This window comes from Pseudomonas sp. F220, assembly GCF_057813935.1.
In genome coordinates, this window is the sequence record NZ_JBVASJ010000011.1 from 1 (window position 1) to 115,079 (window position 115,079).

The following is a 115,079-nucleotide window of genomic DNA, read 5'->3' on the forward strand; positions in this document are numbered from 1 at the left end:
GCTGGGGCTGGTCTCAATACTGGATACGATAAACCGGCTTAGCCGCATAGCTTGAACCGCCGTATACGGAACCGTACGTACGGTGGTGTGAGAGGACGGCGGGGGTGACCCCGCCTCCTACTCGATCCAGCGTTTACAAGGTCAAGCCAGATCCACCAGAACGATTTCACTGTCCTCGATTGCAGTCACTCGCAGCACTTTTTCATGCTCAATCGCAACGCCGTCTCGAGCTTGCGCGCGCAAGCCATTGACCTCAATGACTCCCGTTGCCGGCACCAGGTACGCCCGGCGGCCGCTGTCCAGGCGATACTCCGCAGACTCGCCGGCTTTCAGGTTAGCCGCCACCAGTCGTGCATCGGCGCGTATGCGCAGGCTTTGATCGTCGCCGGCCTTGCCGCTGGCCAGGGTGACGAAACCTTCGCGCTGCCCTTTAGGAAACGGCTTGGCACCCCAGGATGGCGCCGAACCAGTTTCATTCGGGATGATCCAGATCTGGAAGATTTTGGTCTCGGTCGATTCCTGGTTGTACTCGCTGTGGGCGATCCCGGTACCGGCACTCATTACTTGCACGTCACCGGCTTCGGTACGGCCCTTGTTGCCCAGGTTGTCTTCGTGGCTGATCGCACCTTCGCGAACGTAGGTAATGATTTCCATGTCACGGTGCGGGTGTTTCGGGAAACCGGTGCCAGCCGCAATCACGTCATCGTTCCAGACCCGCAGGTTGCCCCAGTTCATGCGTTTAGGGTCATGGTACTCGGCGAACGAAAAGTGATGATGGGCATCCAACCAGCCATGGTGAGCGCCGCCCAGGGATTTGAAGGGTCTGAGTTCAAGCATGATCGTCTCCTGTAAAGGTTCGTCATGGGGCTGAACACTTGAGCCGCAGAACGATAACCGGTGGTTGATGGTCAGTATCATCCATTAAGCCAATATCGATAAAAAGCGGAAAAAATGCCTTAAACCAATCTAATTAATAGATGGTTTTCAGGCCAAAACTCTAGCGCTCAGCTTTCAGTTCATCGCTTAACCCAATGACGAATAAGCATTTCACTAGAAGTCGTCGGCAAATGCAGCGACCATAGACCCAACAGCCTCACACACTGGAGTCAGCGTGCCGCAACACACCCCCGATCTTCCTCCCGAGCTTATGCCGTTGGCCGAAATGCCGCTGCTCAAGCGCTTGGCCGCCAGATTTTTTGGCCACGGCCTTACTCGTCTACGCGCGCAACATCGCGCCTCCTGGCTGCATGGCCAGGCCGACGGCTTTCGTAGCGGGCACAGCGCCGGTGTGGATTACGGCTATAAAGAAGGCAAGCTGGAGGGTATCGAGGAAGGTCGGCAGGTTCTGCTGATTCGCGACACGCGCTGCACCGAACACCGGGCGCCGGGTATCGATGACAACCTGTTCGATGACTGGCGTCTGCCGCTCACCGCCGAGTTGAAGAAACGCATCAAGGCTGATGTCGCCCGATTGCTCCCACCACAGGCGCAGCCCAGCGCAGCGCAGTGGAAGATGATCTTCAGCGACACGCCTTCGACCTCGGTGATTGCCGGTGCGGGGGCGGGCAAGTCGACATCGCTGGTGCTGCGCATTCTGTTGCTGACCCATTACCTGGGGTTTGAACTGGGCTCACTGACGGTGGTGACCTTCACCCGCGAATCGCGCAAAGACTTCATCAATAAGCTGATAGAGATGTTCGCCATCTGGGGGCGCACGCTGGGCCTCAAAGATGCCCGCGACGTGGTGCGAACCTTCCACTCGCGAATTCTGCCAATGGTCCGCAGCCTGCCGGGCTTTGCGCAGTTGCAGGCTTTCGAGAACCTCAATGCCCGTTCGCTGCCGGGCGATGAAGGGGCTGACAGCAATCCATTCGATCTGCGGATCAATGATACTCAGCGTCAGCAGTTGAATGCCTGTTATCACGCTTTGCATACCCGTGATGAGCGTTTTCGCGAGTTGATCAAGCCGCTGTCCCGGCACGCCTTGCAACTCAAGGAGCTGGAGCGTGATCACCCGGATGTGCAAAAGCGCATGGCGGTGACCGAGCTTGCGGCCAAACGCGACGAAGAACTCTGCGACACGATCGAGGATCTGTGGTTTCGCGCAAGAGCCTGGCCGATCAAGGGCATTGAGCCGAATCGCCAGACGTTCGAGATCAACGGCTCGTCATTCCATTGCCACGGCTATATTGCCGAGCTGGATGCCTGGGTCGTATTGGGCTTCGATCCCCGTGAGAATGCACAGATCTGCCGGCCCGGAGCCAAGCTGTCGGTCCGCGCAGAGTGGGCTGTAAAGCGCACCCTGCTTCAAGCTTTCTGTCGTAAGCCACTGATTTGGATAGATAGTTATGAGTCGGCGAAACGCGTTTTGTCGTCTCTGGCGGGAGATGCCAGTGCTGGGCCGGGCTTCGATTACAAGGTTAAAGGCGAGCTCGGCGGCGCACCGCTGCTGGATTGCTTTGTCGCTGCGGCCAGTTTTATCGAGAACCTGGGGCTGGATGTGCCTGCCGCCGTGGGCCAGATGAGCTTTGCCAAGGACGATCCAGATCGCCATTTCTTTGAGGCCCTGAGCCTCTTCTGGCGAGCGCTGGAAGATCACCTGCTCGATCAATCGCCGCCGGTCATGACCTATAACCGCATGTTCGCGTTGTTCAGCGAGCATTCACCGGAAAACCTCAAGCTGTTGAGCGATGAGCTGCTGCGGCCGCTGTCGCACTTGATGATCGATGAGTTCCAGGACGTTTCCCCGCAGATTGTTTCCTGGATCCGCGCCAGCCTGCGAGAGATCCGCCGTCGCGGCCCGGCCATGCACGTTGGGCGAGGTGCGCAGCGCTCATCGCTGTTGTGCGTTGGCGATGACTGGCAATCGATCTACGGCTGGCGCGGTAGTTCGCCGAAATACTTCATGGAGTTCAACAAGGAGTTCCCGTCTCCAAGCACCACACGGGTCATGCTTAGCGAAAATTATCGCAGCCATCAGCACATCATCGACGCGGCAGAGCATATCGTCCGTGCTGCACCCGCGATTACCGGGAAAAAGGCCAAAGCCAGCGGTGAGCCCAAAGAGTTACTCCCCGTGAACGTCATGGATAGAGATGACCCGGCGCTGGCCAAACGCTTGATCGAACACTACCGAAACGGCGATTCAGTCTTAATGTTGTTTCGAAAAAGTAGTGATAAGTTATTGATAGAAGAGCATATTCAGTCAGTAGTTAATGTTGATTCTAGATTGCCGATCGAAGACCGACGACTGAAGCAGCTGACCTATCACAGCTCCAAAGGCCTGCAGGCCGACGCGGTGTTTCTGCTGGGCGACTGTCAGCATCTGACCAGTTCACCTTACAAGAACCAGGTGTATCGAATGGCCGGGCTGGCCAAGGATGGCGATACTGAGCCGTATGACAGCGCTCAGAAAGACGAAATCCTGCGCCTGGCATATGTCGGTATCACCCGGGCAGTTAAACATTGCTACTGGTATGTCGACAGCCAGGATGCGCAGGCGGCTAACGTCCCGAAGGCGTCCGACCGGATTGCCAGGGACAAGGCGTTTTTCTCCGATCAGCGGGGGATGAAGGTTCAGGCCTGAGTGTAGGAGCGAGCTTGCTCGCGATGGATCTGAGATCGACACGTTATCCAGCAAACACGCGTCATCGTTAACGTCCATCGCGAGCAAGCTCGCTCCTACAGGGTCGGGGTTTCAATGGTTAACCAAAACTTCTTAAACCAAGGGGAGGAATGAACGATTCAAGCTCATCTTCTACCGCCTCGATTATTCGCTCCACATCGGTGGCGTTCATCACCGTTGCACAAGGGATACCGGCAATGGCAATCATGGTTTCGCCACTGGCGCGGTCGAACAACCGGGCAATCATGCTGCCGGGTGCATCCATGCTGGCCTCGAAGCCCATTGGATGAAAATGCCAGCGCATGAGCTGGCAGGCGTTGGGAAAGGTGACCTTGGAAAAGACTTGATTCATGTGTTGCCCACCTTGTTCATTGAGCGCGTCCTTTGGCTCGCGGTAGGAACGGAAGGACCTTCACTGGCCCAACCTTTGGAATGCTTAAAAATAGCACTCACCCGCGCAGGCAGGAGTTTTTTTTCAGGCCGTTTGGCTATTGCTTTGAAAAGCGTTGATGTAGGTCATCTCCCACCGATCATTAGGCCAGATGCCATTATTTCGGGCCATGAATTGGCCATTGAAGCGCAGCCTGAAGTTCGGCAAGCTCTGTTTTTCTGTCATCGAGTGTTTTATGTCTGCCAATGATGATGGCCCGCTGCAAACCCAGGCCACCGGCGATACCGTACTGCGTTACCACCTGTGCTGGAAACACCGTGATCTGGATGGGGTCATGGCGCTCTATCACCCGGACGTCCAGTACAACGATTTTTTTCAGAACCGTGTTCTCGGTCTGGATGAGCTGCGTGAGTACGTGCGCAGCAGCATGCCCCGCGATCCGGATGAAGCGCTCGAGCACTCCGATCGTATCCGTCTGGATGGCAATACCGCGTTCATTCAGTACCGCGTGACGTTGCGTGGAGGCCAGGGTCTGGTGTCGTTCCGCGCCAGCGAAGCGATTACGGTGCGCGACGGCCTGATCTGGCAGGTCAACGAGTATGCCTCGCTGGTGCACGAGCAACCGTCCAGCAAGACAGCTACCAGCCTGCGCCCGGCGGTCAGTCGACTGGGGCTTTCACCGCGACAATTGAGCTTTATGGCGCAAGACCTGCAACAGTATTTCGAGCGTCAGCAACCGTATCTGGACCCGGAACTCGATCTTCAGCAGGTGGCGAAGGAGTGCGGTTACAGCCGCAATCAGATCTCCTATTTGCTCAACCAGGTGCTGGGGCAAAGTTTCTATCGCTACGTCAACCAGGCCCGGCTGCAGCATCTGCTCGCGGCTCTGGACAAAGCGAGTCCACCGTTGCGGATCGACGAACTGGCGTTCGCCGCTGGCTTCAATTCGCTGTCGGCGTTTTATAGCTGTTTCCGTCAACACACCGGCATGTCGCCCAAAGCGTACGCCAAACACATTTCTTTGCGTGCACGCGCGCAAGACAGTCTCTGAGCCCAGGCACTAGGATCGCAACCCTCTAGTTTGGGTTGCGGAGTCTTGCATGCCGGCGTGGCGCACTATCAGTTTGTGGATGGATCAGCTCGAAGAGCCCTTGGTTGCCCGGCCGTCTCTGGAACAGGATCTGGACGTCGACGTGGCGATCATCGGCGCCGGTTACACGGGGCTCTGGACCGCTTACTACCTCAAGCGTCTGGCGCCTGAGTTGAACATCGCCATCGTTGAAGCACAGACCGCTGGTTTCGGAGCGTCCGGACGTAATGGCGGCTGGTTGATGGGCAACTTGCTGGGGGAAGATCGCTTACTCGCCGATCTGCCTGCCGAGCAACGCCGCGCATCTTTCGACTTGCTGCACGGCATTCCTGACGAGGTAGGGATGGTCCTCGAACGCGAGGGCATCGATTGCGATTACCGCAAGGGCGGTGTGCTGTATTGCGCGGCTCGCTATCCCGAACAGGAAGCCAGCCTGCGCAGCTACCTGGACACACTCTACAGCCAAGGCCTCAACGAAGCAGACTACCGCTGGCTCACCCCGGAGCAACTGGCGCGGCAGATCCGTGTTGCCAAACCTTATGGCGGTATCTATGCGCCGCATTGCGCGACCATTCAGCCGGCCAAACTGGTGCGTGGCCTGGCCCGCACTGTTGAGCGCATGGGGGTAAAGATCTTCGAGAACAGCCCGGTCACCGATTGGCAATCCGGTCGTTTGCGCACCGCCAAGGCTCAGGTTCGCAGCCGCTGGATCGTACCGGCAGTGGAAGGCTATGCCGTGACATTGGCGCCGTTGGGGCGCTATCAAATGCCGGTGCAGAGTTTGCTGGTGGCCACCGAGCCACTGCCCGCCGCAACCTGGGATGAGATTGGCTTGAGTCAGGGCCAGGCCTTCAGTGAAAACAGCCGGCAAGTTACCTACGGTCAGCGCACCGCCGATAACCGTCTGGTATTCGGCGCACGCGGGGGCTATCAGTTCGCCGGGAAACTGCGCCACAACTTTGACCTGACCCACAGTGAAGTCGAACTGCGGCGCTACCTGTTCAGCGAACTCTTCCCACAGCTCAAGAACGTCAAGATTACCCACGGCTGGGGCGGCAACCTGGGCATGTCCCGGCGCTTCAAACCGCACATGCTCTGTGATCGCAGCAACGGCATCGCCATGTCTGGCGGTTACGGTGGCGAGGGTGTAGGCGCGAGCAATCTTGGTGGCCGGACGCTGGCGGACCTGATTCTCGAACGCGACACCACGCTGGTGCGCCAACCGTGGGTGATCCAGCAAGGCGGCCTCGGTGCGCTGAAAGCCTGGGAACCGGAACCCTGCCGCTGGCTCGGCTACAACGCGATCATTCGCAGCTTCGCCCATGAAGATCAGACCCTGGCCAACCCGGCGACCGCACCGTGGCGGCGCAAGCTTGCCAGCCGTGTGGCGGGGTTCATGGAAGGTTTCATGCAGTAACGGCTCGTCGATCATCCACCCGTAAGGACCACCATGAGCATCACACAATTCAAAAACACACTGAATGCCACGCTGGAAGAGTCAGCCCCGGTGGCGGTGCCATTGGGTACGCCGGTCGCGGTCGCCTCGACCACGAGCGTCGAACGCAATGACGGCGTTGAAACCGGGATCTGGGAATGCACGCCCGGTCGCTGGCGGCGACAGATTGTCGCCCAAGAGTTCTGTCACTTCATCCGGGGCCGCTGCACCTTCACCCCGGACAACGGTGAAACCTTACAAATAGAAGCGGGCGACGCACTGATGTTGCCAGCCAACAGCACCGGGATCTGGGATATCCAGGAAACCGTGCGCAAGACTTACGTTTTGATTTTTTGATCCTCTGATCAGCCGAAAACCTGCCAATAAAAACAGCCGCAAATAATCAGGAATCGAATCATGATCCGCATGACCACCGTTTCGTTGAAGTTAGCTCCGCTGATGCTCGTCGCTTCACTCAGTCAGGCCGCCGAGACCGTCAAGATCTACAACTGGTCGGACTACATCGCACCGGACACGATGAAGAACTTCCAGAAAGAAACCGGCATCGCCTTCACCTATGACGTCTACGACAGCAACGAAACCCTCGATGGCAAGCTGATGACCGGCAAGTCCGGGTATGACGTGGTGTTCCCGTCCAACCACTTCATGGCCCGGCAGATCCAGGGCGGGGCGCTGAAGAAGCTCGACAAAAGCCAACTGCCGAACTGGAAAAACCTCAACCCGGTATTGCTCAAGGCCCTGCAAACCAACGATCCGGGTAACGAACACGGCTTCCCGTACCTGTGGGGCAGCACCGGGATCGGTTACAACCTTGCCAAGGTCAAAGCGGTACTGGGCGACAACGCACCGGTGGATTCCTGGGATTTGATCTTCAAACCCGAGAACATGAAAAAACTCCAGAAGTGCGGCGTGGCGATCCTCGACAACGGCCCGGAGTTGCTGCCAGCGGCGCTGAATTACCTCGGCTTGCCGCACCACAGCAAGGACCCTGCGGACTACAAGAAAGCTGAAGAACTGCTGATGAAAGTCCGGCCGTATGTCAGCTATTTCCACTCATCCAAGTACACCAGCGACCTGGCCAATGGCGATATCTGCGTAGCCGTGGGTTTCTCCGGTGACATCCTGCAAGCCGAAAACCGCGCCAAAGAAGCCAAAAACGGCGTGGACATCGGTTACTCAATCCCCAAAGAAGGCGCTGCAATCTGGTTCGACATGGTCGCCATGCCCGCCGATGCCCCGGACGAGAAGGCCGGTTACGCCTTTATGAACGACTTGCTGCGCCCAGACGTCATGGCCGGCATCAGCAACTACGTGCACTACGCCAATGGCAACGAACAGGCCGACAGTTTGATCGATCCGGTCATCAAGAACGACACCAAGGTCTACCCAAGTCCGGAAATGATGGACAAGTTGTTCGCGCTGGAAGCCATGCCACTGAACATCGACCGGGTTCGCACACGGTTGTGGAACAAGATCCGGACGGGGAGTTGATGGGTAATATTTCGTCGATTACCGAGCCCGCAAACAGACGTTCAACCCTGTAGGTTCTGGGCCTCATTTTGATTGATGAGGAGGCAAAGGAATGCCTGTTTCGAAAAAAGCTGATCGCCTGCGCATTGGCCGTGTTTCAGAGGTGGGGCGAATTTATCTGCTGACCGTTGTTGTTCATCAGCGCGAGCCGGTTTTTACCGATTGGCGTTTAGGGCGGTTGGTTGTGGAGCAGTTTCGGCTTGCTCAAGAGGAGGGTTGGGCAGACTCATTGGCTTGGGTGGTGATGCCCGATCATATTCATTGGTTGCTTCAGCTTCGGGAAAGGACGCTGGCCGAGCTGATGTGTCGAGTAAAGTCGCGTAGCAGTTTGACGGTGAATCAAGCACTAGGGCGTCGAGGGCGCTTATGGCAAAAGGGTTATCACGACCGTGCTGTGCGTCAGGAAGATGATGTAAAAGACCTTGCTCGTTACGTTGTCCGCAACCCTCTGCGAGCAGGCTTGGTCAAACGTGTTCATGATTATCCGCTGTGGGATGCGTGCTGGCTTTAACATCGTTACGACCGCTTCGCGGCCGGACGTAGCCTGGCGGCAACTGCTACGGAGTGTGCGCATGTCGCGCTTTTCGTAGCAGCTGGCGGAGCCTGCGTCCGGCCGCGTAGCGGTCGTAAAACCGGGCAAATGCGGTCTCAGATAAACTGCGCATTCTCCGACAGCATGGCACCGCCATCGACGATCAGGGTTTGCCCGGTGATGTAACCGGCCTGAGGGGAGGCCAGGAACAGCATCGCGTAGGCGATATCTTCCGGGGTTCCCAGTCGCTTCAATGGAATGTTGGCGGCCAGGGCCGAGGAGTCTCCGAGGCCTGCCATGGCCTGGGTGGCAATCAGCCCCGGCTCGATACCGTTGACGGTGATCTGGTATTCAGCCAGTTCCAGCGCCGCCGAACGAATGAAACCGTTCACTCCCGCCTTGGACGCAGCGTAATGGGATAAGCCAGGAATCGCTGTGCGCGGGCCGGTCACTGAGGAGGTGATGAGGATCCGTGCATTGTTTGCCTGACTCAGCGCCGGCAGTGCCGCTTGAGTCAGCCAGAAGCAACTCTTGAGATTGACCGCGAAAGTCGTATCGAGAGTCTCATCAGTCAAATCGACCAGGCTTTCTATCGGGAACATCCCTGCGTTGTGAATCAGCAGGTCCAGCCCACCAAACGTCTCTTGCGCCGCGGCCACTGCCTGATTGGCTGCGGCTCGTGTGCTCAGGTCAACACTCAGCAATTGCGCTATGCCGCCGGCTTCGCGGATCAACCGCACGGTTTCGGCGCCTGACGCTGGTGTGCGGGTAGCCACCAGCACCTTAGCCCCGTGTGCGGCGAAGACTTGAGCGATAGCACGGCCGATGCCCTGGCCGGAACCGGTAACCAACGCAATGCGGCCGGTGAAATGCTGAGTCATATGCTCTCTCCTTAAAGTGGGGGCATGAACAGGTGTTGGCTCGCAAAGAGCGCCTAAGGCTCACGGATTTTCCAGATCATGTCCCAACGACTGAATAAACAGCGAAAACAGTTCCGGTTGCGATGAGATATCCAGCTTAGCGTACAGGTGTCGGCGGTGAACCTTGACGGTGTCCGGTGAGATCTTCAGCCGCTCTGCCATGGCTTTGGAGGAGAACCCGCGCAGGATCAACCGGGCGATTTCCAACTCGCGGTCCGAGAGTACGCCACAGCCGAAATGGCTCAGTGCATCGCGGATCTGGTTGGCCATTTCATCTTGCGCGGGTGGCTGTATGCGCTGACTGCTCTGTTGCCAATGCTGCTGCATCAGCGGCAACACCCAGGCGGCGAGGGTGGTCAGTTGGCCGACTTGATCCGCGGTGAACAAGCGCTGCATGCCCAACGACAGTGACAGCGTTCCAGCCCCCGGAATCTGAAGAATGAACTGCACCTCATCCTCCAGCACGTTGTCGTGGAAGTAACTGAGGAAGTACTCGCTCTGCCGGAAATGATCGGGTGCCACTTCCTCCAGTCGATACAGGCCGCTGGAGTAGCCCTCACGACAAGCCTGGTAGAACGGATCCAGCAGATACAAACCATTGAGATAGGCCAGCATCGACGCTGGCTTGCTTGACGGTTCGGCGTCGTACTCTTCCAGGGCCTGGGGCAGGCCGTCCTGCGGATAGAAAATCGCCAGGGCGTTATCGAACGCCAAGCCTTGGTGCAACAACAAAACCAGCTGCTTCCAGAAGCGCTCGGTGCCGATCTGCGAGAGGGTGCGGCCCAGGCCTGCATGCATGCCGACCTCCCTGAACAGATTGTTCATGTACGTTGCTCCCCATTCAAAGTTCCCCATTCAAAAAAGCCGGAACCCGGCCGACGGTTTCAACCTTTTTGCGTTCCAGGTCAAGGGGAGTACTCCAATAGGGGAATTGGCCGCCGTTGCCGCGCTGCCTAGAGTAGCCCCCATCAAGTGCGGCCCATAACGCACCCAAGCTGTTTTTTTCGTTTCTGCCTCAGACTAAAAATAACCAAGAGGATAACGTCATGAGCTCTCCCGCAGCGCCAAGTGGCGCGCTGAAACCCACGCTGAGTGTATTCGACGTCGTGACGATTACCGTCTCGAGCGTGACGCCGGCCAGTTCGGTGTTCGTGATCGCGCCGTTTGCGATTCATCAGGCCGGCACCGGGGTGTTTCTCGCGTTCGTCATGGCCGGTTTACTGGCCCTGATGTTCGCCTACTGCTATGCCGAGTTGGGTAGGGCTCACAACAGTGCCGGCGGCGAATACGTGTACGCCAAGCGAGTGTTTGGCGGCATGGCCGGTTATGCGACCTTCCTGACGGTGTTGGCAATGTTGCTGTTCATTCCGCCAGTGCTGGCCACGGGGGCCGCGACCTATCTGAACAACGCGCTGGGGACGAATCTCGACTCGCAGACTGTCGCGCTGTTTATCGTGGTGTCCAGTTACCTGCTGGGCATTCTCAATATCAAGCTCAACGCCTGGATCACCGGCACCTGTCTGCTGCTGGAAGTCGCGGCGATGCTGGTGATTGTGTTTATTGGCTTCGGTCATGCCTCGCAACCGGCAAGCATCTTGTTGCACCCGCAGATCGTCGAGGGCGGCGCTTTGCAACTGGCACCCTGGGCTCTGGTGATTGGCGCCATCGGTATTGGCTTGTTCTCCTATAATGGATTTGGCTCTGCGGTGGTGCTGGGCGAAGACATGAAGGACGCAGGTCACGGAGTGCCCAAAGCCGTGCTCTGGTCTCTGGGCCTGGTGGTGGTTATCGAACTGGTGCCGCTGACCGCGTTGTTGATCGGCGCACCGTCCCTCAGCGAGATGATCAGCAGCCCCGACCCAATCGGCTACCTGCTCACCAGTCACGGCAACGAGACCCTGTCCCGTGTGGTCAGCGCCGGGATCTTCCTGTCCGTGTTCAACGCCATCGTCGCCATCGTGATTCAGATCGGCCGGGTGGTGTTCAGCAGCGGCCGCGATGCCCTATGGACGCCCACCGTCAACCGCCTCTTCACCCGTATTCATCCACGTTGGGACTCGCCGTGGCTGGCCACGCTGTTTCTGGCGATTCCATCGGCGCTGCTCAGTTTCAGCTCAAACCTGGAGGAAATGACCTCTTTCAGCGTGCTGCTGATCATGCTGGTCTACCTGATTGTCGCCTTGAGCGCACTGATGAGTCGGGTGGTGCTGCGCGATCGGCAGCATCCTTACCGCATGCCGCTGTGGCCATTGCCCGCATTACTGGCGGTGCTCGGCGCGGGTTATCTATTGTTCGAACTGTTCCTCCAAGCTTCGGCCAGGGACATCATGGTGATTATCGGGCTGCTGGCGGTGTCGGTGATTTTGTACAGCACCAATGGCCGGTTCAGCCCGGTGTTTCAGAAACTGTAAGGAGTGGTTATGCGTGCACGTGAACTGGGCATCCGCCTGGGCCTGGGAACCCCCGGCCAATTCAATGCCATCACCGACGTACCGGGCGTACGGGTAGGGCACAGTACCCTCAAGACCGAGATTAACGGCAAGCAGGTACGCACCGGCGTCACGCTGATCCAGCCGCGTGCCAGCCATGCACGACTGCAACCGTGCTTCGCCGGTTGCCATGTGCTCAACGGCAACGGTGACGCCACGGGCCTTGAGTGGATTCGCGAGGCGGGTCTGTTAGCGACTCCCCTGGCGATTACCAATACCCACAGCGTCGGCGTGGTTCGCGATGCGTTGGTCGCGCTGGAGCACAACCAGCTGGCCGACCCGGCGGTGTATTGGTGCATGCCGGTGGTGATGGAAACCTACGACGGTTTGCTAAACGATATCTGGGGGCAACATGTCGGCCCGCAGCAGGTGCTCGAAGCCATGACCAACGCCGAGGCCGGCCCGGTTCAGGAAGGTGCGGTCGGTGGCGGCACCGGGATGATCTGCCATGAGTTCAAGGGCGGGATCGGCACGTCCTCACGCAAGCTGTCGGCGCAACAGGGAGGCTGGACGGTCGGCGCACTGGTGCAGGCCAACCATGGCAAGCGTGAAGAGTTGCGGGTCGATGGTTATCCAGTCGGTCGGCAATTGACGGATATCCCGTCGCCCTTCGATGAAAAGGGCACGCCGGGCATGGGCTCGATTGTGGTGATTCTGGCCACCGATGCGCCGTTGTTGCCCCATCAATGCCAGCGTCTGGCGCAACGGGCATCGATCGGCATCGCCCGCACCGGTGGCGGTACCGAAGACTCCAGCGGCGATATCTTTCTAGCCTTCGCCACGGGCAACCATAACCTGCCGCCCGCGGACTACGGGCGCAAAGACCTGCCCCTGAGCACCACGCTTGAGATGCTCAACAACGACCATATCTCGCCGTTGTTCAGCGCCGCTGCCGAAGCGGTGGAGGAAGCGATCATCAATGCACTCCTGGCAGGCGAGCAGATGAGTACCGCCAGCGGCACGTTAGTCCCGGCCCTCGAAGCCGATGTGTTGCTGCAAGCATTAAGCTCGACGGGATGGAGCGCTAATTAACCGGCAAAACTGCGAAGCAGTGAACAAGTAAAAAACTTACCGTTATTTAATATTTAAATAATAGATTGTCTGACAATTACTTGGAGGCCTGAACGACAAAGAATATTTAGACCCGACAGCCATTGTTTGCGGGCTATCGCCGGAACAGCACAATTTTACGTCAAAAAAGTAGTGGACGTTTGATTTCGAATTGTGTCAGTTTTCTTTCGCCTTCATTGGGCGAGTGATAGGACGATCTCGCCAGAGATTGTCGCTATCTGAAAAAAGCTGTTCCATTTGCAAACAAGGAAGTGTGTTTATGTCGAAAGTTAAACAGAACGCTATCGTTGCAGCTGAACAAGACTGGGCGCCACAGGCCACATCAAGTTCGGCATTTAACCAGATCGATAGCTTCAGCCATCAGTATGACCGTGGCGGCGACCTCACGGTCAATGACAAACCCTCATTCTCTGTAGATCAAGCAGCGACTCAGCTCCTGCGTGATGGTGCTTCCTGGCACGATCTCAATGGCAGCGGCAAGATTGAACTCACCTACTCGTTTCTGACTTCGCCAACGTCCAATTTCAGCGGCCTGGGTGTCACTGGCTTCAGTCAGTTCAGCGCCTTGCAAAAGACTCAGTCCGTGCTCGCCATGCAATCCTGGGCAGACGTGGCCAATGTCACCTTCACTGAAGCTGCCAAGGGTGGCGACGGTCACATGACCTTCGGCAACTACAGTGGCGGTCAGGAAGGGGCGGCAGCCTTTGCTTTTCTGCCGGGTACTCAGCCTGGCTACGACGGTCAGTCCTGGTACCTGACCGGTAGTGGCTACAACGTCAACAAAACCCCGGGTGTGAACAACTACGGCCGTCAAACCCTGACTCACGAGATCGGTCATACCCTTGGTCTGTCTCATCCCGGTGACTACAACGCCGGTGAAGGCAATCCGACCTATAACGATGCGTCCTATGGACAAGACACTCGCGGCTACAGCCTCATGAGCTACTGGTCTGAAAGCAACACCGACCAGAACTTCAGCAAAGGCGGTGTCGAGGCGTATTCGTCCGGCCCGTTGATGGACGATATTGCTGCGGCGCAACAGCTCTACGGCGCCAACATGAACACCCGTGCCGGTGACACCACCTACGGTTTCAACTCCAACGCCGGTCGCGACTTTCTCAGCGCGAGCTCGTCCTCGGACAAGCTGGTGTTTTCGGTGTGGGACGCGGGCGGCAAGGATACCTTTGACTTCTCCGGTTTTACCCAAAACCAGAAGATCAACCTCAATGAAGCCTCGTTCTCTGACGTTGGCGGTATGGTGGGTAACGTGTCCATTGCCAAGGGCGTGACCATCGAAAATGCCATTGGCGGTTCGGGCAATGATCTGCTGATTGGTAACAGTGCGGCCAACGAGCTCAAGGGCGGTGCTGGCAACGACATCATCTACGGTGCCGGCGGCGCGGATAAGCTCTGGGGTGGTACCGGTTCGGACACTTTCGTGTTTGGCGCAAGCTCAGACTCCAAACCGGGCGCAGTCGACCAGATCATGGACTTTGTCGGCGGCCTGGACAAGATTGATCTGACCGGCATTACCGCTGGAACAGGGCTGCACTTCGTGAACTCATTCACAGGTTCTGCCGGCGAAGCGGTGCTGAGCTATGCCTCGGGAATGAACCTGAGCACCTTGGCCGTGGACTTCTCCGGGCACGGCGTGGCTGACTTCCTGGTCACTACCGTTGGGCAAGCGGCAGTCACGGACATCGTGGCGTAGGAACCAGGCTGCCCGCGATGCAGGCAACACGGTCCATCTGGTCACCGTGGTGCAGTCCTGGCGGGCAACCAGGCGAAGTAAAAGCAGGGGCGGCGCGCATGCGCTGCTCCCTGTCCTTGCATCGACTCCTCGTGTAAGCGAGGCTACAGCCCGGAATGAAACACCCTATGAACCAGACAGCCTTTACCTGGGCAGCCGCGTGGTTGATCGCGACGCTGATGATGTTTTTTGGAGATGTCAGCATGGCAAGAAGCCTGAAATTACCCGACCCTTCGGAACTGGCCGGGAAGTGGCAGATCCACCAGCAAGATGAGCCAACGAAGGTCTGTATGTTTGACCTCGCACAAAACCAGACCCTGGCCGGAGAGCTCGAATGTGTCGCCGGTTGGTTGGGCGAAACACCGATTGGCTGGTTCCCGGAACCGGATGGCATATCGCTGACGGGTAAAGAAGGATCGAGGATTATTCACCTGGGCCGACAAAAAGAGGGGCTCTATCAAGCCACTTTGAAGTCAGGGACGGTGCTTATTCTGCAACGCCTTCAGTAATAGAGCACCCTCCTAAGCCGAGCATTGTCAGTGATGCCTATATAGGCTCGCCCGCCACTCATGATTGGCAGGTAATTAACTGCCTGGAACACTATTTTGTCTGACAATGGTGTTCATTCGGCTGCATGTTTCAAACATCCAATAACGTCTCGACGCTTGCGCGGACACTATATTGACTCCTCGCCAAATGACTGCGCGGGATATTAGCTCAGGGAAGACTAATGAAGAGGGCGAAGACCACTCCTGCTGCTCCGTTGTTTAAAGCACTGGGCGATTATAAAAATACCCTGATCAGCGTGGGTTGTTTCACCGCGCTGATCAACGTACTGATGTTGGTACCGTCGATTTATATGCTTCAGGTTTACGACCGGGTGCTCTCTTCGCAGAACGAAACCACGCTGGCCATGTTGACCTTGATGGTGGTCGGCTTCTTTGCGTTTATCGGATTGCTGGAAATCGTCCGCAGCTTCATCGTCATCCGTATCGGCAGCCAGCTGGAACGGCGTTTTAACCTGCGTGTCTACAGGGCCGCATTCGAGCGCAATTTGTTCAAGGGCGAGGGCAATGCCGGGCAGTCGTTGGGCGACCTCACGCACATTCGCCAATTCGTCACGGGGCCGGCGTTGTTTGCTTTCTTCGATGCGCCGTGGTTTCCGGTCTACCTGTTGGTGATCTTTCTGTTCAATACCTGGCTCGGCGTGCTGGCCACGGCCGGTGCTTTGCTGCTGATTGCACTGGCCTGCCTCAACGAAGGCATGACTAAAAAACCGCTGGGTGAAGCCAGTGGTTATTCGCAAAAATCCAGCCAGTTGGCCACCAGTCATCTACATAACGCCGAAACCATTCAGGCCATGGGCATGCTCGGGGTTTTGCGCAAACGCTGGTTTGCGGTGCATTCGCGCTTTCTCGGTTTGCAGAACCAGGCCAGCGACACTGGCGCGGTCATCAGCTCCCTCAGTAAAACCCTGCGTCTGTGTCTGCAATCACTGGTACTGGGGCTGGGCGCGTTGCTGGTGATCAAGGGCGACATGACCGCCGGGATGATGATTGCCGGCTCAATCCTGATGGGCCGGGTCTTGAGCCCTATCGACCAATTGATCGCCGTGTGGAAGCAATGGAGTTCGGCCAAGCTGGCCTACCAGCGCCTGGATGCCTTGCTGCAAGAGTTCCCGCCCAGCGACAACGCCATGGCCTTGCCTGCACCCAAAGGTCAGGTGGCCTTCGAACAGGTCAGCGCCGGCCCGCCAGGCAAGCGCGCGGCGACGTTGCATCAGGTCAGTTTCAGCCTTGCTGCAGGGGAAGTACTGGGAGTACTTGGCGCTTCCGGCTCGGGCAAGTCGACTCTGGCGCGAGTGCTGGTGGGAGTCTGGCCGACGTTGGCCGGCACGGTGCGCCTGGACGGTGCCGATATCCATCGATGGAATCGCGATGACCTCGGTCCTTACATCGGCTACCTGCCTCAGGACATCGAATTGTTCAGCGGCAGCATCGCCGAAAACATCGCACGCTTTCGCGACACCGACCCGCAAAAAGTCGTCGAAGCGGCCCAGCAAGCGGGTGTTCACGAGCTGATTCTGCGTCTGCCGCAAGGCTACGACACGGTTCTGGGGGAAGACGGCAGCGGCTTGTCCGGTGGTCAAAAGCAGCGTGTGGCCTTGGCTCGCGCCCTGTATGGCGGCCCTAGCCTGGTGGTGCTCGACGAGCCGAACTCCAACCTAGATACCGTCGGTGAATCGGCTTTAGCCACCGCCATCGCGCAGATGAAAACCCAAGGCACCAGCGTGATTCTGGTGACTCACCGCTCTTCGGCGTTGGCCCAGGCCGACAAATTGCTAGTGCTCAACGAAGGGCGACTGCAAGCCTTTGGCCCAAGCCATGAAGTGCTCAAGGCGCTGTCTGGCGCTCAGGAGCAGCAACGGGAAAAGGTCCCATCCCCCACACCGGCCGGGCTCAGTCTCAGCCGTCAGTATCAAGCTCCATCCAGGAATTCCGGCGCATGAGCAAGGACCGCGACATGACAATCGAACAAGGCTATGCGCCGGAGCGCCCCGAACTCGACGCACGCTTTTTTGCCCGCATGGGCTGGATTCTGGCGGTGGTCGGTGCAGGGAGTTTCTTTACCTGGGCCAGCCTTGCGCCGCTCGATCAAGGGATTCCCGTGCAGGGCACTGTGGTGGTTTCTGGCAAACGCAAGGCCGTGCAATCGTTGAGCGGTGGCGTCGTCAGCCGGATTCTGGTGCGCGAAGGAGAGGTGGTGAAGCAGGGCCAGCCGTTGTTTCGGCTGGATCAAACTCAGGTCGCCGCCGACGTTCAATCCCTGCAAGCGCAATACCGAATGGCCTGGGCCAGCCTGGCGCGCTGGCAAAGTGAGCGCGACAATCTCAAGCAGGTCAGTTTTCCGGCCGAGTTGAGCAGCGATCCCGACCCGCGACTGGCGCTGGTGCTCGAAGGCCAGCGGCAACTGTTCAGCAGCCGCCGCGAAGCTTTTGCCCGGGAACAGGCCGGCATCCGCGCGAACATTGAAGGCGCTACCGCACAACTGGCCGGGATGCGCCGCGCCCGCACCGATCTGACCGCACAAGCCGAGTCCCTGCGTGAGCAACTGGACAACCTGCGTCCGCTGGCGGCCAGCGGTTACATTCCGCGCAACCGCTTGATGGAGTACGAGCGACAGTTGTCGCAAGTGCAGCAGAATCAGGCGCAAAACACCGGTGAAAGCGGCAGAGTTGAGCAGGGCATTCTTGAATCGCGCTTGAAGCTGCAACAACACAGCGAGGAGTACCAAAAGGAAGTCCGCAGCCAACTGGCTGAAGCTCAGTTGAAGAGCCTGACCCTGGAGCAGCAGCTCACCTCCGCCGGATTCGACCTGCAACACAGCGAGATAGCTGCACCGGCCGACGGTATCGCCGTTAACCTGGGCGTACACACCGAAGGCGCGGTGGTGCGGCCCGGCGAAACATTGCTGGAGATCGTTCCGCAAGGCACCCGCCTGGAGGTGGAAGGGCACCTGCCGGTCAACCTGATCGACAAGGTCGGTGGCAACTTACCGGTGGACATCCTGTTCACCGCATTCAACCAGAGCCGTACACCCCGAGTACCGGGCGAAGTCAGCCTGATTTCGGCCGACCAAATGGTCGATGAGAAAACCGGTGTGCCGTATTACGTGCTGCGCAGTAGCGTCAGCGATGTGGCCATGGAGAAACTCAACGGGCTGGTGATCAAGCCCGGCATGCCCGCGGAAATGTTCGTGCGCACGGGCGAGCGTTCGCTCCTCAATTACTTGTTCAAACCTCTGCTCGACCGGGCAGGCTCCGCATTGACCGAGGAATAGGGATGTTCCGGCGTATGAATAAGCTTTCCATTCTCGGGGCAGCCTTGGCGTTCCTTTCTTGCAGCAGTGTGATGGCCATGGGGCCGTTTGAGGTCTATGAGCAGGCGCTGCGCAATGATCCCGTGTTTCTCGGTGCCATGAAGGAGCGCGATGCGGGCCTTGAGAATCGCGCCATTGGCCGCGCCGGTCTGCTGCCCAAGCTGGGTTACAACTACAACAAGGGTCGCAACAATTCCAAGGCGACCAACCTGGATAGGCAGCGCGGCACCACTCACGATGATCGCAACTACAACAGCTACGGCTCGACCTTCACCCTGCAACAGCCTTTGATTGATTACGAGGCCTACGCGTCCTACCGCAAGGGAGTGGCGCAGGCGTTGTTTGCCGACGAAAACTTTCGCGGCAAAAGCCAGGAGTTGCTGGTCCGGGTGCTGACGTCCTATACCCAAGCGTTGTTCGCGCAGGATCAAATCGACATTGCGCAGGCCAAGAAAAAAGCCTTCGAGGAGCAGTTCCAGCAGAACGAACACATGTTTCGCCAGGGCGAGGGCACCCGCACCGACATCCTTGAGGCCGAATCGCGCTACGAGCTGGCGACCGCCGAGGAAATCGAAGCGCGTGACGAGCAGGACGCTTCCTTGCGCGAATTGGGCGCATTGATTGGCGTGCCTGCGATCGACATCAGCGATCTGACCCCGCTGGGCGATTCGTTTCAGTCCTTCACGCTGCAGCCGGCCAACTTCGATACCTGGCATGAACTGGCGGTCACCAATAACCCGATCCTCGCGTCCCAGCGTCAGGCTTTGGAAGCGGCCCGATTCGAGGTCGAGCGCAATCGCGCGGGGCACCTGCCCAAGGTCAGTGCTTACGCCACTGTCCGGCAAAACGAGTCGGAAAGCGGCAACACCTACAACCAGCGCTATGACACCAACACCATTGGCATCGAAGTCAGCGTGCCGCTGTATGCCGGTGGTGGGGTGTCCGCGTCCACTCGCCAGGCCAGCCGCTCGATGGAGCAGGCCGAGTACGAACTGGATGCCAAAACCCGGGAGACCCTGATCGAGCTGCGCCGCCAGTTCAGCGCCTGTCTGTCGGGAGTCAGCAAGCTGCGGGCGTATCAGAAAGCCCTGACCTCGGCCGAAGCGCTGGTGATTTCGACCAAGCAAAGCATCCTCGGCGGCGAGCGGGTCAACCTCGATGCCTTGAATGCCGAGCAGCAGCTTTACACCACACGCAGGGATCTGGCCCGGGCCCGTTATGACTATTTAATGGCCTGGACCAAGTTGCATTACTACGCGGGCACCTTGCGCGAAGACGATCTGGCCAAGGTCGACGAAGCCTTCATACCGCGCACCCGAACCCGGTAAACACGCTTCAACGCTGCACTGCCTCCAGGACGGGGGACTACAACTCTAATAACGCCAGGAAAGCGAGGACTCATGAACAGGGATGTATGTCGTTATTCTTTCATACCCATCACCGTGGGCTCGCTGCTGATACTCTCCGCCGCGATGGAGGGGGTGCAAGCGGCACCCTATGCGCAAAGTGGCAAACAGGGTGATCCCAACAGTTGGCGCAGCAGTGAATTCAACGCGCAGTGGGGGCTGGGCGCGATTAATGCGCAAGACGCCTATGCGGCCGGATATACCGGCAAAGGCGTCAAACTGGGCATTTTCGACCAGTCGGTTTACGCGCAACACCCGGAGTTTGCCAGTCCGAACAAGGTGATCACCCTGGTGACCAGCGGTACCCGGGAATACACCGACCCCTATATCCCGGTCAAAGTCGGGGATGCTTTTCGCTATGACGGCACACCGACCGTGGGCTCCGACGGCAAACTGGGTTCCCATGGCACCCATGTTGGCGCGATTGCGGCGGGTGACCGTGACGGTGGGCCGATGCACGGCGTGGCGTTCAATGCGCAGATTATCAGTGCGGAGAACGGCGACCCTGGGCCTGAGGACGGCATTATTCTCGGCAATGACGGTGCGGTGTATAAAGCTGGCTGGGACGGACTGATCGCCAGCGGCGCACGCATCATCAACAACAGCTGGGGCATCGGCATCACCGACCGGTTTGATCAGGGAGGACGTGATCCGGCTTTTCCGCACTTCACGGTGCAGGATGCGCGGCTGCAGTTTGATCAGATCAGACCGCTGCTGCACACCAAACCGGGGGGCGCTTATCAAGGCGCCATCGATGCGGCCCGCAGCGGCATTGTCACCATCTTCGCCGCGGGTAATGACTACACCCTGAATAACCCTGATGCGATTTCCGGCTTGGCGTATTTCGTCCCGGAAATTGCGCCTGACTGGTTAACGGTTGCCAGCCTGCAGAAAAATCCGGACACCAACAGTCTCGATCTTTACAACATCAGTACCTTCTCCTCTCGCTGTGGCTATACCGCCAGTTTCTGTGTGTCCGCGCCTGGTAGCCGGATCTACAGCGCAGTGATTGGTGGCACCGGCGCGGATGATATGAGCGTTGGCTATGCCAATAAAAGCGGCACCTCGATGGCGGCCCCCCATGTCGCGGGCAGTGCCGCGGTGTTGATGGACCGCTTCCCGTACATGACCGGTGCGCAGATCGCTACGGTGTTAAAGACCACCGCAACGGACATGGGCGCTCCGGGCATCGATGCGCTCTACGGTTGGGGGATGATCAATCTGCGCAAAGGGATCGATGGTCCGGGGATGTTTGTCACCGAAGCCGATATCCCGCAGGAGTTTCGTATCGATGGAGCGTACGGCTCCGGGCAGTTCGTTGCAGATCTGCCGGGAATCGGAGCGATTGTGGATGCCGGTAAACCCACTGAACGGCGGTGTAACGATGTGCAGTGCGGCCTTGACGTGTGGCGTAACAACATTTCCGGCCACGGCGGTCTGACCAAGCAAGGGATTGGCACCTTAGTGCTGACCGGGGCTAGCACCTATGCCGGCCCGACACTGGTGAATCAGGGACGGCTGGCGGTTAACGGTTCGCTCAGTTCCGATGTCACGGTCAACAACAGCGGTATCCTCGGCGGCTCGGGCCGTGTCGGTTCGCTGACGGCTAAAAGCGGTGGGACCATCGCTCCCGGTAACTCGATAGGTACCTTGCAGGTAGCCGGTGATGTCACCTTCGAGCCGGGCTCGACCTACGCGGTGGAGCTTTCCGAAACCACCAGCGACCGCATCGTTGCCGGTGGCAAGGCCACGGTCAGCGGCGCTATCGTGACCCTTGCGCTGGAAAACAGTCCGACGCTGTTGAGTACCGGTGAGGCGCGAAGCCTGCTAGGTCGTCAGTACGACATTCTTGAGGCTGCGGGCGGTATCGAAGGGCGTTTCGGTGCCGTGGTACCGAACTACGTATTCCTCGGTGGCAGCCTCGACTACGCGGCTACTGGCGTGCGTCTGGATATCGAACGCAACGAAACCTCCTTCGCCAGCGTCGGGCAAACGCCGAACCAGCGTTCCGTAGCCGCTGCAGCCGAGCAATTGGGTGCGGGCAATCCCGTGTTCGAAAGCCTGCTGTTGGCGCCGACGGCCAGCACCGCGCAGCAAGCTTTCCAGCAATTGTCCGGGGAAATCCATCCGGCGATCGGTACGTTGTTGATCAATGACAGTCGTTATCTGCGCGATGCGGTGGGCGAGCGTTTGCGCCTGGACGATCTCTACGACGCAGCGACCCCGACCGATGAGCAGAGCAACGCCTGGGTCAACGTGCTTGGTGCGTGGGGCAAAACCGACGGTGGCCATGACAATGCGAGCTACAACAGCTCCATCGGCGGTCTGCTGACCGGCGTGGATGGCCTGATCGGCGAAGGCACTCGTCTGGGCTTCGTTACCGGCTACAGCAACAGCTCCCTGAGCATGGGCGACGGCACCCATTCTTCAGCATCGGTTGACAGCTACCACGTGGGTGCCTATGCCGGACACGCGTTGGGCGCTGTGCGTCTGAGCCTCGGCGGCGCCTATAGCTGGCATCGCATCGACGTCAAACGTGATCTGCAGTACGGCGACTTTGCGGGCAAGCAGAAAACCAAACGTGATGCACAAAGTGCTCAGCTGTTCACCGAAGCGGCGTATCGACTGGATCTGCAACCGCTGGCCCTGGAACCGTTCGCCAATCTTGCCTATGTGCACCTGAACAGCGACAGCTTCACCGAGAAAGGTGGCGCAGCCGCGCTCGAGGGCGGCGACGACAATCGCGATGCCGTGCTGTCGACCTTGGGTCTGCGGGCAAGTAAACGTTTTGCGCTCTCCGATAAGCAGCCGCTGGACCTTTCCGGATCCCTCGGCTGGCAGCACAACCTGAGCAACACCCGCGCCGAAAATCACCTGGCGTTCGCCGCCGGTGGCGGGCCGTTCACCGTGCAAAGCGTTTCCGTGGACCGTAACGCGGCAGTAGTCGGGGTGCGTGCCGGGCTTTCCCTAGGCCGCGATACCCATCTGAACCTGGATTACAACGGGCTGCTCGGCTCGCGGGAGAAAGACCATGGGGTCGGGCTCACCCTCGACTGGCAGTTCTGAATAACGCAACACGCAATAGCAACAACCAAGAGGCAAGACCATGGGTATTTTTGACTATAAGCAATTGGGCAGCGGCGCTTCCAAAGCGCTGTATTCCGATGCACTGGCGTTGACGCTGTACGCGTACACGCCGACCGGTAAACCACTGGAGCCGTCAGGCTGGACGCCAATCAACGCCGGGCAATTGGGTTATCAAGGCAAGGCTGGTGCCCAGGGCACCTATTTTGGCGAGAAGGATGGTTTCACCACTGCCGAAGCCGAAGTGCTCGGCAAATATGACGCTGCCGGCCAGCTGACCTCGATCGGCATCGCTTTTCGTGGCACCGGCGGCCTGAGTTACAGCGATACCTTTGGCGACATGAAAAACAACCTGCTGGCCGCTGTCGGTCCGGCGGATTACGCGAAGAACTACACGAAGAACGCCTTCGACAGTTTGCTCAAGGATGTCGCCGCGTTCGCCAGCGCTCACGACCTGAGCGCCAGGGACGTCGTGATCAGCGGCCACAGCCTTGGCGGTCTGGGGGTCAACAGCCTGGCCGAGTTGAGCACGGACCACTGGGGTGGCTTCTTCAAAGACGCCAACTACGTGGCCTTCGCCTCGCCGACCCAGAGCGCTACCGGCAATAACGTGCTGAACATCGGTTACGAAAACGACCCAGTGTTTCGGGTGCTGGACGGCACCACATTCAGCGCGGGGTCCTTGGGCAAACACGATGCTCATCAAGGGTCGGCGACCAACAATATCGTCAACTTCAATGACCATTACGCGTCCACGCAGCTGTTGCCGTTCAGCATTCTCAACCCGCAGGATTGGTCGGCTCACGGTTCGCTGAGCTATGCCGACGGGCTTAACCGGGTAATCAGCTCGGGCTTCTACGACCTCACCGACAAGGACTCGACCCTTATCGTTTCCACCCTGTCGCAGGCGGCGCGTGGCAACACCTGGGTGACGGATCTCAATCGCAGTGCCGAACCTCACAAGGGCAGCACCTTCATCATCGGCACCGACAGCAACGACCTGCTCAAGGGCGGTGCTGGCAATGATTTCCTCGACGGTCGTGACGGCAACGACACCTTCCGTGATGACGGGGGTTACAACATCCTGCTGGGCGGCAAGGGCAGCAATACCTTCGAGCTGCAGCAACCGCTGAAAAACTTCGACATCGCCAACGATGGCGACGGGACGCTGTACCTGCGCGATGCCTACGGCGGTATCAGCCTGACCCGTGATATCGGCGCACTGGTGAGCAAAGAACCTGGCTGGCTCTGGGGCGTATTCAAGAATGATGTGACCCACTACGTGACCCAGACTGGTCTGCAAAACGGCAATGAGCTGAGCCTCTACAGCCATTCGCTCAATGGCGACGCCTATGGCAATTCACTGGAGGCCAGTTTCGATGGTGACTGGCTGTTCGGGAATGCCGGCGACGATCTGCTGAGCAGCTCCAAAAGCCACGTGACTTTCGTCGGCGGCAGCGGCAATGACGTCATGCACTCAACCGGTGGTGGCAATAACACCTTTCTGTTCAGCGGGGCGTTCGGTTTCGACGCCATCCATGGCTATCAGGGCAGCGACAAACTGGTGTTCATGGGCGTCGAAGGTGCCGGTCAGGGGTATGACTACACGCAACACCTCTCGCAAAGCGGCAACGACACATTGCTGACCGTGGGCAACTACGGGGTGACGTTGGTGGGTATCGGCCCGGACAACCTGTCGGGGGCGGGGATCGCATTTGTTTAAACGCCAATAAAGCAACATTGCACTAATACCTCGCAACGGCGTGTTGAACGGGCCCGCACAGGGGCCGCACGACGTCCCGGCTGCGTGAGCTGTCTCTGACAATTCCAACAAAGAGAGGCAATACCATGGGTGTCTATGACTACAAAAACCTCGGTTCAGAGGACTCCAAAGCGCTGTTTTCCGATGCGCTGGCGATCACGCTTTACTCCTACCACAACCTCGACAACGGCTTTGCCACCGGTTACCAGCACAATGGTTTCGGGCTAGGGTTGCCGGCCACGCTGATCACTGCGTTGATCGGCGGCACCGACTCCCAGGGTGTAATTCCAGGCATCCCGTGGAATCCTGATTCGGAAAAAGCCGCATTGGACGCGGTGCACAAAGCCGGCTGGACGCCGATTAGCGCAGGCCAACTGGACTATGACGGCAAGGTCGACGCACGCGGGACCTTCTTCGGTGAAAAGGCTGGTTACACCACGGCTCAAGTCGAAGTGCTCGGCAAGTACGATGCAGAAGGACATCTGACCTCGATCGGCATTGCCTTTCGCGGCACCAGCGGCCCGCGAGAATCACAGATCAGCGATTCCATCGGTGATGTGATCAATGACCTGCTGGCCGCCTTCGGCCCCAAGGACTATGCGAAGAACTACGCGGGCGAAGCCTTCGGTTCGCTGCTTAAAGACGTGGCCACTTTTGCCAGGGCCAACGGTCTGACCGGCAAGGACATCGTGGTCAGCGGTCATAGCCTAGGCGGCCTTGCGGTCAACAGCCTGGCGGACTTGAGCGGCGATCATTTTTCGGGGTTCTACAAAGACGCCAACTATGTGGCCTATGCGTCGCCCACCCAAAGCAGCACCGACAAAGTGCTGAACATCGGCTACGAAAACGATCCAGTGTTCCGCGCACTGGACGGTTCGTCACTCAACCTGTCGTCAGCGGGGGTGCACGATGCCCATCAGGATTCGGCGACCAACAACATCGTCAGCTTTAACGACCACTACGCCTCCACAGCCTGGAACATCCTGCCGTTTTCCATCGTCAACATCCCGACCTGGATCTCCCATTTGCCGACCGGTTATGGTGATGGCATGACTCGGGTTCTTGACTCGAAGTTCTACGATTTGACGAGCAAAGACTCGACCATCATCGTCGCCAACCTTTCGGACCCGGCACGCAGTAACACGTGGGTCCAGGACCTGAACCGCAACGCCGAAACCCACAAGGGCAGCACTTTCATCATAGGCACTGACGGTAACGACCTGATCCAGGGGGGGAGTGGCAACGACTACCTGGAGGGTCGTGATGGCAACGACACCTTCAGGGATAGCGGCGGTTACAACATCATGCTCGGCGGCAAGGGCAGCAACACCCTGGATTTGCAGCAGTCGGTGAAAAGCTTCGATTTCGCCAGCGACGGCGCCGGGACGCTGTATGTTCGCGATGCCAATGGCGGCATCAGTATCACCCGCGATATCGGCACGCTGACCAGCAAGGAACCGGGACTTATATGGGGGTTGTTCAAAGACGATGTGACCCACAGCGTCACCGACAAGGGCCTGCTGGCCGGCAACAGTCTGACCCCGTACGCGTCTTCGGTGAAGGGCGACGCGGGCGACAATACCCTCAAGGCGCATGCTGGCGGTGACTGGCTGTTTGGCTTGGGCGGCAATGACCACTTGATCGGTTCCGCAGGCAACAACGTCTTCGTCGGTGGCGCCGGCAATAACCTGATGGAGTCGGGAGGCGGTATCAATACCTTCCTGTTCAGTGGCGATTTTGGCAACGACAAAATCATTGGCTACCAGTCCACCGACAAGCTGGTGTTCCTCGGTGTCAACGGTGTGGGTCAAAGCTATGACTACCGAGAACATGCCACCTCAGTGGGCAGCGACACGGTGCTGACCTTTGGCAGCGATTCGGTGACGCTGGTCGGTGTCGGACTGGATCATCTGGCAGGCGCAAGCATCGTCATCGCTTAACCACAAGACAATGCAGCAAGCCAAAAAGATCGCAGCCTATTGGCGGCGCCTACAGGTGTTGCGTACACCTGATCATTTTCGGGTGCACGGAATCGGCGTAGGAGCTGTCGATAGGCAGCGATCCCTTGGGGGGCACCCACAGGTTTCAGGACTCAATCTTCCTGGCGAACGGTGGCGACATCATCCGCCTTGATCTTCACATGCTTACCCGAGATGTCTACGAATTCGTAAAAGCCATCCCTGGTTTTCGGCGCATCTTTGGTCAAGTACTGGGTGCCATTCTGCAGGGTCACGACCGCCGGCGAGGAGCAACCGCCCAATGCTAGAAGTGCCGCTACTGCCAGGGGCAGGCCCAAGAGTTTAACGTTCATACACAAACCTCTCGTTTGAAAATCAACTGATAACCTCGACTGAAGCGAGTCACGAATGCAGTGCTGTCTTCGTTTGTGTAACTAACTCAAAGAAAGTTCGCACCCGCAAGAAAGAAGACCGACGCTCGGCCGCCCATCCAATACTGTTTGCAAGCGCAGGGGCTGAGCTGGTATCTGTATGCATAACCAGTATCCAATTTTTGTGGCGCGCTTGATCTGTGACTTCCAACCCGCTCGACAATCCGTTCTATTACCTGAACAACTTTGTGCAAGTGCTCGCCTGGCTTGAACAGCGTTATGCCGACGTGCTGAGCGCTGAAGAGCAGCAGTTCATTCTCGACTTCAGTCGTCTACCCCAAGCGTCCCAGGCGTTGCTCGTCAGAATGGTGATGCGCAAAGGTGTGCGCTTTCGAGCGGGCAAACTGCATTACGACGAAATCGGTGAGGTTGAGCCTGCGGTCGCACCGTTACTGCGACTGGGCTGGGTCGATGAGCAAGCGCTGCTGTCGATCGAAGAACTGTTCGACGTCTTGCTGAGACCGGAAATCCTCCTGTGCTTCAACGCCGCCATCGACCAGCCCAAGGCGAAAAAAACCGATTGGCTCACGTCTCTGAGCGAACAGTTCAGCAACGCGCACACGTTCAAACAATGGTGTCCGACGCTGGATGATCGACTCTTCACCTTGACCATCATGGACCTTTGCGATCGGCTACGGTTAATGTTCTTTGGCAACCTTTACCAGGACTGGTCGGAATTCGTGTTGGCTGACCTGGGCGTCTTTACTTACGAAAAAGTCGAGTTTTGCGCCGAATCCCGTGGTTTGCGCAGCCGTGCAGACGTGGATGGTTTTCTGTACCTGCACGATTGTCAGGGGCGTTTCGACGCCGGCGAGCCATTGAGCGAGGTGCTCGAGCACATCAATGCTCTGGACACGGCCAACCCCTGGCTTGAAAGGCGCCGGGCCAAGCTGCTGTTCCAGATCGGCCAGCACTGCGAGCGAATCGCCGATCTGCCGGCAGCCCTGACTATCTATCGAGCCTGCGGTTATCCCGGCGCGCGGCTGCGCTTGATCCGCGTGCTTGAACGCAGCGGTGAGTACTCGCTGGCAATGGAGCTTGCCAGCCATGCCGAGCAATGTCCGGAAGGTGCAGCCGAACAACAGCAATTGCTGCGAGTCCTGCCAAGGCTGCGACGCAAGCTCGGAGGCCTGCCCACGCCCCGGACGGTTGCGATCGATACGCCGCGTCTGGATCTCAGCCTGCCGAGAACCGATCTGGCGTTATCAGTTGAGTTCCATGTTCAGGCTCATCTCGCTGAAGCGTTGGCGCCGGTGCACTATGTCGAGAACGGTCTGATCAATTCCTTGTTCGGGCTGCTCTGTTGGCCAGCGATATTTGCACCGTTGCCGGGGGCATTTTTTCACCCGTTTCAGCGAGGACCGGTCGACCTGCTCAACGACGACTTCCATTCGCGGCGTGCCGAGCTGTTTCAGGCCTGTCTGGCAGAACTGGACGACGGCCGTTACGCAGAGACCATCCGCAATCGTTATGTCACCAAATGGGGGGTGCAGTCACCCTTCGTGTTCTGGGGTACGTTGACCGATGACCTGCTCGAGCAGGCCCTTGATTGCCTGCCGGCTGAACACCTCAAGCACTGGTTCAATCGCTTGCTGCTGGACATCAAGGCCAACCGATCCGGCATGCCGGACCTTATCCAGTTCTGGCCGCAGCAAAAAACCTACCGCATGATCGAAGTCAAAGGCCCGGGGGATCGCCTGCAAGACAACCAGCTGCGCTGGCTGGAGTTCTGCCAGCTGCATCAGATGCCGGTGGCCGTCTGTTATGTGCAATGGGCGGAGCAGGGCGAGTGAGTTACAGCATCGCGGTGCGTGCCTTGTGCGAGTTCACGGCCAAGGTCGGCGATCTCGACTTGCGCTTTACCCCGTCACCCACGGCGCTGGAAGGCATCGCTGGCCATCGCACCGTCGCCTCGCGGCGCAATGAGGGCTATCAAGCTGAAGTCGCGCTTGAGGGCCAGTACCAGCAGTTGACGGTGCGGGGTAGGGCAGACGGCTATGACCCCAACCAAAACCAGCTTGAAGAAGTAAAAACCTATCGCGGCGACCTGAGCCTCATGCCCGCCAATCATCGTCAGTTGCATTGGGCGCAGGCAAAGATTTACGGCTGGTTGATGTGTCAGAAATTGCAGCTGCCCGAGATCAGCCTGGTGCTGGTGTATTTCGATATCGTCAGCGAAAAGGAAACCCGACTCGTAGACGCCTGCAGCGCCGCTGAGCTGGAGCTTTTCTTCAATCGTCACTGCGGCTTGTTTTTGCAGTGGGCCGAGCAGGAGATGACTCATCGCGACGCCCGTAATCAGGCCGCGCAGTTGTTGCGTTTTCCCCACGCCGGCTTTCGCCCTGGGCAGCGCAACCTGGCGGAATCGGTCTTCAAGGCCGTGAGTACCGGCCGTTGCTTGATGGCCCAGGCGCCCACTGGCATTGGCAAGACCGTCGGCACGCTGTTCCCGATGCTCAAGGCGCTCTCTCCGCAGCAACTGGACAAGGTGTTTTTCCTGACCGCCAAGACGCCGGGCCGCAAACTCGCGCTCGATGCGGCCCAGGTTATCTACCGCAGCGAGCCCGATCTGCCGTTGCGAGTGCTCGAATTGGTGGCGCGGGACAAGGCCTGTGAACACCTGGACAAAGCCTGTCACGGAGAGTCCTGTCCCTTGGCGAAGGGTTTTTATGATCGTCTGCCAGCGGCCCGGGAAGCGGCCACGCAGATACAGTTATGGGATCAAGGCAGTCTGCGACAAATCGCTTTGACGCATGATGTCTGCCCGTACTATCTGAGTCAGGAAATGGTCCGCTGGGCCGATGTGGTGGTTGCCGACTACAACTACTATTTTGACTTCAGCGCCTTGTTGTTTGGTCTTGCCCAGTTCAATCAATGGAAGGTGGCGGTACTGGTTGACGAGGCCCATAACCTGGTGGAACGCGGACGCCAGATGTACAGCGCAAGCCTCGATCAATTCACGTTGAACAGTGTCCGCACTAACGCGCCAGAGCCGTTGAAGAGGTCCTTGCAACGGGTGAACCGTGAATGGAATGCCCTGCATAAAGAACAGATTCGCCCATATCAGGCCTACGCCCAGACGCCGGAAAAACTGCTTCAAGCGCTTTCGTTGTGCATCGCCGCCGTCGGCGATTACCTGAACGATCATCCTCAAGGTCTGGACGGTACGCTGCAAAGTTTCTACTTCGAGGCGCTGCATTTTTCACGAGTCGCCGAGCTGTTTGATGAGCAGTTTCTGTTCGATATCAGCAAACGAGACCTCAACGCCAAGCGCAGTGTGTCGCAGCTCTGTTTACGCAACGTAGTGCCCGCCGGCTTCATTCGTCCACGGCTCACGGCCGCCCGCAGCACTGTACTGTTTTCCGCGACCCTGAGCCCTCGGCATTACTATGCGGACCTCTTGGGTCTGCCGGCGAACACCGTATGGATTGATGTCGAGTCACCGTTCACTGCCGAGCAATTGGAGGTGCACATCGTCAGTCAGATTTCCACGCGCTTCGTGCACCGGCAGGCGTCCCTTGCGCCCATTGTCGAATTGATCGCCGCCCAGTTCCAACAGCGTCCCGGCAACTACCTGGCGTTCTTCAGCAGCTTTGATTATTTGCAACAAGTGGCGCAGTTGCTGGCCGATAAATACCCGCATATCGACCTTTGGTCACAGTCGCGGGGGATGGACGAAGGGCAGCGCCAGGCCTTCCTGGATCAGTTCACGACAAGCAGCCAAGGGATCGGCTTTGCCGTATTGGGCGGGGCGTTTGGCGAAGGTATCGATCTGCCGGGCGCGCGACTGATTGGCGCGTTTATCGCCACCCTGGGGCTAGCCCAGCTAAACCCGGTGAACGAGCAGCTGAAACAGCGCATGGCCGCGATCTTCGGTGCTGGTTATGACTACACCTACCTGTTTCCCGGCGTACAGAAAGTCGTACAAGCCGCCGGAAGGGTGATCCGCACTCAACAAGATCGCGGCGTAGTGATGTTGATCGATGACCGATTTGCCGACGCCAAGGTTCAGCAGTTGCTGCCGCGCTGGTGGTCTGTGACTGGCCACTCATCAGGCCCTCGAAGCAATGCTCGATCCGCCGGATGAAAAGACCGCCATCACTGCTCGGCATGGCGTAGTGCTGATCAAGGTCCTCAGTGTGGTGATAGCGGCGCGCCTGAAAACCCTGTCTTGCGTCATTGGCTTTGTTGCCTCGCCACTGCAGTGGCGAGGCTTCAGGTTGGCATCTCTGCACCGTTTGCCGATAACTATTGGCCCTTGAGTCTTTTCGGGTTGGAGTTGCCCCAAACCGTGTAGAGGTCTGCCAACAACGCGCCGTTTATGGTTTCCAGTTCGGTCTGGGTAATCTCTTCATCGCCCTGTTTGCCATACAGAACGACCTCATCTCCCGCCTGGACGCCCTGGATGCCACTGACGTCGACCATCAGTGTGTTCATGGTGACCTTGCCGATTACCGGTGCGCGTTGGCCGTGAATCAACACAGAGGCTTTGTTGGAGAATGCTCTTCGATACCCATCGGAGTAACCGGCCGGGATGTTGGCGATCAATGAATCTTTGCTCAGGGTATGGGTTCGGTCGTAGCTGATTGTGCTGCCCGCCGGGTAGGCGTTGACCGCCGCGACCCGCGATTTGAACTGCATGACGCGCTGAAACTCGTTATGCCCGCCCACCGGGTAGCCATAGAGCGCAGCCCCCGGGCGGACCATGTCCAGCCACCCCTCGGGCACCTCGAGGGTGGTGAAGGTATTGGCGCAGTGCAGGGTGATCCGGCTACGGTCCAGTTTTGCGTGTTCGATCAGCCAACCGGATTGCTCCTTGAATGTGGCCAGCCCCCGCAGAACGTCCTCTCGTTCTTCGACCGGGAAGTGGGTCATGATTCCGACGATATTCAGGTGATCCAGCCGAGTCATCTCAACCGCCTGCTGTTGCCCCTCTGCGGTGCTCATTTCCAGGCCGTTGCGGCTCATACCCGCCGAATTCAGCGCCAGGTGAACCGCTAGTTTTTCACCTTTGCGTGTGGCCATCTCGTTGAGCTGGCGTGCAACCTCAAGATTGCCGACCAGTTCTTCGATGTTGTAGCGCAGCGCATTCTCCACTTCACCAACGGTAGCGCTGCGCAAACGCATCAGACGGCCCTTGAAGCCTTTGGCCCGTGCAACACGTGCCTCCTCGTTGCTCGCCACGCCGATACAGGTGACGCCCATCCTGATGGCAGAAGGAACAAGCAAGGCAATGCCATTGCCATAAGCGTCGGCTTTCATCACGGCGCAGATCTGGCTTTTACCCGCCAGCCGCTGCTGGAGCTTGGTGATGTTCCCTTCGAAGGCGGCCTGATCGATTTCCAGCCAGGTATTGCTCTCGGCCGATCGACTGTCGGCGCGAGGATGTTCTGGCGTGGGATCGAGCAATGGGGCGGCATTGACCACGGGCATCATTGCCGTCAAATCCAGGGCGAGCGTCAGCGTGCTGAGCATAAAACGTGGCATATCGAGTCTTCCATACTAATTGAGGAGAGCCCCATGCGCGCGTGGATCTGGCAGCAGCCAGGTCCATATGGCATCGAGCGAACAGCCTCGAAATTCTTATGCAAAGACGTCGTTTGTTTATGTGGTGTTCATTGCTATTCGCAGCGGATATCGCTGTTGATAGGGGCCCAACAGCGATAAATTCGTGACCAGTGGTGTAAGGGCGAGGCTGCAGTTGCAGGCTACGAGAGTCAAGACGTGGAAGCCGCCTCTCGCGCTTGCAACACGATACCCACCCACTCACTGGCAAAGCGGTAACAGTCACCCGGCCAACGCGCGGTCAGTAAATTACCGTCGCGGACCACGAAACCCCGTTGCAGGTTCTCCGCCGAATCGCGTAAAGGCAGTAGCGGCCCGGGTAAAAAATCCTCGGGGCTCGCCAGTTCGGCTTTGACTTCCTCCTCGACCGTCTGCGGGTAGGTGCGGTAGTAGCGACCGAGCAATGGTGCTGTCATCGCCCAGGCCAGCAGCTCCATGCTTTTCAGCAGCGCTGTAGCCTTTCGCCTGTGCAATATCGATAGGCCGGAGTCAGGGTCAAGCGTACGGGCAAGCAGCAACACTCCGTGGCAGACGGCTGCGACTGGTTTGTTCGCTTTAAAGAAGTGCAGGGCGATTCGCTTGGCTTGTTCCGACTCCAGCAAGCTGCGCATGCCGACGGCATGGCCACCGGGAATCAGCAGCCCCTCGAATTGGGCGGGGTCGACATCGGCGTAAGCCATGGGTGTGCGAAATCCATCGTCAGTGATCATGGTTTGATAGTGCTGAAGATCGGCTTTACGCGTCATCAGGAACGGGTTCAGCGGGCCGAAACCAATGTCAACCAGGCGCGGGTCCGCATAAGCGGGCAAACCATGGGGAGTGGCGAAACGCACCTCGATGCCAGCCTGGCGCAGTGCTTGCCAAGGCACGCTGCTTTCGGTGGGATCGTAGCCGGCTTGGGGTAACAGGAAGAGGATCATTCAGGTTTGCTCGCATGGGCGCTGTTCAGGTGGTTGAGCTCGGTTACACCAGAGCCCCTTCGATAATAGATCAGCTACAGAACCGCGAGGCTCAAGATTGCGGCAGCCAGGGAGCGTCTTCGTTGATCAACCCAACTTTGCGCCATCGACGTTTTCAAAACCTGCCAAACGGGCAGTGGCATCTTTCAACAGTTCATAGCCAGGCACTTTGCCGAGCACATTCTCTTCAAACGAATGCGCCATCTTTGCTGCGGGGGCACGCACCAGGGCTCCTGGACTCGATGAGTTTGAATGGCAATCATAGTTTGCGTAAGAGATACTTCAAACCGGCGTTATAAAAGAGTTCGCGGTTCACAAATATCGACATCAACACAGGTCATGGCCGTCAGTTTCGAACTGAGCGGCTATGATGATTTGGCTCCCCAAGGAATTTTCTTTTGAACCAATGGATCTTCAATACACCTCGGTCGAGCCTATGACATCTTCCCCAACCTGGATCATCTGCGAGCATTGCGACTCGGTGTACACGCCTGTATCTCTGACCAAAGGTCAGACCGCACGTTGCGTCCGTTGCGCGGCCATCCTGGACCGTGGTGGTCAGCTCAGCATCCAACAACTCCTCGCGCTGTCGATAAGCGCGGCGCTGCTATTTGTCTTCGCCAACGCGTTTCCGGTCATGTCCATCAGCCTGCAAGGCCTGAGTAATCAAGCGACGTTATGGCAGTCCGTGGAAGCCTTGGCGCAAGGACAAATCAGCGTGATTGCCGCCGTGGCGGGGCTGGCAATCATCCTCGCGCCGATGTTGCAAATCATCTTGTTGTGTTGGGTGCTCAGCTTTGCCCTGGTCAGGCGAGCGGCTCCCGGCTTCAAAGCCTGCATGCGCGCTCTGGAGCATCTGCGCCCCTGGAGCATGCTCGAAGTGTGTTTGCTGGGAATTCTGGTGGCAATCGTCAAACTGGCCGGCATGCTCGATGTGCATCCGGGTCTCGGGCTGTGGGCGTTGGCCATGCTGACCGTGCTGATCATCCTGATCTCAGGCAAAGGTATCCGCCGGCTGTGGACAGACCTGGAGGGCGTTATTCCATGAGCATGCCGCCCTATGCCAGCGAAATGAATCTGGTCCTGTGTCATACCTGCGGCCAGGTTTGCCCATCGTCGGACACGAGCTGCTCTCGCTGCGACGCCCCGCTGCATCGACGCAAACCCAATAGCCTTGCCCGTACCTGGGCACTGCTGTTGGCCAGCATGATTTGCTACATCCCGGCCAACGTGATGCCAGTGATGTACACCAACATCTTTGGCAACGGCGCCGAAAGCACCATTTTCGGCGGGATCATAGAGTTCTTGCACGCAGGCGAGTGGGACCTGGCGTTGCTTATTTTCATTGCCAGCGTGGCTGTGCCGTGCATGAAGTTCCTGGTGTTGGGCATGCTGCTGATCACCTGTCAGCGCCGCAGTCGCTGGGCCATGCGTGAGCGGGCCAAGCTCTATCGGTTGATCGAGATTGTCGGTTACTGGTCCATGCTCGATGTGCTGGTGGTGGCGCTGATCGCCGCCCTGGTGCAGTTTCGCTCGCTGAGTACCATCGACCCGCGGATGGGCATTCTATTTTTTGGTTTGGTGGTGGTTCTGACGATGTTCGCTGCCATGAGTTTTGATCCCCGGCTTATCTGGGACGCAGAGGTTGAAGATGCCTGATCACCCAAGTTCTACCGACACGCCGGCTCCAGGCAATCCTGAGGTCAAGCGTCGACGCTTCAACGTTTCCCTGGTGTGGGTGGTGCCGATTGTCGCGGCTCTGGTCGGGTTGTCGATGGTGGTGCATAACGCCAGGCAGGCCGGGCCGCAGATTATCGTGAGCTTTCTGACTGCCGAAGGGCTGGAGGTCAACAAGACCCAGGTCAAATACAAGAATGTGGTGATCGGCAAGGTGACCTCGATCACCTTGAGAGAGGACCGTAGCCACGTCGACGCCACCATTGACCTGGAAGGCTCCGCCAAGTCCTTTGCGTCTGAGGACTCACGCTTCTGGGTGGTGCGCCCGCGCATCGGCGCCGGCGGTGTTTCGGGGATCGATACGCTGTTGTCCGGCGCCTTTATCGGGGCCGATGCCGGCGCATCGGACAAGACCAAAAAGGACTTCGTCGGCCTTGAAATCCCGCCGCCCATTACGTACGGCCAGAAGGGCACGCGATACACCTTGAGCACCAACGACCTCGGCTCGCTGGATGTGGGTTCCAGCGTCTACTACCGACGCATCCCGGTTGGCGAGGTGGTGTCCTATAAACTGTCCGAGGGCGGCAAAGGAGTCGAAGTACAGATCTTTGTCCACGCCCCGAACGACAAATTCGTGACTCGCAATACACGTTTCTGGAACGCCAGTGGCGTCGATGTCAGCCTGAGCGCCGAAGGCCTGAAGGTACAAACCCAGTCGGTGTCATCGATTCTGGCCGGAGGTGTCGCATTCGTTGAGCCCAACTACAGTCCCAATCCCCAGGTGGCTGAAGAGAACGCTGAGTTTTCCCTCTTTAGTGATCGGGAAACCGCCATGGCTCCAGCCGATGGCGAGCCACGCTACATCCGCATGCGCTTCGATCAGTCCTTGCGTGGTTTGGCGGTCAACGCGCCGGTGGAATTTCACGGGGTGAACCTGGGACGGGTGGTATCGATTGATCTGGACTATGACGAGGTCAAGAAAGACTTTCCCACCATCATTGGCGCCGTGATTTATCCCAGCAGGTTGGGTAAGGCCCATGAAAAAATATCGAAAACCCGGGACACCAACGATGACGCACTGGCTGTACAGCTGATGGCCCAGATGGTCACGAAGGGGCTCAGGGCGCAGGCCCGAACCGGCAACCTGTTGACCGGGCAGCTCTACATCGCCCTGGATTTTGCCCCGAACGCCAAACCGGTGAATTTCGACGTGAACGCGCGACCGGTGGAGATTCCAACGATACCGGGCAGCCTGGATAAACTTCAGGAGCAACTACAAAGTGTCGTCGACAAGATCAGCAAACTGCCGCTCGAGCAGATTGCTGGCAACCTCAATGGCAGCCTCGCAGAGCTGCAGAAAACCCTCAAACAGGTCAACGGCGAAGTGCTGCCGCAGATGCGCGATACATTGGCAGAGACCCGGAAAGCAGTAGCCTCGGCCAGCAGCAGTGTTTCCGAAGACTCACCGCAACGCCTGCAATTTGGCCAAGCGATGGAGGAGGTCCAGCGCACTGCGCGTTCGGTGCGAGTGCTGACCGATTTCCTGGGCCGGCATCCCGAGGCACTGATTCGCGGGCGCCTCAAAGACAACAAGCCTGATAGCTATCAATCATCACCTTCGTCCTCTCGAGAGATTGACCAGGAATGAACACCATGACTATTCGCTCCCTGGCCATTTTCGCCACACTTGGCCTGGCCGCCTGCAGCTCGGCACCGACCCATTATTACACCCTGGTTCCGCCCGTAATGGACAGTACTGCGCGCACGAATGTAGCCGCGTCAGGCTTCCAGTTCGAGATGCAGCCGGTGCGCATCCCGGTTCAGGTTGACCAGCCGCAAATAGTGGTGCGCCACGGCAGCGGAACCTTGTCGATCCTCGAAACCGAGCGTTGGAGCGCACCGCTGGCCGAGGAATTCCACGATGCCCTGGCCAACCAGATGGAGCTCAAACTGGGTACTCGTGACCTGGCAGGCTTACCCAAGACCTCAGGTCTGCCGATACTCGCGCTGCAAACCGATGTCCGGCGTTTCGACTCACTGGCGGGTCAATACGTCTTGATCGATGTGGTCTGGAGCATCAGCCTGCGCGGCGATGGCGAAAAGCGCCGTAGTCTGACGTGCAGCAGCGTCATCCGCCAACCGGCGGGCACCCAGGTGCAGGATTTGGTAGTTGCCCATCAGCAGGCCATTGGGCAACTGGCGACCATCATTGCAGGCGCCGCACGTAGTTGGTCAAAACAACAGGGGATAGGTTGCCCTTAGGTCAGTTGAGTCGCCAGGGCCAGTCAGTTTAAGGAAATGAGGTCTCTGTAGGAGCCGAGCTTGCTCGCGATGGACGTTAACGATAACGCGTGTTTTCTGAATAAACGCGTCGTCCTTCAGTCCATCGCGAGCAGCTCGGCTCCTACAGAGGCGGCGTAGTGGGTTCAGCGCACCAGGCACGGTTGCTTGTTGTTGAATTTCCAGTCAGGGATCAGAAACTGCATGGCAACGCTGTCGTCACGTGCGCCCAGCCCCATGCCTTTGTACAGCTCGTGGGCCTTGGCCACTTGATCCATATCCAGCTCGACACCCAAACCGGGCTTTTTTGGAACTTGCACGCAACCATCGACTATTTGAAGCGGCGCCTTGGTCAAGCGTTGACCGTCTTGCCAGATCCAGTGAGTGTCGATGGCGGTGATTTCACCCGGTGCAGCAGCGGCCACGTGGGTGAACATCGCCAATGAGATGTCGAAGTGATTGTTGGAATGCGAACCCCAGGTCAGACCCCATTCGTTGCACATCTGTGCCACCCGAACCGAACCTTGCATGGTCCAGAAGTGCGGGTCGGCCAACGGGATGTCTACCGATTGCAGCTGGATCGCATGGCCCATTTCGCGCCAGTCGGTGGCGATCATGTTGGTCGCGGTTTTCATGCCGGTCGCACGACGGAATTCAGCCATGACTTCACGACCGGAAAATCCGTTCTCTGCACCACAGGGGTCTTCTGCGTAAGCCAGCACATGATGCTGATCGCGGCATAGGCGAATGGCTTCTTTCAGCGACCATGCGCCATTGGGGTCCAGCGTGATACGCGCGTCGGGGAAGCGCTCGGCCAGGGCGGTGACGGCCTGGATTTCTTCGTCGCCGCTTAACACGCCGCCCTTGAGCTTGAAATCCTCGAAGCCATAACGGGCGTGAGCCGCTTCGGCCAGGCGCACTACGGATTCGGCAGTCATGGCGTGTTCATGGCGTACGCGGAACCAGTCGTTATCCGCATCCGGTTCGCTACGGTAAGCCAGGTCGGTCTTGTTGCGATCACCGACGTAAAACAGATAACCGAGCATTTTCACTTCATCGCGCTGCTGGCCTTCACCCAGCAGGGCTGCGACCGGTACGTCCAGGTGTTGACCCAGCAGGTCGAGCAGGGCGGCTTCCAGGCCGGTAACGGCATGGATGGTGATGCGCAGGTCGAAGGTTTGTAAGCCGCGACCACCAGAGTCACGTTCGGCAAAGGCCTGGCGCACGTTGTTCAAGATTTTCTGGTAAGTGCCAATGGTATTGCCGACCACCAGTGAGCGGGCGTCTTCGAGTGTCTGGCGGATGCGCTCGCCACCCGGCACTTCACCAACGCCGGTGTGGCCCGCATTATCCTTGAGGATCACGATGTTGCGGGTGAAGAACGGACCGTGGGCACCGCTGAGGTTGAGCAGCATTCCATCATGGCCAGCCACCGGGATGATCTGCATGCTGGTAATAACAGGGGCTTTGCCAGTGTCTTGTGCGTTCGAGGTGTTCATTGTGTTGTCCTGTAAATTCATATCTGCTTGATCCGGGGCAGTTGCCTGACGTTGGTCGGCCATGGCGCTCTGCCCCGTCTTCGTCAGGAGTGGCTGGGGCTCGGTTTGCTTATCGCAATGGCGGGTGCGCCTTTAGGCTTGTTGCGGGCGGCGAAGACGATGATCGCGGCAATAATTGATGTCGCGGCCAAGCCGTACAAACCACCCTGGATTGAGCCGGTGCGTTCTTCCAGCAGCCCAAAAGTAGTCGGTGCAACGAAGCCGCCGAGATTGCCGACTGAGTTGATCAGTGCGATCACACCTGCTGCGATTCGTGCATCCAGATACGCCTGCGGAATCGGCCAGAACAGCGACGACGCCGACTTGAAACCCAAGGCTGCAAAGCAAATGGCGACGAAGGCAAAGATCGGCCCGCCGGTGGTGGACATGAACATCCCGGCAGCGGCAATCAACAGTGCAGCGGCGACCCAGGCTTGCTGGTGTTTCCACTTGGTCGACAGTGAGGCGAAGGCGTACATGCCGACGATAGACAGCAGCCACGGAATCGAATTGAACAGCCCGACCTGCATGTCGCTGAGATCGCCCATCTTCTTGATGATGCTCGGCAGCCAGAAGGTGGCGGCATAGATGGTCAGCTGGATGAAAAAGTAGATCAGGCAGAACAGAATGATCTGGCGATCCTTGAGCAGTTTGCCCAGCGAAGGTTTGATCGGTGTTGCGGCCTCGCGCGCCAGTTGTTCTGCATCAATGGCATTGACCAGTGCGTCCTGCTCCGCGCGGGTCAGCCATTTGGCATCATGGGGTCTGGAATCAAGCCAGAACCAGACGAAGACGCACAGCACCACCGAAAACAACCCTTCAATCAAGTACATCCACTGCCAGCCGTGCATGCCCAAACCCGTGATTTGCAGCAGCAACCCCGACAAAGGTCCGGAAATCAGCGAGGCAATCGCTGAGCCGCTGAGAAAGATAGCGATCGCTTTACCGCGCTCCACACCGGGCAACCAGCGAGTGAAGTAATAGATCACGCCGGGGAAGAAGCCTGCTTCGGCAACGCCCAGGAGAAAACGCAGGATGTAGAAGTGGGTTTCGTTCTGAATGAACGCCATGCAGGTTGCGACAATACCCCAGGTCAGCATGATGCGGGTCAGCCAGATACGGGCGCCGACTTTTTGCAGGAGCATGTTGGACGGGACTTCGAACAGGGCGTAACCGATGAAGAACAAGCCGGCACCGAAACCGTAGGCTGCGGCACCAATGCCAAGATCATGCTCCATGTACGAACGCACGAAGCCGATATTCACTCGGTCAATGTAGTTAACGATAAACATGATGACGAACAGCGGCAAAACATGGCGCTTTACTTTCGAAACAGCCGAAAGCAAAGCCGAATCTGCGCCGTCACTCACCTTGGAATTGGATGTGTTCACACTCTGATCTCCCACTCGTTATTTTTATGCGGGGTACGACTTGGTTGCGTGTCAGGAGGGCGTTTAAGGGGAGGTGTCGAAATAGGTGACAGGGAAGGAAAGTAGACCTTCAGAAAGGACGGCCTTGAGTGCTTGTGGATTCATGTTGAGTCAGCCTGTTTCGCGGTTTTTGTTAGAGAAGGTGCGATTTGTGTTGATAGACATCATACAACTGAGATTTTTCCGTCACAAGACAGCAGAATCAACTTTATCGTTCTCAATTCGATCTTTTTTATGCGTTTAGATCTAAGAGAATAATTTTTAACCCAGTATTTGCTTGGGTTGTCGGAGTTTCCTGAAATTGAAAAGGTCTCTATTTTTTCGGATTTTAAGGCGATGGCTTGAAAGGTACACCTTGTGAAAGCCGATATCTTTGTCTGATATTGAGTGTTGTCATACAAGTTGATGCGCATTTTGAGAGCTCGCCAGATAGCGAGTACGGAACTGAACGCAACACAAAACAGGCAAGGTGTTACGATTCGATAGCCCAGATTTCCGGATGACCATTATGCAAAACGACACCGATGTGCCTGCTCGGAAGCGCTCCCACAATCTTGCACATGATTTGGTTGTGGAGCTCACCCAGAGAATTTTGCTGGGCCAAATCAAACCCGGACAAAAGCTTCCCGCAGAAAACGCGATTGTTCGCGAGCATGGTGTCAGTCGTACGGTGGTGCGTGAGGCCATTTCGAAATTGCAAGCATCGGGTTTGGTGGAGACTCGACACGGCATAGGCACTTTTGTTCTTGAGCGCTTACCCGAGCAGGGCTTGCGACTGAATGTCGATACAGCCATGAGTGTGCGAAGTATTTTGGAGTTGCGCATGGGCCTCGAAACCCAGGCAGCAGCCTTGGCCGCAAAGCGTCGCAGCCCGAAGCAGTTGTCCCAGATGCGCAAAGCATTGGATGATTATCAGAGCTTATTGGCTAATAACGACAGCTGTGTCGAAGCGGACAAACGCTTTCATCTCCTCATTGCCGAGGCCACTGGCAATACCTGCTTTACCGAAATCATGCAGCATTTGGGGAGCTCCATGATTCCCAGAACTCGCGTGAACGCCACTGAGCGGGGCGGAGCCGACTTGGCCAAGCTTGGACACCTTGCCAATCTTGAGCACGAGGCAATTCTCAATGCCATCAAAAAGCAGGATCCAGACGCCGCTCGAGCGGCGATGTGGATACACCTGACCAATAGTCGTGACAGGTTTTCTGCAGATTGAGGCATCGGCGTATTGCAACGGGTGAGGGCGATGCGCTGGATAACCCGCGTCTGTTGCCGCAGGCCGGGGAGGCGGTGTTGCAGCGACAGTAATGTCAGCGTTTCGGACATCCCGAATTTGAGGAATAACCCGCAGAGATTATTTCGCTTGTGGGGACCGTTCGATCATCGCTTACATAGCGGGCACTTTCATTGTCAGCAGGATGACCGGCCATGGCCTCCACCTCTATCAGTAGTTCTATTTCCTTCGTTCATCCGATCAGCCTGAGTCACGGAAAAAATGCCGAAGTCTGGGACGTGAACGGCAAGCGTTACATCGATTTCGTCGGCGGTATCGGTGTATTGAACCTGGGCCATTGCCACCCGCGCATTGTCGAGGCCATTCGAGAACAAGCCACCCGGTTGACTCACTATGCTTTCAACGCGGCCCCCCATCAGCCCTATGAACAGTTTATGGAGCGGCTGGCGGCCTTTGTGCCGGTGAGCTATGCGCTTGGAGGGATGCTGACCAACAGCGGCGCCGAGGCCGCAGAAAATGCCTTGAAAATCGTCCGTGCACATACCGGTCGCACGGCGGTGATTGCCTTCGATGGTGCGTTTCACGGACGTACCTTGGCCACCCTCAATCTCAACGGCAAGGTCGCGCCCTACAAGCAGAAGGTCGGCGTCTTGCCCGGTCCCGTTTACCATCTGCCTTACCCTAGCCAAGACACCGGAGTCACCACCCAGGACGCGCTTAAGGCCATGGACCGCCTATTCAGCGTGGAAATAGATATCGATGAGGTGGCCTGTTTTATTCTCGAACCGGTGCAGGGCGAGGGCGGGTTCCTGGCGCTGGATATCGAGTTCGCCCAAGCATTGCGCAAGCTCTGCGACGAGAAGGGCATTGTGCTGATCATCGATGAAATTCAGTCAGGCTTTGGCCGTACCGGACAACGTTTTGCCTTCACTCGCCTGGGGATCGAGCCGGACTTGCTGCTACTGGGAAAAAGTATTGCCGGCGGCATGCCACTGGGAGCGGTCGTCGGACGAAAAGCACTGCTCGATACGTTACCCAAAGGCGGTCTGGGCGGTACTTATTCGGGCAATCCTGTTGCCTGCGCAGCGGGACTGGCGACGCTGGATGAGATGACCGATGCGAATTTGTCTGAGTGGGGCGAGATGCAGGAAAGCACCATCGTCAGTCGTTATGAACGTTGGCGCGAACAAAAACTATCGCCTTACCTTGGGCGTCTGACGGGCGTTGGTGCCATGCGCGGTATCGAGTTGATCACTCCCGAAGGCCATCCCGCGACGGCGCAGTTGGCGGCCTTGCTGGAAGCCGCCAGAAACAGCGGACTGCTACTCATGCCGAGCGGTAAGTCGCGGCACATCATCCGCCTGTTGGCTCCCCTGACCATCGATTCGGTGGTGCTGAATGAAGGTCTGGATATTCTGGAAAAATGCCTGGCAGACATTCGCTGAACCCCTGACATGAGTCAGCGATGAACTTTTATAGGCGGTCCTTTCCCGGAAAAGAGCGTGGGTTACACGCTCTTTTTTGCTGCATTGGGAACGGGGCATGACTTAATGCCGTTCAGTTAAGGAAATTGCAGGAGCAAGCTTAACTAAACGGCATCAGGGCATGACTGGGTGTTTTCACGCGACAGCGCTGTGCGATATCAACTCATACCGCGTGACCCCGTGTCATTGCTTTACATAACTGCCTGGCGCCGGCTCCAGAGCCGGGTATTTGTCATTTCCGGTGTGCAGAACCGAGGGCTTTCGCTCACCGGAGTGCCCGGCCAGCCAGTTGAACCAGTCATTCCACCAGCTGCCGGGACGCTGTTCGGCATTCTTGAACCAGGTGTCCGGGTTTTTCGTGACCCGATTGTTGGTCCAGTAATGGCGCTTCTGCTTGGCAGGCGGATTGATGACACCCGCGATATGCCCGGAGGCACCCAGTACAAATCGCTTGGTCCCGGAGAGCAGGTTGGTGCTGGCGTAGGCGCTTTTCCAGGGCACGATATGATCGTCATGGGTGGCAAGGATGTAAGCGGGGGCGTCAATTGCACGCAAGTCCAGCTTGGCTCCACAGCACTCCAGTTCTCCTGATTTCAAATCGTTCTGCAGATAGGTGTGGCGCAGGTACCAGCAGTACATCGGGCCCGGAAGGTTGGTGCTGTCGTTATTCCAGAACAGCAGATCAAGCGGAATCGGCTTCTGCCCCTTGAGGTATTTGTCGACGTTGTAGTTCCACCACAGATCGTTGGGGCGCAGCAGGGAGAAGGTATTGCCCATGTCCTCGCCACGAAACAGACCGATGGGGCCATTCAGGCCACCAATGGTGCGCTCGCGGTAGGCCACCAGTTCTTCGTCGACGAATATGTCGATGGCACCGGTATCCAGGTAATCAAGGAAGGTGGTCAACAGGCTCACGCTGGCAATCTCTCGGTCGCCGCGTGCCGCCAGTACTGCCAGGGCCGTGCTCAACAGGGTGCCGCCAATGCAGAAGCCCACGCAATTGAGTCGCTGCTCGCCACTGATCTCGCGGGTCACTTGCAGCGCGTTAATCACCCCGTGCTCAATCAGGTCATCCCAGGTTGTGCCGGCGTGTTCCAGGTCGAAGTTGCGCCAGGACATGAGGAATACCGGATGCCCCTGCTCCAGCAGGTGACGGACCATCGAGTTGTCCGGACGCAGATCAAGGATGTAGTACTTGTTGATCGACGGCGGTACGACGAATACCGGGTGCAGGTACTGGGTTTCGCTTTGCGGGTAGTACTGAATGAGCTGGAAGAGATGATTCTCGAAGACCACTTCGCCGGGGGTGTTGGCCAGGTCGACGCCCACCTTGAAGGCGCCGCTATCGCACTGGCGCATTTTGCCTTCGTTCATGTCGCTGGCCAGATGCTGCAGGCCTGTGAGCAGGCTGGCACCTTGAGTCTCAACCACACGCTGGAGCGCATCAGGGTTGCTGACAAGAAAATTGCTTGGCGCACTGGCGGCGATGGCTTGCTCCACCAGATAGCGCAGGCGTTGGCGTGGTTTCTTTTCGTCGATCAGCAGTTTGTCGAGCAGTTTCAGGAGAAAGCTGGAGTTGAGCAAATAGAAGGCGGCGAGGGAGCCGAACAGTGGCTCGCTCCAGTTGCCGCTGGCAAAACGTCGATCATCGAAGCTGAAGGGTTGCCCGGTCAGCAGCTGTTGGCCGAGCTGGCCCCATTGCAATTGGTAGTCCGCCTGAAGGCTTTCCAGGGTTTCGCGAGGCAGGTCGAACCATGTGCCGTGCTCATGCCCGGAAAACCAGGGGTTAGTGCTGACCCATAGGCGCAATTGTTGCACCGCAAAGGAGGCGATAAACGGAACCTGACCTGACCAATAGGTCTTGAATGTATGCGCGTTGTTATCCATAAAGTTCCTTGCCCATGCTGACGAGCCGGGCAGAAAAAAGCCGCGCTTGGCCGGACTCCGGCGTAGCAACAGCAGGAATGCGGGCAGCATTGTTTGATGCGAACGTGATGCGCGGAACAAGGAGGGTCCCAAGTCCGCGCATTGGCAGCTGATAGGCCGTTGGTTAGCGCTCGATGGCCAGGCCGACGCCTTGACCGCCGCCGATGCATAAGGTGGCCAGACCTTTCTTGCCGTCGCGGCGGATCAGTTCGTGCACCAGTGACACCAGGATCCGTGCCCCTGACGCGCCGATCGGATGGCCAAGGGCGATCGCACCGCCGTTGACGTTGACTTTGCTAGTGTCCCAACCCAATTCTTTGCCAACCGCCAGCGACTGGGCGGCGAAGGCTTCATTGGCTTCGATCAGGTCCAGATCCTCGACGTTCCAGCCGGCCTTTTGCAGGGTCAGACGTGTAGCCGGGACCGGGCCGATGCCCATGATCGACGGGTCCACACCGGCGCTGGCATAGGCTTTGATGCGTGCCAGTACCGGAAGGCCCAGCGCTTTTGCTTTAGCGGTGCTGGCCAGCAACAGCACGGCAGCACCATCGTTGAGGGTCGAGGAGTTGCCGGCGGTCACGCTGCCGTCTTTCTGGAAGGCAGGTTTGAGTTTCGCCAAGGCTTGCGCAGTGCTGTCGATACGCGGCTGTTCGTCGGTGTCGAAGACCAGCGGTTCGCCTTTGCGCTGGGGAATCAGGATCGGGGTGATTTCGCTCTGGAAACGCCCGCCCTCAATGGCCGCCGCAGCCTTCTGTTGCGAGGCGGCAGAGAAAGCATCCTGCGCTTCACGAGAGATCTCGTACTTCTGCGCCAGATTCTCTGCGGTGATGCCCATGTGGTAGTCGTTGAAGGCGTCCCACAGACCATCCTGGATCATGCTGTCTTGCAGTTGCGCATGCCCCATGCGCAGACCGGTGCGTGCCTTGGGCAGAACATAAGGGGCCAGACTCATGTTTTCCTGACCGCCAGCGATCACCAGTTCTGCGTCGCCACAACGGATTGCCTGGACGGCGAGCTGGACGGCCTTAAGACCGGAGCCGCAGACTTTGTTCAGGGTCAGGGCAGGGGTGGTATGTGGCAAGCCGGCCTTGATCGCTGTCTGGCGTGCCGGATTTTGCCCTGCGCCGGCTGTGAGTACCTGGCCGAGGATCACTTCATCTATCTGAGATGCATCGATACCCGTCTGCTCCAGCAAGCGGCGAATCACTGCGGCACCCAATTCGGTCGCGGGAATTGCAGACAAAGCACCCTGAAAACTGCCGATGGCGGTACGAGTTGCGGCAACGATTACGACTTCGTTCATGCGTGACCTCATTGAAAAGACAAAATTCGTCGAGCAAACCAGGGCATTCATGCCCTGGCTGGGGTTACTGCATGTTCATGCCGCCGTTTACCGAGAAGTCGGCACCGGTGCTGTAGGCGGACTCATCGGAGGCCAGCCAGGCCACGATTGAGGCGATCTCTTCGGGTTGGCCAAGGCGGCCGACCGGTGTTGCTGCGATCATGCTGTCGAGAATGTCCGGGCGGATTGCCGCAGTCATAGAGGTCTGGATGTAGCCTGGGGATACGGTATTGACGGTCACGCCCTTGCCGGAAACTTCCCGGGCCAGTGCCATGGTGAAGCCATGGATGCCGGCCTTGGCGGCGGAGTAGTTAGTCTGACCAAACTGGCCGCGCTGGCCGTTGATCGAGGAGATATTGATGATCCGCCCCCAACCCTTGGACAACATCCCTTCAATGACCTGCTTGGTGGTGTTGAACAAGCCCGTCAGGTTGGTCCCGATTACGGTGTTCCAGTCTTCCGGGGTGAGCTTGCGAAAGGAGGCGTCGCGAGTGATGCCGGCGTTGTTGACCAGCACATCGATCGGGCCGAATTGTTCACGAGCCATCTCGAAAGCCTTGCGGGTCGACTCCCAATCGGTGATGTCGCCATAGATGCACTCGAACTGATAACCCGCTGCCAGCTGGCTGGCAAACCAGTCATTCTTGCGGCTGGAATCAGAGCTGCAGCCGACGATTACCTTGAATCCTTCCTTGTACAGGCGTTGGCTGATCGCTGTACCAATGCCACCCATGCCGCCCGTTACTAATGCAATACGACTACGCGACTCCATACATCCACTTCCTTTCGTTGCGCTGCAGGAGAGGAGATTGTTCGATATCGACGGGCCGTGCGGAAGTGTTTGTAGGTGACTGCTTCGTGTCCAACGGTGCCACACGGGCGTTTTGGCCCGCTGGCAAAAAATGAGGAGTACCTATACTGGGATCAATACTTGAAACTCAACGGACATTTAATATTAGTGCAACATTGTTGAAATATGTTCAATGCATGTCAGTATTGGCTCCGGACAGGACGTTCGGTTCCACAGGTCATTGAGGACGCCATGTATAGAATGAGTTCGGGTTATGCCAGCGTGCTGGCGAATACGCTCTTGGCTCAAGGGCTGGATGTTGCCAGTCTGTGCCAGGAGGCGGGGCTTGATGTCAAGGTTGCGAATAAACCGGGAGCATTCTGCGAGCGAAGCGTTATCTATCGTCTTTGGGACCTGGCGGCTCAGGCCTCTAATGATCCGAACATCGGTTTGAAAGCCTACGGGAATTTCCATCCCGGCGTTTTTCAGATCGTGGGCTACACGATGATGTCCAGTTCGAACCTGAAAAGGGCGCTCGAACGTCTGGTTCGTTTCAGTCCGTTGATTGGTACTGGATTCAGCCTTTTCTTTGTCCAGGAGGAGCAGCATTACCGTCTGGCCAGCCTCGACCATCAGCAACGTGGCTCGGTCAAGCCTCGGCAATATACGGATGCAGGACTGGCTTCGCTGCTGGGTTTCTGCCGTTGGCTGGCGGGTGGCAAATTGCCTCAGCCGCTGAGTGTGGAGTTCACTTATCCGGAACCTGAAGACACCTCGGAGCATCAGCGGCTTTTTGGCTGTCCGCTGCATTTCGGGGCTGCTTATGACAGTATCTTGTTCGATGGCGAGGAGCTTCTGCGTCCTTTGAGTATGGCCAATGAGGCGTTGGCCACACTCCATGACAGTTTTGCCGAGGCTCAGCTGGACCTGTTGTCCGGCTTCTCCATTGTGGGCAGGATTCGCGCCCTGATTACCGAGCGTTTGAGCCAGGGGCAAGGGCAGTGTGATATGGAATCGATTGCGGCGGCACTGAGCATCAGCAAGCGAACGCTTCAACGAGGCCTTGAGAAGGATGGCACGCAATTCAAGGATGTCCTGAACGATGTACGCAGGCAGTTGGCCGACTTCTATCTGCGCCATTCTCATTTCAATATGAAACATGTGGCTTATCTGCTCGGCTTTCACGACCACAGTAGCTTTCATAAGGCGTGCACCCGCTGGTTTGGTATGACCCCTGGTCAGTATCGAACTGATGAGTCGTCGTTTGAGGTCGAGGAAGCAGCGCCGTTTCGCCCCATGAAACCCGTGGACCTGCGCAACAATCAAAAGATCGCGGGCTTCGCACCAGGCATCCCACCCGCTCTTACGCCGAGCGGATATACCGGCAATCCCGTAGGAGCTTTCGCAGGCTGCGATGTTTGCCGGCTCACCGCCGACCTGCGCAACGATCAAAAGATCGCAGGCTCCTATGCCGAACGGGTACACCGATAATTCCTTGATAAATGTTTACTGGGGCTTAGGGCCTTTTGTCTTTTGGCTCGCTTTGCGCTTTGGGGCTTTAACCGGGATGGTAGGGGTGGGCGTCGGTGTGATCTCCGACGGTGACGTCTGCGCAATTGGGGATGGCTCCAGAAGGGACTCCTTCTGGATGGCATCTGCTTCACCGGGCGGTTGGGTCAGACTAAAGCCTGGCAGGGGGATTTCGAGTAGCACGTGCAGTTCACGCCAGAGTTCGCCGCAAGCGTAGGCAGTCGTTAGCAGCTCAGGCATCAACTGCCCAACGGCTGACAGGACCTGTTGGCGTTCCTTGGCCTCTGGTAGCAGCAAGGGCAGGCTGCGCAAGCTTTCTTGCGGGTGGGCAAAAACCAGCAGGTTCTGCAATCGGATGGCTTCGCGCAGGGCCGCGGGCTCATTGCTGTGGTCCTGGACCAGCAGATGCACCTGCTGGATCAGTTTCTCGATGCTTTCCTTACCCGCCTTGTCGCTGTCCCGGGCCAGCAAAAACAGAATCCGCACCAACGCTTCCAGTGGGCCGCCAAGGGGCAGCGCATCCTGCAGGCGTTCGATCAGGGCCTGGTCCTGCAGGTCGGCATGTGCCTGGAGATTTCGCACAGGCTTGTTGCTGGTGAGAGCACTCAGTGCTCCGTAAATGCCGTAGAAACACAGCTCCTGGGTAGCGTCACGCACATCGCGAAAAGCATTCAGGGCGTCTTGCGTCTGGTTGGAAAACAACTCCTGCCAGGCCAGCAACGGATTGTCCTGGCGTGCGGGGTGACGATCGCTGCGTACGTGGTCGGCGCTTCCTGCCAGCCACCACAGTGCCGGATTCAGGCTGCTCCATAACACCTGTTGCTGATGGAAGGGGTGGGCTTTGCGCATCAGTTCGGCAATGGGCTCGTTGATTATCTGGCGCAGCCACGGACGTACGAATAGATCGTAAAGCGTACTGTTGATTTCAGAGGCACGCTCTACCAATGCGAATTCGCGATCGTCATCGCGGGGCGGCTCGCCTTCTGCGTGAATATCGGCGATTCGTCTTGATTCGAATCGCACGTCATAGTGAGTGTCACCGCTGCCTGAGGAGGCCGGCAGATCGTCGATCAGCATTTCATACAGCCCTGCCGGCAGCGCATTGATAGCTTCGACCGCGCCGAGCAACTCACGGTGTTCGCGCCGCGCCACCTTGCCGGAAACAAAAATGCCCAAATGGCCGATGCTGGCGTGGCGCAGGTAGACGATGGTGCGTCCAGCGTCATGCAGAGCGAGATCGCTGGGGTAGACATCGGCAATCCAGTTCAATGCCTGCTGTGGCGGGGTGATGTTGTCTCCGTAGGAGCAGAACACCACCACCGGTACTTTGATCCGTTTCAGATCAATGCCGGTGCTCTTGCGGCCAAGGCCGCCGGACAACTGGTTGCCGATAAAAAGGTCGTCGACAATCATCTCGATTTCTTCGCCATTGAGCAGGGTCGGGCTGCCCCACCAACGCTCGAAGTCGAGAAAGCGCCCAGCCTCGCTGTCGACCTGGCTGAACAGCTGGTAGTACTTGCCCCAATAGGTGTTGGCCGGGTCCAGGTTCTCGAAGTTGCTGACCAGCCAGGTACCGTCAAAACGGTCATTGCCCAAGTCGCTACCCAGGCGAGTCATCCAGCCTCCACCCAGAAGGCCGCCGGTATAACGCATCGGATTGCGTCCATTGACACCGGCCCAATACGACAAAGGGGCACCATTGATGATGATCAAACCCGGCAGTTCCGGGCGTGTTGCCGCCAATCCCATTAAAGCCCAGCCGGCCTGACAGTTGCCAATCACAATCGGCTTGCTGTTGGCGGGGTGAAGGGCGCTGACGACTTCGATGAACCTGGCCTGGGCTTCGACGATATCGGCAAGGGTCTGCCCCGGCGCTGGCGAGTGACTGAACGAGATGAAATAGGTGGGATGGCCGGCTCTGAGGCTTTCGCCCAATACCGAATCCTGTTTGAAGCCGCCGATGCCCGAGCCATGACCACCGCGTGGATCAATGATGATCACTGGCTGGCTGTTGCTGTCGATCCTGTGCTCTGGCCCGGGGAGGATTCGCAGCAGTGAATAGTTGACCGGGCGTGGAAGATCGGAGCCTGCGATCAGGGTTTCATGATCGAACTTGAGCAGCAGCGGATACCCCGCACGTTCATGGGCCAGCGTATTGTCGCCGCGCTGGCGCAGGGTGTCCCAGAACAGCAGACTGCGTTGACCGAGGTCGGTGAAGTATTCCTGCCAGTCAGCGAGTGTGGGTTGTCTGAGTTGACCCTGCTTCAGAGGTGCGAGGGTTTTCTCCTGGCGCCGGTGGAAGGCATCGAGAACATTCTGGGTATTGAGGCGCTGCAGATGACTCAGGTGTTCCAACAGGCCGCGTTGAGAGGAGAGTCTTTCATATTGCGATGCAATAATATCTTCCTGTCCCATGGTGATCTCCTGGCTTTATGCATGAGAAGCAGCTCGCCTGCACCTCATCCATAAAGAGGGCTTGGCTGGCCGTTCGATTTCAGGAGTCTATAGCGAATAGCTGTGGGAGGGGAAAGAGTTTTGTGCGGCGCACAAAAAAATCATTGCCAAACTAATTTGTGCACTGCAATATCAAGTCTAACGCGATGACCGGCAGGATCGCTATCGCGTCCTCAGGCCCATGTTGGCCTTCCAGTATCAGGAGATTCAAGCATGTCTTTTTTTAACTCGGAAAAATTGCAAGACGCTCAGAAAGCCAACCTAGACCTGCTGCAGCAAATCAGCGGCAAAATCTTCGCCAGTGTTGAACAGCTCAGCCAATTGCAGTTCAAGACACTGCAAGCCTCCACCGAGGAGCAGTTCGACGGTTTCCGCAAGCTGCTGGCAGTACGTGATCCACAAGGATTCGCCGAGCTCCAGGCTTCTTTCATCCAGCCAAATGTGCAAGCTGAACGTCTGGCAGAGTTCAATCGCCAGGTGCAAGCACTGATTGTTGGCACACAGTCGGAAATTGCCAAACTGACTACGCGTCAGATCGAGGCGGGCACCCAGCAGGTGCAAGAGTTCGTTGAAGTGATCAGCAAAAATGCACCGGCTGGCTCCGAGCCTGTTGTGGCTGCGTTCAAGTCGACACTGGCGAATGCCGGCACCGTTTTTGAAAGCGCACAGAAAGCCGTAAAACAGGCTACTGACGTTGCCCAGAGCGGTTTCACCGCAGCGACTGCCGCAGCCGGGAAAGCCGCCCCAGAAGCAGGCAAGGCAACAAGCGGTAACAAGTAAGTCACATTAGTACGGTTACACTGATGGCGATGGGTTCACTCCCCATCGCCATTTTTTTTCGGCCCGCCACCGGCGCCTGGCTTGCCTGGAGGCGTGCCGCCAAACAGGCCGAAGAGGTTTTGAGTGTTCAGGTAGAGGGCTTTTGACTGGTCGACATACTGGCGCATCAAATCCTGCATGACCGGTGCTTGCTGGTGCATGAACTCGCTCCAGGCTTCAGAGGACTGAGCGCCGGTTTGGGACTGGACGTCGATGACCGTCTGGATGCTTTTATCCAGGTAGCTGCCGAGGACGCCCTGGTAGGGACCGTAGAACTGGATGATCCCCATCAGCATCTCGCTGGAAAAGATCGGCTCACCGCCACTTTCGGCTTCCAGGATGACCTGCAGCAAAATACTTCGGGTCAGATCCTCTCCGGTCTTGGCGTCGACCACCTCGAACGGGATTTTATCGACGACCAATTGGCGTATATCCGCAAGGGTCAAATGACTGCTGGTGTGCGTGTCATACAGACGGCGATTCGGGTACTTCTTGATCAGGCGGGTGGTGTTCCGACTGTTATCTGTCATGCGGGGCTACTCACAGCGAGCCTGATTTACAGGCATCTTATCCTACTCTGACCACTGCGGCGGTTTGGTGTTGCGGGGAGGGACGTGCGCAGACTTTCAGTTTTTTGCCGAAAACAAGGGTGAGCCCGTGAGGCCGAAGGTCAGCGACGCGGATTCACCCATTAGAACGGTTAGTTTGCCTACCAGATGGGCAGGGTATAGCTGACAATCAGACGATTTTCATCCAGGTCGTTGCCAAAGTTGGTCGAGCGCACCGTAGCGTTGCGCCATTTCACCCCGATGTTTTTCAGCGGGCCGCCCTGGAATACGTAGCCGATGTCGGTATCACGTTCCCACTCCTTGCCCTCAGGACGGTTGGTACCCAGGTCAATATTGGAACCATTGATGTAGCGGCTCATGAAAGTCAGACCAGGGATGCCAATCGCCGCGAAGTTGTAGTCGTAGCGGGCCTGCCAGGACTTTTCGTCTTTACTGGCGAAGTCGCCGATCTGTACGAAGTTCACCAGAAACGCATCGGTGCCGTTGATGTAAGCGAAGCCGGTGTCGCCGCTCATGGCTTGATAGCCGAGACCGAGCGCGTGCCCACCCAGGTTGTAGGTGAACATGGCGCCCAATGCCCGGTTGTCGACGTTGCTGCCGCCATCGTCAGTGGAGCGGGCGAAGCGCAGATCACTCTTGAACGACTGTCCTGGCGCCACGGGCAACAGGTAAGTCAGGTTCACTAAATGCTGGTTGTAGAAGTTGTCCAGGTGGCCGTAGCTGTAGCCGCTACTCAGGTTGCTGGTCCACTTGTAGTTCAGGCTGGCGAATTTGAAGCTATCGCTGCCGACGTGGGGTGCGCGAATACTTTTTGCCCCCGTGGTGGTGGTGGTCATGTCCTGATAATCGGTGGAGTCGCGCTGGTTGACCTGGCTCAGCCGGCCGGCATCCACCGTCAGGCCCTCGACTTCCAGCGAAGTCAGCTGGGCGCCCTTGAAGGTCTGCGGCAACAGCCTTGAATCGTTGGCCAATACGGTCGGGAGCTTGGGTGGCAGGGTGCCGAGTTTCAGCACGCTCTTGGAGGCGCGCAATTTGGCTGTCAGACCCAGTTTACCGTACTCGTCCTCGGCGCCATGGGGGGCTGAGAGTTCGCGCGGAAGAAGACCAGAGCCTGCGCGGTCGGGGCTGGAGTCAAGTTTTACGCCGACCATGCCGATGGCGTCGAAACCGACACCTACCGTACCCTCAGTGAAGCCGGATTCGTAGCGCAGCAAGAAACCCTGAGCCCATTCCTCTTGCTTGGACTGGGCAGCGTTGTCCTGGCGAAAGTCGCGATTGAAGTAGAAGTTGCGCAGTTCAAGGTTGGCCTTGCTGTCCTGGAGAAAGTCAGCGGTAGCGGGTGCCGAGAGGCTGATGACGCCGCCGGCCAGCAGCAGACGGGTAGCGGCGAGGGTGCGGGTGTTACGGTCCATGGTGAAGCCCCTTGTTTTTATTATGAAATAACGGGTTCCCGCATCGAGCCTCAGGGCTCGATGTCCGGGGTAATACTTCAAATGGTTATCGGGTGTGGAGCTGCCCTCGCCAAGTGTGCGAGGGCCTATCGATAAAAAGCGCGGACACCCAAACGAGAGGAGCTGGCGCCGCGTGAGGCTTAATCGTCAGAACTGTTCGGCGGTCAGGCCGTACAACGACGTGCTGCCAGCCCGAATGCACTGTTCCAGGCTCAATATGCGCGGCAGCAGGCGGCTGAAGTAGAAGTCGGCAGTGGCGATCTTCGCGCCATAAAAGGCTTCGTCTTCGCCGCGTTTTTGCTCAGCTACCTGAGCCATGCGCGCCCAGAGCCAGGCGTAGGCGACGTAGCCGAACAGGTGCAGATACTCCACCGACGCGGCGCCGACTTCGTTGCGATTGGTCGCGGCCTGGTCTTGCAGCCAGTCGCTGAGGTTTTCCAGACGCTGCACGGAGTCGAGCAGTTGCTTGGCGTAGGCTGCATCGGGCTGGCTGGCAAACGCGCGGATCTCGCCGGTGAACTGACGCAGGGCGACACCGTTATTGGCGACCACTTTGCGTGCGAGCAAGTCCAGCGCCTGAATGCCATTGGTGCCTTCGTAGATCTGCGCAATGCGTACATCGCGCACCAATTGTTCCTGGCCCCATTCGCGGATGTAGCCATGACCGCCGAACACTTGCTGGCCATTGATGCAGCTTTCCAGGCCGGTGTCGGTAAAAAACGCCTTGGCGACGGGAGTGAGCAGCGCAACCAGGGTTTGGGCGCTGTCCCGTTCTTGCGCATCGTCGGAAAACTTGGCCAGGTCCAGTTGCTGCCCGACATAGCTGGCAAAGGCGCGACCACCTTCGGTCATGGCTTTCATACTGAGCAGCATGCGCCGCACATCGGGGTGAACGATGATCGGGTCGGCTATTTTGTCCTTCGCAATCGCGCCGGTGGGCGCACGGCTTTGAATGCGTTCGCGAGCGTAAGCAACGGCACTTTGATAGGACGCCTCGGCGCAGCCGATCCCCTGAATGCCGATGGACAGGCGCTCGTAGTTCATCATGGTGAACATCGCCGCCAGCCCCTTGTTGGCTTCGCCGACCAGCCAGCCGCTGGCCCCGTCGAAGTTCATCACGCAGGTGGCGGAGGCCTTGATGCCCATCTTGTGTTCGATCGAACCGCAATTCACAGCGTTGGCATTACCGAGCGAGCCGTCAGCGTTGATCAGCACCTTGGGCACCACAAACAGCGAGATACCTTTTGGCCCAGCCGGTGCGTCCGGCAATTTTGCCAGCACCAGATGGATGATGTTTTCGGTCAGGTCCTGATCACCACCGGTGATGAAGATTTTGCTGCCGGTGATGCTATAGCTACCGTCGGCCTGTGGTTCAGCGCGGGTGCGGATAATGCCCAGATCGGTGCCGGCATGGGCTTCGGTCAGGCACATGGAGCCGGCCCAGCGACCTTCATACATGGGCGGCAGGTACAGGTCTTTCAAGGTTTCGCTGGCGTGGGCATCAATGGCCAGGCAGGCACCGGAACTCAACGCCGAATACAGCGCGAAGCTTGAGTTGGCGCCGTAGAGCATTTCTTCGAATTGCACGGCAAGCATCTTGGGCATGCCCATGCCGCCGAACTCTGCGTTGCCGGAAAGACCCACCCAGCCTCCCTCAATGTAAGTGGCATAGGCCTGCTTGAAGCCGATAGGTGTGCTGACCTGGCCATCGTGCCACCGGGCGCCTTCCTCGTCGCCGCTGCGGTTCAACGGTGCGATCAGGTGTGCGGTGACTTTGGCCGCCTCTTCGAGAATGGCGTCGGCGGTGGCAGCGTCGACACTATCGGCCAGAGCTGGCAGGCGAGCCCACAAGGCTGGGGCATCGAACACTTCATGCAGGACGAAGCGCATGTCGCGCAGTGGGGCGTTGAATTCGGGCATAACGTGAACCTCGTTGTGACGGTTGCGATGGGCACGGCGACGCTGGAGCGGCAGGTAAACGACCTGCCGCTTGGCGGGTGAAACGTCGTTTTGGGTTAGAGCGCTTTGGCCATATCGCGCAGAACGAATTTCTGGATCTTGCCGGTCGAGGTTTTCGGCAGCAGAGTGAAGACCACGGTGCGCGGCACTTTGAATCCTGCTAAATGCTCGCGGCAGAAACTGATGATTTCGGTTTCCCGTACGTCCTTGTGATCAGCCTTGAGGGTGATGAAGGCGCAAGGAGTTTCTCCCCATTTCTCATCGGGGCGGGCGACCACTGCGGCCTCCAGCACTGCCGGATGGCGGTAGAGCACGCCTTCCAGTTCGATGGTGGAGATGTTCTCGCCGCCAGAGATGATGATATCCTTGAGCCGGTCCTTGATCTCGACATAGCCGTCGGGATGACAGACCGCCAGATCGCCAGTGTGGAACCAGCCACCTTCGAAGGCTTCGGCAGTGGCGGTGGGGTTCTTCAGGTAGCCCTTCATCACGGTATTGCCACGCATGAAGATCTCACCGATGGTCTGACCGTCGCGCGGGGTAGGCTCCAGCGTCGTCGGGTCTCCCACCATCACGCCCTCCAGAGTGGGGTAACGCACGCCCTGACGGGATTTGATTTGCGCCCGTTCCTCTAAGGGCAGTTCATCCCACTCGGCATGCCAGGCGCAGAGAGTCACCGGACCATAGACTTCGGTCAGGCCGTAGACGTGAGTGACTTTGATGCCCATCTCTTCCACGGCACCGATCACCTTGGCCGGCGGCGCGGCGCCGGCGACCATGGCGTTGACCGGATGATCAATCGCAGCCTTCGCCGACTCTGGCATATTGACCAGCGCATTGAGCACGATCGGCGCGCCACACAGGTGAGTCACCTGATGTTCGCGGATCAGCGTCAGGATTTTCTGTGGATCGACGCGGCGCAGGAACACATGCACCCCGGCCAGAGCGGTGATGGTCCATGGGTAGCACCAGCCGTTGCAGTGGAACATTGGCAGCGTCCAGAGGTACACCGGATGGTTGCCCATGGCCCAGGTCATCTGATTGCCCAAAGAGTTCAGGTAAGCACCGCGATGGTGGTAAACCACGCCTTTGGGGTTGCCGGTGGTGCCTGAGGTGTAATTCAGCGAGATGGCTTGCCATTCGTCATCCGGCCATTGCCAGGCGAACGCCGGGTCGCCTTCGGCCAATAGCGCTTCATAGTCGAGATCGCTGACGGCCTGACCCTCACCGTATTCCGGATCATTGACGTCGATCACCAACGGCGGGTGATCCAGCATGCCGATAGCCGCATGGATGACGTCATGGAACTCGCGGTCGGTAATCAGCACCTTGGCCTCGCCATGCTGGAGCATGAAGGCAATGGCTTCGGCATCCAGGCGCACGTTGAGCGGGTTGAGCACGGCGCCAATCATCGGCACGCCGAAGTGCACCTCAAGCATCTCAGGGATATTGGGCAGCATCACCGCCACCGTATCGTTTTTGCCGATACCGCGACCGGCCAGCGCCGAAGCCAGGCGCCGGCAGCGGGTGTAGGTCTGCGCCCAGGTACGGCGAATCGAACCATGGATTACGGCGGGGTAGTTCGGGTAAACGCTGGCAGTGCGCTCAATGAAGCTGAGCGGAGACAAGGCAATATGATTGACAGCCGTAGGGGCTAGCCCTTGTTCGAAGATCGACATGTACGGGTACTCGGTGGCTGATTGTTAGCTCTATAGGTGACCTTGCAGCGTACGCCGCTGAGGTCAACTTTATGTCCGACTTACTTTATATAACATTCACCAATCTATATGGAAGTACAACCTGAGTAGTATAGTATATATACTATACTTTATTCTTCATGGGCTAAATGAGTACAGCCGTACCACCGGTGCCGGTATATGCTTGGTTTCCCTGACGAAGTGGACCCGTGATGACCCTTACCCCCGTTCGATTGCACAGCTGGTTGCGCCTGCAGCGCGAGGGTGTGTCTCTGGCCGCCAGGGCCGATGCCTTGTGCCGGGCGCTGCAGGATTGCCCCGAAGTGCGCCGGGCGGTGTATTTGAGTTGGCAACCGCAGGCGAACATTTATTGCCACGAGGGGGCCGCCCAGCATTTTCCACCCGGCTTGGGTGATCCTGCGCTGGCCAGCGATCAGCTGCTGTTCGAGCGCCTGGTCGAGGAGGGGCGACTGGATCTGGATCAAGTACGCCAACTCGATTGCTGGTTGTCCGGCCGTCTGCGTCGGGCAGCCATCAGCCATGGCCAGGTGTTTGACCTTGCACTGCAGCCGGGGCAGGCGGGGCTGTTGCTGGTGGAAGTGTGCGAAGGGGTGAGCCTCGATTGGCTGAGTTGGGTGCAGGACCTGTTGACGACCCTGCTGAGCAGCGTCAACGGCATGCTGCGTGGCTCACCGTTACTGGGCCACGATCCGCAACCGAGTTTGCTGCTGGATGCACAGGGCCGCCCGCTGGAGTTCAATGCTGCGCTGTTGGCACTGCTCGCCGAGAAACCTTTGAGCGATGTATTGGGCTTTTTGCCAGTGAATCACCGGGTGCTGGTGCGCGCGTGTCTGGAACAGCAGCGTGCCATCGAAGGCGTCGAGGCACAGTTCGAGGCGCAGATCTTGATCTGGACCTTTATCCCCGATCCGCAGGACAACCGTGTGCTCGCCCGCTGCCGCGAAGCCACTGCACAAGTGCTGGCCGAGCGCGAGGCGGCCAAGGCACGCCGGCTGTACAGGCTGATCATCGAGAACACCACCGACCTGATTTCCCGACACACACCGGACGGACGTTTTCTCGATGCCTCGCCGGCGTCCTGGACGTTGCTCGGATACTGGCCAGAGGAGTTGCGTGGAAAAATGGCCCAGGGCTTGTTCCATGGTCAGGATCTGGCCAGCCTGGTGCAACGCGCGCGCGATGCCCTGGAGCAGGATGGTTATCACACCATGACCTATCGCATCCGTCATCGTGCCGGGCATTACCTGTGGTTCGAAACGGCCAGCCGGGCGATTCGTGAAACCTACACCGGCGCGGTGGTCGAGGTGGTCAGCGTGTCGCGCGACATTACCGCTCGAGTGCAGGCCGAGGAAAACAAGCGACGCCTGGCCGAAGTCGTGGAGGCCAACACCGATCCGGTGTTGTTCATCGACCCCAGCGGTCAAGTCACCTACCTCAATCCGGCGGCGCGGCGCACGCTCGGGCTCGACGAGCAGCAACCGATGCCGGCCCTGGCCGAACTCTTCGCCAGTGACGATCTGGCGCGCCTGCAGCGCGAAGGGTGGAGCAGCGCTGAACGCAATGGCGTCTGGAGCACCGATGCGCGGCTGCAACCACCGGGAGGCGGTGCCTCAGTACCGGTGTCGCTGGTGCTACTGGCTCACCGTTCTGCCGGGCAGGAGCGCTACTACTCACTGGTGGCGCGCGACATGACTGAGCGTGAACTGCGTGAAGTGCAACAGCGCCGTCATCAGGACGAACTGGCGCACACCGCGCGGCTGGTGACCCTGGGTGAACTGGCCTCGGGCATTGCCCACGAAATCAACCAGCCGTTGGCGGCAGTGGTCAACTATGCCAACGCCAGCCAGCGTTATTTACAAGCCCTGGGGACCAATCCGCAGGCCGCCGAACGGGTTGCTCAAGGCCTGGAACGCATTACCCTGCACGCCACTCACGCGTCGGAGGTGATCCGGCGTTTGCGCGCTTTTCTGCGCAAGGGCCAACGGCGTATGCAAGCCCTGAACGTCGCCGACGTGGCGCGTGAAGCGGTGCGTTTGTGTGCCTGGGAGGCGAGCAATTGCCAAGTGGCAATCGAGGAGCGACTGCCGGATAATCTGCCGCCCATTTATGCCGACCGGGTGTTGCTGGAACAGGTGCTGCTCAATCTGTTGCGCAACGCCATCGACGCCAACCGCGAGCAGCATCCGGGGCAGCCCTCACTGATTGTCCTGACCGCGGGTAGAGGCAATGGCGCAAACGTGGAAATCAGCGTGCAGGACCAGGGGCCTGGCGTGAGCGAGCCTGAACTGGAGCAAATATTCACCCCGTTCTACACCAGCAAAGCCGATGGCCTGGGGCTTGGGTTGTCCATGAGCCGCAGCATCATCGAGGGCTTCGGCGGCGAGTTACAGGCCCAGCGGCAGCCCGTCGGGCTGCTGATGTGTTGCTGCTTGCCGCTGGTCGGGCCCACAAAACAACAACAGGAGTAACGCAATGGCAAGTGTGGCGGAGCAGGTGGTCTATGTGGTCGATGACGATCAAGGCATGCTCGATTCGACCGTCTGGTTACTCGAGTCAGTCGGGCTCAAAGCGTTGCCGTTCACCAGTGGCCGGGCCTTCCTCGATGCCTGTGATGCCCGACTCAATGCTTGCGTATTGCTGGATGTCCGCATGCCCGGCATGGGCGGGTTGAATGTGCAGGAAGAAATGCGCACTCGTGAGTTGAATCTGCCAATCATCTTCGTCAGCGGGCACGCGGACGTGCCCATTGTGGTGCGGGCTTTCAAAGCGGGTGCCCATGACTTCATCGAAAAACCCTACAACGAACAATTGCTGCTCGACAGCGTGCAACAGGCACTCAGCAGCTTCGACGCAAACCGCTCTGGCAATCAGGGCCACGAAGAATTGCAGGCTCGTTTACTCACACTGACACCACGCGAGCGCGATGTATTGCTGCCGCTGGTGCAGGGGTTCACCACCCGTGAAATCGCTGAACAGCTTGGGGTGAGCGCAAAAACCGTGGACCTGTATCGCTCGCGTGTGATGAAGCGCATGCAGGCCAACACGCTGCCAGACCTGGTGGGCATGGCCATCGTGGCCGAAATGGTCGACCCGCTAAAACTGCGTTAAGCCGCACCACGGTCATCACGGTTGCCGATTGAACTGAAACTTGAACAGAGTGCACTCATGGCCATTGACTGACAGCGGATGGCGAGTGAACTCACCCTTGGTGAGCGCAGGGATTACCTTGGTCCAAAATGACCGTGCGGGTTGATTGGCGTCGATGTGGATAATCTGCCATTGGCCGGGAAATGTGTTTAGCAACTCAGATACAACAAACGTTCCGATGCCTCGACCCCGATATCGGCGGCTTACGAAGAAATAGCCAATGTTGTACTGGACGTCTTCAAAACGGACGTCGTCGTCAATCGTCACGAAGCCGGCAATTTCACCGTCAACCTTGATCAGAAAGGGGCGCGTCGATGGATTTCTCCAGTAATCCAGTTTTGGCTGAATATTGAAAAAACCATGATCGCCGAACTTCAGCGGGAGCCACTCGCTGAAATCGTAGGTGTAGAACTGCATCAGGTTCTCGATGCATTCAAGTTCATCGCGCTGTGCGTTGTGCAGTTCTATCGAGGGCATTTCGGGAAGCTCCTTTGTGTTCTGTAGGAGCGAGCTTGCTCGCGATGGACTCAAGGGCGACGCGTTTATTCAGAAACACGCGTTATCGTTAACGTCCATCGCGAGCAAGCTCGCTCCTACAAGGGCATTACCCCCTAAGTCCGGGTGAAGATTTCCAGCAGATGCCCGTCCGGGTCATCGAAATACACCCTGCGACCACCGTCGAGTCGATTGATTTCGTTCGGGCGCAGCTTGCAGGGATCAGCCCAGTAGGGGAGTCCTCGACGCTGTAGGCGAGCGAAAACCGGATCAAAGTCGTCCTCTCCGATCAGGAAGGCGTAGTGCTGGGAGGCGATCTCGCCATCGTCGTCGTAGTAATCGAGCGAGACACCGTTATCGAGCTGGACAATCAGCATCGGACCGAATGGGGTGGGAGTGGGCAGGCCCAGGATGTCCACGAGAAATGTCGCTGAAGTCTGCTTGTCGCGGCACCAGACGATGGTGTGGTTCAACTGCACGCTCACGTTACGATCCTCCTTGCACGACTGTGCATTCAGGTTAGGCGACATTGGGTTTTCTCATGAGATGATGCCGATTGGTTTCGGCGCCAGGCCGCTGGAGGAGAGCCGAACTCGCGGCGAAATGCCCGGCTGAAAGCCGTGTCGGTCTGGTAACCCACTTCTTCGGCGATGCGTGCCAACGAGGCATTGCTGCGACACAACAGATTGGCGGCCAGTAACATGCGCCATTGCGTCAGGTACTGCATGGGTGAGCTCCCCACCAGTTGCTGAAAGCGTTCGGCAAGCACCGACCTTGAGGTGCCGGCGGTGCGCGCCAGTTCATCCAGCGTCCAGGCGTGGCCGGGTTTTTTGTGCAGCGCGTTCAGCGCGGCACCGACAATCCGGTCGCCCACGCCCGCCAGCCAACCCGTGCGACCCTCGCTCTGCTCGTTTATGTACAGGCGCAACACCTCGATAAACAGCACCTCGGCCAATTTCGCCAGCACTCCTTCACCGCCGGGCCGAGGGGACCGGGCCTCGGCCAGCGCGTAACGGACCGAGGATTCCAGCCAGATACCGGCATTCGATCCACGCACGTTGACTCTGACCACCGCAGGCAACCCCGCCAGCAACATTCCCGCCAGGCGGGTATCGCACGCCAGATAGCCGCACAGCAAGCGTGTCGTCGGGCCGCCACCGCCATAGCTCAACTGCCGTGGGCGGCGCGACAGCACAACCTCCAGGCGCGCACCTTTCGCGGGTACAAGCCCGGGCTCGGAACTCATGCGATGGGCGTCACCCTGCGGAAAAACCACAGCGTCGCCGGCCGTCAGATGCAGCGCTGGCTCACTGCCAAGCTCGACATAGCACTCGCCTTCGGTGATCAGGTGGAAGATCACCACGCGCTCGGCACCGGGTTCCAGCAACGGCGCCGCCGAGTCGGCGCTGGGTGATTGATAGCACCAGGGCGCGGTGAACCTGGCGTTGATAAAGATCGCGCCTACCAGGCGTACGACGCGCAGGGTCTGTGACAGGGCGTCCATTGTTGTTTTTCCGTGCTTGCGGCGGTCTCTGATTGTGAGCGCGTCGCCGCGGTACGGAAAATGGCCGGACGATCGGACAGTCTTTGCCGACGACCGGGCAGGACGCCGGTGTGCCCGAGCGCGATAGTTATCCAACGGGGTCACTGCCGTCCCTGTCATCAATAACAAGATGGAGGTTGCCATGCCGAAGTTCGTCATTGAACGCGAGATTCCGGGAGCCGGAACACTCTCAGAACGGGATTTGAAAGCGATCTCGCAAAAATCCTGCAAGGTTCTGCACGAGATGGGGCCGCAAGTGCAGTGGCTGCATAGCTACGTCACGGGCGACAAAATTTACTGCGTGTACATCGCGCCTAACGAGGAGCTCGTCAGGGAGCACGCGAGACAAGGCGGTTTTCCTGCCAATAGCGTTTCCCAAGTCAGCTCCATCATTGATCCCACAACGGCGGAGTAATCGTCCTCCAATCCACGGTCCGCGTTCCAACCCACGAAGGAGCCTGATTCCATGAGTACACCCATTGATCTCAACGCCCTGAAAAACCGTCAGATGGCTTCGTGGGCCAGCGGCGACTATGCCGTGATCGGTACCACCTTGCAGCTCGTCGGGGAGCTACTGGCTGAGGCCTGCGATCTGCGTTGCGATGAGCGAGTGCTTGACGTGGCGGCCGGCAACGGCAATGCGACGCTCGCTGCAGCACGCCGTGGCTGCAAGGTAACCTCGACCGACTACGTGGCCGCTCTGCTTGAACGAGGCGAGGACCGGGCGAGGGCAGAGCACCTGGAGGTGATCTTTCAGGTGGCCGACGCCGAGGCACTGCCCTTCGAGGACGCGAGCTTCGACGTGGTGTTGTCGACGTTCGGCGTGATGTTCGCACCCGACCAGCCGAAGGCTGCCGCGGAACTGGCGCGGGTATGTCGTCCTGGAGGCCGGATAGGCCTTGCCAACTGGACGCCGGAAGGTTTTGTCGGGCAGATGTTCAAGACCCTGGGACGCCATGTGCCGCCGCCTGCGGGCGCGCAACCTCCGTCGTTGTGGGGTTCGCAGGCGCATCTGCGGTCGCTTTTTGGTGAACGCGCTGCGTCAATCGAGGTGACGCGGCGGATATTCAACTTCCGCTACCGCTCGGCCGCGCATTTCATCGAGACGTTCCGCACCTGGTACGGACCGATCCACAAGGCCTTTGCGGCGCTTCCCGCCGAAGGTGCCATGGCGCTGGACAGTGACCTGACCGAACTGCTGAACAGCATGAATCGGGCAGGCGAGACGTCGCTGGTGGTGCCGAGTGAATATCTGGAGGTGGTCATTACGCGGCGTTGAACCGAGAGAACGGTCTGGCCCTCGTAGCAGCTGGCGAAGCCTGCGTCCGGCTGCGTAGCAGTCGTAAAATCACGCACTGCGGTATTCCAGATAAACCGTGGAAGCAGGATTTACGACTGCTGTGCAGCCGGACGCAGCCTTCGGCAGCTGCTACGGATTGAAGTCAGTCAGTTAAGAAGAACCTGCGGGAACGGGATTTGCACTCAAGCCACCGCAACCTGAAGGCAAGACGCTGACGGGCAGGGACCAAGCAGCCGTTCTATCGCGCCCGTCACCAGATTTTCTATCAGTTCTTCGCGCTCCCGATCATTGAGACTGTGCTGTGCCAGCCAGGACGGTGCGTTGTTGAGCAAGGAGGCAATGGCATGTCCGGCGGCAAGCAGCCCCTGTTCGGTCAACTGCGTTCGATGGCCAAGCATCGTCAACAGTTGGCGTTCGTACTGCTCGCGCAGTTGCTTGACCCGCTGCTGTTGATCTTCGTTCAGGCAGCAACTGTCACGTTCGGCCAGGCGAAAGTGCCTAGGTAATTCCCGATGCAATTTCAAGTGCGCGCGGATGATCACCTGCAGGATGTCGCGCCCGGCCCTGGGCTTTTTCTCGATTCGTCTCAGGGTTGCCAGCAGCTCGTCATAGAACTCTTCAATCAGGTCCAGCAGCAAATGCTGTTTGCTGGGGTAATGATGGTAGAGCGAGCCAGGCGCAAGCCCCAGGTAGGTCGCCAACTCGCGCATCCCTACCTGGCCGAAACCCTTGTTGGCGAACAGCTCAACTGCCCTGTCGCGGCTCTGCGCGAAGCGTGAGCAGCGTTCAGGCATAGGCATGGAAGCCGCGCCCGCTTTTACGACCCAGATAACCTGCAGCGACCATCTCTTTGAGTAACGGCGCCGGGCGATATTTGCTGTCGTTGAATCCGTTGTAGAAGGCTTCGAGAATCGCCAGCAAGGTGTCCAGCCCGATCAGGTCGGCCAGCGCCAGCGGACCAATCGGCTGATTGCAGCCAAGGCGCATGCCAGCATCGATGTCTTCTGCGCTGGCCAACCCTTCCTGGAACACCAGAATGGCTTCATTGATCATCGGCACCAGAATCCGGTTGACCACAAAGCCCGGGCGGTTGCCGGCGGTGATGGCGGTTTTTCCCAGTTTTTGCGCCAGTTCCAGCGCCAGAGCATGAGTCGCATCGCTGGTCTGCAGGCCGCGAATGACCTCGATCAACCCCATCATCGGCACCGGATTGAAGAAGTGCAGGCCGATAAACCGTTCAGGCTGACTCACGCTGGCGGCAAGCTGAGTGATGGACAGCGAAGACGTGTTCGAGGCGATCACACAGTCGGTACTGACCTGAGCGGCAATCTGTTGCAGTACACGCAGTTTCAGGTCGAGGTTTTCGGTCGCCGCTTCGATCACCAGGTGAGCGCTTTGCAGCGTTGCGTATTGCGTGCTGGTCTGGATTTTGTCCAGCGCTGCCAGCTTTTGTTCCTCGGTAAGCACCTGTTTGGCGATTTGCCGATCCAGATTCTTGCGCACCGTCGTCACGGCGTTTTGCAGCGCGGTCTCGGAGATATCCAGCAGCGTCACGTTAAAGCCGGCAAGGGCGCAGATTTGCGCGATGCCGTTGCCCATGGTGCCTGCGCCGATCACGCCAATGTTTTGCAGATTCATGTTCAGGTCTCTTTCTTGATCAAACGCGTTCGAACAGCACCGCGATGCCTTGGCCGCCGCCGATGCACATGGTCGCCAGGGCATAACGCCCCTGACAGCGGTGCAGTTCGTGAATAGCCTTGGTCGCGATAATCGCACCGGTGGCGCCAACCGGATGGCCTAGAGAGATGCCCGAACCGTTCGGGTTGACCTTCTGTGGATCGAAGCCCAGTTCTTGCGCCACGGCACAGGCCTGGGCGGCGAACGCCTCGTTGGACTCGATTACATCAAGGTCGGCGACGGTCAGGCCGGCGCGCTTGAGAACCAGTCGAGTGGCAGGAATCGGTCCCAACCCCATCATCGACGGTTCAACCCCTGCGTGGGCGTAACCCACCAGCCGGGCCATGGGTTTGAGGCCTTGCTCTCGAACGACCTGACCGGTGGCCATGATCAATGCGCCAGCGCCGTCATTAAGCCCGGAGGCGTTGCCGGCGGTGACGCTGCCGTCTTTCTTGAACGCCGGTTTCATGCGGCTCAGTTGCTCGGCAGTGACATCCGTTCGTACATGCTCGTCAATCGCAAACGAAACCGTACCTTTGCGTGTAGCCACTTCGATAGGCACGATCTGCCGGGCAAAACGCCCTTCGGCAATGGCCCGGGCTGCACGTTGTTGACTGACAAGGGCCAGTTCATCCTGCGCCTGGCGACTGATGCCAAAATGTTCGGCAATGTTTTCCGCGGTGATGCCCATATGGAAGCCGGCAAAGGGATCCTGCAAAACCCCAAGCATGTAATCGATAGCCTGCACGTCGCCCATGCGCGCACCCCAGCGCGCTTGCGGCAGTAGGTAAGCACCTCGGCTCATGGACTCGACGCCACCGGCCAGCACGGCCCCCGCATCGCCCAGCATCAAACTTTGCGCGGCGCTGACAATGGCCTGCAAACCGGAGCCGCACAGGCGGTTGACGTTGAATGCGGGAGTCTCTTTCGACAGGCCGGCATTCATCGCTACGGCCCTGGAAATGTAGGCGTCGCGGGCTTCGGTCGGGATCACATGGCCCATCACCGCATGGCCGATATGTTCGGGCGCCAGGCCCGAGCGCTCAATGGCTGCGCGGCAAACGTCGGTTGCCAACTGGATAGGCGTCACGTCCTTCAGCGATCCGCCGAAACTGCCGATGGCGGAACGCACCGCGCTGACGACGAAAATATCGGAATTGCTCATGTCGACTCCCTGGAACAGTGTTCGATTCGTTAGCTAAAAATCGTTGGCCGTCAGCGACTGGCGTACTATGGGCACCGTCCGGATTCAGACCACTCCCACAGAGGCTGCGCTTTAGCACCTCTTATGGGACGCGAGTCTAGAGTCAGCAGCGCTGGTGGCCTATGCCATAACTGTTCAAGGGCGCTGGTGTTTTTTGCCATTTCAGGCGATGGGGAGAGAAACGTTCACATGCGGGAAAAGGATTCGGTTGCCGTCTACTTTGTGCAAGCAATGATCCATGCGCTGCGTGAGAGCCCGCAGCGTCTGCGGGCGGTACTTGAGCAGGCCGGAATTGACCCGGCGCTAATGAATCAGCCCACGGCGCGGGTACCGGCCAGCGCTTTTGCTGCACTGTGGTTGATTCAGATTCGCGAGTTGGACGATGAGTTCTTCCAGCTCGACTCCCACGGCATGCCCCCGGGCAGTTTCGCCTTGATTTGCCGGGCATTGATCCAGGAACCGGATCTGGAAAAAGCCATGCGTCAGTGCCTGGCCAACTTCTCGCTGTTCCTGCGCGATTTTCGCGGCAGCCTGAGTGTACGCGGCAAACGTGCGGTCATCAGTTTGCAAACCCGATCGGAAAACAGCGAAGTCAGTCGTTACGGTGAAGAAACGTTCCTGGTGCTGATGATCAGTCTGCTGTGTTGGTTGGGCGGGCGGCGAATCCCTATCGACCGCGCGGATTTTCGCCATGAGCGTTTGTCCCTCAGTGACGATCCATTGCTCTGGGGCGCCAATCTGACCTTTGGCGCTGAGCGCACCGAGATCGAGTTTGCCAGTCGCTACCTGCGTCTGCCAGTGGTTCAGGACCTGGCGTCACTTAAAGTGTTTTTGCGCAGTGCACCGCAATGGCTGGTGATTCGTTTTCGTCACCAGCATGGCCTGGCGTCACAGGTCCATCAACGTCTGCGCAACAGCCATTACAGCCAATGGCCGACCTTGCAGGCCTTCGCCATAGAACAGCATCTGAGCCCTAGTACCTTTCGCCGAAAACTGGAGCGTGAAGGGTGTTCGTTTCAGGAGATCAAGGACGAAGTGCGTCGTGGTGTTGCCTTTGAACAGCTACGCCAGACCCGAGCAAGCATCACCGACATTGCCGAGCAGATCGGCTTTCAGGAGCCCAGCGCGTTTCACCGGGCGTTCAAGAAGTGGACGGGGGAAAGTCCGGGGCGTTATAGGGCCAGGTTTCAGGACAAGCCGTGAGGCAGGTCATTTTTGCTGAGAAAGTTTCGACTTTTCGTCAGGCTCAAAATCCACCCCTCACCCTAACCCTCTCCCCAGAGGGGCGAGGGGCAGAATTTGCGTATCTGAGGATTTTCTGCGACCTGAAAGTACTACGTTGAATCCATAATCGGCTCGATTTCACAGGTCGCAGCAGCTCTACAGACATTCAAATCAGTTCCCTCGCCCCCTTGGGGAGAGGGTTAGGGTGAGGGGTGGATTTCGGATCAGAACCCGCCCCCTCTACAGCCGCGTAACACCAGTATCCCTCACGCTTCAACCCGGGCTTCTTCCGGGCATGTCTATCCGGTGTTGTTGCACCCGTCGATAAAGCGTCGCACGAGAAATACCCAGGGCTTTTGCGGCGGCAATCGGCTTCCAGCGGTGACGCACCAACGCATCGAGCAGTGCCTGGCGCTCTGGACAATCCCTGGCTTCGACGCCGACGGCCGAGGGCAGGGTGTTGCGACCTGCGCCCTGCAGTGGCTCCGGTAAATGGCTCAACTGGATGACGTCCGTCTCGCACACCGCACAGGCATAGCGCAGGACATGACGCAGCTGGCGGACATTGCCCGGCCAGCGGTAACCGAGCAAACATTCCAGCGCTGCCGTACCGAGTTTCAACTGCACACCGCACAGCGCGGATTCTTCGCCGAGGATCCGGTTGATCAACGCCAACCGGTCACTGCGTTCGCGCAGGGAAGGCAACTGGAAGCGTGCGCCGCCGAGGCGAAAGTACAGGTCTTCACGGAAATCTCCACTGGCCACCAAGCCTTCAAGATCACGGTGGGTCGCGCAGATCACCTGGATATCCACGGCCTTGCAGCGCGACGCACCCAGAGGCGCCACTTCACCTTCAGCCAAAACCCGCAGCAGCCGGGTCTGCAACGCCAGCGGCATGTCACCAATTTCGTCAAGGAACAGTGTGCCGGTATCGGCCTGTTGCAGCAGGCCTTGCATGCCCTTGCTCGACGCGCCGGTGAAGGCCCCGGCGACATAGCCGAACAGTTCGCTTTCGATCAGGCTCTCCGGGATCGCCGCACAGTTCACTGCGACGAAAGGGCGATCACGTCGAAGGCTCGCCAAGTGTAATTGACGGGCGAACACTTCCTTGCCAGAGCCGGTTTCACCCTGGATCAGCACCGGCAGGTTGCGATCCTTGACCCGCACCGCCAGGCGCAGATTTTCGGCGATACGCGGGTCGAGTTCCGTCGCCGTGATCTCGACCCGCGATGTTCTTCCGACGGGGCGTCGAGGAGCGTTCAAGCGAGCGTGCAATTGATGCTGCCCGCCATGGTGGTGCAGCAGGCAAAGCGATTCGTCCGCAGCCCGATGCAGCATCTGTTGGTCGAACACCTGGCCGATATGCTCGGGTAGCTGGCCGTAGTGCTGCAACAGGAAGTGGCGCGCTGCCGGGTTCAGCGCCTGAAGGCGGCCGTCGTCATCCCAGGCGAACAGGAAGTCCGGGTGGCTATCGACATAGCCGGGTGTGTTGTGGGCACGCAGCACCCAATAGCCTTGGGCGCTGCTCATGAAAAACGCCTGTTCGATTTCCCGGGCGCTCTGCACCACCATCTGCCGAATCAAATGCTGGGAGCGGCGGTCATCGGGGGATTGCACCGCCGACACATCGAGTACCCCGAGCAGTTCGCCCTGGGGGTCGAAGACCGGTGCGGCGGAGCAGGTCAGACCGATGAACGCTGCGCGAAAATGATCACGTTTATGGACGGTGACCGGCGTCTTGGCGGTGAGCACTGCCGCCACTCCGCAGGTGCCTTCTTCGCCTTCCGACCAGCAGGTGCCGAGGTACAACCCGGCCTTGCGACAGTCATTGCGAATTGCCGCCTCGACCCGATAGTCGATGGTCTGCCCCTGGGCATCGGTGAGCAGCACGCAATAGTCTGCGCCGCGCACCCGTCCGTGGAGCCGGGCGACTTCTTCGCTGGCGATCCGCAGGAACAGCTCGGAGCGCTCGCGGCATTCATTGAGTACGTTTTGCGAAAGAATACGCGGCCCCTGCAGCGAGCCAGGGTCGAGGTGGTGTTGCTCCATGGAGCGGCGCCAGGAGTCGAGAATCAGGCTCGGCACCGGCGCTTGCGGCAGGTGCGCGGCGTTCTTCAGCACGCGGCTGACACAGTCCACATGGGCCTTCGAGTGTGCGGAAAGCATTAGGGCCTCCGGTTCCAGCTTTTGTAATTGTGCGGCCATTAAGCGCCGTTCATTCCCTTCAGACAAGCGCCAGAGCGTCGGCTGCCTGAGTTGAGACGCAACGTCTCAGCGTCTCGCGCTGAACCCGGTCAACCTGACATGTCGCGTCTCAGAAGCGGAGTGTTCCGAGCACTCTCACATTCAGTCTCAGCCTCTCTGGCTCGGGCGTTACCAGCGATTTTCAGGCATCTGGCATCGGCCTTGCTCTAGCCCTGGCAACGATAAAAATAACGAGAGCTGCCTTTATGACCCACTGCCCATCCGTTTCCGACTGCGCAATTATCCGGGTTGCGCCATGAGCCGTTCGCCATTGACGGTGGGGATCATCGCCAATCCGGCGTCGGGTCGTGACCTGAGACGGTTGACCGCCAATGCCGGGCTGTTTTCCAGCACCGACAAGGTTTCGGTGATCCAGCGTCTACTCGCTGCCTTCGGCGCTACTGGCGTCGAGCACGTACTGATGCCCACCGACATGACCGGTATCGCCGCTGCCGTGCTGAAGAACAGCCAGGGGCGACAGGCCCGCGCCAGTCACTGGCCGGCCTTGGAGTTCCTCGATATCACCTTGCGCCAGAGCGTCGAAGACACCCGCAAGGCTGCGCGAATAATGGCAGAACACGGCGTGTCGCTGATTGCCGTGCTTGGCGGCGACGGTACCCATAAGGCCGTCGCCGCCGAGATCGGCGATATCCCGTTACTGACCCTGTCCACCGGGACCAATAACGCCTTTCCCGAATTGCGCGAAGCCACCAGCGCCGGTCTGGCCGGCGGGTTGTTTGCCAGCGGCCGAATTCCTCCCGAGATTGCCCTGCGGCGTAACAAGCGCCTGTTGGTTCGCGAGCCGACGCGGGGTTTGTGCGAATGGGCGCTGGTGGACGTTGCGGTGTCGTCACTGCCGTTTGTCGGCGCGCGAGCGATCAGTCGTGCAGCAGATCTGGCTGAAGTCTTCGTGACCTTCGCCGAGCCCCAGGCCATCGGTCTTTCGGCGCTGTGTGGCTTGTGGTTTCCAGTGTCCCGACAAGCTCCGGGCGGCGCCTGGATGCGTCTGGACCCGCAATCCCCCGAAGCGTTGCTGGTACCGCTGGCGCCCGGGCTGTTGCAAGGCTGCGGGGTACTCGCTGCCGGCAGCCTGGAGCCGGGCGTCGCCCATTGCCTGTCGCTGGCCAGCGGCACCCTGGCCCTGGATGGCGAACGCGAGATCGAGTTCAACGTCCATGACCGTCCCACTGTCACCCTCGATGTCTGCGGTCCGCTGAGTATTGATGTGAACGCCGCACTGGCTTACGCGGCGCAACACCGGCTGCTGTCCATTGGCCGTGAACACCCGCAACACCCCGTGAACCTTTCGTCCCGAGACAACCCTGGAGAATAAAAATGTCGACACACCTGTCCGCTGATCAATTGCTGCATGCCTACACGGTGATGCGCACCATCCGCGCCTTTGAAGAACGCCTGCATGTGGAGTTCGCCACCGGCGAGATTCCCGGTTTCGTCCACCTCTATGCGGGCGAAGAAGCCTCTGCTGCCGGGGTCATGGCCCACCTTGGCGATGATGACTGCATCGCCTCCAACCACCGTGGTCATGGCCATTGCATCGCCAAAGGTGTCGATGTGAACGGGATGATGGCCGAAATCTACGGCAAGAAAACCGGCGTCTGCCAAGGCAAGGGCGGCTCCATGCACATTGCCGATTTCGAGAAAGGCATGCTCGGCGCCAACGGTATCGTCGGTGCCGGAGCGCCACTGGTGGTTGGTGCGGCACTGGCGGCCAAACTCAAGGGCACCGACAGCGTGGCAGTGGTGTTCTTCGGCGATGGCGGCTCCAACGAAGGTGCAGTGTTCGAAGCGATGAACATGGCGTCGGTGTGGAACCTCCCGTGTCTGTTCATAGCCGAGAACAATGGTTATGCCGAGGCCACGGCGTCCAACTGGTCGGTTGCCTGCGATCACATTGCCGATCGGGCTGCCGGATTCGGCATGCCTGGGGTCACGGTAGACGGTTTCGACTTCTTCGCCGTCCACGAAGCCGCCGGTGCTGCCGTCGAACGCGCCCGGGCCGGCGAAGGTCCGTCGCTGATCGAGGTCAAACTGACCCGCTACTACGGCCACTTCGAGGGCGATGCCCAGACCTATCGGGCCCCTGACGAAGTGAAGCACTTTCGCGAGCATAACGATTGCCTGATGCAGTTCCGCGAGCGCACCACTCGGGCCGGGCTGGTGGATGCCAGCCGACTGGATCAGATCGACGACGAGGTCGAGCAACTGATCGAAAACGCCGTGCGCAAGGCCAAGTCCGACCCCAAACCGACGGCTGCCGACCTGCTGACCGACGTTTACGTCTCCTATCCCTGAACGCCCCTATAACAAGAATCGAGACCCTCATCATGGCGAGAAAAATCAGCTATCAACAAGCAATCAACGAAGCCCTGGCCCAGGAAATGCGCCGCGACCCTACTGTGTTCATCATGGGTGAGGATGTGGCGGGTGGTGCCGGCGCACCCGGTGAAAACGACGCCTGGGGTGGTGTGCTTGGGGTCACTAAAGGGCTCTATCACCAATTTCCCGGACGGGTGCTGGACACGCCCTTGTCCGAACTGGGTTATGTCGGTGCCGCCGTTGGTGCCGCGACCTGTGGTGTGCGCCCGGTGTGTGAACTGATGTTCGTCGACTTCGCTGGCTGCTGTCTGGACCAGATCCTCAATCAAGCGGCGAAATTCCGCTATATGTTCGGCGGCAAAGCCTCGACGCCACTGGTCATCCGCACCATGGTCGGCGCCGGCCTGCGGGCGGCCGCTCAGCACTCGCAAATGCTCACTTCACTCTGGACCCATATCCCCGGTCTGAAAGTGGTTTGCCCGTCGTCGCCTTACGATGCCAAAGGCCTGCTGATCCAGGCCATCCGCGACAACGATCCGGTGATTTTCTGTGAGCACAAGTTGCTCTACAGCATGCAAGGCGAGGTGCCGGAGGAGCTTTATACGATTCCTTTTGGCGAGGCCAATTTCCTCCGTGAAGGCAAGGACGTCACGCTGGTTTCCTACGGCCGCACGGTCAATCTGGCGATGGACGCGGCCCGCAGCCTGGCGGGCCGCGGCATCGACTGCGAGGTAATCGATCTGCGCACCACCAGCCCGCTGGATGAGGACAGCATCCTTGAAAGCGTGGAAAAGACCGGTCGCCTGGTGGTGATCGACGAAGCCAACCCGCGCTGTTCGATGGCCACCGACATTTCCGCGCTGGTGGTGCAAAAAGCCTTTTCAGCCTTGCAGGCACCGATCGAAATGGTTACCGCGCCGCACACCCCGGTGCCGTTCTCCGACGCCCTGGAAGACCTGTACATCCCTGACGCGGCGAAGATCGAAGCCGCGGTGCTCAAGCTCATCGAGTGGAGGAAGCGCCCATGAGCCAGATCCACACGCTGACCATGCCCAAGTGGGGGCTGTCGATGACCGAAGGCCGGGTCGACGCCTGGCTAAAGGAGCCGGGCGAGACCATCGCCAAGGGCGATGAAGTGCTCGATGTGGAAACCGACAAGATCTCCAGCAGCGTCGAGGCGCCGTTTTCCGGGGTGTTGCGACGCGCCATTGCGCGTCAGGACGAAACCCTGTCGGTGGGTGCCTTGCTCGGCATCATTGTCGAGGGAGACGCCAGCGAGGAAGAGATCGACGCGGTGGTCGAGCAGTTCCAGGCCAGTTTCGTGCCGGGAGCCAGCAGTGATGAAGACAGCGGGCCAGCGCCGCAAAAGATCGAACTGGACGGGCGCATCATCCGTTATTTCGAGCGTGGCGAAGGGGGTACGCCGCTGCTGTTGGTGCATGGTTTTGGCGGTGACCTGAACAACTGGTTGTTCAACCACGAAGCGCTGGCAGCGGGGCGGCGGGTGATCGCACTTGATCTTCCGGGTCATGGCGAGTCCGGCAAGACCTTGCAGCGCGGTGACCTCGACGAATTGAGTGAAGTGGTACTGGCTTTACTCAACCATCTGGACATCGAGGCGGTGCATCTGGTCGGGCATTCCATGGGCGGCGCGGTCTGCTTGAACACCGCACGGCTGGCCCCAAAACGAGTGCACTCTCTGACCCTGATTGCTAGCGCCGGGCTGGGCCAGGAAATCAACGGCGACTACCTGCAAGGCTTCGTCGACGCCGCCAACCGTAACGCACTCAAGCCGCAACTGGTGCAACTGTTCTCGAACCCCGAGCTGGTGAACCGCCAAATGCTCGAAGACATGCTCAAGTACAAACGGCTGGAAGGCGTCGACAGCGCGTTGCGAAAACTCGCCTCGACGCTGTTCGCGGGTGGGCAACAACAGGTCGACCTGCGTGCGGTGGTGCAAGACGGCCGGCAACCGGTGCTGCTGATCTGGGGCAGCGAGGACGCGATCATCCCAGCCGCTCACACCGAGGGCTTGGCGGCACAGGTCGAGTTGCTTGCGGGGCAGGCGCACATGGTGCAAATGGAAGCGGCGGAGCAGGTCAACCGGCTGATCCAGGACTTTGTACAACAACACTGACGGCGTACCCGGCTGCGCCACTGATGATTCACCGTGCAGTCGGGCCTGAGCGATTTCAAGGAGAACCGATCCATGAGTCTTTCAATCAATCCAACCCGCAGCATGCGCGCCGCCGTCTGGCATGGCCGCAACGATATTCGCGTGGAAAACGTGCCATTGCCCATCGCTCCGCCAGCTGGCTGGGTGCAGATCCGCGTGCAGTGGTGCGGCATCTGCGGCTCGGACCTGCATGAATATGTCGCCGGTCCCGTATTCATTCCGGTGGACGTGCCGCATCCGATGACCGGGATCAAGGGCCAATGCATCCTCGGTCATGAGTTCTGCGGCGAGATCGTCGGCATCGGTGCCGATGTAAATGGCTTCACGGTCGGCGAGCAAGTGGCCGCCGACGCCTGTCAGCATTGCGGCACCTGCTACTACTGCACCCACGGGCTGTACAACATTTGCGAGAACCTGGCCTTCACCGGCTTGATGAATAACGGTGCCTTCGCCGAACTGGTCAACGTCCCGGCTAACCTGCTGTACAAACTGCCGGCCAACTTTCCCGCCGAAGCCGGGGCGCTCATCGAGCCGCTGGCAGTCGGCATGCATGCGGTGAAAAAAGCCGGCAGCCTGTTGGGGCAGAATGTCGTGGTGGTCGGGGCCGGGACCATCGGCCTGTGCACCATCATGTGCGCCAAAGCGGCCGGTGCCGCCCAGGTGATCGCCCTGGAAATGTCCAGCGCACGCAAGGCCAAGGCCCTGGAGGTCGGCGCCAGTCATGTGCTCGATCCCCAGCAATGCGATGCGCTGGCTGAAGTTCGCCGTTTGACGGGTGGGTTGGGGGCCGATGTCAGCTTCGAATGCATCGGCAATAAACACACCGCCAAACTGGCCATCGACCTGATCCGCAAGGCAGGCAAATGTGTGCTGGTGGGGATTTTCGAAGAACCCAGCGAATTCAACTTTTTCGAACTGGTGGCCACCGAGAAGCAGGTAATGGGGGCCTTGGCCTACAACGGTGAGTTTGCTGACGTGATCGCCTTCATCGCTGACGGCCGACTGGATATCAGCCCGTTGGTGACCGGGCGCATTCAGCTGGAGCAGATCGTCACTCAGGGGTTCGAGGAGCTGGTCAACAACAAGGAGCACAACGTGAAGATCATCGTCTCGCCGAGCACACTCTGATCGGGTGGAGGAACCGGTCACGTTGTTAGCGAAATGACCGGTCACGATGAGCGAAATACGCACAAGACGGTATTCTGATTCTGAACGTTGTAAACAACAATGCCACTCCTGAACGGAGTGGCATTGTTGTTTATTCCTCCGGATACTTGAAGCCCGGTTACAACATAGACTTTCCTTGGTCGAGAATTTTTTCGCATATTTTCTTGGTCACCTGAGCCTTCAGGCCATCGCCGCTCAGGTCGACCTGTTTGCCGTCGCTGCCGCTCAGGATCCCCTTGGCGCCGCTGGTGTAGCCGCTGTCGGATGGGGACGAGCCGCCGAGCTTGCCCATGAGCGAGTTCTTGATCGACGACGCGTCATTGCCGCCAAGGTAGTTGTTCTTGATGCAGAACTGCAGTACCCCGGCGACATTGCCGGTGCTGCTCGAGGTCGCGGACTGGCCCGTCAGCGCACCGCTGATGCCCCCCAGGCTGTCGCTCGACTCTCTGGAACTTCCTTGCTTGAGCATGTCGGTAAGTTGTGCCTGCGCGCCTGCCATGGGGAGCAGTAGCGTGATGAAAATGCCCAGAGCCGCTTTACGAGAAGCAAAGACCTTCATGACAAACTCCCACAGTGTCGATTGGAATTAGCCTTTACTCTAGTACGTTCTGCGCATTCAGCCTGGTAAGTGAAGGTTGCGAACGAGGGATTGATGATTGAGTTGACGCGTTTTGCCCATTAGTTGTATGCGTCCGGCCAAGTCATCAATATCTGAAAACCAATGGCAACACAGGACGAAAATCCTGGACCCGGCCCTTTGCTCCATGGTCGAAAATTACTTCAAGAAGATGTTCGTTGCCTTCGAGGAAGCTGACCTGCCTGCTGTTGTTGGCAGCAACAGCTGGAGTCGAGAGTTTCCCTGCCTTGGGCATTGTCAATGCGATGGAAGTTATTTCGACGATTCCAGCCTGGTGTTCGAGAGGCTGCCGTCTTTCGGTAGGCAGGGCATCGGGAGGTACGCCTTTCGAAAGAAAAAACCACATAGGCTCCGACAGCGGAACATTCTGACCAATCTCTACTTTAAGTCCGGTAGGCAAATATGCCGGTGTGTAACTCCAGCTTGGGAAGGGCCTGAAAGGGTCATTTATGCCCGGTCTAAAACAGACCCCAAAAGGGGATGTCTCCCCCATTTCCTCAGACAATCTCTCGAAAAGCATCGTTGGCTGCGTTTCTGCGCTTTGAATTTCGTCCCTGTCTGCGAGCCAGATTAATTCTATAAACGCATTGCGAAAGAAAAATCTCCGATTTTCTGTGCCTTGCCCTGGATGCTTGTTACTTGATCCTTCTGTGAGGCCAAATTTTCTTAAAGCGTCAGCTTCAGGCGCTCCGGTTCGTGCCCGGATAAAAATATGGTCTATCAGCATCATTTCGGCTCCATGCTCGATTTATAAGTCCTTGGAATCATGCAATGCCAAGTATGCGAGTGTCCGCTTTTGCTCGAAAATTGCTTTCAGTACAAGCGAAAGCGGCTCTGACTGTAAGCCACCAATATTGGCTTGTCGCGGTGCCAGTCGCAATTCGCGCTGACATCGCAACCCATCACTCAATGCACAATCTGCGCAAGAAACGCTTTAGCCCTTGCGCTCTTCGGCGCGCCGAAGAAGTCATTCGGCGGCGCATCCTCGATGATCTTCCCTCCATCCAGAAACAGCACCCGTTCGGCCACTTGCCGGGCGAAACCCATTTCGTGGGTGACGCAGAGCATGGTCATGCCGCTGCCGGCGAGTTTGACCATGACGTCGAGGACTTCGCTGACCATTTCCGGGTCCAGCGCTGAGGTCGGTTCGTCGAACAGCATGATTTTCGGTTCCATGCACAGCGCCCGGGCAATGGCCACGCGTTGTTGTTGGCCGCCGGAGAGTTGGCTGGGGTATTTGTCAGCCTGGTTTTCGATGCCGACTTTGTTGAGGTAGTTGCGGGCCAGTTCTTCGGCTTTTTTGCGCGGCAGGCCGCGTACCGAGATGGGCGCCAACGTGCAGTTGTCGAGCACGCTCATGTGCGGGAACAGATTGAAATGCTGGAACACCATGCCCACTTCGCTACGCACTTTGGCGGCTTCTCGGGTGTTCTGCGACAGATCGGTGTCGTCAATCAGAATGGTGCCTTTTTCGGCGATTTCCAGGCGGTTGATGCAGCGAATCAGCGTCGATTTTCCGGAGCCGGAGGGGCCGCAGAGCACGATGCGTTCGCCTTCGCGGACTTTCAGGTCGATGTCGTGCAGCACATGGAAGGCGCCATAGAACTTGTTCAGCCCAGCGATATCGACCACCACTTTACGGGTGTCGGGGACTATGATCGCCGGCGTTTCCAGCAGGGCAGTATTGGTTTGCATGCTCAAGTCTCCAGCGATCAGTGGAAGCGCTCGGCGCTGTAAGGCGTCGGGTCGGTGAACGGCATGCTGCCGGTCATCATTTCAGCCAGCAGGCGACCGCTGACCGGGCCCAGGGTCAGCCCGTGGTGAGCGTGGCCGAAGTTGAACCACAGCCCCGGATGGCGACTGGCCGGACCAATCACCGGGCACATGTCCGGCAGGCACGGCCGACGACCGAGCCAGGGTTCGGCGTCGAGGCGTTCGCCCAGCGGGTAAAAGTGACGGGCATGCTCTTCGCAGCGACGCAGCTGGATTTCATTGATCGGGTCATCGCTGTCGGCGAACTCGATCCCGGTGGTCAAACGAATGCCGCCCACCATTGGCGCCAGGACGTAGCCACCCACCGGATCGAGAATCGGGTGCTGCATGTGAGTGCCGGGTTTGGCCGCGTAGTGCATGTGGTAGCCGCGTTTGATCGCCAGCGGAATGCGATAACCCAAGGGGTCGAAGATGCCTCTGGCCTGAGGTCCGAGGGCGATAACCGCTTCGTTGCCGGTGATCAGACCGAGGTCGCTTTGCACCTGCCATTGACCGTTGTTTTGGCGCAGGGTCAGGGCGTCGCCGAGGACGAAGGTGCCGCCGCGTTTTTTGAACAGCTCGGCGTAACCCCGGGTCAGGCCACCCGGATCGCTGACGGTTTTGGGGTCGAGCCAGTGCAGGCCACCGATCACCTCGGCATGCAGCCCGGGTTCATGTTGATGGATCTGCTGCTGGTCGAGGACTGCATAGTTCAACCCGTACTCACTCAGGCCCAAGGCATCCTGTTTGGCCTTTTCGAAGGCCGCTTGATCGCGGAACGCTTCGATCCAGCCGCCACCTTGAATCAGGTCGGTCATGCCCGCCGGTTCCGCCAGCAGGTCATGTTCGATGACGCAGCGCTCTACCAACGGCAGCATGGAACGGGTCGCAGCGGCCAGCCCTTTGGGGCCGGAGTGGCGCCAGTATTGCAGCAACCATGGGCCAGCCTTGGGCAGGTAGCGCAGGCTGTAGCGTACATCCGACTGTTGGTTGAGACCGTAACGCAGCAGCTTCGAAAGCTGACGCGGGAACGCGTAGGGGATCACGCTCGCGCGCTCGATCAACCCGGCGTTGCCATGACTGGTGCCGTTGCCCGGTTGCTGGCGGTCGAGCAGCACTACTTTGCGGCCGCGTGCCTGTAACTGCAGCGCGGTGCTGACGCCGACAATCCCGGCGCCAAGAACGATGGTTTCGCAATGCATGGGTAAATCCTTGGTACGCGGGCCACCGTGGCAGCCCAGGAAAGTCGGTTTAGTTCAAATGACGGCCCAGACGGCCTTCGATCAGTTTCAGGCTGCGGCGCACCACTTCAACGATCAGCAGGTACAGCACCGCGGCCCAGAGATAGATCTGGAAGTCAAAGCTGCGGGAAAAGGCCAGCTTGGTCACGCCCATCAGGTCGTAGATGGTCACCAGCGAGGCAATGGCGCTGGCCTTGATCATCAGGATCAGCTCGTTGCCCAGCGGCCCGATGGCCACCAGCAGCGACTGCGGCAGGATGACTTTGCGAAAGGTGGTCCAGCGCGACAGGCTCAAGGCTTTCGAGGCTTCGCGCTGGCCCTGGGCGACCGCCAGCAGGCTGCCGCGCAAGATTTCGGCCTGATAGGCCGCAGTGTTCAGGGTGAAGGCCAGCAGGGTGCAGAACCAGGCATCGCGGAAGAACCACCACAGGCCGACGTCCTGCCAGAAACCTTTGAATGAGCCCAGGCCGTAATACAGCATGAACAGCTGCGCCAGCAGCGGTGAGCCACGGAAGAAGTACACATAGGCGCCGGTAAAGCTGCGCAGGAAGCGGTTGTTCGACAACCGACCCAGAGCAATCAGCAGACCGAGCAGAGCCCCGAGGGTGAAGGAAATTGCCACCAGTTTACCGGTCACCAGCAACCCGTCGATAAAGCGCGAGCCGTAGCGATCGAGCAGTTCGGGGCTGAGAAACAGGTTCAGCACATCATCGAAGCTCATGGGCGGGCACTCCGTTGATGGCGGCTGAAATACTGCTCAAGAAAGTGGAACAAGCGACCGGACAGTGCCGAGAAAAACAAATAGCCAAAACAGGCCACGGCGTAGAAGAACATCGGCTCCTTGGTCACGCTGACCGCCAGGTTGGTCTGACGCATCAGATCGACCAGGGAAATGGTCGAGACCAGTGACGTGTCTTTAAGCAATGACAGCCAGTTATTCGACAAACCCGGCAGAGCAATGCGCGCCAGTTGCGGCAGCACGACTTTGCGGAAGGTGGTGCTTTTGGACAGGCCCAATGCCGAAGCCGCTTCGAACTGCCCCTTGGGCACGGTCTTGAAGGCGCCGAGCCAGATCTCGCTGGAAAACGCAGCGAACACCAGGCTGAACGCGATCATCGCAGCAACGAAAGTGTTGATCGTCACTTCGGTCTGGTAGCCCATCGCAGCAAGAATCTTCTGCGCGGCGATCTGGCAACCGTAGTAAATGATCAGCAGTGTCAGCAGCTCCGGCAACCCTCGGAATACGGTTGAAAAGGCAGTGGCCGAGACCCGCAACCAGCGCCGCTTGGAACGCGCCGCCAGTGCGACGCCCAGACCCAGCGGCAAGCCGATCGGCACACAGCTGAGGGCCAGGGCGATGGTCACCAGGGCACCGGCTAACAACGCCGAACCCCAGCCGCCGCTGGCGAAAGATAACAGTGACAGATGTTCGAACATGCCCGAACCCTCTCGCGAAATTAAGCCTGCACGCCGCCGACGCTCTCAAGCTGAGCGCGGGGCAGGGGTGCGAAAGAAGAAGGTCCAGGGCCGAGGCCCGGAACCTGAGGGTTCAATAGATATCGAAGGCGAAGTAGCGGCTGGAGATCTTTTTGTAGGTGCCGTCGGCGACGATTTCATCCAGCGCCTTGTTCAGCCGTTCACGCAGAACATTGTCATCCTGGCGTACGGCGATGGAGGCGTCGGCGGTGGTGCCACTGACGTCACCGATGACCTTGCAGCAGTCCTTGCCAGTGGTTTCAGCCCAGGCCAGCAGTGGGAACTTGTCGGCAATCACCCCGTCAACCCGGCCCGCGGTGAGGTCGCTATTGGCTTCGTCCAGCGTCGGGTAGAACTTCACGTCGGCACCGGCCGGGCCGTAATGCTCTTCGGCGTAGATGGCCTGGGTCGAGGACGACTGAGCACCGACCGACAGACCTTTGAAATTGGTCTGGGCGTCGGTGATTTTCGAGTCCTTGGCCACGGCGATCGACAGCGGCGTACGGTAGTAGTGATTGGTGAAAGCGATTTTCTTTTTGCGCTCATCGGTGGCAATCATTGAGGCGACCACTGCATCGTATTTCTTCGCCATCAGCGCCGGAATGATGCCTTCCCAGTCCTGAGCGACGATAGTGCACTCGACCTTCATCCGCTCGCACAGGGCGTTGGCGATGTCGACATCGAAGCCGTGGAGTTTGTTGTCCGAGTCAACGTAGTTGAACGGCGGGTAGGCGCCTTCGGTGGCGATTTTCAGCACTTCAGCCTGGGCGCCTGATACACCGGCGATGACCATTGCACATGCACTTGCAAAGCGGATGACGTTTTTCATCTAACACCTCGATTATTGTTTTGGTCCTGGTGAGGATGTGTATCCAACGAACTCGTTATGTAATGCGGCGGTTGCTTCAAGACGTCTTTCGACTTCGGGGCCCAACTGCTTGCACACCTCGTTGACCAGCAGGTGCACCAGCGACAGCATCGATGCGGTGGACTCCCAGAACAGGTTGAACTCGGTGGGCACGCGGAACACTTCATCGGCGTTTTGCTCAGCCCAGTCGCAGAAGGTGTCGGTGACCAGGGTGACCGCAATCCCGGCTTCGCGGGCCTTGTGGCACAGGGTCAGGGCATGGCGGGAATAACGCCGGGCTTCGAACACCACCAGCGCGCACTCTTCAGGGTTGCTGAGCAGCACGTCGGCGTAATGCCCGGCAGCGCCGTCCACCAACTGCACACCGTCGCGCAGGTACTGCAGCAGATGCACCATAGAGGCGGCGATGCCGCGCTCGGTCTGGAACCCGGCGACAAACACTTTGCGTCGAGTGGCCAGGCGCTGGCTGACGGTTTGCCAGGCCGGGGTCAGGCTGTATTCGTAGACCTTCACCAGTGCGCCGACTTCCAGTTCGAAGCTGCGCGGTAAACCTTGCGGGCTCTGACTGGCTTGTTGGCGGAACTCCTGCAAACGTTCACCTACCAGCCATGGGCCTTCGCCCAGATCGGTTTTCAGGTCGTTTTTCAGGTCTTTGAAATGGCTGTAGCCGAGGGAGCGGCAGAAGCGTCCGACGGAGGATTCGCTGACCCCAAGCTTGGCGGCGATATCGGCCGAGGTCTGGAACGGCAACTCGTAGAGGTTGGCCAGCATGTAAGTGGCGATCGCCCGGCCCGAGGCGGCGGCGGTCGACAAGCTACTTTCGAGACGTTGTTTGATGGGCTGGCTCAAGGCTGTTTCCTGTTGTTATTCAGCGCTTGGCGAGAAGGTGAATGTTTTCTGTCATTAAGTCAATATTTGACAGATAACTGGCATGACTGGATAGTCAGACCGCTGTTGCCCACTCCCAATAACAATTCTCCTGGAGCCTCAGAATGTCCGAATCCACTGCCGTAATGCCCGAGACCGAGCACCTTTGCCTCTCTGATTTGAGCCAGATGCTGCAACAGATTTTCGAGCGCCACGGTACTTCCACACAGGTCGCGCGGGTGTTGGCCGACAACTGCGCCAGGGCCCAGCGTGACGGTTCCCATAGCCATGGGGTGTTCCGGATTCCCGGCTACTTGTCGTCACTGGCCAGCGGCTGGGTCGATGGTAAGGCCCGGCCGATTGTCGAAGATGTGGCCTCGGGTTTCGTTCGGGTGGATGCTGCAAACGGCTTCGCTCAACCGGCATTGGCCGCTGCCCGCGACCTGCTGATCGAGAAAGCACGCAGCGCCGGCATCGCGGTGCTGGCGATCCGCAACTCGCATCACTTCGCCGCGTTATGGCCGGATGTCGAGCCGTTCGCCAATGAAGGTCTGGTGGCTTTGAGCGTGGTCAACAGCATGACCTGCGTGGTGCCCCATGGCGCGCAACGGCCGTTGTTCGGCACCAACCCGATTGCCTTTGCCGCGCCCCGTGCCGGCGGCGAGCCCATTGTTTTCGACCTGGCCACCAGCGCCATTGCCCATGGCGATGTGCAGATTGCCGCGCGCAAAGGTGAGCAGTTGCCAGCGGGCATGGGCGTCGACAGTCATGGCCAGCCCACGCAGGACCCGAAAGCGATCCTCGCCGGTGGCGCCTTGCTACCTTTTGGCGGGCACAAGGGTTCGGCCTTGTCGATGATGGTTGAACTGCTGGCAGCAGCGCTGACCGGAGGCAATTTCTCTTTCGAATTCGACTGGTCGAAGCATCCCGGTGCGCAAACTCCCTGGACTGGCCAGTTGGTCATCCTGATCGACCCGAGCAAGTCCGGCGGTAACAGCTTCGCCAGCCGCAGCGAAGAACTGGTGCGGCAGATGCATGCCGTAGGGCTTGAGCGTTTGCCGGGTGACCGACGTTATCAGGCGCGGGAACAATCGCGCAGCGCAGGTATTCCGCTAGCGGCGGCGGAGCTGTGGAAGTTGCGTGAACTGGCAGGTTGATTCAGCAGCACCGCGGTTCTGTAGCAGCTGCCGCCAGGCTGCGCAGCAGTCGTAATACGGCAAACCGCATCAGTGCTGAAAGAATGAGTTGCTGGTTTTACGACTGCTGCGCAGCCGATCGCAGGCTTCGCCAGCTGCTACAGGGGATCTGCTGCATTTCGCTAGTCGATCATCCCATCGGCTAGCCCGCGTAAGCCTTAAGTTTCGCACCTCATAGCCGCCCGGTCTTACACCAAACTTGGCGGGTCGCTCCCGCCAATCCAAAGCACCTGCCAATTGCCGCCAAGGCAGCATATGAGCGGGTGCCCAGCCTTTTGATAATCGCCTCCGACATCTCGTCCCCCGTTTGCGGAGCGCGCCATGCACAACAATAAGAAATTCCAGCACTGTTTCTTGCCAGCTTTAATTGCCGGCCTGTCGACCCTGGGCATGAGTTCAATGGCCAAAGCCGACATCATGCTGTACGACAAGGATCAGACCACGTTCTCCACCGATGGCTACATCAACACCTTTTACGTCAACAGCAAAGTCGACCGTCCCGGCGATCAATTCGATCGGAGCCAGGCGCGGGTGAAGATGGGTTTCTTGCCCAACTACCTGGGCTTCAACATGGGCAAGCAAATCGACGACTTGAAACTCGGTGCACGGGCCTCGTTCTGGGTGACCATCAACGACAGTCAAACCAACGGCACCGACACCGCCATTGATGTGCGCCAGTTCTACGGCACCGTCGCCAACCCCGAGTGGGGTGAAGTGCTGATCGGTAAAGACTTCGGCCTGTTCGCTCGCTCCAACATCTTGCTCGACGAGATGCTGGCCGGTTACGGCCAGGTCAGTGACAGCCTGGGGCTGGTGGATGGCGGCGGGGTGTCGTTCGGCAACATCGGCACTGGTTACCCGTACCCGTTCCCCACTTCGCAGATCACCTACCGCTCTCCGGTCATGGACGGGTTGCGGGTCGCGGTGGGGATCATGGATCCGGTAGACACCAACGACAGCAGCGCGCTGGGCAAAGCTTATCAGGAGAACCCACGGACCGAGAGCGAGATCACCTACCAGTTCGACGTCAGCGGGGCGAAGATCTACAGCTGGGTCAACGGCAGTTACCAGACCTCGGACAACACCGACTCAACGGTCAAGTCGGTCACCTCCAAAGGCGTCGGTTACGGCGTGCAGGCGAAAATGGGCGGTTTGTCCCTGACCGGTTCGGGCTTCCAGGCCAAAGGCATCAATCCGTTTTTCACCAACAACGCCGGCAAAGCCACGTTGCGTGAAGTCGACAGCGACGGTTACCTGCTGCAGGGCTCCTACAAACTCGGCAAGAACCGTCTGGCGCTGTCTTACGGCAAGACCAAAGACGACGGTAACGGCGTGGTCGGCAGCGGCGCGGACTACGACACCCGAGGGATTGCGCTGTTCCATGACGTCAATGACAACCTCAAACTGGTGGCCGAGTACAACCAGTTTGAAATCAAGGGACACGACACCAATGCCCAGAATGAAAACACCGATACCTTCGCGGTAGGGGCAGTGTTGACCTGGTAAACCGGCCGAATCTACTCGCGCTGCGCGCATCGCGGCGCGGTGTTGATAAGGAATCTCTGGCTCCGCACATTCCCCCTGTAGCAGCTGCCGAAGGCTGCGATCGGCTGCGAAGCAGTCGTAAATCCTGCTTCCACGGCTTGTCTGGAATACCGCAACGCCTGATTTTACGACTGCTGCGCAGCCGAACGCAGCCTCGCAGGCTCGGCAGCTGCTACGGGGGAGGTGCGGCGCCAGATTCCTTGACTGACCGATACCTTTCTATCAGCAGCCACCTGCACTTCATCCCATGGAACCGGCTACCCGCTACCCAAGTAGCATACGGCCCGCGCCGCTGGCTTCGTACACTCATGCCTCAGACAACGCACCTGCGGGAGGCGAATATGCAACAAGGCCAGACCGATGGTGTCGTCAGTGCAATGTCCCAGGCCACCGATGCTCAGGACGCCGCCCAGGACCTGGCGCGGCAACTGCTTCATCCACACTTGGGCTTCGTGCTGTTCTTTTGTTCCGCCGAGTACGACTTAAAGGTCCTGGGCCCGGCTTTGCAGCAGAGTTTTGGCGGAATCCGCCTGGTGGGCTGCACCAGCGCCGGGGAAATCACCCCCAATGGCTATGGTCGCGGCTGCATCACCGCAGTGGGTTTTGATCATCGGCACTTTTCCATCGCCATCGAACTGATCGATCAGATGGAGCACTTCAGCCTGATCGACGCCCAGCAAATGGTCGAACGCCTGGTGGGCGACTGTCGCAGCAACACCCTGGCGCCGATCAAGGGCAACAGTTTCGCGCTGACCTTGCTCGATGGCCTGTCCAGTCGCGAGGAAATGGTCCTCGCGGCGCTGAGTGCAGCACTCGGCGATATCCCGCATTTCGGCGGCTCGGCCGGCGATGACAATTACCTGACCCACACCCATGTGTATTTCGGCGGCGAGTTCCACAGCGGCGCAGCCGTGGTGGTGCTGGTCAACACTTGGCTGGATTTTGAAGTGTTCACCACCCATCACATCCTGCCGCGCGAAGAGAAACTGGTGGTCACCCGGGCTGACAGCACCTCGCGCCGGGTCTACGAACTCAACGCCGAGCCCGCTGCCGAGGAATATGCCCGGCATATCGGCGTACCGGTGGCTGAACTCGATCATCGAGTATTCGCTGCCCATCCGCTGGCGGTGCGCATCAACGAGCAGTACTACGTCAGGGCGATCCAGCAGGTTCACCCGGACCTGAGCCTGAGTTTCTATTGCGCGGTGGAGAACGGCATCGTGCTCACCGCGATGATTCCGGGGCCGTTATTGCCGAACTTGCAGACGCTATTCGAAGGCCTTGAAGCGCGCCTCGGCACGCTACTGCTAACGATCGGTTGTGACTGTTTCCTCAGGCGCCTGGAGCTCGAAGACGTCGGCAGCCTTGAGCAAATTGGCGCCTTCCTGCGCGAGCAGCGGGTGATGGGCTTCAACACCTACGGAGAACAGTTCAATGGCATGCACATCAACCAAACCTTCACCGGCGTTGCCATTGCTCGAAACCGGACCCCCGTCAGCCGCTGAGCTGTATGAGCAGATCGCCCACTTACAGTATGAAAACCGCAAGTTGCAGCGGATCAATGGTGCGCTGATCGAACGGATCGAGTCCGGGGGCACCCGTGGCAACGATCCGTATTCGGCGTTTCAGCATTCGGTGGTGCTGGCCGAACAGGTCCGCGAACGCACTGATGCGCTGAATCAGGCCATGGCCGAACTCAAGGCCGGCAATCATTTGCTCAGCGAGGCTCGGTTGCGGGCGGAAACCGCCCACCGTCACCTGATCGATGCGATTGAAAGCATTTCCGATGCCTTCGTGCTGTTCGATGAAGATCAACGCATTGTGCTGTTCAATAGTCGCTTCAAGGCTTTCTGGAGCAACAGCCGGGTACGGATCATGGCCGGCATGCGTCTGGCTGAGGTCAAGAGGCTGATGGCCGGCAGCGGTCTGTTCAACGAAGAGCCGCGCGGCCATGCCGATGAGCATTTGCTCTACCGATTGCAGAACGGTCGCTGGTTACAGGTCAGCGAGCGGCCGACTCAGGAAGGCGGGCGGGTGATCCTCTTCACCGATATCACCGAGGTCAAACTCAGCGAAACCGTGCGCCGCGAGCAGGCCGTCGCGCAAAAATCCCATTTGCTGCAACGCGCCGTCGACAACCTGTCCCAGGGTGTAGCGATGGTGAACGCCGAGGGCGTGCTGGAGTTATGGAATCGTCGATTCCTCGAGTTGAGCGGCCTGGCGCCGGTGGCGGCCCATCGATTGTTCGCCGAAGTGATCGGCGACAGCGAGTTGAGTCTGCTGACCCCGGCCAGCCGCGATGCCAACGGGCGGATCATTCATGAGTGTGAGCAGCGACTCTTCGATGGGCGGGTACTGGAAATTCGCACTCATCCCTTGCCGACTGGCGGCTTCGTCAACACGTTTACCGACATCACCGAGCGCTACCAGCATGCCGAAGCGCTCAGTGAGAGCGAGCGCTGGATTCGCCTGATCACTGACCATGTGCCGGCGCTGATCGCCTACCTGAATGCTGATCTGGTCTACGAATTCACCAACAAGGTCTATGAACAATGGTACTGCTGGCCACGCGGCGTGATGCTCGGCCAGAGCCTGCGCGAGGTCCACAGCGAAGAGCATTATCAGCGCCTGGAATCCTATGTGGCGCGGGCGCTGGCCGGGGAGAGCGTGACCTTCGAGTTTCCTGAAACCAACATCAATAATCAGGAGCGCTACATGCTGCGCTCCTACGTGCCGAACCGTTTGGCCACTGGCGAAGTGGTGGGAATTTTCGTGTTGATTCGCGACATCACCGAGCGCCGCCGCACCGCCGAGGCGTTGCATCAGGCTTATCAGAATCTTGAAGTGCGGGTTCGCGAACGCACTGCCGAATTGACCACTCTCAACGATCAGTTGCTGCGCGAAATTGACGAGCGCAGTCGCGTCGAATCGCGTTTGCGTGAGGCAAAACTTGAGGCGGAACAGGCCAACCTGTCGAAGACCAAGTTTCTCGCCGCAGTCAGTCACGACCTGCTGCAACCGCTCAACGCCGCACGGCTGTTCACCAGCGCACTGCTCGAACGCCGCGAACCGGTGGCCAATGCGATTCTGGTGCGCAACGTCAGTAATTCGCTGGAAGACGTGGAAAACCTGCTGGGTACTTTGGTGGATATTTCCAAGCTCGACGCCGGGGTGATCAAAGCCGATATTGCGCCTTTTGCCCTCAGCGAGTTGTTGGAAAACCTGGCGACCGAATATGCCCAGGTCGCCCGCAGCGAAGGCCTGCAATTGCACTGTGTGCCGTGTTCGGCGTTGGTGCGCAGTGACATCCAGTTGCTCGCACGGATTCTGCGCAACCTGTTGAGCAACGCCATTCGTTACACCACCAGCGGCCGAGTAGTGCTGGGTTGTCGTCGGCATCGCCAGCGGTTATCCATCGAGGTCTGGGACAGCGGCATGGGCATCGCTGAAAACAAACTGGAAGAGATCTTCCAGGAGTTCAAACGCGGCGATGTGCAGCGGCCGAATCAGGATCGTGGCTTGGGATTGGGTTTGGCAATCGTCGAAAAAATCGCTGGAATCCTTGGGCACCGGATCACCGTGCGTTCCTGGCCGGGCAAGGGCTCGATGTTTGCCATCGAGGTGCCGCTGACCAACAGTGCGCCGAAGGTTGCGGCGCAGCTGCCGATGAGCGAGCCGATGCTGGAGCGCTTGCGCGGGGCGCGGATCTGGGTACTGGACAATGACGCAGCGATTTGCGCGGGCATGCGTACGCTGCTGGAAAGCTGGGGCTGCCAGGTGGTGACGGCGCTCTCGGAAGAAGACCTGGCACGTCAGGTGGACAATTACCACGCCGAGGCAGAACTGCTGATCGCCGACTACCACCTGGATAACGGCAAAAACGGCGTCGATGCCGTGGCGCTGATCAACGCCCGGCGCGCGTCACCTTTGCCGGCCCTGATGATCACCGCCAACTACAGCAACGAACTGAAACTGCAAATGCGCGAGCTCGGCCATACCTTGATGCACAAACCGGTACGGCCGATGAAGCTGAAGATGGCGATCAGTCATTTGTTGGGGCGGCCGTAAGGCACGCCGCGTAACCTGTAGGAGCGAGCTTGCTCGCGATGGACGTTAACGATAACGCGTGTTTTCTGAATAAACGCGCCGCCCTTGAGTCCATCGCGAGCAAGCTCGCTCCTACATAGGCACAGGGTTATCACAGGCCTTTGAATGAAATGTCACCGCCGCAAATACGCCGCAAAATCGATATCCCCGGCACTAAGAATCGCCTGCACCCGATTGTGCACGTTGAGTTTGCGCAGGATCGCAGAGACGTGGGCCTTTACCGTGGTTTCGGCAATTTCCAGGGTGTAGGCGATCTGTTTGTTCGATTCGCCCTTAGTCATCCGCTCCAGCACCAGCAACTGCTTGCGAGTCAGGGCCTGGAGCAATTCCGGCGGGAAGTTCGGCGTGTCATTCATGCTGCGCCGGGTGCCGGCTTTTTGTGTGCGGATGATGTCCGAGGGGAGGTAGACGTTACCGTTGAGGATCTGCTGGATGGCCTCGGTCATCTGCGCGCGCGGTGAGGATTTGGTGATGAAACCCACCGCACCATAGGTGATCGCTTGCAGCACGACCTGCTTGTCCTGTTCGGCGGAGACAATCACCACCGGAATGGTCGGTGCCTCGTTGCGCAGATTGATCAAGCCATTGAGACCGTGCATGCCGGGCATGTTCAGGTCGAGCAGGATCAGGTCCAGATCATCGTGCTGTTGCGTCAGCTCCAGGGCGCTGTCCAGGTCTGCGGTTTCCATGACTTCACTGCCGGGAAAACCGTCGCTGATGACGTTATGAATGGCTTCACGAAACAGTGGGTGATCGTCGGCAATCAGAATTTTGTACATGGCCTTTCACCTCGTTATTTTGATTATGGTGTGGCGGGGACACGCTGTTTAGTGAGTCAGGGAAACGGTTCGGGCTGGGACGGCTCCAGGGGCAAGTGCGCCGCCTCCCAGGCATCCAGGCCATCGCGGTACCAATACACCGCGTGATAGCCCATCGCGGTGGCGCGTTTTACCGCGTTCCAGCTCAACCAGCAATCGGCGCGGCAGTAAAACACCAATGGCTGATCCTCGCGCCCGGACGTAGCTTTTTGCAAGTTGCGCACGAAATAATCCTGCCATTGCGGGCTCAGCTCGCCGTCACCGGTGTTGGCCAGCCAGCGGCTGCCGGGGAGGTTGGCGTGGGGTTGGTCTTCGATGAAGCGCCCCTCAAGCCATTGCCGACGATACACGTCGATCAGCACCGGCCTGGGTATTTGCGCCAACAGGGCTTGCAGGTTCGCGGTGTCGATAATTCGCGCGCCGTCCACATGATCCGGGGTCGGACTACGGTAGAGGCTGGTGCGATAGCCCTCAGGGGAAAACAGCGATGTTTCGGCCTGCGCGACGCCCAGCAACAGGCTCAGCGACAAGACTGCAAGGGGCGGATGGAGCAGGTAGCGCGGGGCACGCAGCATAGGGTTAGGTCCTTCTTGTTATAAACCCATTACATGCCAGTGGTGATGCTTTGTGAATGCGACGATAGACAGGTAAACCAGTACTAAAGTCGTATTTTGATGATGAGAGGGCGACTCTGACCCTGTAGGAGCGAGCTTGCTCGCGATAGACGTTAACGATAACGCGTGTTTTCTGAATAAACGCGCCGCCCTTGAGTCCATCGCGAGCAATCGAGCGTCGACCGGCTGCTCCTACAGGTTTTGGATCAGCCCGCCCGCCGAACCGCCGCGTGCTGCGGATTGAAGGTCAGCACCGCCAGCAGCGAAAACAGCAGCGTCAATCCCAGGCACACTACCAGCGCCATCAGGTTGAAGCGTTCGTACAGGGCAAAACGCACCAACTCCACCGCGTGGGTGAACGGGTTAAGGGCACAGAGCCAATACAGCCACTCACTGGCTTCGCGCATTTTCCACAGTGGGTACAGCGCCGATGACAGGAAAAATAGCGGGAAGATCACAAAATTCATCACCCCGGCAAAGTTCTCCAGTTGGCGGATGGCATTGGACAGCAACAACCCCAGTGCACTGAGCATCAACGCCACCATTAGCAACGCCGGCAGTGCAGCAATCAGCCCAAAGGCCGGCGGTTGCACCCCGTAGACCCACGCGATAGCAAGAAACGCATAGACCTGCAGCAGTGAGATCAATGAGGTGGCCAGCAATTTGCTGCTCAACAGAAAGGCCCGGGGCAGGGGGCTGGTCAGCAACACCCGCATGCTGCCCATTTCCCGGTCGTAGACCATCGACAACGAACCCTGCATGCCGTTGAACAGCAGGATCATGCAGGCCAACCCGGGGATGATGTAGACCTCGTACGGGATGTAGGTGTCATAGGGTTCGATGATGGCGATACCCAGTGCCGCCCGGAAACCCGCGGCGAACACCAGCAGCCACAGCAAGGGTCGCACCAACGCACTTAGAAACCGTGTGCGTTGCAAGATAAACCGCAGCCATTCACGCAGGACGATACCGCTGAAGCATTGCCAATAAGCGTTCATCAAGCCGCTACTCCTGGAGTGGTCAGGCGCTGGAACGCCGAGGTCAGGTCGCCGCCGTGTTCGAGACTCAAGGCATCAGCCTGACCGCTGGCCACCAGGCGTCCCTGGTGCAGAATCAGCAGATCATCACTGGCCTGCACCTCGTCCAGCAGATGGGTGGTCCAGAGCACGCTGATACCGTGGTCCCGGCACAAGCTGCGAATGTGCTGGTTAAGTGCCAGTCGGCTGGCGGGGTCGAGGCCGACGCTGGCTTCATCGAGCAGTAACAGCCGTGGCTCATGCAGCAGCGCACGGGCAATTTCCACGCGACGGCGATGGCCGCCATTGAGTTCGCGGACCCGTTCACGGCGCCGCTCGGTGAGTGCCTGGCGCGCCAGCTCAGCCTCGACCCGCGCGGTGGTCTGACGCCGGGACAGCCCGTGAAGCGCGGCGTGGTAGCGCAGGTTCTGCTCGACGCTCAGGTCCAGGTCCAGTGTGCTCTGTTGAAACACCACGCCCAATTGACGCAACGCCGGACGCGGGGCGCTGCGCAACGAATGACCGCCGACCTGGATGTCACCGTATTGCAGGTCATACAGGCGCGTCAGCAGGGCGATCAGGGTCGATTTACCGGCACCGTTCGGCCCCAGCAACGCAGCGAAACGCCCAGGTAGCAGGCTGAACGTCACGTGACGCAGCGCTTCACGAGGGCCGTAGGCGAAGCTCAGGTCATTCACTTTCAGGGCGTTCATGGGGTGACCACCACGCCCCATGGATAACGCCCGACCTTGACCGACTTGATGACCTTGAGGCTGTTTACATCGATCACTGACACATCGCCGCTGACGCCATTGGTGGCCAGCAACTGACTTTGATCCGGGGTGAACGCCATCTGCCAGACCCGGCGGCCCACCAATAGGTAGTCGAGGATTTCAAAGGTCTTGGCGTCGATCACCGCGATATGGTTGGCCGGGCCGAGAGCGACGAAAGCGTATTTGCCGTCAGCGCTGAGTTTGACGCCGACCGGTTGAACCTTGTCCGGGTGCACGCCCTTGATCTGGAATTTCAGTGTTTTGAGGATTTTCCGGGTCGCCACGTCGAGAATCGTCACCGTGCCGCCGATCTCGGCCGAGGCCCAGAGCTTCGAGCCATCCTGATTGAATTCGACGAAGCGCGGTCGCTGATCCACCAGCGTGCTGTCGGCCAGGGTTTGGGTGCTGGTGTCGATCCAGTGCAGCATGTTGGTGGTTTCGCTGGTGTTCACTGCCCACTTGCCATCAGGGCTGACCGCCATGCCTTCCGGCTCGACGCCAACGTTTACCTGAGCGAGCACCTTGGAGGTTTCGGTGTCGATCACCGTGACCAGCGCATCGTCCTCGTTGGACACGTACAGCCAGCGGTTATTGGGGTGCAGGGCGAACTGCTCGGGGTCTTTGCCGGAGGGCAGTTCCTTGATGATTTTGCGGGTGGCAACGTCCATCACCTGGACCCGGTCCGAGTCGCTGGCGCAGATGTACAGCAGCTTGCTGTCATGGGACAGCAACAAGCCGCGTGGGCGCTGGCCGACGGCCAGGGTGTCGGTAACTTGCAGGGTCTGCATGTCGATCAGGCTCAGGCTGTTGTCCTTTTCGTTGGAGACCCAGGCAGTGCTCGCCAGCACGGGCGCGGTGGCGAGCAGTAAAGCGGATGCAAGCAGGGTGCGGCGCATGGCAGGTTCCTTGTTGTTGTCGTTGTGGGAATCAGGGGAAGCGGCAGGTCACCTCAGGCTTGTCATAGCCCAGGCTGTCCATTTCGTTGAAGGGGTGCAGAAAGCCGTCTTGTGGCGAAGTGCTCACCAGTGCCCGCGGCTGAACGATCGGAATCGGCTGGCGTAACTGGCCGTTCCACGGGCGATAGCTGAGCTTGCGACCCTTGAAACCATCCAGCGGCAGTTGATCGCTGAGCGCGAGTTGGCGAATCGCCTGGGCATCGGCCTCACGCAATTTACTCACGGCACTGGCGACGCTGCGCACGGCGATCCAGGCAGCAAAGTCACGGTCGTTCATCCAGCGTCCGGCCATGGCTTCAAAGCGTTTCTGCAATTGCGCAGCACCGTAGGTTTCCACGGTCTTGTGCCAACCGGTCGGCGTCAGGCCCTGAGTGCCGGCGACTGGACGCGGATACCAGGTTTGGTAAGGCACGTACTCGCCAAAGTCACCGCGCTCATCGGCCACCAGCACCACGTCGTACTCAGCCGTCTGGGTGAACAGCGGCATGTCGGCCTGGGCGCTGCGGCGCTGGTCATTGTCGAAAGACCAGGGTTTTTCCGCGACGATTTTCAACCCGAAACGTTTCGCCGCACGGCGCAATGCGCTGGCATAGGCCTGATCGTCCGGCGTCGGGCCGACGATCAGCAGCACTCGCTGCCATTTGCGCACTACCAGAAACTGCGCCAGGGCATCGGCGAGCATCGCCCGGCTCGGCAAGCTATGCAGCACATTCGCCAGGCAATCGGTGCTGCGCAGGTTGTCGTCGGCACTCCCAGCGTTGAACAGCAGGCTGTCGGGCAGGGCGGCGCTGAGCTGGCGCAAGCTGTCGACCGGTGCGTTCACCACGAACAGCCGCAGGCCTTGATCGTGCTGGGCCTTGGCCGCATCGAGCAAGGCTTCGGGGCTGTCGACATTGCTGCCGAGCAGGCTGTAGCTCTGGTTGAGAAAACGCCCGGTGCTGTTGCTGTCGGTGATCGCCAGTTCGGCACCGCGCAGCCCGGCGTCGGTGGGCTCGGGGATGATGTTGGACAGCAACGGGCCAGGATCGGGCCGATAACCCAGATAGCCAATGCGGATCTGCAACCCAGCGTCCGCCGCCTGGCTTTGGGTTGCCAGTAACGCGGCGCAGGCAATCGCCAGCAGGTAGAACAAGGCGTAACTGACAAGCTGGCGCATAGGGCACTCCACTTCAGATATCGCCAGCATAGGAAGTGAAGGGGGGCAGGGAAATATGCAGAAAGTATCGGTGGGCTGGTACCAAGGTAGTAGCGCCGGGAATATTTCCCGACCGACACATGCTTCAGGCCCTCGCCACAAGCCTTACTACCAAGGGACTAGAGGGCGGCCACCAAAGCAGCATACGGCTCACAGTGGGCTGTTCTTAAGATGGGGGCATGACCTCTGCAGAGAGGTTTTGCGTGCAATCTTGAGGGCATAACAATGACAAAAATACGCAACGCCATGCTAGCCGCCGGGCTGCTGGCCGGTTTGATCAGCGCAGGCTCAGTATTGGCCCATGGCAACGTAGTGCCGCAAGCCGTGGAAACCAAAGGTCTGACACCGATCAAGGACGCCGGGATAAAGGTTGACGGTGATGGCTGGGCTGCGGTGAACCCCTATCGCACCTCCCCGGAACACGACCGGGCACTGGAAATCGGCTCCTCGGCCTATAACCAGAACTGTGCGGCCTGCCATGGCCTGGAAGCCAAATCCGGCGGTATCGCACCGGACCTGCGCCTGCTCGATGTCGGCGATGCTGGAGACGAGTGGTTCGTGGAGCGCGTGCGTCACGGTGCCGTACGCGACGGTCGGGTCTACATGCCGAAAATGGCTGACTACTTGAGTCAGGAAGCCTTGTGGGCGGTGCGCACTTATCTGGATAGCGTGCACGTCGAGGAGTAACCCATGCGCCTGTTCGCTGTGTTGTTCGCCGCTCTGCTGCTGTGCTGTCAGACGGTGCAGGCGCAGATTCGCAATTTCGATGAAATGATCGCAGCAGGCGAGCTGAAGGTCGCGGTCTACAAGGATTTCGCGCCCTACAGTTTCGAAGACGGTGGCCAGCCACAGGGTGTCGATGTCGAACTGGCGAAGGCCTTGGCCAAAGCCCTCGGAGTGCGCCTGGAACTGGTCTGGGCGCCGGCCGGCGAGAAGCTCGACGACGACCTGCGCGATTACATCTGGCGTGGCAATCAGCTGCGCAATCAGCAGTTGGCCGACCTGATGATGCGCGTGCCTTACGACCGCGATTACGCACAAAAGCGCAATGAACTCGGCGAGCTGGAGAACGGTCATGTGGTGATGTTCGGTCCTTACCAGAACGAGTCCTGGCAGGTTGCCTATGACCGCCGCCGACTGGACTCGGTGGGCAGCGTCGCGGTGTTTGAACACCACCCCATCGGCGTCGAAGTGGACAGTGTGCCGTCGTTCTACCTGACTTCGGTGTTCAACGGCATGCTCAGCGCCAAGACCCACCATTACCCCAGCGTGCCGCAAGCCTTTGCCGCGATGAAGGCCGGTGAGGTGGATGCAGTGATGGCGATGCGCGGCGAGATCGACTGGCAAGTGCATCAGGCCAAGGACCCGCAACTGGCGCTGGCAGAAAATGCCTACCCGAACATGGGCAAACAGCTGTGGGAGATCGGCATGGCGGTGCATGAAAGCAATCGGCAGCTGGCCTATGCCGTGGAAGAGGCGCTGGAAGGACTGATCCGCGATGGCACGCTCAAGGCGATCTACGCCGAGTACGGCCTGCGGTATGAAGTACCGGAGATGTATCAATAGGAGCGGGCGATGAACTGGCGAGCGAGTTATCTCTTGGCCTGTTGGTTGCCGCTGGCGGCGCAGGCCATCGAGGTCGATCCGGGCAAGGACCCGGTGCCCTCGGTGATGTGGGCCTTCTATCACAAGCAGATGCTTGACGATGGGCCGTTCGTGTTCGATGACCGGGTCAAGTTGCTGGCGCCGCCGTTCGCCGAGGATGCCCGGCAGGTGCCGCTGGAAATCGACGCTCGGGCGTTCAAGGGTGAGGTGGTGAAGATCCTCGCCTGGGCCGAGCTCAATCCGTTGCCGAAGATCGTCGACTTCCAGCCAGGAGAGCGGGTACTGCCCTGGCTGTCGATCCGCATCCGTATCGAACAAGCCACGCCGTTGCGTGCGGCGGTGCTGACCCGGGACGGGCTCTGGCATGTCGGCTCGACCCTGATCGACGCCGCTGGCGGTGGCTGCACCGCACCCAGTGTGGTGCGCACTCAACCGGGCTGGGAAGAGCATATCGGCGAAGTCCTAGGCGGGCGTTATCCGCGCGGCGAGTTCAGTCGCTTGCGGGTGCAGGTGGCGCACCCGATGGATAACGGCATGGTCAGCGGGATTCCTGAGTTCTTCCTCAACCATGCCGAGTTGCGCGACGAGGCCGGCAAGGTGCTGGCCACTCTTGAACTGTTCCCGGCCGTCAGCGAAAACCCGAACCTGACATTCGACATCGAGGGGGCAGGGCAGACCCGTCTGCTGCTGCGCGATAACAGCGGCAATGAATTCGATGCGGCCATTCCCTGAAAAGAAGGAGCGCGTCATGCGCTGGATGCTGCTGTTTTGTCTTACGCTGAGCCTGCAGGCCCTGGCGGACTTCGACTATCAACTCAAACCCCGGCAGATTGCCGAAGACACCTGGCTGCTGGAAGGCACTACCGATAATTTTGCCAAGGCCAATGGCGGCAATATCGTCAATACCGCGTTCATTGTCACCGAAAGTGGGGTGGTGGTGATCGATACGGGTCCATCGAAGCGCTATGGCGAGGCTTTGCGTAAAGCGATTGCTACGACCACCGACAAACCGGTGATTCAGGTCTTGTTGACTCACCATCATCCCGATCACGTGCTGGGCAATCAGGCGTTCAGCGATGTGCCGATCGGTGCCTTGGCCGGCACCACCGAGTTGCTGCGTCAGCAAGGCGATGCCATGGCCGAGAACATGTATCGGCTGGTGGGTGACTGGATGCGTGGCACCGAGGTGGTGTTGCCGACCCAGGAGCTAACGCCCGGAACCCTGAACATCGGTGGTCACTCGTTGCGACTGCTGGGGCTACGCGGGCATACCGGCGCCGATTTGGCAATCCTCGATGAGAAAACCGGCGTGCTGTTTGCCGGCGATCTGGTGTTTTATGAGCGGGCCCTGACCACGCCCAATAGCCCGGGATTAGAGGTGTGGCAGGCGGATATCGATCAGCTTGAAGCCTTGCCGTGGAAAATGATCGTACCCGGCCACGGCCCGATCGCGACCGACCATGCACCCTTCGTGCAGATGCGCGACTACCTCGGCTGGCTCGACCAATTGATGCGCGACGGCGCAGCCAACGGCAGCGAAATGGGCGAGATGATCCGCAGCCCGATTCCCGAACGGTTTGCCGGCATCAGCCTGAGCCGCTATGAACTGATCCGCAGCGTCAGCCATTTGTATCCGCGCTATGAGCGTGGGCAGATGAAGCGGGTGGATGACAACTCTCGGTAATGCACCCCTGTAGGAGCGAGCTTGCTCGCGATGGACGTTAACGATAACGCGTGTTTTCTGAATAAACGCGCCGCCCTTGAGTCCATCGCGAGCAAGCTCGCTCCTACAGGTCTTCCATTGGGTTCCTTGTACCAAGGAACTAGAAAACTCAGCACTGCGGGTAATTGTTGCCAGGGCGGCGGCGGCCAAGAATCTGCACCAGACCGGGATAATTTCCCGGGTATAACAAAAACCGCAGAGGTAGCCGTCATGACCCAATCCGCACGTCGCCAACCCTTCGCCTTGAGCGTGCTGCTCAGCGCCATGCTGTTGTCCGGCTCGGCCCTGGCCGCAGTCACCGATCAAGACATTCTCCAGGACCCGAAAAACCCTGAGCAGATCGTCACCAACGGCCTGGGTGTCCAGGGCCAGCGCTACAGCCCGTTGGACACCCTCAATGTCAACAATGTGAAAGAGTTGCGACCGGTCTGGGCCTTTTCCTTCGGTGGTGAGAAACAACGCGGCCAGCAAGCGCAGCCGATGATCAAGGACGGCGTGATGTACATGACCGGTTCTTACTCGCGGGTGTTCGCGGTGGATGCGCGCACCGGCAAAAAGCTCTGGCAATACGATGCACGCCTGCCCGATGACATCCGCCCTTGCTGTGACGTGATCAACCGCGGCGTCGCACTGTATGGCGATCTGGTGTTTTTCGGCACCCTCGACGCCAAGCTCGTGGCCCTGAACAAGGACACCGGCAAGGTGGTCTGGAGCAAGCAAGTCGCCGACCACAAAGAAGGCTACTCCATCAGTGCCGCGCCACTGGTGGTCAACGGCAAACTGATTACCGGGGTTGCCGGCGGTGAGTTCGGTGTGGTCGGCAAGATCTCGGCCTATGACCCGAAAAACGGCGATTTGCTCTGGACCCGGCCGACAGTGGAAGGCCACATGGGCTACGTCTACAAGGACGGCAAGGCCATCGAGAACGGTATTTCCGGCGGTGAGGCGGGCAAGACCTGGCCGGGCGATCTCTGGAAAACCGGCGGTGCTGCACCTTGGCTGGGTGGCTACTACGACCCGGAAACCAACCTGTTGCTGTTCGGCACCGGCAACCCGGCCCCCTGGAACTCGCACCTGCGCCCTGGCGATAACCTCTACTCCTCGTCGCGTCTGGCCCTGAACCCGGACGACGGCACCATCAAATGGCACTTCCAGAGCACCCCTCACGACGGCTGGGACTATGACGGCGTCAACGAGCTGGTGTCCTTCAACTACACCGAAGGCGGCAAAGAGATCAAAGCGGCAGCGACCGCCGACCGTAACGGTTTCTTCTACGTGCTCGATCGTACCAACGGCAAGTTCATCCGTGGTTTTCCGTTTGTAGACAAGATCACCTGGGCCTCTGGTCTGGATAAAGAGGGTCGTCCGATCTACAACGAGGCCAGTCGCCCCGGTGCACCAGGCACCGAAGCCAAGGGCAGTTCGGTGTTCGTCGCGCCAGCCTTCCTCGGGGCGAAGAACTGGATGCCGATGGCCTATAACAAGGACACCGGTCTGTTCTATGTACCGTCCAATGAATGGGGCATGGACATCTGGAACGAAGGCATCGCCTACAAGAAAGGCGCGGCGTTCCTCGGTGCCGGTTTCACCATCAAACCGTTGAACGAAGACTACATCGGCGTCCTGCGCGCCATCGACCCGAAAACCGGCAAGGAAGTCTGGCGCCACAAGAACTACGCGCCGCTCTGGGGCGGCGTGCTGACCACCAAGGGCAATTTGGTCTTCACCGGTACACCAGAAGGTTTCCTGCAAGCCTTTAACGCCAAGACCGGCGAGAAAGTCTGGGAATTCCAGACCGGCTCCGGTGTGCTCGGCTCGCCCGTCACCTGGGAAATGGACGGCGAACAGTACGTCTCGGTGCTCTCTGGCTGGGGCGGTGCCGTACCGCTGTGGGGCGGCGAAGTGGCCAAACGCATCAAAGACTTCAACCAGGGCGGCATGCTCTGGACCTTCAAATTGCCCAAAGACCTGGTAGTGGCCAAGCATTGATCTGTGGGAGCGGGCTTGCTCGCGAAGAGGGCCTCACATTCAACAAATGTGTTGCCTGCCACACCGCTTTCGCGAGCAAGTCGGATCGCCGCACCGCCGCTCCCACATAAGTTTGTGCAAAAACTACTACCTAATCATCGCCTGTCTGCCCGACAGGCATCGACCCAAGCAGAGGCCCACCATGATTTACGCTCAACCCGGAACACCAGGCGCCGTCGTGTCTTTCAAACCGCGTTACGGCAACTTCATTGGCGGTGAGTTCGTTGCACCGATCAATGGCGAATACTTCACCAACACCTCTCCGGTGACGGGTGAAGTGATTGCCGAATTCCCTCGTTCCACCGCTGCCGATATCGACAAGGCACTGGACGCCGCCCATGCCGCAGCCGATGCCTGGGGTAAAACTTCGGCCCAGGACCGCTCACTGGTGCTGCTGAAAATCGCCGACCGCATCGAACAGAATCTGGAAATCCTGGCGGTCACCGAAACCTGGGACAACGGCAAGGCCGTACGTGAAACCCTTAACGCAGACGTGCCGCTGGCCGCTGACCATTTCCGTTATTTCGCTGGCTGCATCCGCGCGCAGGAAGGCGGCTCCGCCGAGATCAACGAACTGACGGCCGCCTACCACTTCCACGAACCGCTGGGCGTGGTCGGGCAGATCATTCCGTGGAACTTCCCACTGCTGATGGCCGCCTGGAAACTCGCCCCGGCACTGGCGGCCGGCAACTGTGTGGTGCTCAAGCCAGCCGAGCAGACGCCGCTGTCGATCATGGTGTTCGCCGAGTTGATCGCTGATTTGCTGCCAGCCGGCGTATTGAACATCGTCCAGGGTTTCGGCCGCGAAGCCGGTGAAGCCCTGGCCACCAGCAAACGCATCGCCAAGATCGCCTTTACTGGCTCCACACCGGTGGGCGCGCACATCATGCATTGCGCCGCCGAGAACATCATTCCGAGTACCGTAGAGCTGGGCGGCAAGTCGCCAAACATCTTCTTCGAAGACATCATGAACGCCGAGCCGCAGTTCATCGAGAAAGCCGCCGAAGGTCTGGTGCTGGCGTTCTTCAACCAGGGCGAAGTCTGCACCTGCCCCTCGCGAGCGCTGGTGCAGGAGTCGATCTACGAGCCGTTCATGGCCGAGGTGATGAAGAAGATCGTCAAGATCAAACGCGGCAACCCGTTGGACACCGAAACCATGGTCGGTGCCCAGGCGTCCGAACAGCAATACGACAAGATCCTGTCCTACCTGAAAATTGCTCAGGAGGAGGGCGCTGAACTGCTCACCGGTGGTGCTGCCGAGCGACTTGAGGGCGACTTGTCCAGCGGCTATTACATCCAGCCGACCCTGCTCAAGGGCCACAACAAAATGCGCGTGTTCCAGGAAGAGATCTTCGGCCCGGTGGTTGGTGTGACGACCTTCAAGGACGAAGCAGAAGCCCTGGCGATTGCCAACGACAGCGAATTCGGCCTTGGCGCCGGTCTCTGGACCCGTGACATCAACCGCGCCTACCGCATGGGCCGGGCGATCAAGGCCGGACGTGTCTGGACCAACTGCTACCACCTGTACCCGGCCCACGCCGCATTCGGTGGCTACAAAAAGTCCGGCGTCGGCCGCGAGAACCACAAAATGATGCTCGACCACTACCAGCAGACCAAAAACCTGCTGGTGAGCTATGACATCAACCCGTTGGGGTTCTTCTGATCTAGCAGACACCCCTGTAGGAGCGAGCTCGCTCGCGATGGACGTTAACGATAACGCGTGCTGTCTGAATGAATGCGTCGTCCTCAGGTTCATCGCGAGCAATCGAGCGTCGACCGGCTGCTCCTACAGGAGGCAAGCCCGCGAATGGGGCTTGCCTGACACCCTGCCGACACCCCCTACCAACGCACCCCGCAATCTCCTTCCAAAGTAGCATTCGGTCGCGCCACACCTCCGTGTATTAATGCTTCTACCGGAATTGCCCGGCATAAGAAGAGGCTTGACCCATGTGGACTAAACCCGCGTTTACCGATCTGCGTATTGGCTTCGAAGTGACCATGTATTTCGCCAGCCGTTGATTGTCTTCCCGGCCAATCCTTGCATTGGCCGGGGCCTCCACCCTGGAGCATTGCCCCATGCACATCCGGATTCTTGGCTCCGCCGCCGGCGGTGGTTTCCCGCAATGGAACTGCAACTGCCGCAATTGCGCGGGCGTACGTAACGCCAGCGTGCGGGCGCAACGGCGTACACAGTCTTCGATTGCCCTGAGCGATAACGGCGTGGACTGGATTCTGTGCAACGCTTCGCCGGACATCCGCGCTCAGCTTGAGTCATTCCCACCGCTGCAACCGGCCCGCCAGTTGCGCGATACGGCGATTGCCGGGGTGATCCTGCTGGACAGCCAGATCGACCATTGCACCGGTTTGCTAAGCCTGCGCGAAGGTTGCCCGCATCAGGTCTGGTGTACCGAGAGGGTCCATCAGGACCTGAGCAGCGGTTTTCCATTGTTCAATATGCTGAGTCACTGGAACGGCGGGCTGAAGTGGCAGCCCATCGGATTGAGCGATGAGCCGTTCAGCATTCCGGCCTGTAGCCACCTGCGGTTGCGGGCTATTGCGTTACGCAGCAGCGCACCGCCGTATTCACCCCATCGCGGCAACCCGCAGCCGGGTGACAACATCGGGTTGTTCGTCGAAGACCTGCGCAACGGTGCCAGCCTGTTCTATGCGCCGGGGCTCGGCCAGGTTGACGACCATTTGCTCGACTGGATGCACCGCGCCGACTGCCTGTTGGTGGACGGCACCCTCTGGCGCGACGATGAAATGCGTGTCTGCGAAGTGGGCGATAAGCTCGGCAGCGAAATGGGTCATCTGCCGCAAAGCGGTCCCGGCGGCATGATCGAAGTGCTTGAGGGTTTCCCCGAGCAGCGCAAGATTCTCATCCATATCAACAACACCAACCCGATCCTCGACGAAGAGTCGTCCGAGCGGGCGTTGTTGGAACGGCGCGGCATTGAAGTGGCGTTCGATGGGATGGATATCGACCTGTAATCCCTGTGGGAGCGGGCTCGCTCCTACACCGGCATTGGGGTTTGCCCGCGAAAGCGGCATGACAGGCTACCCATTGGTCTCATTGCATTCGTAACAAGATGCTTTAGGCTGGCTTTCATCTCTAAAACAATAAAAAGGCTTTCCAATGAGCCAAAACCTCAGCCAGCTGCGTAAATTCGTTTCTCCTGAAATCATCTTTGGCGCTGGTTGCCGGCATAACGTCGGCAACTACGCAAAAACCTTCGGTGCACGCAAGGTCCTGGTGGTCAGTGATCCCGGGGTGATTGCCGCCGGTTGGGTCGCCGATGTCGAAGCCAGTCTGCAGGCCCTGGGTATTGATTACTGCCTCTATAGCGCCGTCTCGCCCAATCCCCGGGTGGAGGAGGTGATGCTCGGCGCCGAGATGTACCGGGAAAATCACTGCGATGTGATCGTCGCCGTCGGCGGCGGCAGCCCGATGGACTGCGGCAAAGGTATCGGCATCGTTGTCGCCCACGGGCGCAGCATCCTTGAGTTCGAGGGCGTGGACACCATTCGGGTGCCGAGCCCGCCGCTGATTTTGATCCCGACCACGGCCGGCACCTCGGCCGACGTCTCGCAATTCGTGATCATTTCCAATCAGCAGGAACGGATGAAGTTTTCCATCGTCAGCAAAGCGGTGGTGCCGGACGTGTCGTTGATCGACCCGGAAACCACCCTGAGCATGGACCCGTTCCTGTCTGCCTGTACCGGGATCGACGCTCTGGTGCATGCCATTGAAGCCTTCGTTTCCACAGGCCACGGGCCGTTGACCGATCCCCATGCGCTGGAAGCGATGCGCCTGATCAACGGCAATCTGGTGCAAATGATCGCCAACCCAACGGATATCGCGCTGCGGGAAAAAATCATGCTCGGCAGCATGCAGGCCGGGCTGGCGTTCTCCAATGCGATTCTGGGTGCGGTGCATGCCATGTCCCACAGCCTGGGCGGGTTTCTTGATCTGCCTCATGGGCTGTGCAACGCAGTGCTGGTCGAGCACGTGGTGGCGTTCAATTACAACTCGGCCCCGGATCGCTTCAAGGTGATTGCCGAGACCTTCGGTATCGACTGTCGCGGCCTCAATCATCGGCAGATCTGTGGCCGACTGGTTGAGCATTTGATCGCCCTCAAGCACTCTATCGGCTTCCATGAAACCCTCGGTTTGCATGGCGTCAGCATGGCCGATATTCCGTTCCTCTCGCAGCACGCCATGCACGACCCGTGCATCCTCACCAACCCGCGCGAGTCGAGCCAGCGTGACGTCGAGGTCGTCTATGGCGAAGCCCTCTGAAGAACAACAGCGTGCTCTGGCCGGGCTATTGGGACTGGGCAGCCATTCGGCGCGCAAGAGCCATTATCCGGAGTTGGCGGCGCGCCTCGATGATCTGGAGACCGAGCGCAACCGCTACAAATGGCTGTTCGAGCATGCGGTACATGGCATTTTCCAGGCCAGCCTGCAAGAAGGGATGCGCGCCGCCAACCCGGCACTGGCGCGGATGCTCGGCTATGAAGATCCTCAAGAAGTGTTGTTTTCCCTCGCTGATCTGGCCGGCAATCTGTTTGTCGGCGGGGCTGTTGAGTTGCAAACGATTGGCGAAAAATTGCAGCTCCAGCGCAGCCTGCTCGGTTATGAAACCCAGCTGCGACGCAAGGACGGCAGTTGTCTCGATGTAGTGATGAACCTGCTGCTAAAGCCCGATCAGGATGGGCTGGTGGAAGGCTTCGTCACCGACATCACCGAACGCAAGCTGGCCCAGCAACGTTTGCAGCAGCTCAATGATGAACTGGAGCAACGGGTCACGGCCCGCACCGATGAATTGCTGGAGGCCAACCGCAACCTGCAACAGCAGATCGCCCAGCGCCAACAGATCGAGCAGGCGTTGCGTGATGCCCGAGACGCGGCCCAGGCCGCCAATCGCAGCAAGGACAAATACCTCGCCGCGGCCAGCCATGACTTGCTGCAGCCACTGAACGCCGCGCGTTTGCTGATCTCCACCTTGCGTGAGCGGAACTTGCCAGACGTCGAACAGGTATTGGTCGAACGCACCCATCAAGCGCTGGAAGGGGCCGAGGACTTGCTCACGGATCTGTTGGATATTTCCAAACTCGATCAGGCTGCGGTCAAACCGGACATCGCGCTCTACCGCCTCGATGAATTGCTCGCGCCGCTGGTCTCGGAGTTCCAGTCGGTCGCCGAGGCGGCCGGTTTGAATCTGCGGGTGCACATGGGCGATTTTGCCGTGCACACCGACCTGCGGCTGATGACGCGGATCATGCGTAACTTCCTCAGCAACGCCTGCCGCTACACCGATCAGGGCAGCATTTTGCTGGGCGCCAGACGGCGGGGGGATTCCCTGCGTCTGGAGGTCTGGGACACCGGGCGTGGTATTGCCGCCGACCGGCTGGATTCAATCTTTCTGGAGTTCAACCAACTGGACGTCGGCCGCGCCTGCGACCGTAAGGGCGTAGGGCTGGGTCTGGCTATCGTCGAGCGCATCGCAAAAATCCTCGGCTATCGGGTCCAGGTTCACTCATTGCCGGGACGCGGTTCGGTGTTCAGCATCGATGTGCCGATCTCCCGCGAAGTGCCGCTGCCGATCAGTCAGGTGGCGCCGCAGCCGGGCACAGGCAACCCCTTGCCGGGCCGACGGTTGCTGGTGCTGGACAACGAATTGAGCATCCTTGAGAGCATGAGCGCGCTGCTCGGGCAGTGGGGCTGTGAGGTGGTGACCGCAACCGACGAGGTCAGCGCACTGCAGGCGTTGCAAGGGCTGGCACCGGAACTGATTCTGGCGGACTTTCATCTGGATCACGGGGTCGTCGGGTGTGATGTGGTCAGGCATCTGCGCGAACATTTTGCTCAGCCTATCCCGGCCGTCATCATCACGGCTGACCGCAGTGATCAGTGCAGGCGCTCCTTGCAAAAGCTGGGCGCCCCGTTACTGAACAAACCCGTGAAGCCCGGCAAATTACGTGCGGTGTTGAGTCAAATGCTGGGTTAGTGCATCTGAGGGGCGCCATCGAAAAAGGAGAGGCTTCGTGGCTAATGCCAGTCAGTTAAGCGAACGCTGACCCTTGTAGGAGCGAGCTTGCTCGCGATGGACGTTAACGATAACGCGTGTTTTCTGGATAAACGCGTCGCCCTCAGGTCCATCGCGAGCAAGCTCGCTCCTACAGATTTCCTTAACTGACTGGCATTGGGCTTCGTGGCTTTGTTGTGGATGTTCTCTCAAACTCTGCTCTGGAGCTGAACACGCAAATCCTGTGAGTTATTTTTAGACAAAGGCATTGGAGGGAACTCATCGTTGAGCAGCTTCAAATGTTCAATGGCTTCCTGGGATTTCAGATCGGCCTTTTTACGGAGTATTTGATACTGCATGAAAATCTCTACATCCAGACTCGTTGTATCCAGCAGATCGTACGCAGCCCTGCTGAGAGTCTGGGCATCTTCGAAAAGCTGATGATTTCGTTCAAACGCTAAATCCCTGCAGGCTTTGTTTGCTGCCACAGTTGAGTATTCCTTCATGGTGTTTTCCCGAATCAGTCCTGGGTTCCTTTGATAGGCATAGTCGCAGGGGAACCAACCCTGGTTCTGTACCGCTGCAGCCCTTATTTGAAGTGGCGCACACGTTAATCTTGTGACTGCTCGATCACTCGAAAATTTCAAATAAATGACGTTAATACATTGATAACTTACGCCGGATTCGTTACCCCAAAAAGTCAGCTAACTTGATCTATGGGGAAGCTTTGCGTGCCTGGCGAACCCGTTTCCGTCGTTCATAATGGGACAGCATGGGCTGAGCGCTGATGCCATGAATCAATATGCTGAGCGCTATGACGGACAACGTCAGGTCCGTGGACAGGGATGCCTGGGAATGTTCGAGACCGTGATTCATTGCGTAAAAGAGATAATAGAGGCTACCGATGCCGCGAATGCCGAACCAGCCAATCAACAGACGCTGGTGCCGGTCAAGCAGTGTGCCCCAGGGTATGAGCAATACACTCAGCGGACGAATCACGCAGAACAACGCAAACCCTGCGGCCAACGCCCGCCAGTCCCAGTGCGCCGCCAGGACAATGCCCAGCAAAGTCACCAGAAACACTTCCATGGCGCGCTCCACCAAGCTGCCAAAATCGAGCATGTCGCCCATCATGATCGCGGCTGCAACCTGGCTGTCCGCAAGGTTCTCAACATCGCCATGAACCGCTTCATCCGGCTTGACGTTGAGATGTCCGACCACCGGTTGAGCCAGATGTTCGGCAGGCGTTTGCGAGCCGCCGCTGGATTTGACTTCAGCCTGTCGCAGGCCTAATCCCGCAGCGAATACCGATAGAAACCCGTAACCGTGAATCGATTCGGCCGCCACATACGCCAGGGCGATCAAAGCCAGGGTCAAATAGTCATTGGGGGAAAGAGTGCTGTCGGCATTTTTGATTCGCATCGACAGGGTGATGCGGCCAATACCTCGGCCCATGCAGTAACCGGTGAGCAAACCAACAGGAACGGCCCAGAGCAGACTGTACAAGGCCCAATCTGCAACCCAGGCGGTACTGCGACCATCCTGTTGCAGGAACAACAAACCAAGGATCACAAACGGAAAGGCGACGCCGTCATTGAGTCCCGACTCGCCCGACAGCCCGAAGCGCACGCGGTCGTAATCCTGCGCGTCGTTGACTTGTACCAGTCCGGCCAGCACCGGGTCCGTTGGTGCGAGGATCGCGCCGATCAGCAGCGCGATGCCCCATGACATTGCGAAGAGAAAATGCAGAACCAGGCAGATGCCGGAAATACTCAGCACCATCACAGGGCCTGCCAATCCGAACGCCACGCGCCACGTTCGGCTTCTGAGTGGCAGGCGCAATTTCAGGCCGCTGACGAATAGCGAAAATAGAACCGCCACTTCCGTCAAATGCTCCATCCAACTGGCGGCCTGGTCGATATTCAGTTGCAACAAACCAAGCCCCAAGGGTCCAATGCCGACACCTAGCAACAGGCAGACAGCAGAGGTCGTCACCGGCATCCAGCGAAGGTAGGAAGAGGTCAGCGCCAGTGTCAACAATACGGCGCCCAAGACAGCGACCCATAAAATGAAACTCATGATCGATTCCCACCGGGTATTCGCCGCCCTTCAAATCACCACTCTTAACCCATCGGCCCACGCAGATATTCAGGCGGCAGCACGTTGGTCCAAAGCACAATCATCGTAACCAGTATCGTGACCAACACCTGTAATCCGACACCCCAGACACTCGCCGAATGGAGCAGGCTGTGTTCCTTCAGGGCCTTTGACGGCCCGAAATGCGACGCTATGAAGTTTGGAGGTTTGGGATGCGCAAGGGGTTCATCTTATTTTCTAACGGCAGAGAGCATTTAATCGCTCCTTTTGTCCGCGACGCTGAACATCTCAGGGGAAAAGTAACTCTCAACTAATAGAGACTTTCGCCAGGAGTGCCATCATGGTCCAACGACGCAGGTACCACCTTTCACAAATATCGCTTCGTCTGATGGCGTTGCGGGCCAATGTTTGCCAGTTCAAACACGATGAGCTGAGCATCCACGTAGCCCTGAACGGTGGACCGGCGCCGGATAGCGAGCAGGCGTTGGCTCACGCGTTTGACGAGATACGGGTATCTATCAATCACACGCAAGAGCTACTCGAAGCCCTGGCCAAGGTGACCGGCGATTCGGAAGTGGTGAGGATGAGCGATGAGCGACGAACGGAAAACCAAAGCGTTGCAAACTGGGTATGAGTTACTTCAATACTGACGTGAGCAACACGCCGGGCTGGCTAGAGCTTAAGGCGTTAGCGGACGCTGCGTATCCACATGCGGCTTCAGGGGCGATTGCCAACAGACTGGATAATCCCGAAGCCTGACCTTAAACAGCAGGCACAAAGACGTCGGCGCTAAACGGCTGTTGCCTTGGCGATCTTTATTGCCCTTGTTAGCCACCAATTCCACCTCCAGCTCTACCTGTCCCGCCACCCGCGCCGCCCGTACCACCGCCCGTGCCAGGTCCGCTGGAAGTGCCCGTACCATTTCTCATTGAGTCAACACCGCTCCTGAAGGCTCCAGAGCTGTTCCCTCTGTTGGATGAACCCGAGACAGCGTTGCTGCCACTGGAGTTTGAACCATTTCCACCGACAGGGCCGCTGGAGTAGGCTCCTGGAGGCATAACGGATCCACTGGCTACCGCTGATTTTGTGCGGATGCCGTCACTGGGAGCGGATCCATCTGCTGCCGCATGCGATGAAATAGAGATAGCTGAAAGCAGCCCCACCAGCAGCAGGGCGCTTGCTTTCTTCGTGATCATGGTACGTCTCCTGTTTTGAGTCGTTACCTGACATTCATGGGTCTACTGGCTAATTTATTTTGTACCGCACGAATGACGAGTCGTATATCGATATTGTCGCTCGTCAATTGGACCGAACACGCGCAAGGTAATCTGTCAGTCACTGAGCACATTGCCAGCTACATTGAGAACGGCATCCGCCATTTGGCGGCCCTGATTAACCCGCGAACAGGAGTACACGATGAAAGTTCTGATGGTATTGACCTCCCACGACCAACTCGGTGACACCGGCGCAAAAACCGGTTTCTGGCTGGAAGAGTTTGCATCTCCTTATTACGTGTTCAAGGATGCCGGGGTCGAGGTATCACTGGCCTCACCCAAGGGCGGCCAACCGCCGCTGGACCCAAAAAGTGATGAGCCAGGTGCTCAGACTGCTGCCACCGAGCGCTTCCGTAAGGACCCTGAGGCCCAGGCTGCTTTGGCAAACACGGCAATCCTCAAAGGGCTAAAAGCCGACAATTACGATGCTGTGTTCTACCCCGGCGGCCATGGTCCACTGTGGGATTTGGCGGAAGACCGCGACTCGATCGCCCTCATCGAGGCATTCGCTGCTGCGTCCAAACCGATTGCTGCGGTTTGCCATGCTCCTGGCGTATTTCGGCACACCAAACGAGCCGACGGCCGGTTTCTGGTGAACGGCAAGAAGGTTACCGGCTTCAGTAACTCTGAAGAAGCGGCGGTTCAATTGACTGACGTGGTGCCGTTTCTGGTGGAGGACATGCTGCAATCCAACGGCGGTATCTACTCGAAAACCGCAGACTGGGAAAGTTACGTCGTGACGGATGGCCTGCTGGTTACAGGGCAAAACCCTGGGTCGTCCGAGGCCACAGCCGAAGCGATACTAAAGCTGATCTGATGGCTGGAGACACAACGGATGATGTTCATGCCATAGCGGTAGCGCTGGTGGAAGAGGGTGGCATTTGCGCGGGTTACTGAGCCACATTTTCCGATTCGGCGTCAGGCTACTCTGGCGTCTCGGTTCTGCGTCAGCCAGTCGATGAACAGCGAAAACAACTCTGCCTGCGAGCTGATTTCCAACTTGGTGTAGAGATTTTTGCGGTGCATGCGCACGGTTTCCGGAGAGATATTGAGTACCCGTGCAGTAGATTTTACCGAGTGGCCACGCAGGATCAGGTGAGCGTTCTCGCGTTCGCGCACGGTCAGCAAGGGGCTGCCAAAATTCATGAAGGCGGCTTCGATCTGCTGGTTGAGGCTGGTCTGCGGGGTAGGCGGCTGCGTGTCCCGGTCAACCTCCGCGAACAGGTGCTGCAGGCCTCCGGTGGTGCCGAAACGACGGAGCAGTTCGCGAACGATCGGTTCTACGGCGCGCATCAGTGTCAGTTGTTGCGCACTGTAGGGTGCAGTGCTCAGGCCCTGGAACATGGACAGCGAAATCTTGCTTTGCGGGTCCAGGTCGACGATGTAGTAGCAGTCTTCCACGGCGCCGCTCTTGAGGTAGTAAGTCTTGTAGTACTCACTGCTGAAAAAGTCATCTGGAGCGATTTCCGAGAGGTGGTAGAAGCCTTCGGCAAGGCCGTTTTCCACGGCCAGACAGAACGGATCAAGCAGGTAACCACGGGAGAAATAGCGGTTGATGATGTCGTCGCGGTGATCGCCCGGGATGCCCCGCTGGTGCAGCAGTTGCGGCGGCAGGCCTTTGCGTTCAAGGCTGATCATCATCGACTCGATGGGCGTCAAGCCGTTGAGTGCAGCCGCCAGATGTTCGAGGAAAGTGGTGTCGTCTATCGCCATGAAGGCCATCGCCAACCCCCCATGCCAGGCCTGCAAAGCCTGGAGTGGGAGCACGGTAGACAGTTCGCTTAGGGTGTCGGTCATGCCCGGCAGTCTACCCGCCGGGCACGTTGCAGGCAAAACGCCGAGAAACCTTTTTTCACCCCTGTACTGCGCGGTGTTCATAGGCCTTGATATTGACCGCTGCGTTTGAGTTCATCGGCGGTTTCGAGGATGCATTCGTGCAGGATCTCGACCACCTCATCAACCTGTGCGTGGGTGATAATCAAAGGCGGCGACATCACGTTCAGGTGCCCGATGGGGCGCACCATCAAACCTTTCGCTTGCGCCCTCAGGTGAATTTTCTCACCGATGTTCAGCGCGTCCGGGAACAACGCCTTGGTCTGTTTATCGGCGACGAACTCGATACAGGCCATCAGTCGTTTGCAGCGCACGTTACCCACCAGTGGCAGCTCGGCGAGGGTTTTCAGCCGTTCCTCCATGTAGCTGCCGACATCTTCTACGTGGGCCAGCAGATTTTCGCGCTCGATAATTTCAATGTTCTTCAGCGCCGCAATACAGCTCACCGGATGCCCACTGTAAGTGAAACCATGGGTGAAGCAGCGGCCTTTGCCGGGTTCACCGATCACCTGCCAGATACGCTCGGAGAAGATGCAGGCGCCGAGTGGCAGGTAGCCCGAGGTCAGTCCCTTGGCAGTGGTGATGATGTCCGGTTGCATACCGAACACCTCTTCTGAAGCAAAGAACTTGCCCAGCCGCCCGAACGAGGTCACCACTTCGTCGGCGACATAGAGCATGTCGTAGCGCTGGCAGACTTCCCACATACGCTTGTGATAACCCTCTGGCGGGATGATCACGCCGCCCGAGCCCATGACGGGTTCGGCGAAGAACGCTGCGACGTTGCCGGCACCGATGGTGAGGATCTTGTCTTCGAATTCGTTGACCAGAAAATCGAGGAAGTCCGCTTCGCTCATGCCTTTCGGGGCCCGGTAATAGTTGGGGCAGGAGATGTGGTGGAACAGGTCGCTCATGAAGTCGAATTCAGGCGCGCGGTCGGCGGCCTTGTTGCCGATCGACATGGTCAGGAAGGTCGAGCCGTGATAGGCGTTGAACCGCGAGATGATGTGCTTCTTTTGGTGCTTGCCACGGCTGTTCTGATAGAACTGGACTAACCGGTAGGCGGTGTCCACGGCAGTCGAGCCACCGGTGGTGAGGAACACATGATCGAGGTCGCCGGGTGCCAGGCTGGCGAGCTTCTCGCAGAGCTGGATGGCGGTGACGTTAGCCATGTCACAGAACGGGTTGGAGTAGGCCAGTTGGCGCACCTGGTTGGCGATGGCCTCGGCCATTTCCTCACGACCCAGGCCAATATTGGTGCACCACATGCCGCCGACTGCGTCGAGGTAGCGATTGCCGGCGGTGTCGTAGATATAGGCGCCATCGCCTGCGGCAATGTTCAACGAGCCTTGCTCACGATGCTCGTCGAACATGTGGAAACCGTGCATGTAATGCGCCTTGTCGGCGGCGACCAGTTTTTCCTGATCAAATTGCGCGAAGAACGCTGGAGATTGAGTTGGCATAACTTCACCTTCGGAATAACTGTGGGGGTGGAAATCCATCGGGTCCCTGACCCCCAATGCCAGTGTAGGAGCAGCCGGTCGACGCTCGATTGCTCGCGATGGATCTGAGGGCGACGCGTTTATCCAGCAAACACGTGTCATCGTTAACGCCCATCGCGAGCAAGCTCGGCTCCTACACGAGGCATTAGGGGCAGGGATCGGTGTTATTTACCGGTCTTCACCATGTTCCAGGTACGAGTGATCAGGCGAACGCTTGCCTGCGATTGAGTCTTCTGGGTGAACAGGCGGTTGAGCGTTTCCTGGTCCGGGTAGATCGCCGGGTTGTCGCGAATGTCCGCAGTCAGCAACGCCGTCGCTGCCTTGTTGCTGTTGGCATAGCGAATGTAGTCGCTGACCTCGGCGATCACCTGCGGCTGCAGCATGTACTCGATGAACTTGTGGGCATTGGCCACGTTAGGTGCATCGACCGGGATGTAGAAGTCATCGAACCAGATCAGCGAACCTTCCTTGGGAATGAAGTAGTCGAGCTTGATTTTCGCTCCGGCTTCCTGGGCACGTGCCTGGGCGGTGGCGTAGTCGCCGGACCAGGTGGCGGACAGGCACAGGTCTCCGTTGGCCAGTCCGTTGAGATAACCGGTCGAGTCGAATTTGCGAATATACGGACGCACCGCCATCAGCACATCTTGTGCGGCTTTGAGGTCTTTCGGCTCGACACTATTGGGATCGCGGCCCAGGTACGTCAGTGCCAACGGGATAATGTCGGTCGGTGAATCGGTCAAGGTCACGCCACAGTCTGCGAAATGCGAAACGACTTTGGGGTCGAAGATCATCGCCAGCGAACCGATGGGGGCGTCCGGCATGCGCTCCTTGATCTTGCTGACGTTGTAGGTCACGCCGTTGCTGCCCCAGGTATAAGGCGCCGAATAGGTCACGCCGGGGTCGTAGGTTTCCAGGCTTTTGAGTACATGCGGGTCAAGATTCTTCCAGCTGGGCAGTAGCGTCTTGTCCAGTGGCTGGAATACTTTGGCCTTGATCAGCAGCGGTACCAGGGCGGCGTTCATCACAACCAGATCGTAGCCGGAGCGGCCTGGCAACAGCTTGCCCTGGACGGTTTCGTAAGAGTCGAAGGTGTCGTAGGTCACCTTGATGCCGGTGGCCTTTTCGAAGTTGGCGATGGTGTTCTCTCCAATGTAATCCGCCCAGTTGTACAGCCGCAGCGTGTTGCTGGGCGCATCCGCGCCATGGCTTGCCACCGGCAAAGCGGCGAACGCCGCGCTGAGTACTGCTGCGAAGATTTTGCGCATATCAGTCCCACCTTGTAATTATTCTTGCGCCCGGGTCGAGCTGCAGGAA

96 protein-coding genes are annotated in these 115,079 nt (G+C 58.7%); 52 read left to right on the forward strand and 44 right to left on the reverse strand.

The genetic code is table 11. The features are described 5' to 3' along the window. Positions 1-141: 141 nt before the first annotated feature. Positions 142-837: a pirin family protein gene (locus ACZYSM_RS12180; RefSeq protein WP_489071739.1), complete on the reverse strand. Its 696-nt coding sequence runs from the start codon at positions 835-837 to the stop codon at positions 142-144. A 274-nt stretch (positions 838-1,111) separates the two neighbouring features. Here ACZYSM_RS12180 and ACZYSM_RS12185 point away from each other — a divergent pair, with 274 nt between their 5' ends. After that, positions 1,112-3,586 carry a UvrD-helicase domain-containing protein gene (locus tag ACZYSM_RS12185; RefSeq protein WP_489071740.1) on the forward strand — a complete coding sequence of 825 codons (2,475 nt, stop codon included), beginning with the start codon at positions 1,112-1,114 and terminating at the stop codon, positions 3,584-3,586. Between the two features lie 118 nt (positions 3,587-3,704). On the opposite strand, the gene ACZYSM_RS12190 is transcribed toward ACZYSM_RS12185, so the two are convergent. After that, on the reverse strand, positions 3,705-3,977 hold the full coding sequence (locus tag ACZYSM_RS12190; protein ID WP_489071741.1) for a DUF1652 domain-containing protein: 273 nt from the start codon (positions 3,975-3,977) through the stop codon (positions 3,705-3,707). Positions 3,978-4,251: 274 nt separating this feature from the next. Here ACZYSM_RS12190 and ACZYSM_RS12195 point away from each other — a divergent pair, with 274 nt between their 5' ends. The 5 genes from ACZYSM_RS12195 (at position 4,252) to ACZYSM_RS12215 (ending at position 8,603) form a co-directional block, all read left to right on the forward strand. Next, positions 4,252-5,067: a helix-turn-helix domain-containing protein gene (locus ACZYSM_RS12195; RefSeq protein WP_489071742.1), complete on the forward strand. Its 816-nt coding sequence runs from the start codon at positions 4,252-4,254 to the stop codon at positions 5,065-5,067. Between the two features lie 49 nt (positions 5,068-5,116). Beyond that, entirely contained in the window at positions 5,117-6,523 is a 1,407-nt protein-coding gene (locus tag ACZYSM_RS12200) for an NAD(P)/FAD-dependent oxidoreductase (protein WP_489071743.1), read from the forward strand. A 33-nt stretch (positions 6,524-6,556) separates the two neighbouring features. Then, on the forward strand, positions 6,557-6,898 hold the full coding sequence (locus tag ACZYSM_RS12205; RefSeq protein WP_489071744.1) for a cupin domain-containing protein: 342 nt from the start codon (positions 6,557-6,559) through the stop codon (positions 6,896-6,898). A gap of 60 nt (positions 6,899-6,958) precedes the next feature. Further along, positions 6,959-8,053, forward strand: coding sequence for a polyamine ABC transporter substrate-binding protein (locus ACZYSM_RS12210; protein WP_489071745.1), 1,095 nt, complete (start codon positions 6,959-6,961; stop codon positions 8,051-8,053). A gap of 91 nt (positions 8,054-8,144) precedes the next feature. Beyond that, a complete protein-coding gene (locus tag ACZYSM_RS12215; RefSeq protein WP_489071746.1) occupies positions 8,145-8,603 on the forward strand; it encodes an REP-associated tyrosine transposase in 459 nt (152 codons plus the stop codon). Positions 8,604-8,740: 137 nt separating this feature from the next. On the opposite strand, the gene ACZYSM_RS12220 is transcribed toward ACZYSM_RS12215, so the two are convergent. After that, the gene (locus ACZYSM_RS12220) at positions 8,741-9,505 is read right to left on the reverse strand and encodes an SDR family oxidoreductase (protein ID WP_489071747.1); all 765 of its coding nucleotides are present in this window, start codon (positions 9,503-9,505) and stop codon (positions 8,741-8,743) included. Between the two features lie 60 nt (positions 9,506-9,565). Further along, complete coding sequence (locus ACZYSM_RS12225) at positions 9,566-10,369, reverse strand: helix-turn-helix transcriptional regulator (RefSeq protein WP_489071748.1); 804 nt, start codon at positions 10,367-10,369, stop codon at positions 9,566-9,568. A gap of 221 nt (positions 10,370-10,590) precedes the next feature. Here ACZYSM_RS12225 and ACZYSM_RS12230 point away from each other — a divergent pair, with 221 nt between their 5' ends. From ACZYSM_RS12230 to ACZYSM_RS12275, 10 genes are all read left to right on the forward strand, one after another. Next, on the forward strand, positions 10,591-11,955 hold the full coding sequence (locus ACZYSM_RS12230) for an APC family permease (RefSeq protein ID WP_489071749.1): 1,365 nt from the start codon (positions 10,591-10,593) through the stop codon (positions 11,953-11,955). Positions 11,956-11,964: 9 nt separating this feature from the next. Continuing rightward, positions 11,965-13,065 (forward strand): DmpA family aminopeptidase, encoded by a 1,101-nt coding sequence (locus ACZYSM_RS12235; RefSeq protein WP_489071750.1) that lies wholly within the window; start codon positions 11,965-11,967, stop codon positions 13,063-13,065. A 298-nt stretch (positions 13,066-13,363) separates the two neighbouring features. Then, positions 13,364-14,815 (forward strand): serralysin family metalloprotease, encoded by a 1,452-nt coding sequence (locus ACZYSM_RS12240; protein WP_489071751.1) that lies wholly within the window; start codon positions 13,364-13,366, stop codon positions 14,813-14,815. A 167-nt stretch (positions 14,816-14,982) separates the two neighbouring features. After that, entirely contained in the window at positions 14,983-15,363 is a 381-nt protein-coding gene (locus ACZYSM_RS12245; protein WP_489071752.1) for an AprI/Inh family metalloprotease inhibitor, read from the forward strand. 221 nt (positions 15,364-15,584) lie between these two features. Further along, positions 15,585-17,363, forward strand: coding sequence for a type I secretion system permease/ATPase (locus ACZYSM_RS12250; RefSeq protein ID WP_489071753.1), 1,779 nt, complete (start codon positions 15,585-15,587; stop codon positions 17,361-17,363). Next, the gene (locus tag ACZYSM_RS12255) at positions 17,360-18,694 is read left to right on the forward strand and encodes an HlyD family type I secretion periplasmic adaptor subunit (RefSeq protein ID WP_489071754.1); all 1,335 of its coding nucleotides are present in this window, start codon (positions 17,360-17,362) and stop codon (positions 18,692-18,694) included. Before ACZYSM_RS12250 ends, ACZYSM_RS12255 begins: the two co-directional genes overlap by 4 nt. A gap of 2 nt (positions 18,695-18,696) precedes the next feature. Continuing rightward, entirely contained in the window at positions 18,697-20,061 is a 1,365-nt protein-coding gene (locus tag ACZYSM_RS12260) for a TolC family outer membrane protein (RefSeq protein ID WP_489071755.1), read from the forward strand. A gap of 144 nt (positions 20,062-20,205) precedes the next feature. After that, complete coding sequence (locus ACZYSM_RS12265) at positions 20,206-23,205, forward strand: autotransporter domain-containing protein (protein ID WP_489071867.1); 3,000 nt, start codon at positions 20,206-20,208, stop codon at positions 23,203-23,205. A 40-nt stretch (positions 23,206-23,245) separates the two neighbouring features. Continuing rightward, positions 23,246-24,946: a polyurethane esterase gene (locus tag ACZYSM_RS12270; RefSeq protein ID WP_489071756.1), complete on the forward strand. Its 1,701-nt coding sequence runs from the start codon at positions 23,246-23,248 to the stop codon at positions 24,944-24,946. Between the two features lie 125 nt (positions 24,947-25,071). Further along, positions 25,072-26,925, forward strand: a complete 1,854-nt coding sequence (locus ACZYSM_RS12275) for a polyurethane esterase (RefSeq protein WP_489071757.1) — start codon at positions 25,072-25,074, stop codon at positions 26,923-26,925. A 152-nt stretch (positions 26,926-27,077) separates the two neighbouring features. On the opposite strand, the gene ACZYSM_RS12280 is transcribed toward ACZYSM_RS12275, so the two are convergent. Then, positions 27,078-27,296, reverse strand: coding sequence for a YgdI/YgdR family lipoprotein (locus ACZYSM_RS12280; protein ID WP_489071758.1), 219 nt, complete (start codon positions 27,294-27,296; stop codon positions 27,078-27,080). A gap of 218 nt (positions 27,297-27,514) precedes the next feature. On the opposite strand from ACZYSM_RS12280, the gene ACZYSM_RS12285 reads away from it, so the two are divergent. Then, on the forward strand, positions 27,515-29,167 hold the full coding sequence (locus ACZYSM_RS12285; protein ID WP_489071759.1) for a VRR-NUC domain-containing protein: 1,653 nt from the start codon (positions 27,515-27,517) through the stop codon (positions 29,165-29,167). Continuing rightward, entirely contained in the window at positions 29,164-31,461 is a 2,298-nt protein-coding gene (locus ACZYSM_RS12290; RefSeq protein ID WP_489071760.1) for an ATP-dependent DNA helicase, read from the forward strand. Before ACZYSM_RS12285 ends, ACZYSM_RS12290 begins: the two co-directional genes overlap by 4 nt. A gap of 161 nt (positions 31,462-31,622) precedes the next feature. On the opposite strand, the gene alr is transcribed toward ACZYSM_RS12290, so the two are convergent. The 3 genes from alr to ACZYSM_RS12305 form a co-directional block, all read right to left on the reverse strand. Next, positions 31,623-32,861: an alanine racemase gene (alr, locus tag ACZYSM_RS12295; RefSeq protein ID WP_489071761.1), complete on the reverse strand. Its 1,239-nt coding sequence runs from the start codon at positions 32,859-32,861 to the stop codon at positions 31,623-31,625. 230 nt (positions 32,862-33,091) lie between these two features. Continuing rightward, on the reverse strand, positions 33,092-33,859 hold the full coding sequence (locus tag ACZYSM_RS12300) for a type 1 glutamine amidotransferase domain-containing protein (protein WP_489071762.1): 768 nt from the start codon (positions 33,857-33,859) through the stop codon (positions 33,092-33,094). Between the two features lie 126 nt (positions 33,860-33,985). Then, on the reverse strand, positions 33,986-34,123 hold the full coding sequence (locus tag ACZYSM_RS12305; protein WP_489071763.1) for a hypothetical protein: 138 nt from the start codon (positions 34,121-34,123) through the stop codon (positions 33,986-33,988). 211 nt (positions 34,124-34,334) lie between these two features. Between ACZYSM_RS12305 and ACZYSM_RS12310 the strand changes: the two genes are divergently transcribed. The 4 genes from ACZYSM_RS12310 to ACZYSM_RS12325 are packed head-to-tail and all read left to right on the forward strand — an operon-like array spanning position 34,335 to position 37,837. Continuing rightward, the gene (locus ACZYSM_RS12310) at positions 34,335-34,946 is read left to right on the forward strand and encodes a paraquat-inducible protein A (protein WP_489071764.1); all 612 of its coding nucleotides are present in this window, start codon (positions 34,335-34,337) and stop codon (positions 34,944-34,946) included. Then, positions 34,943-35,557, forward strand: a complete 615-nt coding sequence (locus ACZYSM_RS12315) for a paraquat-inducible protein A (RefSeq protein WP_489071765.1) — start codon at positions 34,943-34,945, stop codon at positions 35,555-35,557. Before ACZYSM_RS12310 ends, ACZYSM_RS12315 begins: the two co-directional genes overlap by 4 nt. After that, positions 35,550-37,223 carry a PqiB family protein gene (locus tag ACZYSM_RS12320; protein WP_489071766.1) on the forward strand — a complete coding sequence of 558 codons (1,674 nt, stop codon included), beginning with the start codon at positions 35,550-35,552 and terminating at the stop codon, positions 37,221-37,223. Before ACZYSM_RS12315 ends, ACZYSM_RS12320 begins: the two co-directional genes overlap by 8 nt. Positions 37,224-37,228: 5 nt before the next feature. Then, positions 37,229-37,837, forward strand: a complete 609-nt coding sequence (locus ACZYSM_RS12325) for a PqiC family protein (RefSeq protein ID WP_489071767.1) — start codon at positions 37,229-37,231, stop codon at positions 37,835-37,837. A 164-nt stretch (positions 37,838-38,001) separates the two neighbouring features. On the opposite strand, the gene gudD is transcribed toward ACZYSM_RS12325, so the two are convergent. Further along, complete coding sequence (gene gudD / locus ACZYSM_RS12330) at positions 38,002-39,354, reverse strand: glucarate dehydratase (protein WP_489071768.1); 1,353 nt, start codon at positions 39,352-39,354, stop codon at positions 38,002-38,004. Between the two features lie 83 nt (positions 39,355-39,437). Further along, positions 39,438-40,763, reverse strand: coding sequence for an MFS transporter (locus ACZYSM_RS12335; RefSeq protein WP_489071868.1), 1,326 nt, complete (start codon positions 40,761-40,763; stop codon positions 39,438-39,440). Between the two features lie 568 nt (positions 40,764-41,331). Here ACZYSM_RS12335 and ACZYSM_RS12340 point away from each other — a divergent pair. Both ACZYSM_RS12340 and ACZYSM_RS12345 read left to right on the forward strand, forming a co-directional pair. Further along, on the forward strand, positions 41,332-42,042 hold the full coding sequence (locus ACZYSM_RS12340) for a FadR/GntR family transcriptional regulator (protein ID WP_489071869.1): 711 nt from the start codon (positions 41,332-41,334) through the stop codon (positions 42,040-42,042). A gap of 212 nt (positions 42,043-42,254) precedes the next feature. After that, positions 42,255-43,505 carry a 2-aminoadipate transaminase gene (locus tag ACZYSM_RS12345; protein WP_489071769.1) on the forward strand — a complete coding sequence of 417 codons (1,251 nt, stop codon included), beginning with the start codon at positions 42,255-42,257 and terminating at the stop codon, positions 43,503-43,505. A 222-nt stretch (positions 43,506-43,727) separates the two neighbouring features. Here the strand turns inward: ACZYSM_RS12345 and phaC are convergent, their stop codons facing one another. From phaC to phbB, 3 genes are all read right to left on the reverse strand, one after another. Further along, positions 43,728-45,431, reverse strand: coding sequence for a class I poly(R)-hydroxyalkanoic acid synthase (phaC, locus tag ACZYSM_RS12350; RefSeq protein ID WP_489071770.1), 1,704 nt, complete (start codon positions 45,429-45,431; stop codon positions 43,728-43,730). Between the two features lie 163 nt (positions 45,432-45,594). Continuing rightward, on the reverse strand, positions 45,595-46,773 hold the full coding sequence (locus tag ACZYSM_RS12355) for an acetyl-CoA C-acetyltransferase (RefSeq protein WP_489071771.1): 1,179 nt from the start codon (positions 46,771-46,773) through the stop codon (positions 45,595-45,597). Positions 46,774-46,837: 64 nt separating this feature from the next. Further along, complete coding sequence (phbB, locus tag ACZYSM_RS12360; protein ID WP_489071772.1) at positions 46,838-47,584, reverse strand: acetoacetyl-CoA reductase; 747 nt, start codon at positions 47,582-47,584, stop codon at positions 46,838-46,840. 279 nt (positions 47,585-47,863) lie between these two features. Here phbB and ACZYSM_RS12365 point away from each other — a divergent pair, with 279 nt between their 5' ends. Beyond that, entirely contained in the window at positions 47,864-49,093 is a 1,230-nt protein-coding gene (locus tag ACZYSM_RS12365) for an AraC family transcriptional regulator (protein WP_489071773.1), read from the forward strand. A 15-nt stretch (positions 49,094-49,108) separates the two neighbouring features. Here ACZYSM_RS12365 and ACZYSM_RS12370 read toward each other — a convergent pair whose 3' ends face one another. Then, positions 49,109-51,547 (reverse strand): DUF3141 domain-containing protein, encoded by a 2,439-nt coding sequence (locus ACZYSM_RS12370; RefSeq protein ID WP_489071774.1) that lies wholly within the window; start codon positions 51,545-51,547, stop codon positions 49,109-49,111. A gap of 252 nt (positions 51,548-51,799) precedes the next feature. Here ACZYSM_RS12370 and phaP point away from each other — a divergent pair, with 252 nt between their 5' ends. Next, complete coding sequence (gene phaP, locus ACZYSM_RS12375; RefSeq protein ID WP_489071775.1) at positions 51,800-52,366, forward strand: TIGR01841 family phasin; 567 nt, start codon at positions 51,800-51,802, stop codon at positions 52,364-52,366. Between the two features lie 35 nt (positions 52,367-52,401). Here the strand turns inward: phaP and phaR are convergent, their stop codons facing one another. The 4 genes from phaR to ACZYSM_RS12395 form a co-directional block, all read right to left on the reverse strand. Continuing rightward, positions 52,402-52,935, reverse strand: coding sequence for a polyhydroxyalkanoate synthesis repressor PhaR (phaR, locus tag ACZYSM_RS12380; RefSeq protein ID WP_489071776.1), 534 nt, complete (start codon positions 52,933-52,935; stop codon positions 52,402-52,404). A gap of 179 nt (positions 52,936-53,114) precedes the next feature. Then, positions 53,115-54,386 carry an OprD family porin gene (locus tag ACZYSM_RS12385; protein ID WP_489071777.1) on the reverse strand — a complete coding sequence of 424 codons (1,272 nt, stop codon included), beginning with the start codon at positions 54,384-54,386 and terminating at the stop codon, positions 53,115-53,117. Between the two features lie 186 nt (positions 54,387-54,572). After that, entirely contained in the window at positions 54,573-56,345 is a 1,773-nt protein-coding gene (locus ACZYSM_RS12390) for an acyl-CoA dehydrogenase C-terminal domain-containing protein (protein WP_489071778.1), read from the reverse strand. A gap of 95 nt (positions 56,346-56,440) precedes the next feature. Next, positions 56,441-58,063, reverse strand: coding sequence for an acyl-CoA synthetase (locus ACZYSM_RS12395; protein ID WP_489071779.1), 1,623 nt, complete (start codon positions 58,061-58,063; stop codon positions 56,441-56,443). 230 nt (positions 58,064-58,293) lie between these two features. Here ACZYSM_RS12395 and ACZYSM_RS12400 point away from each other — a divergent pair, with 230 nt between their 5' ends. Both ACZYSM_RS12400 and ACZYSM_RS12405 read left to right on the forward strand, forming a co-directional pair. After that, a complete protein-coding gene (locus tag ACZYSM_RS12400; protein ID WP_489071780.1) occupies positions 58,294-60,570 on the forward strand; it encodes a PAS domain-containing sensor histidine kinase in 2,277 nt (758 codons plus the stop codon). A gap of 4 nt (positions 60,571-60,574) precedes the next feature. Continuing rightward, positions 60,575-61,210 carry a response regulator transcription factor gene (locus ACZYSM_RS12405; protein WP_489071781.1) on the forward strand — a complete coding sequence of 212 codons (636 nt, stop codon included), beginning with the start codon at positions 60,575-60,577 and terminating at the stop codon, positions 61,208-61,210. 15 nt (positions 61,211-61,225) lie between these two features. Here ACZYSM_RS12405 and ACZYSM_RS12410 read toward each other — a convergent pair whose 3' ends face one another. From ACZYSM_RS12410 to ACZYSM_RS12420, 3 genes are all read right to left on the reverse strand, one after another. After that, positions 61,226-61,726, reverse strand: coding sequence for a GNAT family N-acetyltransferase (locus tag ACZYSM_RS12410; RefSeq protein ID WP_489071782.1), 501 nt, complete (start codon positions 61,724-61,726; stop codon positions 61,226-61,228). A gap of 134 nt (positions 61,727-61,860) precedes the next feature. Then, positions 61,861-62,229 (reverse strand): VOC family protein, encoded by a 369-nt coding sequence (locus ACZYSM_RS12415; RefSeq protein WP_489071870.1) that lies wholly within the window; start codon positions 62,227-62,229, stop codon positions 61,861-61,863. Positions 62,230-62,258: 29 nt separating this feature from the next. Next, entirely contained in the window at positions 62,259-63,248 is a 990-nt protein-coding gene (locus ACZYSM_RS12420; RefSeq protein ID WP_489071783.1) for an AraC family transcriptional regulator, read from the reverse strand. A gap of 181 nt (positions 63,249-63,429) precedes the next feature. On the opposite strand from ACZYSM_RS12420, the gene ACZYSM_RS12425 reads away from it, so the two are divergent. Together ACZYSM_RS12425 and ACZYSM_RS12430 are read left to right on the forward strand one after the other, a co-directional pair. After that, a complete protein-coding gene (locus ACZYSM_RS12425; protein WP_489071784.1) occupies positions 63,430-63,702 on the forward strand; it encodes a DUF4242 domain-containing protein in 273 nt (90 codons plus the stop codon). A gap of 51 nt (positions 63,703-63,753) precedes the next feature. Continuing rightward, positions 63,754-64,566 carry a class I SAM-dependent methyltransferase gene (locus ACZYSM_RS12430; RefSeq protein WP_489071785.1) on the forward strand — a complete coding sequence of 271 codons (813 nt, stop codon included), beginning with the start codon at positions 63,754-63,756 and terminating at the stop codon, positions 64,564-64,566. A gap of 203 nt (positions 64,567-64,769) precedes the next feature. Here the strand turns inward: ACZYSM_RS12430 and ACZYSM_RS12435 are convergent, their stop codons facing one another. The 3 genes from ACZYSM_RS12435 to ACZYSM_RS12445 are packed head-to-tail and all read right to left on the reverse strand — an operon-like array spanning position 64,770 to position 67,429. Further along, positions 64,770-65,387, reverse strand: coding sequence for a TetR/AcrR family transcriptional regulator (locus ACZYSM_RS12435; RefSeq protein ID WP_489071786.1), 618 nt, complete (start codon positions 65,385-65,387; stop codon positions 64,770-64,772). Then, positions 65,374-66,225: a 3-hydroxybutyryl-CoA dehydrogenase gene (locus ACZYSM_RS12440; protein WP_489071787.1), complete on the reverse strand. Its 852-nt coding sequence runs from the start codon at positions 66,223-66,225 to the stop codon at positions 65,374-65,376. The genes ACZYSM_RS12435 and ACZYSM_RS12440 overlap by 14 nt, the downstream gene beginning before the upstream one ends. A 19-nt stretch (positions 66,226-66,244) precedes the next feature. After that, positions 66,245-67,429 (reverse strand): acetyl-CoA C-acyltransferase family protein, encoded by a 1,185-nt coding sequence (locus tag ACZYSM_RS12445; RefSeq protein ID WP_489071788.1) that lies wholly within the window; start codon positions 67,427-67,429, stop codon positions 66,245-66,247. A 228-nt stretch (positions 67,430-67,657) separates the two neighbouring features. Between ACZYSM_RS12445 and ACZYSM_RS12450 the strand changes: the two genes are divergently transcribed. Then, a complete protein-coding gene (locus ACZYSM_RS12450; RefSeq protein ID WP_489071789.1) occupies positions 67,658-68,671 on the forward strand; it encodes an AraC family transcriptional regulator in 1,014 nt (337 codons plus the stop codon). Positions 68,672-68,965: 294 nt separating this feature from the next. On the opposite strand, the gene ACZYSM_RS12455 is transcribed toward ACZYSM_RS12450, so the two are convergent. Further along, a complete protein-coding gene (locus ACZYSM_RS12455) occupies positions 68,966-70,858 on the reverse strand; it encodes a sigma-54-dependent Fis family transcriptional regulator (RefSeq protein ID WP_489071790.1) in 1,893 nt (630 codons plus the stop codon). Positions 70,859-71,192: 334 nt separating this feature from the next. On the opposite strand from ACZYSM_RS12455, the gene ACZYSM_RS12460 reads away from it, so the two are divergent. The 5 genes from ACZYSM_RS12460 (at position 71,193) to ACZYSM_RS12480 (ending at position 76,577) form a co-directional block, all read left to right on the forward strand. Continuing rightward, entirely contained in the window at positions 71,193-72,269 is a 1,077-nt protein-coding gene (locus ACZYSM_RS12460) for an ATP-NAD kinase family protein (protein ID WP_489071791.1), read from the forward strand. Between the two features lie 2 nt (positions 72,270-72,271). After that, complete coding sequence (locus tag ACZYSM_RS12465) at positions 72,272-73,249, forward strand: thiamine pyrophosphate-dependent dehydrogenase E1 component subunit alpha (protein ID WP_489071792.1); 978 nt, start codon at positions 72,272-72,274, stop codon at positions 73,247-73,249. 32 nt (positions 73,250-73,281) lie between these two features. Continuing rightward, on the forward strand, positions 73,282-74,301 hold the full coding sequence (locus tag ACZYSM_RS12470; protein ID WP_489071793.1) for an alpha-ketoacid dehydrogenase subunit beta: 1,020 nt from the start codon (positions 73,282-73,284) through the stop codon (positions 74,299-74,301). Next, positions 74,298-75,410 carry an acetoin dehydrogenase dihydrolipoyllysine-residue acetyltransferase subunit gene (locus tag ACZYSM_RS12475; protein ID WP_489071794.1) on the forward strand — a complete coding sequence of 371 codons (1,113 nt, stop codon included), beginning with the start codon at positions 74,298-74,300 and terminating at the stop codon, positions 75,408-75,410. The genes ACZYSM_RS12470 and ACZYSM_RS12475 overlap by 4 nt, the downstream gene beginning before the upstream one ends. 102 nt (positions 75,411-75,512) lie before the next feature. Beyond that, a complete protein-coding gene (locus tag ACZYSM_RS12480) occupies positions 75,513-76,577 on the forward strand; it encodes a 2,3-butanediol dehydrogenase (RefSeq protein ID WP_489071871.1) in 1,065 nt (354 codons plus the stop codon). Between the two features lie 157 nt (positions 76,578-76,734). Here the strand turns inward: ACZYSM_RS12480 and ACZYSM_RS12485 are convergent, their stop codons facing one another. From ACZYSM_RS12485 to ACZYSM_RS12520, 8 genes are all read right to left on the reverse strand, one after another. Beyond that, positions 76,735-77,175: a YjjA family protein gene (locus ACZYSM_RS12485; protein ID WP_489071795.1), complete on the reverse strand. Its 441-nt coding sequence runs from the start codon at positions 77,173-77,175 to the stop codon at positions 76,735-76,737. A 145-nt stretch (positions 77,176-77,320) separates the two neighbouring features. Then, on the reverse strand, positions 77,321-77,983 hold the full coding sequence (locus ACZYSM_RS12490; protein ID WP_489071796.1) for a VOC family protein: 663 nt from the start codon (positions 77,981-77,983) through the stop codon (positions 77,321-77,323). A 176-nt stretch (positions 77,984-78,159) separates the two neighbouring features. Continuing rightward, positions 78,160-78,948, reverse strand: a complete 789-nt coding sequence (locus ACZYSM_RS12495; RefSeq protein ID WP_489071797.1) for an amino acid ABC transporter ATP-binding protein — start codon at positions 78,946-78,948, stop codon at positions 78,160-78,162. A 17-nt stretch (positions 78,949-78,965) separates the two neighbouring features. Continuing rightward, complete coding sequence (locus tag ACZYSM_RS12500; protein ID WP_489071798.1) at positions 78,966-80,207, reverse strand: NAD(P)/FAD-dependent oxidoreductase; 1,242 nt, start codon at positions 80,205-80,207, stop codon at positions 78,966-78,968. Positions 80,208-80,256: 49 nt separating this feature from the next. After that, positions 80,257-80,967 (reverse strand): ABC transporter permease, encoded by a 711-nt coding sequence (locus tag ACZYSM_RS12505; protein ID WP_489071799.1) that lies wholly within the window; start codon positions 80,965-80,967, stop codon positions 80,257-80,259. Further along, positions 80,964-81,683, reverse strand: a complete 720-nt coding sequence (locus ACZYSM_RS12510) for an ABC transporter permease (RefSeq protein WP_489071800.1) — start codon at positions 81,681-81,683, stop codon at positions 80,964-80,966. Before ACZYSM_RS12510 ends, ACZYSM_RS12505 begins: the two co-directional genes overlap by 4 nt. A 112-nt stretch (positions 81,684-81,795) precedes the next feature. Beyond that, positions 81,796-82,551: a transporter substrate-binding domain-containing protein gene (locus ACZYSM_RS12515; protein ID WP_489071801.1), complete on the reverse strand. Its 756-nt coding sequence runs from the start codon at positions 82,549-82,551 to the stop codon at positions 81,796-81,798. A 12-nt stretch (positions 82,552-82,563) separates the two neighbouring features. Then, positions 82,564-83,439, reverse strand: a complete 876-nt coding sequence (locus ACZYSM_RS12520; protein ID WP_489071802.1) for a MurR/RpiR family transcriptional regulator — start codon at positions 83,437-83,439, stop codon at positions 82,564-82,566. Between the two features lie 143 nt (positions 83,440-83,582). Between ACZYSM_RS12520 and ACZYSM_RS12525 the strand changes: the two genes are divergently transcribed. From ACZYSM_RS12525 to nahK, 4 genes are all read left to right on the forward strand, one after another. Beyond that, positions 83,583-84,614 (forward strand): Ldh family oxidoreductase, encoded by a 1,032-nt coding sequence (locus tag ACZYSM_RS12525; RefSeq protein WP_489071803.1) that lies wholly within the window; start codon positions 83,583-83,585, stop codon positions 84,612-84,614. A 360-nt stretch (positions 84,615-84,974) separates the two neighbouring features. Continuing rightward, a complete protein-coding gene (locus tag ACZYSM_RS12530) occupies positions 84,975-86,159 on the forward strand; it encodes a porin (protein WP_489071804.1) in 1,185 nt (394 codons plus the stop codon). A 380-nt stretch (positions 86,160-86,539) separates the two neighbouring features. Further along, a complete protein-coding gene (gene nosP / locus ACZYSM_RS12535) occupies positions 86,540-87,703 on the forward strand; it encodes a nitric oxide-sensing protein NosP (RefSeq protein ID WP_489071805.1) in 1,164 nt (387 codons plus the stop codon). Further along, positions 87,633-90,266 carry a hybrid sensor histidine kinase/response regulator NahK/ErcS' gene (gene nahK / locus ACZYSM_RS12540; protein WP_489071806.1) on the forward strand — a complete coding sequence of 878 codons (2,634 nt, stop codon included), beginning with the start codon at positions 87,633-87,635 and terminating at the stop codon, positions 90,264-90,266. Before nosP ends, nahK begins: the two co-directional genes overlap by 71 nt. Before the next feature lie 152 nt (positions 90,267-90,418). On the opposite strand, the gene ACZYSM_RS12545 is transcribed toward nahK, so the two are convergent. The 6 genes from ACZYSM_RS12545 to ACZYSM_RS12570 form a co-directional block, all read right to left on the reverse strand. Further along, positions 90,419-91,084: a response regulator gene (locus tag ACZYSM_RS12545; RefSeq protein WP_489071807.1), complete on the reverse strand. Its 666-nt coding sequence runs from the start codon at positions 91,082-91,084 to the stop codon at positions 90,419-90,421. 56 nt (positions 91,085-91,140) lie between these two features. Further along, a complete protein-coding gene (locus ACZYSM_RS12550) occupies positions 91,141-91,698 on the reverse strand; it encodes a PQQ-dependent catabolism-associated CXXCW motif protein (RefSeq protein WP_489071808.1) in 558 nt (185 codons plus the stop codon). 245 nt (positions 91,699-91,943) lie between these two features. Further along, complete coding sequence (locus ACZYSM_RS12555) at positions 91,944-92,735, reverse strand: ABC transporter permease (protein WP_489071809.1); 792 nt, start codon at positions 92,733-92,735, stop codon at positions 91,944-91,946. Next, positions 92,735-93,466, reverse strand: a complete 732-nt coding sequence (locus tag ACZYSM_RS12560; protein ID WP_489071810.1) for an ABC transporter ATP-binding protein — start codon at positions 93,464-93,466, stop codon at positions 92,735-92,737. The genes ACZYSM_RS12555 and ACZYSM_RS12560 overlap by 1 nt, the downstream gene beginning before the upstream one ends. Continuing rightward, positions 93,463-94,422, reverse strand: coding sequence for a YVTN family beta-propeller repeat protein (locus ACZYSM_RS12565; protein WP_489071811.1), 960 nt, complete (start codon positions 94,420-94,422; stop codon positions 93,463-93,465). The genes ACZYSM_RS12560 and ACZYSM_RS12565 overlap by 4 nt, the downstream gene beginning before the upstream one ends. Before the next feature lie 31 nt (positions 94,423-94,453). Next, positions 94,454-95,638: an ABC transporter substrate-binding protein gene (locus ACZYSM_RS12570; RefSeq protein WP_489071812.1), complete on the reverse strand. Its 1,185-nt coding sequence runs from the start codon at positions 95,636-95,638 to the stop codon at positions 94,454-94,456. 264 nt (positions 95,639-95,902) lie between these two features. Between ACZYSM_RS12570 and pedF the strand changes: the two genes are divergently transcribed. The 10 genes from pedF (at position 95,903) to ACZYSM_RS12620 (ending at position 107,044) form a co-directional block, all read left to right on the forward strand. Beyond that, a complete protein-coding gene (gene pedF / locus ACZYSM_RS12575) occupies positions 95,903-96,364 on the forward strand; it encodes a cytochrome c-550 PedF (protein WP_489071813.1) in 462 nt (153 codons plus the stop codon). Between the two features lie 3 nt (positions 96,365-96,367). Further along, positions 96,368-97,243 carry a substrate-binding periplasmic protein gene (locus ACZYSM_RS12580; protein ID WP_489071814.1) on the forward strand — a complete coding sequence of 292 codons (876 nt, stop codon included), beginning with the start codon at positions 96,368-96,370 and terminating at the stop codon, positions 97,241-97,243. A 9-nt stretch (positions 97,244-97,252) separates the two neighbouring features. After that, positions 97,253-98,014, forward strand: coding sequence for a quinoprotein dehydrogenase-associated SoxYZ-like carrier (locus ACZYSM_RS12585; RefSeq protein WP_489071815.1), 762 nt, complete (start codon positions 97,253-97,255; stop codon positions 98,012-98,014). Between the two features lie 16 nt (positions 98,015-98,030). Beyond that, positions 98,031-98,966 carry a quinoprotein relay system zinc metallohydrolase 1 gene (locus ACZYSM_RS12590; RefSeq protein ID WP_489071816.1) on the forward strand — a complete coding sequence of 312 codons (936 nt, stop codon included), beginning with the start codon at positions 98,031-98,033 and terminating at the stop codon, positions 98,964-98,966. A 249-nt stretch (positions 98,967-99,215) separates the two neighbouring features. After that, entirely contained in the window at positions 99,216-100,994 is a 1,779-nt protein-coding gene (locus tag ACZYSM_RS12595) for a PQQ-dependent methanol/ethanol family dehydrogenase (RefSeq protein WP_489071817.1), read from the forward strand. A gap of 181 nt (positions 100,995-101,175) precedes the next feature. Beyond that, positions 101,176-102,696, forward strand: coding sequence for an acetaldehyde dehydrogenase ExaC (gene exaC / locus ACZYSM_RS12600; protein ID WP_489071818.1), 1,521 nt, complete (start codon positions 101,176-101,178; stop codon positions 102,694-102,696). Positions 102,697-102,980: 284 nt separating this feature from the next. Beyond that, on the forward strand, positions 102,981-103,052 hold the full coding sequence (gene pqqA / locus ACZYSM_RS12605; RefSeq protein WP_010209364.1) for a pyrroloquinoline quinone precursor peptide PqqA: 72 nt from the start codon (positions 102,981-102,983) through the stop codon (positions 103,050-103,052). A gap of 57 nt (positions 103,053-103,109) precedes the next feature. After that, positions 103,110-104,024, forward strand: coding sequence for a pyrroloquinoline quinone biosynthesis protein PqqB (gene pqqB, locus ACZYSM_RS12610; protein WP_489071819.1), 915 nt, complete (start codon positions 103,110-103,112; stop codon positions 104,022-104,024). A 145-nt stretch (positions 104,025-104,169) separates the two neighbouring features. Then, positions 104,170-105,333: an alcohol dehydrogenase-like regulatory protein ErcA gene (gene ercA, locus ACZYSM_RS12615; RefSeq protein WP_489071820.1), complete on the forward strand. Its 1,164-nt coding sequence runs from the start codon at positions 104,170-104,172 to the stop codon at positions 105,331-105,333. Beyond that, positions 105,317-107,044 (forward strand): PAS domain-containing hybrid sensor histidine kinase/response regulator, encoded by a 1,728-nt coding sequence (locus ACZYSM_RS12620; RefSeq protein WP_489071821.1) that lies wholly within the window; start codon positions 105,317-105,319, stop codon positions 107,042-107,044. Before ercA ends, ACZYSM_RS12620 begins: the two co-directional genes overlap by 17 nt. A 227-nt stretch (positions 107,045-107,271) precedes the next feature. Here the strand turns inward: ACZYSM_RS12620 and ACZYSM_RS12625 are convergent, their stop codons facing one another. Both ACZYSM_RS12625 and ACZYSM_RS12630 read right to left on the reverse strand, forming a co-directional pair. After that, positions 107,272-107,568 carry a hypothetical protein gene (locus ACZYSM_RS12625; protein ID WP_489071822.1) on the reverse strand — a complete coding sequence of 99 codons (297 nt, stop codon included), beginning with the start codon at positions 107,566-107,568 and terminating at the stop codon, positions 107,272-107,274. 208 nt (positions 107,569-107,776) lie between these two features. Then, complete coding sequence (locus ACZYSM_RS12630) at positions 107,777-109,141, reverse strand: cation:proton antiporter (protein WP_489071823.1); 1,365 nt, start codon at positions 109,139-109,141, stop codon at positions 107,777-107,779. A 358-nt stretch (positions 109,142-109,499) separates the two neighbouring features. Here ACZYSM_RS12630 and ACZYSM_RS12635 point away from each other — a divergent pair, with 358 nt between their 5' ends. Continuing rightward, positions 109,500-109,793 (forward strand): hypothetical protein, encoded by a 294-nt coding sequence (locus tag ACZYSM_RS12635; protein ID WP_489071824.1) that lies wholly within the window; start codon positions 109,500-109,502, stop codon positions 109,791-109,793. Between the two features lie 782 nt (positions 109,794-110,575). Then, positions 110,576-111,250, forward strand: a complete 675-nt coding sequence (locus ACZYSM_RS12640) for a type 1 glutamine amidotransferase domain-containing protein (protein ID WP_489071825.1) — start codon at positions 110,576-110,578, stop codon at positions 111,248-111,250. 101 nt (positions 111,251-111,351) lie between these two features. Here the strand turns inward: ACZYSM_RS12640 and ACZYSM_RS12645 are convergent, their stop codons facing one another. The 3 genes from ACZYSM_RS12645 to ACZYSM_RS12655 all read right to left on the reverse strand — a co-directional run bounded on the left by ACZYSM_RS12645 (position 111,352) and on the right by ACZYSM_RS12655 (position 115,030). Beyond that, complete coding sequence (locus tag ACZYSM_RS12645; RefSeq protein WP_489071826.1) at positions 111,352-112,230, reverse strand: response regulator transcription factor; 879 nt, start codon at positions 112,228-112,230, stop codon at positions 111,352-111,354. A gap of 77 nt (positions 112,231-112,307) precedes the next feature. Further along, positions 112,308-113,726 carry an aminotransferase gene (locus ACZYSM_RS12650; protein ID WP_489071827.1) on the reverse strand — a complete coding sequence of 473 codons (1,419 nt, stop codon included), beginning with the start codon at positions 113,724-113,726 and terminating at the stop codon, positions 112,308-112,310. 203 nt (positions 113,727-113,929) lie between these two features. After that, positions 113,930-115,030, reverse strand: coding sequence for a polyamine ABC transporter substrate-binding protein (locus ACZYSM_RS12655; protein ID WP_489071828.1), 1,101 nt, complete (start codon positions 115,028-115,030; stop codon positions 113,930-113,932). Positions 115,031-115,079 lie beyond the last annotated feature (49 nt).

Excerpts from the sequence above, each read along its gene's own strand:
- ACZYSM_RS12320 (WP_489071766.1), top strand. The coding sequence starts at position 35,550 with ATGCCTGATCACCCAAGTTCTACCGACACGCCGGCTCCAGGCAATCCT.
- ACZYSM_RS12275 (WP_489071757.1), top strand. The coding sequence starts at position 25,072 with ATGGGTGTCTATGACTACAAAAACCTCGGTTCAGAGGACTCCAAAGCG.
- ACZYSM_RS12205 (WP_489071744.1), top strand. The coding sequence starts at position 6,557 with ATGAGCATCACACAATTCAAAAACACACTGAATGCCACGCTGGAAGAG.
- ACZYSM_RS12370 (WP_489071774.1), bottom strand. The coding sequence starts at position 51,547 with ATGGGACAGGAAGATATTATTGCATCGCAATATGAAAGACTCTCCTCT.
- pedF (WP_489071813.1), top strand. The coding sequence starts at position 95,903 with ATGACAAAAATACGCAACGCCATGCTAGCCGCCGGGCTGCTGGCCGGT.
- ACZYSM_RS12265 (WP_489071867.1), top strand. The coding sequence starts at position 20,206 with ATGGAGGGGGTGCAAGCGGCACCCTATGCGCAAAGTGGCAAACAGGGT.
- ACZYSM_RS12365 (WP_489071773.1), top strand. The coding sequence starts at position 47,864 with ATGAGTTCGGGTTATGCCAGCGTGCTGGCGAATACGCTCTTGGCTCAA.
- ACZYSM_RS12655 (WP_489071828.1), bottom strand. The coding sequence starts at position 115,030 with ATGCGCAAAATCTTCGCAGCAGTACTCAGCGCGGCGTTCGCCGCTTTG.
- ACZYSM_RS12555 (WP_489071809.1), bottom strand. The coding sequence starts at position 92,735 with ATGAACGCTTATTGGCAATGCTTCAGCGGTATCGTCCTGCGTGAATGG.
- ACZYSM_RS12355 (WP_489071771.1), bottom strand. The coding sequence starts at position 46,773 with ATGAACGAAGTCGTAATCGTTGCCGCAACTCGTACCGCCATCGGCAGT.
- phbB (WP_489071772.1), bottom strand. The coding sequence starts at position 47,584 with ATGGAGTCGCGTAGTCGTATTGCATTAGTAACGGGCGGCATGGGTGGC.
- ACZYSM_RS12590 (WP_489071816.1), top strand. The coding sequence starts at position 98,031 with ATGCGCTGGATGCTGCTGTTTTGTCTTACGCTGAGCCTGCAGGCCCTG.
- ACZYSM_RS12345 (WP_489071769.1), top strand. The coding sequence starts at position 42,255 with ATGGCCTCCACCTCTATCAGTAGTTCTATTTCCTTCGTTCATCCGATC.
- ACZYSM_RS12585 (WP_489071815.1), top strand. The coding sequence starts at position 97,253 with ATGAACTGGCGAGCGAGTTATCTCTTGGCCTGTTGGTTGCCGCTGGCG.
- ACZYSM_RS12525 (WP_489071803.1), top strand. The coding sequence starts at position 83,583 with ATGTCCGAATCCACTGCCGTAATGCCCGAGACCGAGCACCTTTGCCTC.
- ACZYSM_RS12495 (WP_489071797.1), bottom strand. The coding sequence starts at position 78,948 with ATGCAAACCAATACTGCCCTGCTGGAAACGCCGGCGATCATAGTCCCC.
- ACZYSM_RS12390 (WP_489071778.1), bottom strand. The coding sequence starts at position 56,345 with ATGCCCGAATTCAACGCCCCACTGCGCGACATGCGCTTCGTCCTGCAT.
- phaC (WP_489071770.1), bottom strand. The coding sequence starts at position 45,431 with ATGGATAACAACGCGCATACATTCAAGACCTATTGGTCAGGTCAGGTT.
- pqqB (WP_489071819.1), top strand. The coding sequence starts at position 103,110 with ATGCACATCCGGATTCTTGGCTCCGCCGCCGGCGGTGGTTTCCCGCAA.
- ACZYSM_RS12625 (WP_489071822.1), bottom strand. The coding sequence starts at position 107,568 with ATGAAGGAATACTCAACTGTGGCAGCAAACAAAGCCTGCAGGGATTTA.
- ACZYSM_RS12630 (WP_489071823.1), bottom strand. The coding sequence starts at position 109,141 with ATGAGTTTCATTTTATGGGTCGCTGTCTTGGGCGCCGTATTGTTGACA.
- ACZYSM_RS12310 (WP_489071764.1), top strand. The coding sequence starts at position 34,335 with ATGACATCTTCCCCAACCTGGATCATCTGCGAGCATTGCGACTCGGTG.
- ACZYSM_RS12405 (WP_489071781.1), top strand. The coding sequence starts at position 60,575 with ATGGCAAGTGTGGCGGAGCAGGTGGTCTATGTGGTCGATGACGATCAA.
- ACZYSM_RS12215 (WP_489071746.1), top strand. The coding sequence starts at position 8,145 with ATGCCTGTTTCGAAAAAAGCTGATCGCCTGCGCATTGGCCGTGTTTCA.
- ACZYSM_RS12465 (WP_489071792.1), top strand. The coding sequence starts at position 72,272 with ATGTCGACACACCTGTCCGCTGATCAATTGCTGCATGCCTACACGGTG.
- ACZYSM_RS12490 (WP_489071796.1), bottom strand. The coding sequence starts at position 77,983 with ATGATGCTGATAGACCATATTTTTATCCGGGCACGAACCGGAGCGCCT.
- ACZYSM_RS12190 (WP_489071741.1), bottom strand. The coding sequence starts at position 3,977 with ATGAATCAAGTCTTTTCCAAGGTCACCTTTCCCAACGCCTGCCAGCTC.
- ACZYSM_RS12530 (WP_489071804.1), top strand. The coding sequence starts at position 84,975 with ATGCACAACAATAAGAAATTCCAGCACTGTTTCTTGCCAGCTTTAATT.
- alr (WP_489071761.1), bottom strand. The coding sequence starts at position 32,861 with ATGCCACGTTTTATGCTCAGCACGCTGACGCTCGCCCTGGATTTGACG.
- ACZYSM_RS12460 (WP_489071791.1), top strand. The coding sequence starts at position 71,193 with ATGAGCCGTTCGCCATTGACGGTGGGGATCATCGCCAATCCGGCGTCG.
- ACZYSM_RS12475 (WP_489071794.1), top strand. The coding sequence starts at position 74,298 with ATGAGCCAGATCCACACGCTGACCATGCCCAAGTGGGGGCTGTCGATG.
- ACZYSM_RS12505 (WP_489071799.1), bottom strand. The coding sequence starts at position 80,967 with ATGAGCTTCGATGATGTGCTGAACCTGTTTCTCAGCCCCGAACTGCTC.
- ACZYSM_RS12220 (WP_489071747.1), bottom strand. The coding sequence starts at position 9,505 with ATGACTCAGCATTTCACCGGCCGCATTGCGTTGGTTACCGGTTCCGGC.
- gudD (WP_489071768.1), bottom strand. The coding sequence starts at position 39,354 with ATGAACACCTCGAACGCACAAGACACTGGCAAAGCCCCTGTTATTACC.
- ACZYSM_RS12445 (WP_489071788.1), bottom strand. The coding sequence starts at position 67,429 with ATGAGCAATTCCGATATTTTCGTCGTCAGCGCGGTGCGTTCCGCCATC.
- ACZYSM_RS12645 (WP_489071826.1), bottom strand. The coding sequence starts at position 112,230 with ATGACCGACACCCTAAGCGAACTGTCTACCGTGCTCCCACTCCAGGCT.
- ACZYSM_RS12470 (WP_489071793.1), top strand. The coding sequence starts at position 73,282 with ATGGCGAGAAAAATCAGCTATCAACAAGCAATCAACGAAGCCCTGGCC.
- ACZYSM_RS12200 (WP_489071743.1), top strand. The coding sequence starts at position 5,117 with ATGCCGGCGTGGCGCACTATCAGTTTGTGGATGGATCAGCTCGAAGAG.
- ACZYSM_RS12420 (WP_489071783.1), bottom strand. The coding sequence starts at position 63,248 with ATGGACGCCCTGTCACAGACCCTGCGCGTCGTACGCCTGGTAGGCGCG.
- ACZYSM_RS12260 (WP_489071755.1), top strand. The coding sequence starts at position 18,697 with ATGTTCCGGCGTATGAATAAGCTTTCCATTCTCGGGGCAGCCTTGGCG.
- ACZYSM_RS12395 (WP_489071779.1), bottom strand. The coding sequence starts at position 58,063 with ATGTCGATCTTCGAACAAGGGCTAGCCCCTACGGCTGTCAATCATATT.
- ercA (WP_489071820.1), top strand. The coding sequence starts at position 104,170 with ATGAGCCAAAACCTCAGCCAGCTGCGTAAATTCGTTTCTCCTGAAATC.
- ACZYSM_RS12440 (WP_489071787.1), bottom strand. The coding sequence starts at position 66,225 with ATGAATCTGCAAAACATTGGCGTGATCGGCGCAGGCACCATGGGCAAC.
- ACZYSM_RS12500 (WP_489071798.1), bottom strand. The coding sequence starts at position 80,207 with ATGCATTGCGAAACCATCGTTCTTGGCGCCGGGATTGTCGGCGTCAGC.
- ACZYSM_RS12340 (WP_489071869.1), top strand. The coding sequence starts at position 41,332 with ATGCAAAACGACACCGATGTGCCTGCTCGGAAGCGCTCCCACAATCTT.
- ACZYSM_RS12580 (WP_489071814.1), top strand. The coding sequence starts at position 96,368 with ATGCGCCTGTTCGCTGTGTTGTTCGCCGCTCTGCTGCTGTGCTGTCAG.
- ACZYSM_RS12635 (WP_489071824.1), top strand. The coding sequence starts at position 109,500 with ATGGTCCAACGACGCAGGTACCACCTTTCACAAATATCGCTTCGTCTG.
- ACZYSM_RS12515 (WP_489071801.1), bottom strand. The coding sequence starts at position 82,551 with ATGAAAAACGTCATCCGCTTTGCAAGTGCATGTGCAATGGTCATCGCC.
- ACZYSM_RS12510 (WP_489071800.1), bottom strand. The coding sequence starts at position 81,683 with ATGTTCGAACATCTGTCACTGTTATCTTTCGCCAGCGGCGGCTGGGGT.
- ACZYSM_RS12195 (WP_489071742.1), top strand. The coding sequence starts at position 4,252 with ATGTCTGCCAATGATGATGGCCCGCTGCAAACCCAGGCCACCGGCGAT.
- nahK (WP_489071806.1), top strand. The coding sequence starts at position 87,633 with ATGGCATGCACATCAACCAAACCTTCACCGGCGTTGCCATTGCTCGAA.
- ACZYSM_RS12210 (WP_489071745.1), top strand. The coding sequence starts at position 6,959 with ATGATCCGCATGACCACCGTTTCGTTGAAGTTAGCTCCGCTGATGCTC.
- ACZYSM_RS12400 (WP_489071780.1), top strand. The coding sequence starts at position 58,294 with ATGACCCTTACCCCCGTTCGATTGCACAGCTGGTTGCGCCTGCAGCGC.
- ACZYSM_RS12650 (WP_489071827.1), bottom strand. The coding sequence starts at position 113,726 with ATGCCAACTCAATCTCCAGCGTTCTTCGCGCAATTTGATCAGGAAAAA.
- ACZYSM_RS12570 (WP_489071812.1), bottom strand. The coding sequence starts at position 95,638 with ATGCGCCAGCTTGTCAGTTACGCCTTGTTCTACCTGCTGGCGATTGCC.
- ACZYSM_RS12545 (WP_489071807.1), bottom strand. The coding sequence starts at position 91,084 with ATGTACAAAATTCTGATTGCCGACGATCACCCACTGTTTCGTGAAGCC.
- ACZYSM_RS12640 (WP_489071825.1), top strand. The coding sequence starts at position 110,576 with ATGAAAGTTCTGATGGTATTGACCTCCCACGACCAACTCGGTGACACC.
- ACZYSM_RS12225 (WP_489071748.1), bottom strand. The coding sequence starts at position 10,369 with ATGAACAATCTGTTCAGGGAGGTCGGCATGCATGCAGGCCTGGGCCGC.
- ACZYSM_RS12425 (WP_489071784.1), top strand. The coding sequence starts at position 63,430 with ATGCCGAAGTTCGTCATTGAACGCGAGATTCCGGGAGCCGGAACACTC.
- ACZYSM_RS12230 (WP_489071749.1), top strand. The coding sequence starts at position 10,591 with ATGAGCTCTCCCGCAGCGCCAAGTGGCGCGCTGAAACCCACGCTGAGT.
- ACZYSM_RS12250 (WP_489071753.1), top strand. The coding sequence starts at position 15,585 with ATGAAGAGGGCGAAGACCACTCCTGCTGCTCCGTTGTTTAAAGCACTG.
- ACZYSM_RS12595 (WP_489071817.1), top strand. The coding sequence starts at position 99,216 with ATGACCCAATCCGCACGTCGCCAACCCTTCGCCTTGAGCGTGCTGCTC.
- ACZYSM_RS12325 (WP_489071767.1), top strand. The coding sequence starts at position 37,229 with ATGACTATTCGCTCCCTGGCCATTTTCGCCACACTTGGCCTGGCCGCC.
- nosP (WP_489071805.1), top strand. The coding sequence starts at position 86,540 with ATGCAACAAGGCCAGACCGATGGTGTCGTCAGTGCAATGTCCCAGGCC.
- ACZYSM_RS12560 (WP_489071810.1), bottom strand. The coding sequence starts at position 93,466 with ATGAACGCCCTGAAAGTGAATGACCTGAGCTTCGCCTACGGCCCTCGT.
- ACZYSM_RS12280 (WP_489071758.1), bottom strand. The coding sequence starts at position 27,296 with ATGAACGTTAAACTCTTGGGCCTGCCCCTGGCAGTAGCGGCACTTCTA.
- ACZYSM_RS12620 (WP_489071821.1), top strand. The coding sequence starts at position 105,317 with ATGGCGAAGCCCTCTGAAGAACAACAGCGTGCTCTGGCCGGGCTATTG.
- ACZYSM_RS12435 (WP_489071786.1), bottom strand. The coding sequence starts at position 65,387 with ATGCCTATGCCTGAACGCTGCTCACGCTTCGCGCAGAGCCGCGACAGG.
- ACZYSM_RS12300 (WP_489071762.1), bottom strand. The coding sequence starts at position 33,859 with ATGATCCTCTTCCTGTTACCCCAAGCCGGCTACGATCCCACCGAAAGC.
- ACZYSM_RS12565 (WP_489071811.1), bottom strand. The coding sequence starts at position 94,422 with ATGCGCCGCACCCTGCTTGCATCCGCTTTACTGCTCGCCACCGCGCCC.
- exaC (WP_489071818.1), top strand. The coding sequence starts at position 101,176 with ATGATTTACGCTCAACCCGGAACACCAGGCGCCGTCGTGTCTTTCAAA.
- ACZYSM_RS12270 (WP_489071756.1), top strand. The coding sequence starts at position 23,246 with ATGGGTATTTTTGACTATAAGCAATTGGGCAGCGGCGCTTCCAAAGCG.
- ACZYSM_RS12455 (WP_489071790.1), bottom strand. The coding sequence starts at position 70,858 with ATGCTTTCCGCACACTCGAAGGCCCATGTGGACTGTGTCAGCCGCGTG.
- ACZYSM_RS12240 (WP_489071751.1), top strand. The coding sequence starts at position 13,364 with ATGTCGAAAGTTAAACAGAACGCTATCGTTGCAGCTGAACAAGACTGG.
- ACZYSM_RS12550 (WP_489071808.1), bottom strand. The coding sequence starts at position 91,698 with ATGCTGCGTGCCCCGCGCTACCTGCTCCATCCGCCCCTTGCAGTCTTG.
- ACZYSM_RS12430 (WP_489071785.1), top strand. The coding sequence starts at position 63,754 with ATGAGTACACCCATTGATCTCAACGCCCTGAAAAACCGTCAGATGGCT.
- ACZYSM_RS12480 (WP_489071871.1), top strand. The coding sequence starts at position 75,513 with ATGCGCGCCGCCGTCTGGCATGGCCGCAACGATATTCGCGTGGAAAAC.
- phaP (WP_489071775.1), top strand. The coding sequence starts at position 51,800 with ATGTCTTTTTTTAACTCGGAAAAATTGCAAGACGCTCAGAAAGCCAAC.
- ACZYSM_RS12255 (WP_489071754.1), top strand. The coding sequence starts at position 17,360 with ATGAGCAAGGACCGCGACATGACAATCGAACAAGGCTATGCGCCGGAG.
- phaR (WP_489071776.1), bottom strand. The coding sequence starts at position 52,935 with ATGACAGATAACAGTCGGAACACCACCCGCCTGATCAAGAAGTACCCG.
- ACZYSM_RS12410 (WP_489071782.1), bottom strand. The coding sequence starts at position 61,726 with ATGCCCTCGATAGAACTGCACAACGCACAGCGCGATGAACTTGAATGC.
- ACZYSM_RS12180 (WP_489071739.1), bottom strand. The coding sequence starts at position 837 with ATGCTTGAACTCAGACCCTTCAAATCCCTGGGCGGCGCTCACCATGGC.
- ACZYSM_RS12385 (WP_489071777.1), bottom strand. The coding sequence starts at position 54,386 with ATGGACCGTAACACCCGCACCCTCGCCGCTACCCGTCTGCTGCTGGCC.
- ACZYSM_RS12235 (WP_489071750.1), top strand. The coding sequence starts at position 11,965 with ATGCGTGCACGTGAACTGGGCATCCGCCTGGGCCTGGGAACCCCCGGC.
- ACZYSM_RS12245 (WP_489071752.1), top strand. The coding sequence starts at position 14,983 with ATGAACCAGACAGCCTTTACCTGGGCAGCCGCGTGGTTGATCGCGACG.
- ACZYSM_RS12315 (WP_489071765.1), top strand. The coding sequence starts at position 34,943 with ATGAGCATGCCGCCCTATGCCAGCGAAATGAATCTGGTCCTGTGTCAT.
- ACZYSM_RS12485 (WP_489071795.1), bottom strand. The coding sequence starts at position 77,175 with ATGAAGGTCTTTGCTTCTCGTAAAGCGGCTCTGGGCATTTTCATCACG.
- ACZYSM_RS12450 (WP_489071789.1), top strand. The coding sequence starts at position 67,658 with ATGCGGGAAAAGGATTCGGTTGCCGTCTACTTTGTGCAAGCAATGATC.